Origin of the sequence: Wohlfahrtiimonas sp. G9077 (genome assembly GCF_002252155.1) — a bacterium.
Taxonomy (GTDB): Bacteria; Pseudomonadota; Gammaproteobacteria; order Cardiobacteriales; family Wohlfahrtiimonadaceae; genus Wohlfahrtiimonas.
Map to the genome: position 1 here is coordinate 173,014 of NZ_NEFD01000003.1, position 115,343 is coordinate 288,356.

At 44.6% G+C, this 115,343-nt stretch carries 92 protein-coding genes and 3 tRNA genes (2 of these 95 only partly in view); 57 read left to right on the forward strand and 38 right to left on the reverse strand.

Annotated features, from left to right (window positions below; translation table 11 throughout):
* The 10 genes from upp to B9T20_RS05680 all read left to right on the forward strand — a co-directional run.
* A protein-coding gene (upp, locus tag B9T20_RS05635; protein WP_094490188.1) for a uracil phosphoribosyltransferase crosses the window boundary here: on the forward strand, window positions 1-414 show its 3' portion. It extends 222 nt beyond the left edge of the window; 414 of the gene's 636 nt are visible here — the last part of the coding sequence; its start codon lies off the left edge, out of view; the stop codon is at window positions 412-414.
* A gap of 20 nt (window positions 415-434) precedes the next feature.
* A complete protein-coding gene (locus B9T20_RS05640) occupies window positions 435-2,330 on the forward strand; it encodes a lytic transglycosylase domain-containing protein (RefSeq protein WP_094490189.1) in 1,896 nt (631 codons plus the stop codon).
* An 11-nt stretch (window positions 2,331-2,341) separates the two neighbouring features.
* Window positions 2,342-2,824, forward strand: a complete 483-nt coding sequence (locus tag B9T20_RS05645; protein ID WP_094490190.1) for a DUF2726 domain-containing protein — start codon at window positions 2,342-2,344, stop codon at window positions 2,822-2,824.
* A gap of 2 nt (window positions 2,825-2,826) precedes the next feature.
* On the forward strand, window positions 2,827-4,425 hold the full coding sequence (locus tag B9T20_RS05650) for a PAS domain-containing sensor histidine kinase (RefSeq protein WP_094490191.1): 1,599 nt from the start codon (window positions 2,827-2,829) through the stop codon (window positions 4,423-4,425).
* A 36-nt stretch (window positions 4,426-4,461) separates the two neighbouring features.
* A complete protein-coding gene (locus tag B9T20_RS05655) occupies window positions 4,462-5,853 on the forward strand; it encodes a sigma-54 dependent transcriptional regulator (protein WP_094490192.1) in 1,392 nt (463 codons plus the stop codon).
* Complete coding sequence (locus B9T20_RS05660) at window positions 5,853-7,031, forward strand: CinA family nicotinamide mononucleotide deamidase-related protein (protein ID WP_094490193.1); 1,179 nt, start codon at window positions 5,853-5,855, stop codon at window positions 7,029-7,031. The genes B9T20_RS05655 and B9T20_RS05660 overlap by 1 nt, the downstream gene beginning before the upstream one ends.
* Entirely contained in the window at window positions 7,031-7,444 is a 414-nt protein-coding gene (gene mutT / locus B9T20_RS05665) for an 8-oxo-dGTP diphosphatase MutT (protein ID WP_018121788.1), read from the forward strand. The genes B9T20_RS05660 and mutT overlap by 1 nt, the downstream gene beginning before the upstream one ends.
* A gap of 30 nt (window positions 7,445-7,474) precedes the next feature.
* Window positions 7,475-8,881: a pyruvate kinase PykF gene (gene pykF, locus B9T20_RS05670; protein ID WP_094490194.1), complete on the forward strand. Its 1,407-nt coding sequence runs from the start codon at window positions 7,475-7,477 to the stop codon at window positions 8,879-8,881.
* 88 nt (window positions 8,882-8,969) lie between these two features.
* Window positions 8,970-10,337, forward strand: coding sequence for an MATE family efflux transporter (locus B9T20_RS05675; RefSeq protein WP_094490195.1), 1,368 nt, complete (start codon window positions 8,970-8,972; stop codon window positions 10,335-10,337).
* A 105-nt stretch (window positions 10,338-10,442) separates the two neighbouring features.
* The gene (locus tag B9T20_RS05680) at window positions 10,443-11,357 is read left to right on the forward strand and encodes a hypothetical protein (protein ID WP_094490196.1); all 915 of its coding nucleotides are present in this window, start codon (window positions 10,443-10,445) and stop codon (window positions 11,355-11,357) included.
* A 34-nt stretch (window positions 11,358-11,391) separates the two neighbouring features.
* Here the strand turns inward: B9T20_RS05680 and B9T20_RS05685 are convergent, their stop codons facing one another.
* The 6 genes from B9T20_RS05685 to ttrB all read right to left on the reverse strand — a co-directional run bounded on the left by B9T20_RS05685 (window position 11,392) and on the right by ttrB (window position 20,291).
* Window positions 11,392-12,720 (reverse strand): cytochrome c, encoded by a 1,329-nt coding sequence (locus tag B9T20_RS05685; protein ID WP_094490197.1) that lies wholly within the window; start codon window positions 12,718-12,720, stop codon window positions 11,392-11,394.
* A gap of 9 nt (window positions 12,721-12,729) precedes the next feature.
* Window positions 12,730-14,514, reverse strand: a complete 1,785-nt coding sequence (locus B9T20_RS05690; protein ID WP_094490198.1) for a GMC family oxidoreductase — start codon at window positions 14,512-14,514, stop codon at window positions 12,730-12,732.
* Window positions 14,515-14,519: 5 nt separating this feature from the next.
* A complete protein-coding gene (locus B9T20_RS05695) occupies window positions 14,520-15,209 on the reverse strand; it encodes a gluconate 2-dehydrogenase subunit 3 family protein (RefSeq protein WP_158520526.1) in 690 nt (229 codons plus the stop codon).
* 183 nt (window positions 15,210-15,392) lie between these two features.
* Entirely contained in the window at window positions 15,393-18,491 is a 3,099-nt protein-coding gene (locus B9T20_RS05700) for a molybdopterin-dependent oxidoreductase (RefSeq protein WP_094490200.1), read from the reverse strand.
* Window positions 18,484-19,560, reverse strand: coding sequence for an NrfD/PsrC family molybdoenzyme membrane anchor subunit (gene nrfD, locus B9T20_RS05705; protein WP_094490201.1), 1,077 nt, complete (start codon window positions 19,558-19,560; stop codon window positions 18,484-18,486). Before nrfD ends, B9T20_RS05700 begins: the two co-directional genes overlap by 8 nt.
* Window positions 19,557-20,291, reverse strand: a complete 735-nt coding sequence (ttrB, locus tag B9T20_RS05710; protein WP_094490202.1) for a tetrathionate reductase subunit TtrB — start codon at window positions 20,289-20,291, stop codon at window positions 19,557-19,559. Before ttrB ends, nrfD begins: the two co-directional genes overlap by 4 nt.
* Window positions 20,292-20,435: 144 nt before the next feature.
* On the opposite strand from ttrB, the gene B9T20_RS05715 reads away from it, so the two are divergent.
* Window positions 20,436-22,196, forward strand: a complete 1,761-nt coding sequence (locus tag B9T20_RS05715) for a sensor histidine kinase (protein ID WP_094490203.1) — start codon at window positions 20,436-20,438, stop codon at window positions 22,194-22,196.
* Window positions 22,174-22,761, forward strand: coding sequence for a response regulator (locus B9T20_RS05720; protein ID WP_094490204.1), 588 nt, complete (start codon window positions 22,174-22,176; stop codon window positions 22,759-22,761). Before B9T20_RS05715 ends, B9T20_RS05720 begins: the two co-directional genes overlap by 23 nt.
* On the opposite strand, the gene B9T20_RS05725 is transcribed toward B9T20_RS05720, so the two are convergent.
* The 4 genes from B9T20_RS05725 to B9T20_RS05740 are packed head-to-tail and all read right to left on the reverse strand — an operon-like array spanning window position 22,762 to window position 28,374.
* Entirely contained in the window at window positions 22,762-23,739 is a 978-nt protein-coding gene (locus B9T20_RS05725) for an XdhC family protein (protein WP_094490205.1), read from the reverse strand.
* Window positions 23,740-23,789: 50 nt separating this feature from the next.
* On the reverse strand, window positions 23,790-25,034 hold the full coding sequence (locus tag B9T20_RS05730) for a cytochrome c (RefSeq protein WP_094490206.1): 1,245 nt from the start codon (window positions 25,032-25,034) through the stop codon (window positions 23,790-23,792).
* Window positions 25,035-25,037: 3 nt separating this feature from the next.
* Window positions 25,038-25,586 carry a (2Fe-2S)-binding protein gene (locus tag B9T20_RS05735; RefSeq protein WP_094490207.1) on the reverse strand — a complete coding sequence of 183 codons (549 nt, stop codon included), beginning with the start codon at window positions 25,584-25,586 and terminating at the stop codon, window positions 25,038-25,040.
* Window positions 25,570-28,374 carry a xanthine dehydrogenase family protein molybdopterin-binding subunit gene (locus B9T20_RS05740; protein WP_094490208.1) on the reverse strand — a complete coding sequence of 935 codons (2,805 nt, stop codon included), beginning with the start codon at window positions 28,372-28,374 and terminating at the stop codon, window positions 25,570-25,572. Before B9T20_RS05740 ends, B9T20_RS05735 begins: the two co-directional genes overlap by 17 nt.
* Window positions 28,375-28,591: 217 nt before the next feature.
* Here B9T20_RS05740 and B9T20_RS05745 point away from each other — a divergent pair, with 217 nt between their 5' ends.
* From B9T20_RS05745 to B9T20_RS05760, 4 genes are read left to right on the forward strand one after another with little or no spacing between them, the layout of a single operon-like run.
* Complete coding sequence (locus B9T20_RS05745) at window positions 28,592-31,486, forward strand: insulinase family protein (protein ID WP_094490209.1); 2,895 nt, start codon at window positions 28,592-28,594, stop codon at window positions 31,484-31,486.
* A gap of 60 nt (window positions 31,487-31,546) precedes the next feature.
* Window positions 31,547-33,232: a hypothetical protein gene (locus tag B9T20_RS05750; RefSeq protein ID WP_233491615.1), complete on the forward strand. Its 1,686-nt coding sequence runs from the start codon at window positions 31,547-31,549 to the stop codon at window positions 33,230-33,232.
* Window positions 33,229-33,987 (forward strand): Nif3-like dinuclear metal center hexameric protein, encoded by a 759-nt coding sequence (locus tag B9T20_RS05755; RefSeq protein WP_094490211.1) that lies wholly within the window; start codon window positions 33,229-33,231, stop codon window positions 33,985-33,987. Before B9T20_RS05750 ends, B9T20_RS05755 begins: the two co-directional genes overlap by 4 nt.
* Before the next feature lie 8 nt (window positions 33,988-33,995).
* Window positions 33,996-37,280 carry a translocation/assembly module TamB domain-containing protein gene (locus B9T20_RS05760; RefSeq protein ID WP_094490212.1) on the forward strand — a complete coding sequence of 1,095 codons (3,285 nt, stop codon included), beginning with the start codon at window positions 33,996-33,998 and terminating at the stop codon, window positions 37,278-37,280.
* Window positions 37,281-37,355: 75 nt separating this feature from the next.
* Here the strand turns inward: B9T20_RS05760 and B9T20_RS05765 are convergent, their stop codons facing one another.
* Window positions 37,356-38,435, reverse strand: coding sequence for a PilW family protein (locus B9T20_RS05765; protein WP_094490213.1), 1,080 nt, complete (start codon window positions 38,433-38,435; stop codon window positions 37,356-37,358).
* A gap of 21 nt (window positions 38,436-38,456) precedes the next feature.
* A complete protein-coding gene (locus tag B9T20_RS05770) occupies window positions 38,457-39,308 on the reverse strand; it encodes a Tfp pilus assembly protein FimT/FimU (RefSeq protein ID WP_094490214.1) in 852 nt (283 codons plus the stop codon).
* Between the two features lie 210 nt (window positions 39,309-39,518).
* On the opposite strand from B9T20_RS05770, the gene B9T20_RS05775 reads away from it, so the two are divergent.
* The 6 genes from B9T20_RS05775 (at window position 39,519) to B9T20_RS05800 (ending at window position 43,755) form a co-directional block, all read left to right on the forward strand.
* On the forward strand, window positions 39,519-40,187 hold the full coding sequence (locus tag B9T20_RS05775) for a site-2 protease family protein (protein WP_094490215.1): 669 nt from the start codon (window positions 39,519-39,521) through the stop codon (window positions 40,185-40,187).
* Window positions 40,188-40,196: 9 nt separating this feature from the next.
* Window positions 40,197-41,189: a tryptophan--tRNA ligase gene (locus B9T20_RS05780; protein ID WP_094490216.1), complete on the forward strand. Its 993-nt coding sequence runs from the start codon at window positions 40,197-40,199 to the stop codon at window positions 41,187-41,189.
* Window position 41,190: 1 nt separating this feature from the next.
* Window positions 41,191-41,982, forward strand: coding sequence for a ScpA family protein (locus tag B9T20_RS05785; protein WP_094490217.1), 792 nt, complete (start codon window positions 41,191-41,193; stop codon window positions 41,980-41,982).
* 283 nt (window positions 41,983-42,265) lie between these two features.
* Window positions 42,266-42,340 (forward strand) — tRNA-Gln (locus B9T20_RS05790).
* Between the two features lie 139 nt (window positions 42,341-42,479).
* Window positions 42,480-43,415, forward strand: a complete 936-nt coding sequence (locus B9T20_RS05795; RefSeq protein WP_026165654.1) for a ribose-phosphate pyrophosphokinase — start codon at window positions 42,480-42,482, stop codon at window positions 43,413-43,415.
* A 67-nt stretch (window positions 43,416-43,482) separates the two neighbouring features.
* On the forward strand, window positions 43,483-43,755 hold the full coding sequence (locus B9T20_RS05800; protein ID WP_018121811.1) for an oxidative damage protection protein: 273 nt from the start codon (window positions 43,483-43,485) through the stop codon (window positions 43,753-43,755).
* 29 nt (window positions 43,756-43,784) lie between these two features.
* Here B9T20_RS05800 and ddpX read toward each other — a convergent pair whose 3' ends face one another.
* Window positions 43,785-44,342, reverse strand: coding sequence for a D-alanyl-D-alanine dipeptidase (ddpX, locus tag B9T20_RS05805; protein ID WP_094490218.1), 558 nt, complete (start codon window positions 44,340-44,342; stop codon window positions 43,785-43,787).
* A 141-nt stretch (window positions 44,343-44,483) separates the two neighbouring features.
* On the opposite strand from ddpX, the gene B9T20_RS05810 reads away from it, so the two are divergent.
* The 11 genes from B9T20_RS05810 (at window position 44,484) to B9T20_RS05860 (ending at window position 54,505) form a co-directional block, all read left to right on the forward strand.
* Window positions 44,484-44,560: transfer RNA gene (locus B9T20_RS05810), tRNA-Met, on the forward strand.
* 563 nt (window positions 44,561-45,123) lie between these two features.
* Entirely contained in the window at window positions 45,124-45,357 is a 234-nt protein-coding gene (locus B9T20_RS05815; protein ID WP_094490219.1) for an RNA-binding S4 domain-containing protein, read from the forward strand.
* A gap of 285 nt (window positions 45,358-45,642) precedes the next feature.
* Window positions 45,643-46,902, forward strand: a complete 1,260-nt coding sequence (locus B9T20_RS05820) for an aspartate aminotransferase family protein (protein ID WP_094490220.1) — start codon at window positions 45,643-45,645, stop codon at window positions 46,900-46,902.
* A gap of 1 nt (window position 46,903) precedes the next feature.
* A complete protein-coding gene (locus B9T20_RS05825) occupies window positions 46,904-48,292 on the forward strand; it encodes a VOC family protein (protein ID WP_094490221.1) in 1,389 nt (462 codons plus the stop codon).
* A gap of 324 nt (window positions 48,293-48,616) precedes the next feature.
* Complete coding sequence (gene cyoA, locus B9T20_RS05830; RefSeq protein ID WP_094490222.1) at window positions 48,617-49,522, forward strand: ubiquinol oxidase subunit II; 906 nt, start codon at window positions 48,617-48,619, stop codon at window positions 49,520-49,522.
* A gap of 10 nt (window positions 49,523-49,532) precedes the next feature.
* Complete coding sequence (locus B9T20_RS05835) at window positions 49,533-51,539, forward strand: cbb3-type cytochrome c oxidase subunit I (protein ID WP_094490223.1); 2,007 nt, start codon at window positions 49,533-49,535, stop codon at window positions 51,537-51,539.
* Window positions 51,536-52,144: a cytochrome (ubi)quinol oxidase subunit III gene (locus B9T20_RS05840; RefSeq protein ID WP_094490224.1), complete on the forward strand. Its 609-nt coding sequence runs from the start codon at window positions 51,536-51,538 to the stop codon at window positions 52,142-52,144. The genes B9T20_RS05835 and B9T20_RS05840 overlap by 4 nt, the downstream gene beginning before the upstream one ends.
* Window positions 52,141-52,467, forward strand: coding sequence for a cytochrome o ubiquinol oxidase subunit IV (gene cyoD, locus B9T20_RS05845; RefSeq protein WP_094490225.1), 327 nt, complete (start codon window positions 52,141-52,143; stop codon window positions 52,465-52,467). The genes B9T20_RS05840 and cyoD overlap by 4 nt, the downstream gene beginning before the upstream one ends.
* Window positions 52,468-52,472: 5 nt before the next feature.
* The gene (gene cyoE, locus B9T20_RS05850) at window positions 52,473-53,324 is read left to right on the forward strand and encodes a heme o synthase (protein WP_094490226.1); all 852 of its coding nucleotides are present in this window, start codon (window positions 52,473-52,475) and stop codon (window positions 53,322-53,324) included.
* A gap of 9 nt (window positions 53,325-53,333) precedes the next feature.
* Window positions 53,334-53,909 (forward strand): VOC family protein, encoded by a 576-nt coding sequence (locus B9T20_RS05855; protein WP_094490227.1) that lies wholly within the window; start codon window positions 53,334-53,336, stop codon window positions 53,907-53,909.
* A 104-nt stretch (window positions 53,910-54,013) separates the two neighbouring features.
* Window positions 54,014-54,505, forward strand: a complete 492-nt coding sequence (locus tag B9T20_RS05860; RefSeq protein WP_094490228.1) for a RidA family protein — start codon at window positions 54,014-54,016, stop codon at window positions 54,503-54,505.
* Between the two features lie 51 nt (window positions 54,506-54,556).
* Here B9T20_RS05860 and B9T20_RS05865 read toward each other — a convergent pair whose 3' ends face one another.
* A complete protein-coding gene (locus B9T20_RS05865; protein ID WP_094490229.1) occupies window positions 54,557-55,342 on the reverse strand; it encodes an alpha/beta fold hydrolase in 786 nt (261 codons plus the stop codon).
* A gap of 112 nt (window positions 55,343-55,454) precedes the next feature.
* Between B9T20_RS05865 and B9T20_RS05870 the strand changes: the two genes are divergently transcribed.
* The 10 genes from B9T20_RS05870 (at window position 55,455) to B9T20_RS05915 (ending at window position 65,375) form a co-directional block, all read left to right on the forward strand.
* A complete protein-coding gene (locus tag B9T20_RS05870) occupies window positions 55,455-56,699 on the forward strand; it encodes an SLC13 family permease (RefSeq protein WP_094490230.1) in 1,245 nt (414 codons plus the stop codon).
* Between the two features lie 8 nt (window positions 56,700-56,707).
* Window positions 56,708-57,052, forward strand: a complete 345-nt coding sequence (locus tag B9T20_RS05875) for a DUF1622 domain-containing protein (protein ID WP_094490231.1) — start codon at window positions 56,708-56,710, stop codon at window positions 57,050-57,052.
* A 294-nt stretch (window positions 57,053-57,346) separates the two neighbouring features.
* Window positions 57,347-58,273 (forward strand): 16S rRNA (cytosine(1402)-N(4))-methyltransferase RsmH, encoded by a 927-nt coding sequence (rsmH, locus tag B9T20_RS05880; RefSeq protein WP_094490232.1) that lies wholly within the window; start codon window positions 57,347-57,349, stop codon window positions 58,271-58,273.
* A complete protein-coding gene (locus B9T20_RS05885; protein ID WP_008315201.1) occupies window positions 58,270-58,593 on the forward strand; it encodes a cell division protein FtsL in 324 nt (107 codons plus the stop codon). Before rsmH ends, B9T20_RS05885 begins: the two co-directional genes overlap by 4 nt.
* Before the next feature lie 3 nt (window positions 58,594-58,596).
* Window positions 58,597-60,351, forward strand: coding sequence for a penicillin-binding protein 2 (locus B9T20_RS05890; protein WP_094490233.1), 1,755 nt, complete (start codon window positions 58,597-58,599; stop codon window positions 60,349-60,351).
* Between the two features lie 13 nt (window positions 60,352-60,364).
* On the forward strand, window positions 60,365-61,849 hold the full coding sequence (locus B9T20_RS05895) for a UDP-N-acetylmuramoyl-L-alanyl-D-glutamate--2,6-diaminopimelate ligase (protein WP_094490234.1): 1,485 nt from the start codon (window positions 60,365-60,367) through the stop codon (window positions 61,847-61,849).
* A gap of 6 nt (window positions 61,850-61,855) precedes the next feature.
* The gene (murF, locus tag B9T20_RS05900) at window positions 61,856-63,205 is read left to right on the forward strand and encodes a UDP-N-acetylmuramoyl-tripeptide--D-alanyl-D-alanine ligase (protein WP_094490235.1); all 1,350 of its coding nucleotides are present in this window, start codon (window positions 61,856-61,858) and stop codon (window positions 63,203-63,205) included.
* The gene (gene mraY, locus B9T20_RS05905; RefSeq protein ID WP_094490236.1) at window positions 63,206-64,288 is read left to right on the forward strand and encodes a phospho-N-acetylmuramoyl-pentapeptide-transferase; all 1,083 of its coding nucleotides are present in this window, start codon (window positions 63,206-63,208) and stop codon (window positions 64,286-64,288) included.
* Between the two features lie 2 nt (window positions 64,289-64,290).
* Entirely contained in the window at window positions 64,291-64,890 is a 600-nt protein-coding gene (locus tag B9T20_RS05910) for a YigZ family protein (RefSeq protein ID WP_094490237.1), read from the forward strand.
* A 41-nt stretch (window positions 64,891-64,931) separates the two neighbouring features.
* Window positions 64,932-65,375: a hypothetical protein gene (locus tag B9T20_RS05915; RefSeq protein ID WP_233491618.1), complete on the forward strand. Its 444-nt coding sequence runs from the start codon at window positions 64,932-64,934 to the stop codon at window positions 65,373-65,375.
* 44 nt (window positions 65,376-65,419) lie between these two features.
* Here B9T20_RS05915 and thiD read toward each other — a convergent pair whose 3' ends face one another.
* Both thiD and hemN read right to left on the reverse strand, forming a co-directional pair.
* A complete protein-coding gene (thiD, locus tag B9T20_RS05920; RefSeq protein WP_094490238.1) occupies window positions 65,420-66,217 on the reverse strand; it encodes a bifunctional hydroxymethylpyrimidine kinase/phosphomethylpyrimidine kinase in 798 nt (265 codons plus the stop codon).
* 92 nt (window positions 66,218-66,309) lie between these two features.
* On the reverse strand, window positions 66,310-67,686 hold the full coding sequence (gene hemN, locus B9T20_RS05925; RefSeq protein ID WP_094490239.1) for an oxygen-independent coproporphyrinogen III oxidase: 1,377 nt from the start codon (window positions 67,684-67,686) through the stop codon (window positions 66,310-66,312).
* A gap of 131 nt (window positions 67,687-67,817) precedes the next feature.
* On the opposite strand from hemN, the gene pyk reads away from it, so the two are divergent.
* Window positions 67,818-69,248 carry a pyruvate kinase gene (gene pyk, locus B9T20_RS05930; RefSeq protein WP_094490240.1) on the forward strand — a complete coding sequence of 477 codons (1,431 nt, stop codon included), beginning with the start codon at window positions 67,818-67,820 and terminating at the stop codon, window positions 69,246-69,248.
* Between the two features lie 45 nt (window positions 69,249-69,293).
* Here the strand turns inward: pyk and B9T20_RS05935 are convergent, their stop codons facing one another.
* On the reverse strand, window positions 69,294-69,938 hold the full coding sequence (locus tag B9T20_RS05935) for an epoxyqueuosine reductase QueH (RefSeq protein ID WP_094490241.1): 645 nt from the start codon (window positions 69,936-69,938) through the stop codon (window positions 69,294-69,296).
* Between the two features lie 74 nt (window positions 69,939-70,012).
* Between B9T20_RS05935 and B9T20_RS05940 the strand changes: the two genes are divergently transcribed.
* From B9T20_RS05940 to nhaA, 3 genes are all read left to right on the forward strand, one after another.
* Window positions 70,013-70,864, forward strand: a complete 852-nt coding sequence (locus B9T20_RS05940) for a sulfurtransferase (RefSeq protein WP_094490242.1) — start codon at window positions 70,013-70,015, stop codon at window positions 70,862-70,864.
* A 68-nt stretch (window positions 70,865-70,932) separates the two neighbouring features.
* Window positions 70,933-71,787 carry a neutral zinc metallopeptidase gene (locus tag B9T20_RS05945; protein ID WP_094490243.1) on the forward strand — a complete coding sequence of 285 codons (855 nt, stop codon included), beginning with the start codon at window positions 70,933-70,935 and terminating at the stop codon, window positions 71,785-71,787.
* A gap of 145 nt (window positions 71,788-71,932) precedes the next feature.
* Window positions 71,933-73,084 carry a Na+/H+ antiporter NhaA gene (gene nhaA, locus B9T20_RS05950; RefSeq protein ID WP_094490244.1) on the forward strand — a complete coding sequence of 384 codons (1,152 nt, stop codon included), beginning with the start codon at window positions 71,933-71,935 and terminating at the stop codon, window positions 73,082-73,084.
* A gap of 62 nt (window positions 73,085-73,146) precedes the next feature.
* Here nhaA and B9T20_RS05955 read toward each other — a convergent pair whose 3' ends face one another.
* On the reverse strand, window positions 73,147-74,430 hold the full coding sequence (locus B9T20_RS05955) for an NAD(P)/FAD-dependent oxidoreductase (protein ID WP_094490245.1): 1,284 nt from the start codon (window positions 74,428-74,430) through the stop codon (window positions 73,147-73,149).
* A gap of 201 nt (window positions 74,431-74,631) precedes the next feature.
* Between B9T20_RS05955 and B9T20_RS05960 the strand changes: the two genes are divergently transcribed.
* A complete protein-coding gene (locus B9T20_RS05960; RefSeq protein ID WP_094490276.1) occupies window positions 74,632-82,959 on the forward strand; it encodes an autotransporter outer membrane beta-barrel domain-containing protein in 8,328 nt (2,775 codons plus the stop codon).
* A gap of 56 nt (window positions 82,960-83,015) precedes the next feature.
* On the opposite strand, the gene B9T20_RS05965 is transcribed toward B9T20_RS05960, so the two are convergent.
* Complete coding sequence (locus tag B9T20_RS05965; protein WP_094490246.1) at window positions 83,016-83,990, reverse strand: hypothetical protein; 975 nt, start codon at window positions 83,988-83,990, stop codon at window positions 83,016-83,018.
* Between the two features lie 96 nt (window positions 83,991-84,086).
* Here B9T20_RS05965 and B9T20_RS05970 point away from each other — a divergent pair, with 96 nt between their 5' ends.
* The gene (locus B9T20_RS05970; protein ID WP_094490247.1) at window positions 84,087-84,371 is read left to right on the forward strand and encodes a hypothetical protein; all 285 of its coding nucleotides are present in this window, start codon (window positions 84,087-84,089) and stop codon (window positions 84,369-84,371) included.
* On the opposite strand, the gene B9T20_RS05975 is transcribed toward B9T20_RS05970, so the two are convergent.
* Both B9T20_RS05975 and B9T20_RS05980 read right to left on the reverse strand, forming a co-directional pair.
* Complete coding sequence (locus tag B9T20_RS05975) at window positions 84,368-85,369, reverse strand: 2-hydroxyacid dehydrogenase (RefSeq protein ID WP_094490248.1); 1,002 nt, start codon at window positions 85,367-85,369, stop codon at window positions 84,368-84,370. The two genes, B9T20_RS05970 and B9T20_RS05975, sit on opposite strands and share 4 nt — an antisense overlap.
* Window positions 85,370-85,392: 23 nt before the next feature.
* Window positions 85,393-86,445 carry an AEC family transporter gene (locus B9T20_RS05980; protein ID WP_094490249.1) on the reverse strand — a complete coding sequence of 351 codons (1,053 nt, stop codon included), beginning with the start codon at window positions 86,443-86,445 and terminating at the stop codon, window positions 85,393-85,395.
* Window positions 86,446-86,710: 265 nt separating this feature from the next.
* Here B9T20_RS05980 and B9T20_RS05985 point away from each other — a divergent pair, with 265 nt between their 5' ends.
* Entirely contained in the window at window positions 86,711-87,178 is a 468-nt protein-coding gene (locus B9T20_RS05985) for a hypothetical protein (RefSeq protein WP_233491619.1), read from the forward strand.
* A gap of 3 nt (window positions 87,179-87,181) precedes the next feature.
* Entirely contained in the window at window positions 87,182-87,493 is a 312-nt protein-coding gene (locus B9T20_RS05990; RefSeq protein WP_094490250.1) for a single-stranded DNA-binding protein, read from the forward strand.
* Here the strand turns inward: B9T20_RS05990 and B9T20_RS05995 are convergent, their stop codons facing one another.
* From B9T20_RS05995 to cfa, 6 genes are all read right to left on the reverse strand, one after another.
* Window positions 87,494-88,648 (reverse strand): VWA domain-containing protein, encoded by a 1,155-nt coding sequence (locus B9T20_RS05995; protein WP_094490251.1) that lies wholly within the window; start codon window positions 88,646-88,648, stop codon window positions 87,494-87,496.
* An 8-nt stretch (window positions 88,649-88,656) separates the two neighbouring features.
* Window positions 88,657-90,969: a DUF5682 family protein gene (locus B9T20_RS06000; protein WP_094490252.1), complete on the reverse strand. Its 2,313-nt coding sequence runs from the start codon at window positions 90,967-90,969 to the stop codon at window positions 88,657-88,659.
* A gap of 3 nt (window positions 90,970-90,972) precedes the next feature.
* Entirely contained in the window at window positions 90,973-92,079 is a 1,107-nt protein-coding gene (locus B9T20_RS06005; protein ID WP_094490253.1) for an AAA family ATPase, read from the reverse strand.
* On the reverse strand, window positions 92,072-93,937 hold the full coding sequence (locus B9T20_RS06010) for a hypothetical protein (protein ID WP_094490254.1): 1,866 nt from the start codon (window positions 93,935-93,937) through the stop codon (window positions 92,072-92,074). Before B9T20_RS06010 ends, B9T20_RS06005 begins: the two co-directional genes overlap by 8 nt.
* Window positions 93,938-93,950: 13 nt before the next feature.
* Window positions 93,951-95,387, reverse strand: a complete 1,437-nt coding sequence (locus tag B9T20_RS06015; RefSeq protein ID WP_094490255.1) for an SWIM zinc finger domain-containing protein — start codon at window positions 95,385-95,387, stop codon at window positions 93,951-93,953.
* Between the two features lie 114 nt (window positions 95,388-95,501).
* A complete protein-coding gene (cfa, locus tag B9T20_RS06020) occupies window positions 95,502-96,650 on the reverse strand; it encodes a cyclopropane fatty acyl phospholipid synthase (RefSeq protein ID WP_094490256.1) in 1,149 nt (382 codons plus the stop codon).
* Window positions 96,651-96,804: 154 nt separating this feature from the next.
* On the opposite strand from cfa, the gene B9T20_RS10190 reads away from it, so the two are divergent.
* Window positions 96,805-97,047, forward strand: coding sequence for a hypothetical protein (locus B9T20_RS10190; protein ID WP_199415228.1), 243 nt, complete (start codon window positions 96,805-96,807; stop codon window positions 97,045-97,047).
* Here the strand turns inward: B9T20_RS10190 and B9T20_RS10130 are convergent.
* The 7 genes from B9T20_RS10130 to B9T20_RS06060 form a co-directional block, all read right to left on the reverse strand.
* Window positions 97,027-97,797 carry an IrmA family protein gene (locus B9T20_RS10130; RefSeq protein ID WP_158520527.1) on the reverse strand — a complete coding sequence of 257 codons (771 nt, stop codon included), beginning with the start codon at window positions 97,795-97,797 and terminating at the stop codon, window positions 97,027-97,029. The genes B9T20_RS10190 and B9T20_RS10130 overlap by 21 nt on opposite strands.
* A gap of 9 nt (window positions 97,798-97,806) precedes the next feature.
* Entirely contained in the window at window positions 97,807-99,489 is a 1,683-nt protein-coding gene (locus B9T20_RS06035) for a hypothetical protein (protein WP_094490257.1), read from the reverse strand.
* Window positions 99,486-102,731, reverse strand: coding sequence for a type I restriction endonuclease subunit R (locus tag B9T20_RS06040; RefSeq protein WP_094490258.1), 3,246 nt, complete (start codon window positions 102,729-102,731; stop codon window positions 99,486-99,488). The genes B9T20_RS06035 and B9T20_RS06040 overlap by 4 nt, the downstream gene beginning before the upstream one ends.
* Before the next feature lie 23 nt (window positions 102,732-102,754).
* Window positions 102,755-103,030: a hypothetical protein gene (locus tag B9T20_RS06045; protein WP_094490259.1), complete on the reverse strand. Its 276-nt coding sequence runs from the start codon at window positions 103,028-103,030 to the stop codon at window positions 102,755-102,757.
* A 19-nt stretch (window positions 103,031-103,049) separates the two neighbouring features.
* Entirely contained in the window at window positions 103,050-104,309 is a 1,260-nt protein-coding gene (locus B9T20_RS06050) for a restriction endonuclease subunit S (RefSeq protein WP_094490260.1), read from the reverse strand.
* Complete coding sequence (locus B9T20_RS06055; protein ID WP_094490261.1) at window positions 104,306-105,853, reverse strand: class I SAM-dependent DNA methyltransferase; 1,548 nt, start codon at window positions 105,851-105,853, stop codon at window positions 104,306-104,308. Before B9T20_RS06055 ends, B9T20_RS06050 begins: the two co-directional genes overlap by 4 nt.
* Before the next feature lie 194 nt (window positions 105,854-106,047).
* A tRNA-Ser gene (locus B9T20_RS06060) sits at window positions 106,048-106,137 on the reverse strand.
* Window positions 106,138-106,547: 410 nt separating this feature from the next.
* Here B9T20_RS06060 and B9T20_RS06065 point away from each other — a divergent pair.
* The 5 genes from B9T20_RS06065 to B9T20_RS06085 all read left to right on the forward strand — a co-directional run bounded on the left by B9T20_RS06065 (window position 106,548) and on the right by B9T20_RS06085 (window position 109,933).
* Window positions 106,548-107,102 (forward strand): tryptophan biosynthesis protein TrpCF, encoded by a 555-nt coding sequence (locus B9T20_RS06065; protein ID WP_094490262.1) that lies wholly within the window; start codon window positions 106,548-106,550, stop codon window positions 107,100-107,102.
* A 37-nt stretch (window positions 107,103-107,139) separates the two neighbouring features.
* A complete protein-coding gene (locus tag B9T20_RS06070; protein ID WP_199415229.1) occupies window positions 107,140-107,532 on the forward strand; it encodes a cupin domain-containing protein in 393 nt (130 codons plus the stop codon).
* 9 nt (window positions 107,533-107,541) lie between these two features.
* Complete coding sequence (mqo, locus tag B9T20_RS06075) at window positions 107,542-109,035, forward strand: malate dehydrogenase (quinone) (RefSeq protein ID WP_094490264.1); 1,494 nt, start codon at window positions 107,542-107,544, stop codon at window positions 109,033-109,035.
* A 62-nt stretch (window positions 109,036-109,097) separates the two neighbouring features.
* Complete coding sequence (locus B9T20_RS06080) at window positions 109,098-109,517, forward strand: YeeE/YedE family protein (protein WP_063503929.1); 420 nt, start codon at window positions 109,098-109,100, stop codon at window positions 109,515-109,517.
* 8 nt (window positions 109,518-109,525) lie between these two features.
* On the forward strand, window positions 109,526-109,933 hold the full coding sequence (locus B9T20_RS06085) for a YeeE/YedE family protein (protein ID WP_094490265.1): 408 nt from the start codon (window positions 109,526-109,528) through the stop codon (window positions 109,931-109,933).
* A 52-nt stretch (window positions 109,934-109,985) separates the two neighbouring features.
* Here B9T20_RS06085 and B9T20_RS06090 read toward each other — a convergent pair whose 3' ends face one another.
* The 4 genes from B9T20_RS06090 to B9T20_RS06105 form a co-directional block, all read right to left on the reverse strand.
* Window positions 109,986-111,944 (reverse strand): MacB family efflux pump subunit, encoded by a 1,959-nt coding sequence (locus B9T20_RS06090; protein WP_094490266.1) that lies wholly within the window; start codon window positions 111,942-111,944, stop codon window positions 109,986-109,988.
* A gap of 3 nt (window positions 111,945-111,947) precedes the next feature.
* Complete coding sequence (locus B9T20_RS06095; protein ID WP_094490267.1) at window positions 111,948-113,156, reverse strand: efflux RND transporter periplasmic adaptor subunit; 1,209 nt, start codon at window positions 113,154-113,156, stop codon at window positions 111,948-111,950.
* Window positions 113,157-113,230: 74 nt separating this feature from the next.
* Window positions 113,231-114,757, reverse strand: coding sequence for an apolipoprotein N-acyltransferase (lnt, locus tag B9T20_RS06100; protein ID WP_094490268.1), 1,527 nt, complete (start codon window positions 114,755-114,757; stop codon window positions 113,231-113,233).
* On the reverse strand, window positions 114,748-115,343 hold the 3' portion of the coding sequence (locus tag B9T20_RS06105) for a serine hydrolase (protein WP_094490269.1). 553 nt of this gene lie beyond the right edge of the window; only the last 596 of its 1,149 coding nucleotides appear in the window; its start codon lies off the right edge, out of view; it ends in the stop codon at window positions 114,748-114,750. The genes lnt and B9T20_RS06105 overlap by 10 nt, the downstream gene beginning before the upstream one ends.

Sequence of the window (115,343 nt, forward strand, 5' to 3'; positions counted from 1 at the left end):
CCAATTTTACGTGCGGGCATCGGCATGCTCGATGGCGCATTGGATTTAGTGCCAGGCGCACGCGTATCTGTGGTGGGCTTTGAGCGTGATGAAGAGACATTAGAAGCACGTCCTTACTATGCAAAATTAACCTCATTTATGGAAGAGCGCACCGCCGTGATTTTAGACCCAATGCTTGCCACAGGTGGCACATTGATCGCAACGCTTGATCTTTTAAAAGAAAAAGGTTGTACTAAAATCAAAGGCATTTTCTTAGTGTGTGCCCCAGAAGGCTTAGAAGCTGTGAAGGCAAAACACCCTGACATCGAAATTTACACAGCATCGATTGACGATGGTTTAAATGAAGATGCGTACATTCTTCCAGGTTTAGGGGATGCAGGCGACAAAATTTTTGGTACAGTAATGCCAGAATAAATTAAAAATAAAGGATTCGAATGAAGGTCAAAGCAATAGTCGTTACAGTATTTTCTTTATGTGCAGCAGCGAGCCATGCTTTTGCTTTGTCGTCGCAAGAGATTGCGGCCTTTGCACAGGGCAAATCCTTCATTCAAAATCGCAATGTTCAAGGGTATCAACAATCGCTCAACGCCCTAAAGGGCACGACGGTTGCCCCTTACCTTGAATATTATTATGTGCAACAAAACTTAAAATCACTCCCGAAAGAAACGGTGCTTGCCTTCATTGAGCGCACACCGAACGCCTTATTCAATGCATCATTGAGCCAAGACTTTTATCGTTATGAGCTTGAGCAAAAAAATTATGCCTTCATTGAGCAATCCCTAAAACAGACACAAAGCCAGTTTTTACGCTGTATTTATGATGATGCCATTTTAAAAACGCACCCCAAAGACTTTGATGCCGCGCGCTTTCAAAGTTATTGGGTCAAAGTGGCAACGCCATTATCAAGCTGTTTGCCGGTCGAAAAAGTGTGGCTTGATCAATATGCACCCAAAACTGTGGTGGATCAAAAAATCAATGAGCTGATTGCCAATTTAAACATTGGGCGCGCAAAAACCTTATTGCCTTATGTGCCAAGTGATAAACGTGCGTATTATCAATCCATGATCAATGTGATTGACAATCCTGCCGGGCAGTTGATGACGCAAAAGCAATACTATAAAGATTCCACGCGCTTTTATACATTGGCAGTGCAGCAATGGGGCAAAAGTGACTCCACAAATGCCTTAAAAGGGCTTGAGTTTGTGCGCAAAAATCAGTTGGTCACAGCCAGTGAATACACAAAATTACGCAATTTATTAACGGTGTTCCAAGCAGGGCGCAAAGATGCGATCGATCCTTTAGGACGCATTGAAGCGATTGCTAAAAATGAGCAAACTGATGATGTGAAAATCAGCGGTTTTAAATTGAGCGCACAAGCCGGGCAATGTAAAAATGCCCTCGATTATTTAGAGCGTTTATCGCCAAAAGCCAAAGAAGATGCCACATGGACTTATTGGCAAGGGCGCATGCATCAATGTTTAGGGCAGCAAGCGAAGGCCAATGAGCTTTATAAAACAATTGCTACCCAAACCAGCTTTTATGGTTTTTTAGCCGCCGATGAATTAAAGCAGCCTTACTCTGTGCTCGCATCATTGGTGCGCCGCAAAGCAGATCCTGTTGCGCCGTTAACCGATGCCAATTTTAAATTGGGTTTGGATTTAATGGCGGTGGATGAGCGCAATTTTGCCCATCAAGCTTGGTTCCAAGGTTTACGCACGGCATCCCAACCACAGAAAAATTCCGCAAGCTTTGTCGCCTATGAAAAAGGCTTTTATGATTTAGGCATTCGCGCAGCTGTCGCTGCAAAGCAGCCGGGCGCACTGCACATTCGTTATCCGATGGGTTACGGCAAAGATGTGAAGCAATCGGCAAAGCGCTATGGTTATCCACCTGAATTGTTGTGGGGGCTCATTCGTCAAGAGAGTCTCTTTCAACCGGATGCTAAATCTCATGCCAATGCGTATGGTTTGATGCAGCTCCTCATTCCAACGGCGGAAAAAATGGCTGCAAAACTCGGTGAAAAACGTGGCAGTTTGTATGATCCTGTCTACAACATCCGTTATGGCACCGCTTATTTAAATGATGTCAGTGGCGTTGTTGGCCAACATTGGCCCTATATTTTAGCAAGCTACAATGCAGGTCCGCATAAAGTGGTCAAATGGATTGATCCACCAATGGCGGATGTGGCATTGTGGATAGAGTCGATCCCGTACCGTGAAACTCGTGGTTATGTGAAGAGTATTTTAGAAAATGTGGTGATTTATCATTACCAAGCAGGCAATCAAAAAGTGCGCATCAGTGATTATCTCAATCGCTTTTATCCTCAATAATTGGACGCCGTATGTTTTATAAAATTATTTTTACCCTCATTGTGATCATTGGCTTTGTATTTTTGATGCGAAGAAGTCACACACCAAAACCTGAGCCATTGCCACAACACAATCCAAATATTCCCAATGCCTTTCGCACAAAAACCAGCGCCTTGAACATGCAAGAGCAGCAAGTGTTGTTATTGTTGCAGCAATTGGTCAGCGGCTCGCGTTTGCAGGTGTTTCCAAAGCCGCAATTGGCGACATTCATCAGCATTGATCCGCGCCTAGCGCCAGAAATTCAGCAGCAATTGAGTGCAGAATTAAAACAGATCACCTGCGACTTTATGTTGGTGGATCAACACAGTTTTTCTGCCGTGGCGGCCATCACTTTTGATCCGCCGGCGGGCTTACAAAAAATATTAAAAGATCTCAATGTCGATCTGATCGCGCTTCACAGCACGCAAACGTATGATGCACAAAAGCTGCATACATTTTTGGTGCATTACCTCTAATAATGATGCAAGTTCAGCAAATTCAGCCCACTGGCGTACCGATGCAGTTGCTAGGCATCTTTCGCTTGATCATGGCGGTGATTTTGTCATCGGTGTACATTTTAAGCGCGAGGGTTTCACCTGAGGCGCTGCCGATCTCCCAATATTTTCATTACATCTTATTGACGTATCTCGTCTTTTTGCTGATCTCGACCTTGATTTTAAAGCGTGTGCGTTATCAAACCACGCGTTATATTTTCTTCTTTGGGCTCTTGGATTTAGGCTTTATTTCGGCATTGTGTTACTTCACTGATGGCTTAGACAGCCCGCTGGTGATTTTACTGCTCATCTCCTTTATGGTGCATGGTGCCTTTTTGTCTCGCATTGGGGCATTATTATTGCTCAGTGTGTCGGTATGCATTCAATTGATGCTGTGGCTAAAGTTTGATTTTGACCCCAAAATTCCGGAGATGAGTTGGTATCAATTGATGGTATCGCAAGGCATTTTGCGCTTGATTGGGCAAAACTGCTTTGCCTTTGTGGCGCTGATTCTTACCAATTTATGGCTCCATAAATATGAAGCATCCCAACGTTTGGTGGCCGCTCAAAACGAGCAGCTTCGCAATGCGGCCATTTTGCATGAAGCGGTGGTGCAGCAATCGAAATCTGGGCTCATCGTCTTAAACTCTGAAGGCAAAGTGATTTTGGTGAACCAATACATCAAATCATGGTTTGGGGACATGGATCTTAAAAATAGCCATTTGATGGATTATCTACCAACATTAACAGAGCGCTTTTATCTTTGGAGTCAGCTCAAATTTTTAGATCCGTCTTTATTTGAATACAATGATCACAAATATTACATTGAGTTCAGTGAGATTGATCTGCCCACAGATCACTATTCGGTGATTCAAATTGAACCGATGGAAACCGTGAGCCGGCGCGCGCAACAAGAAAAATTGGTGGCGCTCGGGCATTTAACGGCGGCGATTGCTCATGAGATCAGAAATCCCATGGCATCGATTTATCAAGCCAGCCAACTGCTAGGGGAGCAGCAAAACCTGAACGCAGTGGAAAAGCGCCTGATTGACATGATCAATAACAATGTGCAGCGCGCCAATCGCATCATCAATGATGTTCTGGTGCTTGCTCGGAAAAATGAGGCAGAGCGCCAATACATTAAACTCGAAGGCTTTTTAAATGAACTGCTCGATGAGTTTTTTGTAGAGTTTCCCCATATGATCAATCACGTCACCCTCATCATCCATGAGGATGTGCAGCGGGTATTGTTTGATCTCTCTGTGCTGCGTCAAGTGGTGAATAATTTGATCACCAATGCCGTGATTCATTCCGGGATTGATCCGATGGCATTACAAATCACCCTTGAAGCGGAACAAAAGGGCAACACCACGATTTTATCCATTTACGATAATGGCGTGGGCGTTGATGAGAAAGGGCGCCTGCGTCTTTTTGAGCCGTTTTTTACCACTCATAAAAAGGGCACAGGCCTTGGGCTGTACATCACCAAAGAGCTCTGCGCCGCCAATGGCAGCATTGTGCAGTATGTGGATGATCAAAAAGGTCGCCATGGCTTTAGAATCGTCTTTGCGAAAGTTGTATAATGCTTAAATGAATGAATAATAATTGAAAGGATTTGAATGTATAAGGCGCTCATTATTGATGATGAAGAGAACATCTGCGAACTGATCTCCATGAGTTTTTTATCCATTGATATTGAATGTGTGGAAGCCTATTCAGTCTCAGATGCCATTGTGGCACTACAAAATGAAGCCTTTGATGTCTGTTTAACAGACCTAAAATTGCCCGATGGCTCAGGGTTTGATGTATTGCGCTACATTCAGGATAAAGTGCCGAATTTGCCGGTGGCGATGATGACAGCGCACGGCAATGTAGAAAGCGCCATCGAAGCCTTAAAGCTTGGGGCATTTGATTTCATCTCTAAACCTTTTGAGATCAATGCGCTGCGTAAATTGGCCCTCAATGCCGTGCAAACGCAAAAGATCCCGCAAGTGGCCTCTAAACATGGCTTGTATGGCGATTCTGTGGCGATGGTTTCCCTTCGCAATCAAATCCGCAAATTGGCACGCTCGCAATCGCCGATTTACATCACAGGGGAATCGGGCGTTGGTAAAGAGGTTGTGGCGCGCGCCATTCATGCAGAGAGCCCACGTTTTGATGGGCCATTCATTGCCGTTAACTGTGGCGCTTTGTCAGAGCATTTGGTGGAAAGTGAACTGTTTGGCCATAAAAAAGGGAGTTTTACCGGGGCAGATAAAGATAAAAAAGGGCTCTTTCAAGCGGCCGATGGTGGCACATTGCTACTCGATGAAATTGCCGATTTACCGCTCTCAATGCAGGTTAAATTACTGCGCGCCATTCAAGAGCGTGCCATTCGTCCGATTGGTGCCATGCATGAAATCCCCGTCAATGTGCGCATTTTATCCGCTTCCCATAAAAGTTTAGCAGCGCTTGTGGATGCCGGTGAATTTCGTCAGGATCTTTTTTATCGTTTAAATGTGATCTCATTACATGTGCCGCCATTGCGTGAGCGTCGGGGCGATGTGGCGATTTTGGTGAAAGTGATTTTAGAGCGCCTAAACCGTGACAATGGCCGCAATGTGACAATCACAGAAGGTGCATTGCGCCGTTTAGATCACTATGCATTTCCAGGCAATGTGCGTGAGCTTGAGAACATTTTAGAGCGCGCCTCGACGTTGTGTGATGGAGATGTGATCGAAGAAAAAGATTTATTGCTTAATTCAAACAATGAATTAGTATTAGTGAGTGAGGTGCAAAGTGCACCTTCGCCGATGATCAATGAACCTGTGAAAACCGGTGATCAGGAAGATCCTGTGATCCCCGATCACATCGATGACATTGAGGCGTATTTAGCCGCCGTTGAGCGTAAAATTCTCAAACGGGCATTGGCAGAAAATGACAGCAAAACAGAGGCGGCGAAACAGTTGGGCATCTCCTTTCGAACCTTTCGCTATCGATTAAAGAAACTCAACATAGAGGACGATGATTAATGAAAGCTGAAATCATCTCAGTGGGCACAGAATTACTGCTTGGGCAGTTGGTGGACACCAATTCGGTTTGGTTATCTCAACAGCTGAGCATGCTTGGTATCGACAGCCACTTTAAAACCACCGTGGGAGACAACGCCCACAACATTCAATCGGTGTTTGCATTGGCGACAGAACGGGCAGACATCATCATTGCCACCGGCGGCCTTGGCCCAACGCAAGATGACATCACTAAAGAGACATTGGCCACCACATTAGGTTTACCGCTTGTCTATGATGAAGATTTAGCCGAGATGATCCGTGAGAAGTTTGCGAGCCGCAACATCACGATGAGCGAGAACAATTATCGCCAAGCGCATTACCCACAAGGGTGCCAAATTTTAGAGAAATATCCTGGCACAGCCCCTGGCTTATACCTCAATCACGAGGGGAAACATTACTTTTTATTGCCAGGTGTGCCTTATGAAATGAAAGCGATTTTTGAAGCCTCCGTGGTGCCGATTTTGCGCCAGATTTCACCGGATAATCTCCGCATTTATACAGAAGTCCTCAAATTATGGGGTTTGCCAGAATCTCATGTCGCTGAGCGCTTATCGGATTTAGATGATCGCTTAGCTGAAATTGGCAACCCAAAACTGTCTTATTTAGCTTCCGGCATCAATGGCATCAGTGTGCGCATCTCTGCAAAAGCAGCCGATGAAAAAGCGGCACAAGCCATGATTGCACCGTATCAAAAAGAGGCAGAAGAGATTTTAGCGCCCTATATTTTTGGGCACAATCAACAAACGATGGAGCGCTGCATTTTAAAATTATGTGCTGCGCAAGATTTGACGCTTGGCTGCGTTGAATGGTTCACAGCCGGCATGATGGCCAGTCGCTTGACGGCCTATGGTGAAAATCTTGAGCCTTTTAAAGGCGGCATGGTATTGCGGGGTAAGTTTGATCAAGCGACGTTTGAAGCGGCTCAAGAAACATTGAATGTGGATATTGTCCTTGGCGTCAGTGAAAATTTCACAGAGAGCACCACCGTATATGAGTGTCAGCTCCATTTATGTGTGCGTGACCAATATTTTTCAAAAATTATTCAGATCCCAAAGCATCAAAGGGAAGAAGCGATGGCGTTTGCCGTCATCAATTGTTTTAACTTTTTAAAGAACCAACTACAGACAGTGGAAAAATGATGGAAGAAAAGCAAAAATTGCGCGTTGTGATGGCAGTTATTTGGAATGAAGCAATGGACGAAATCTTAATTTGTCAAAGACCTGACAATAAAAATTTTGGCGGATTGTGGGAATTTCCAGGTGGCAAGGTTGAGATGGGTGAAACAGACATCGAAACCTTAGATCGTGAGTTAGACGAAGAGATCGGCATCCTTGTCAATGATTTTGTGCATCGTGTCGATTTTACGCACGATTATGATGATAAAGTGATCGAGTTTGTGGTATATGATGTCTATAGCTTTGAAGGGGAACCTTACGGGCGCGAAAATCAAGTGATTCGCTGGACGAATGTGTCTGAATTGTCAGCCATTGAATTCCCACCGGCGGATGACATTTTAATTGATGAGATCAAACATGGTGTGATGCCAGAATGATCTAAAATTTAACCATGATAGAGGGTGTGTATGAAAAAGACGAAAATTGTATGTACGATTGGTCCTAAAACTGAGTCAGAAGCTGTGTTGTTAAAGCTTCTCGATGCAGGGATGAACGTTATGCGCCTCAATTTTTCTCACGGTAATTTTGATGAACATCGTGGACGCATTGAAAACTTGCGTGCCGTATGTGAAAAGCATCAGCGCAATGCTGCGATTTTGCTTGACACCAAAGGCCCTGAAATCCGCACCATTAAGTTAAAAGATGGTGAAGATGTTTCTTTAAAAGCCGGTCAAACCTTTACCTTAACAAGTGATCAAAGCGTGATTGGCGATGAAACGCGCGTCGCGGTGACTTATAACGGTTTAAGCAATGACTTAGCTGTGGGCAACATTGTGCTCATTGATGATGGCTTAATTGGCATGCGCGTTGTGGAAATTCGTGGTCAAGATGTGATCTGCGAAGTGCTCAACGATGGCGATTTAGGCGAAAATAAAGGTGTGAATTTACCAGGCGTGGTCACAAATTTACCGGCATTGGCAGAAAAAGATAAAGCAGATTTAATCTTTGGCTGTGAAATGGGTGTCGATTATGTGGCAGCTTCTTTCATTCGTAAGCGTTCGGATGTGGAAGAGATTCGTGCACACTTAAATGCTCATGGCGGGGAAGACATTTTAATCATCTCTAAAATTGAGAACCAAGAAGGTTTAACCAACTTTGATGAAATTTTAGAAGCATCCGATGGCATTATGGTGGCGCGCGGTGACTTAGGTGTGGAAATCCCTGTAGAAGAGGTAATTTTTGCACAAAAGATGATGATCGGAAAATGTGTGGCGGCGCGTAAAGTTGTCATCACTGCAACACAAATGTTGGATTCGATGATCAAAAACCCACGCCCAACGCGTGCAGAAGCCGGCGACGTTGCCAACGCCATTTTAGATGGCACAGATGCAGTGATGTTATCTGGGGAAACGGCCAAAGGTAAATTCCCTGTGGAAGCGGTGTCTATCATGGCGGCGATTTGTGAACGCACAGATGGCTCGATGGGCAGTCGCATGTCAGCGCCGCGTAAAAAAATGCGCGTGACTGAATCGGTGTGTTTAGGTGCCGTTGAGATGTCTGAAATGCTTGAATGCCCACTCATCGTAGTGGCAACGTACCAAGGGAAAACCGCGCGATCCATTCGTAAATATTTCCCAACGGCGCGCATTTTAGCCTTAACCACCAATGCAAAAACCGCCCGTCAATTGCAAATGGTCAAAGGCGTGACCACAAAAGTGGTGCCAGAGATTCGTTCAACGGATGACTTCTACCGCATTGGTAAAGAAGAAGCATTATTGAGTGGTTTGGCAAAACAAGATGATTTGGTGGTGATGGTTTCTGGTGCATTGGTACCAAGTGGTACCACGAATACCTCATCAGTTCATCGCTTATAGTGCTATAATTAAGCGTAAAAGCGAACAAAGATCGCTCTTCATACGAGGAGCGATTTTTTTATTCGCCTCAATTTAATGGAGGATTATTATGGCACTGTCCGAGAGAATGCTAGAACTCAGAGATGCACCGATTCGAAAACTCTTATGGAAATATGCACTGCCTGCCATCATCGGAAGCTCTGTCAGCGCCCTTTATAACATCATCACCCGTTACTTTATTGGCAATGCCGATTATCTGAATGATGATGCAATGAGCGCGATGGGCTTGGCTTTACCGATCATGACCATCATTGCTGCCTTTGGCATGTTGGTGGGTGCAGGGGCAGGGAGCCGCATCTCCATTTTCCTTGGTAATGGTGATTATGAAAAAGCCGAGCGCGTGGTCGGCACATCGCTGCTCTTGACGCTTGTCATCACTTTAACCATCTCGTTTATCTTCTTTTTTACGTTGACACCATTGGTGCACTTTTTAGGGGCCGATGAAGGCAGTTATCAGCACACCTATGATTTTTTAAAGTATTTTTTACCGGGGGCGATTTTCTCGAACCTCTGTTTTAGTTTTAATAACATGATGCGCGCATCGGGTTATCCAAAAAAAGCGATGTATACCATGTTATTGACCTTGGTGCTCAATGGCATTTTTGCGCCCATTTTTATCTATTGGCTCAAATGGGGCATGGAAGGCGCGGCGATCTCCATCATTTTATCGATGTTTATTGGCACGCTCTTTGTGATGCAGCATTTTGTCAATGGTCATTCGGTGTTGCAATTTAAGGCCAAATACATCCGTTTTGATGCACAGATCACCAAAGCAGTGCTCAGCATTGGGTTATCCCCATTTTTAATGAACATTGTGTCAAGCAGCATCATTTTCATCATCATTCAGCAAGTGCGCGTGTATGGCGGCTCTGTGGCGGTGGGCGCGTATACGATTGTTAATGTATTGTTGATGCTTGTTGTGCTTGTGTTGCTTGGCTTAACACAAGGGATGCAGCCGATTGTGGGCTATAGCTTTGGGGCAAAGGAGATTGCAAGGCTGCGTGAAGCTTTGCTTCAAACCATTAAAATTGGTGTGGGCATCGGCATTGTGGCGATGGTGATTGGCGTCTTTTTTCCAAAATGGGTGATCATGCCGTTTAATCCATCGCCGGCATTGTCGGCCGTTGCCATCGATGCCATTCGCGTGGTGACGATGCTGTTCCCTTTGGTGGGCTTTCAGATTGTGGTGACGATCTTTTTCCAAAGCATTGGCAAAGTGAAGCATTCCATCTTTTTAAGCTTAAGTCGTCAGATTCTCTTTTTGATTCCAGGCTTATTCATTTTGCCTCATTATTTTGGCATTGCGGGCGTTTGGTATGCGATTGTGGTGGCAGATTTGATCTCTACATGCACAGCAGCGCTCTTTTTATGGATACAAGTCAGGGCATTCAATCGTTATTTAAAAGGCAATGCATAACGTTATATTTAACAAAATATAACGAAAATTAACGATACTTGAATCGCAATCGGCGATGAACTCCCTTGGACTGATCAGCCTAATAATCATACAGGATGGATCATCATGAAAAAAGTTATGGCTGTTGCGGTTGCAAGTGTGTTTCTTGTGGCATGTTCTGAGAAAAATGAAGCCTATTATTTAGATAATATTGGTAAAGCTGAGCAAAAAATGGAAAGCTGCAACGAAGCTGCCCGTAAAGCATTCATGAGTGGTAAAACCTCTGAACTTGATCGTTTAAATAAAGATGCTGAGTGTAATGCGGCAAATAGCGCCATCAAAACACATAAACGCATGCAATATGAGTTAGAGAAAAAGCAAGCCGAAGAGCGCCATGCACAGGCAGTGAAAACTGCGCGTGATGCGATTAAGGAAACCTTAAAAGATCAAGCATGGCAAAAACAAATTGCCGCTTATTTAGGCTCAGAATGTGTCAATGCTTTCTCTTTTAACAAAACACCTGAATGTACGGCATGGGATGAAGTGTATGAATCCGCCGTCACACAAGGTAAAGCGCAAATGCAAAGTGTGACATATTTAGACCTTAAAGGTGAAGAGAAAACCTATTGCGGGGAAGATAAACGCCCAAAATCTGCATGCACAGTTTGGCAAAATGTGGTGGGGGAGAAAGCCACAGAAGTGTTGCAACCAATGGATATTTTTGAGCTTTATACGAAAAAAGGTGATTTTTGTCATGCCGAAGGCTATGACGCAAGCAGCAGTTGTAAAGCGTGGGAAGGATTGTACCGTGAGCGCTCACAAGCTTTGACGCAACACTTTGTGAATGATTTTGATGCCTTTAAAACGGCTTATAATCAATGTTATGTGAAGATGCAAGCCGTGCGTGATTTAGGCTTATCCTATTTTGATCAAGATAAACAATTTAAACCCATTTTATACAGCGTGCCATGTGCACAGGTGAATCAAGCATATCGTGATCGCCGCTTAGGTTACAGTGATTTTAAAGCACCGATTGAATGATGAAAAAGCCCGCAATGCGGGCTTTTTAAATGGATTATAAACCTTTTGTTTTCATGGATTGTTTTACCTCTTCCACAGAAACAGCTTTGCCTTGATTGCCCCAACTTGTGCGAATGAATGTCACGACATCTGCAATGTCTTGTTCATTTAAACGTGTCCCTAATTCATCTGGCATCACATAAGTAGTCACCGCATGTTTTGTGCCATGAAGTGTACTGCCATGGGAGATGATTTTAATGAGAGACAATGGGCTAGGATCTTGCACGGCAGGATTGCCCGCCAATGCAGGAAAAACTTCAGCATAACCTAGGCCATCTGTTCTATGGCAAGCTGCGCAAGAGTCTAAATAAACGCTCGCACCACGCGCAGAATCATCCCCTGCTGCCAATGCTTCATGAGTGGCTTCATCATAAACATATGGTGGATTTTGTGGATTTACAGGTGGCAAAGTTTTGAGATATTTCGCCATCGCCGTAATATCTTCTTTTGTGGCATATTGCAGAGAATTGTTCACAACTTCGCGCATGCCACCAAAAACAGCATTGTGTTCACTGCGTCCTGTCCAAAGGAGCATGGCTAAATCTTCTGCACTGATGCGCCCTAAACCTGTAATGTCATCGCCGCGTAAATTAATGGGCATCCAACCATCGACAGGCTCATTGCTGCCGCTTAAAAAGTGTGGGTTAGACTCATTATAACCTTCTTCATTCAGTGCCAACCCTCGTGGTGTATGGCAGCTGCTGCAATGACCTAAACCTTGCACAAGATAGGCACCGCGCGAAATTTCAGGATCTTTATAGGATGCATCATCAAATGGCACAGGCGTAGGTGAGTAGAGTATGCGCCACGCGGTCAATGGCCAGCGCATAGAGAGTGGCCAAGAGATATTTTCTGAGTGATTGGCGATGGCTTCAGGTTTTACACCATGCATGAAATAAGCATATAAAGCCTCGATATCTTCTTGTTTAATGATGGAATAATCGGGATAGGGCATCGCTGGATAGAGGGACTTGCCATCTTTACGCACACCATAACGCACCGCATTGTCAAAATCTTGTAGAGTATAGCTGCCGATGCCATCTTTAACATCAGGTGTAATATTCGGCGAATAAATGGTACCGATTGGTAAATTAAATGCAAGCCCACCTGCAAATGGATGCTTTGGATCACTCGTGTGGCAGGATGTACAATCCCCTAAGCGTGCAAGGTATTCCCCTTTGTCAATTAAGGCTTGAGAGGGCTCATTCACATTTTTGGGCATGTCAGATGTTGGGCCATTATAAACATTGAGGCCGATCACACCTAAAACACCTAAACCAATGATGGTCATTAATGTGCGAGAAATAATTGTTTTAGTTTTCATGATCGCCCCTTATTTAACGAGTGGACCAGGATTTTTTAGATAACGCTCTTTAATTTCTTCAACTGAATGATACGTAAGCGCACCGATTAAACCTGTAGGGTTATAAGACATGTTCTGTGGGAAAGCACATGCACCATATACAAAAAGATTCGGAACATCCCAAGATTGTAAATATTTATTCACAACACTATTACTTGGGGAATCACCAGTAATGGCACCACCTGTAATGTGAGTAGATTGATAAACACGTGTATCCCAATTACCTAAAGTTTTACTAATTGTGTAGGATTCTACGCCTTCCATTGCCTGACAAATTTTTTCTAATTGCTTGGCAATATAGTCTCCTTGGCGGTATTCATTGTCATGCCAATTAAAAGTCATGCGTGCAAGTGGAATCCCCCAAATATCTTTATAAGTGGGGTCGAGATCAATATAAGCATCTTTATACGACATGACAGAACCTTCTGCATCCATGCCTATTAGACGTTGATAACCATCTTTTTTACCTTGCTTCCAACCTTTGCCCCATTTAGGTGTACCAGGTGCAGAACCAACTTGTGCAATCGGTCGACCACCGGCATTTGCTGCAGTGATATAAGCACCACCAATAAAATTACCTTCTCTATGATCGAAATGTAAACCATTAAAGTCATCAATAACAGTGCCCGCAGCGCCTGCACCAATGAATGGATTATTTTGCGCACCTTCTTTCATGTATACAGTGGCGCTTGTATAGTATTGATACGCAAAATTTTTGCCCACAACACCTTCACCAGTGTGCGGATTATAAGGTTTTCCAATATTAGAGACCAATAAAAGTTTGACGTTATGGACTTGGAAAGCACAGAGTAAAACTAAGTCAGCTGGTTGAAAAACAAGCTGACCTTCACCATTAACATAGGTCACACCTGTAGCAATATCACCCTGATCATTGGTATTGACTTTAATTACTTCACATTGTGTACGTAACTCAAAATTTGGGCTTGGCATTAAAGCAGGTAAAATAGTGGTTTGTGGGCTGGCTTTAGAGTACATATAACAACCAAAGTCCTCACAGTAACCACAGTAGTTACAAGGACCTAAGCGAACGCCATATGGATTGGTATAGGGCTTAGAGGCATTTGATGCAGGCAATGGAAATGGATGTAGCCCAATTTTCTTTGTGGCTTTCTCAAAAACTTGGCCACTGAAAAGAGTTTTAAGGGGAGGATTTGGATAATTACCACTTCTTGGTGCATCGTAGGGGTTGCCGCCTGGAATGATTTTGCCATTGATGTTGCCAGCTTGCCCAGAAGTACCGCACACATTTTCGAACATGGTAAAGTGTGGCTCTAACTCTTCATAGGAAACAGGATAATCCTGAATGGTCATGTCTTCGGGAATGAAATCAGCTCCATATTTTTCTGTATACATGGTACGAATTTTTAAATCTTCAGGTAGAGCTCGCCATGTCATACCATTCCAATGGAAGCCGCAGCCACCGACATTGGTACCTAAATAAAAGGAGCCCAGTTCCCGATAAGGAACAGCAGTATCCTTTAGATTATAGCGAATGGTCACCGTATTATTTTTCATGCGTTGAAAGAGTTTAAATCGTTGAACATAAGCCAATTCATCTGCAACACTTGGATAAGGTGCAGCAGTCGCAGTTGTACGATGATCACCGCGTTCTAAAGCAACAACGTCTAAGCCGATGTCAGTGAGCTCTTTTGATACAATTGCACCTGTCCAGCCAAGACCAACCACCACAACATCTTTTTTTGGCATCACTTTTTCAGGGTTTTTATTTAGCATAGTTTTTAACCTCTCTTGCCAGCAATATCAACAGGACCATAAGGATAGACAGCCCCAGGTTTATCAACGAAATCCATAAAATCAGCACGCGCGCCTGGAAAGCCTACTAATTTCCAGCCGATCATATTTTTATTGCCGCCATATTTTGGATCAGATAGAAACCCTTCTTGTGTATTTTTCCATAAGAGATTGAAAAATGTGGTGGACGATGAAATGCCTTTTAGTGGAATTTTTCCATTTTCCATGGCATGCATCATCTCAATTTTTAGATCATCACTTAACGCATGAAACGGTTGCTGATGTTTTTCAATAACATATGCATCAATCTGCGCAATGGCATGGCGATACAATTCATTTGGCGCATATTGCTCTTGATAGCCCAATGTTGGCAGTGCATCAATATGGTAAGGCGGATGCATATAAAAGAGCTCGCCTTTCCCAAATTCTGTGAGCATTTGACGATCAATAAACTCAGGCACGCCCGCCTCTAATGCACCGCCGCCCAGTTCATCAGCGGGAATGAGCTGATCTGTAATGGCATTGATGAATGCCCACTCATCAGAATTAAAATATTGTGGTTGGTACGTGGCATTTTTCTGACTTTGTGCCAGTGCGATCGTTGGCACAAAGCAAAGTGTAGATGTGGCAATGGAAGTTTGAATGAACTTCCGACGAGATGGATCATATTTTTTCATCAGCATTCTCCATAAGCACAGTGGTTAATTTTATAAATAATTATTAATTAATATTTTATTGTAGTTTATCAAAAATAATTATTTTAATTAATGATTTTTTTATAGTTATAAAATTGATAAATATCAAGTTTGTTATGGGATAGGGTGTGAATCAAAAGCCCGCAATGCGGGCTTTTTTTAATCTTAAGCTTTCGTGATGCGGGCAGGGATGCCTTGGCGCACCACAGCGCCGGTTGCCCAATCAAGCCACGGCGCCGGAATGGGGCGACTTGGATCTTGGATCGCTAAATCATTGAGGTTGAGGCCGCTGCCCACATGGCGATTAAAATAGAGCGGTTCGCCATCAATGTAGTGCGCGCGGGCGCCCATATCGCGGTGACCATAACCATGTTCAATGGCAATCACACCCGGCATCACGCCATCGAGTACCATGATTTGCGCCTCTTTTCGACCGGAGGGCGATTCGATGAAGACAGAATCACCGTTGGTAATGTTCAGCAAATCTGCATCCACTTGACTGATGGCCACAATGTTGGTGGGTTTGATCATGCGCATGCGAAGGTTAGAGCCTGCCGTGCTGCTAATCAGGTTGGACTTAAATGAGGTGAGTAAAAATGGCCATTGATCTTTACGATAATGGCTGCGCATGTCCGAGCCATCCATAAAGCGCGCAGGATAATAGGTTGGGCAACCGCTGTAACGCTCACCATTGGTGCTGTGCGTGTGTACGCTGACATTTTCATTCCACAATTGCATCGTCATGGGCCATTTTTTACGAAGGTGATCACCATCCCAACCGGTGTCAAAATGGTTGGTTCGCCCACCGCGTGCATACACATAGGCCACTTTGGCTTGTTCTTCTGGTTTCAGCACGGCTTGAATCTTTGGCAAAATGCGCGTCACGCCCGTCAGCACAAGGTCAGATTCTGTTGCATTGTTCACGGGTGCATCATCAAAGGCCACATTTGCGGCGGCGCGCAAATAATAATCCTCAGGGCGTTTGAATGGATAATGAATGGATGGATCTTTGGCATCCTGAATCGCTTCATCACCAAAACCTGGTAAATTCATGCGCTCGCCAATGGCGATGAAAAAGCTCTCCATGCAGATGGGATCGCCATTGACGGTTTTCTCAACACGCGGTTCCACCACCGGCCAACGCGCCGTTGTGGCTTTAAAGGGTACGCCGCCCCAAGGCGCGGTAAAGCCCCAGCTTTCAAAGTTATGCGTATCTGGCACGATGTAATCGGCAAAGGCGGTGGTTTCATTGATGAATGCATCCACAGCGACAAAGAGCGGCAACACTTTTGGATCGGCCAATTGCTTGCCCAATAATTGCCTGAAGCCTGCAATGCCGTACACCGGATTGGTCATGTGGCTGATCCATGCTTTTAATGGATAAGGATCTTGGGCAAGGGCAGAGATCAACACTTCAGAGCTTTGTCCGCCGGCAAATGGATACCAAGGGCGCTTGGCAGGATATGGATTTTTACCGGCTTTGATGAGTGCTTTATAATCCGTGGAGGTTTCATACGGCTTTTTCGCGCGGGCAAGCAGCATCCCTTTTGGTTGCACCATGCCTTTAAAATTGACTAGGTTATAACGTGGTCCGGGTGCGTACTCTTTAAATTTACCGCCATTGACCAACAAACCGCCTTTGTGATTCATATTGCCAATCAACACATTGAGCGCCATGACAGACCAAGCATTGTAAAAACCATTGCCGCTCATCATACCGCCATGCGTAATGACTGCCGCTTTTCTGCCGTGACTTGTGAATTTTTTGGCCAATGCTTCAATGGTTGCAACGGGCACGCCGCATAAGTCACTATATTCTTCTAAAGTGTAGCGATGGGCCGATTCTGTCAATAAGGTAAAGCTTGATTTGACAAGTGGCGTGCTGCCATCTTTTAAACGAACCGGCGCTTCGACATAAAGGCGGCCGGTGAGACAATCATCGGCTTTCATTAAAGCATTGCTTGCCTCATCCATCACCAACAATGCACTCTCTAAACGTGGGCCATCCATTTCGGTGATGTCCCATTCGCGCAAAAATTGGCCATACAAAGGATGCGATTCATCACTGATCACAAGATGCGTCGCATTGGAAACACTCACTTCTTGATGGTGCGCCATGCCGGCTTTGCCCGGTGTTTGAAGATAGGTTGCGTTGTACCATTGTTGATCGATGATCACGCGCATCAACGCCATGGCCATCGCGGAATCTGTCCCCGGTAAAATGGGAATCCAGCGGTTGTCATCCACCGCCAATGTATTGGTGAGTTGAAGATTGGGCGCGATCACCACATAAGAGAATTCTTCAGGCGTTTTGGTGCGGGCTTTGGCCAATAAGCGGCCTTGGCGTTTGAATGGATTGCCCGATTGCGCAGGCGATGTGCCCATAAACAGGGCAAATTCAATGTGATCAAAATCTGGTTTGGCATGGGCATTTTTTTGCATGTCATCCATGACGGCGCCAGAACCTAAACGGTATGCGAGCCCGCAATAGGAGCCATGCTGTGCAAAGTTTTTACTGCCAAATGAGTTAAAGGTAAAGCGTTTTGCAAGCTCTTCGCGTCCTTCATTGCCGGCATCGGTGACCAAAAGCTGATTGGCTTTCGGGCCATATTCCGGGAAATTGGGGTCAATTGGCGTCTCTAAATCTCGAATGGCACGTAAACCCTCCACATGACCTTCGCCAAAAAGATCACCGCCTTCCACCACTTCTTTGACCAATTGCTCAAAGGAGATGCGTTGCCATTTGCCTTCGCCGCGTTTGCCGACGCGTTTTAATGGCGTTAAAACGCGGTAAGGACTTGTTAAACCTTCGCCCATCGCCGCGCCACGTGCACACGCTGTTGAGCGATCATTGATGCCGGACTCGCCGCCTAAGCGCACCCAAGCCTCTTCAATGGGTAGATCATAAGGGTAATGTTCATCATGGGATAATGGGCTATAAGGATTGCCACAAATGCGTAAAACCTCATTTTTCCCTTGATCCACGCGCACACGCACGCCGCACACTGTCCAGCAGCCAAAGCATTGCGTATTGGACATCACTTGTCCCGGCGTTTGGGTGAAGTGTCCATCTTTAATCACACCTTCCACTGTTAAGGCATTGCCAAAAATGCGGTTGTCCGTGGGCTCAGCTGAGGTGCCTTTGATCATGCCCACCGCCATGTTTTTAGCGGTATTGCTATAACCTGCAATGAATGCACCAACACCGCCTGCGGCTGCGAGGCCTTTGAGAAGATTGCGACGTTTTTTGTTGGTTTTATCCATGATGTGCTCCTTTAAACGTAAACCAGCGATCGTTGAGTAGGCTCCAAACGGTGATCAAAAGGGTGATCCATAAGCCAAAGGTGGAGATGATGCCAAGGGCACCATCAAATCCCCATGAGAGATGGTAAGGATTGATGAAAATATTGTATTTTGGCAACGTTTGCGCTTGCATAAGGATCGCCCAGCGAATCGTCCATGCCAACGATAAACTCATGAGGGAGAGCAACAAATAGAGATAAGGGGAGAGCGTACGTTTGCTTGTCCATGTCAACAGTGTAAAGAGCATTAAAGAAACCCAATACACCACCAACCCTAAACCAATGGTGAACCAAACGCTGCCTTGTTCGGGCAAGGCGCGAAAAGCTGCCCCCGCTGGCGACTCGGACAAACCCCACCCCACCAATGTCACGAGTACGCCAGAGAGCGCAATGAGCTGGATGTGCGTTAAACACGCAGCGTTTTCTGTGATGTTTGCAAAACGTTGCCAAGTTTTCACCAGCATCGGCAAGGTTTGCAAAGCCGTAAAAAAGAGCACCCATGGCAGCCACGGCGTGTGCCAAATGGCTTGGGCTTGCACGATGTTCACCTCTTTACCGGTGTAGAGCAAAATGCCAAAGGCAAAAAGGGCAAGGCAAATGCCCGTCCATGGTAAGATTTTGCTTTCGTTAAAGTTAAACCAATGAAGCGCTCTGAACCATTTAAAGAGCTTGTCAGGATCAGTATTTTCACGCAGCACCAGTAAAAATTGTGCCAATAAGAAGATCACAAAAAATGGCACAATGATGGCACCAATCCACATCCATGACCATGGTGTAAAGGAGAGATAAAAGTTTAGAATGCGCCCGGGTTGATGAAGGTCAGCGCTCAAAGCAATCGGGCCCACAATGCCGGTTGTGACGGCAATGGCCAATGTGATGAGTTCTGCACTTTGGTATTGTCCGCGGTGAAATAATCGTAAATACACCGCAAGCAAGGCGCCAGTTGCGGCAATGCCAATGAAGAAAAAGTATTGCACCGCCCATGGGAGCCATGCCAATTCTTGGGGATGAGTCAACAATTCACGGATCATAATTTCACCTCCTGCCAGAGCATCGCTTGACCGTGGACATTACGCGTAAAGGCTTCATCGAGCCCGATGTAAAAGACTTGAGGAATCGTGCCTTGTTCGGGTTTGAGCACTTTAATCTCATCTTTGAATGTATTGAGTATTTGACTGATCTCGCTGTCAGGATCTTTCATATCCCCGATGATGCGCGCACCGCCCACACAAGATTCCACACAGCCTGGCAACAATCCTGCCTCTAAACGATGGACGCAAAAGGTGCATTTATCCGCCGTGCCCGTTTCATGGTTAATGAAGCGCGCTTCATAAGGGCAAGCTTGTACGCAGTAAGCACAGCCAACGCAGCGTTTATTGTCCACAACCACAATGCCATCTTTACGCTGAAAGGTGGCTTGAACAGGGCAGACAGGCACACATGGCGGATTGTCACAATGATTACACAAACGCGGTAAAACCACATTGGTGGCTTCTTGATGATGCTCATTGATCACTTGATATTGGCGCACTGTGGTGCGAAATTGCCCAGGCGGCATTTGATTTTCTACAGAACAGCTCACTGTGCACGCTTGGCAGCCGATGCAGCGCCTTAAATCGATGATCATGCCATAGCGTTTTGTGCCATCACCTTCGCGGCGATCCGGTGCCATCAAAGCTTGGGCTTGCGTTAAGCTCATGACTGTTGCGCCTGCTGTGATGGTGGCGAGTTGTTTTAAAAGATCTCGACGATTCAAATTCATAAACCTCATCCTTTTTATTTGTGATTTCCCAAAAAACCACTAGAATCATGTGAATATCATCGAGGTTTTTGCATATTCTCTCTATTGTGGGAAACCACATTCAGGGGCAAAGATTGATCTGTGGCAAGAAAGGAAACAACTATAATGATCAAAAGGTTTCGGCAGTGGTGGTTTTGTGTGTGTTTGCTCACAAGTGGCATGATGGCGTATGCACAAGATGTGGAAGATGCCTTAACGATTGCCATTTTAGCGCCGATGGGTGCACAAGAGACCTTAGAGAGTTGGCAAGGCTTTCAAACGTTGCTGGCCAGTCATTTAGATCGTTCAGTGGTTGTGTTACCGGTGACGTTTGAAGAATTTCAAACAGTGGCAAAAGATGCATCGGTCGATTTATTGATTGCAAATCAAACGGCATTTTTATCCATTTTTCCAGAGGTCAAATGGCGCTGGTTGGCAAGCCTTGATCAAAACAGCGCCTTGTTTAATCCTGAATCTGCCATTGGCAGTGCAATTGTGGTGCGAAAAAACAGCCAGATTCGCACGTTAGAAGATTTAAAAGGCCAGCGAGTGACGGCCGTGTCTAAAGATGCATTGGGTGGATTTTTACTGGGGTATAAAGCCATTTATGATGCAGGATTGTCCGCGCCTGATGATTATTTCATTGAGATGACAGGCTTTCCCATTGAGCGCGGTATTTTTCTGGTGGAAAGCGGTTTGGCGGCAGCGGCCATTTTACCCACCTGTTTATTGGAAACTTTAGGGCAATCAGGGTTGCTGAATGTGGCAGATTTTCGGGTATTAAATGAGGTGCAAGGTGGGCGTTGTCGAAGTTCAACGCCATTGTCCTATCATTGGTCATTGGCCGCATTGCCAAGTGTGGATGAAGCTTTGGCACAAAAGATCGTGCAAATTTTATGGCAGAACACAGATCCTGCCCTCACCACTTGGCAAACCCCAAGCAGTCTTGGGGAAGTGTATGCCATGAAGCGTTTTGCAGGGCTCATTGAAATTGATGAAACATTGTGGGAAACCTTTGTGCGCCTTGCGAATGAATATAAATTAGGCTTGCTTGCCATCATCTTATTGATGCTCGTGTTGGCCATGAATCATCTATGGCTCACATATGTTGCCCGTCAGCGCCGCTTTGCTCTAGAGAGCACATATCATCGTCTACATGATTATGAGGCATTGTTGTCAAAGGCAGATCGCATGAATATTTTGGGTGAAGTGGCCAGCGGCATCGGCCATGAGCTCAATCAACCCTTGATGGCGATTCGCAATTATGCCGAAGGTACATTGCTTGGCATTGAGCGCGGCAAAGCACCGAATCAATTCATTCAGCCTTTATCGCGCATCGTGACGCAGGTTGAACAGTGCAGTGCCATCATTAAAAATCTACAAGCGTGGGTCAAGCCAAAAACCATGCAGCAGTTTGAGTGGTTTAATTTTCATGATTTTATGAATCGGATGCTAGAGATCATTCGGTTACAGACCAAAAATCGCGTTGTCATCACGTTAGACATCAATTGTGAACAGCAAATTTACACGGTGGTGTCTGTGCTTGAGCAAGTGATGATGAATTCGCTGTTAAATGCGGTGCAAGCTGGCGCCAGTGAAATCATGATTGAGGCCAGTTGTCATCAGGATTTTTATAAAATCCTCATCAGCGACAATGGCCCCGGATTCACGCAAAGTGAGTTAGATGCACCTTTTGTGCCATTTCGCACCTCAAAGCCCACCGGTTTAGGTTTAGGCTTGGTGATTTGTGACCGCTTAATGATGGCGGTTGGCGGCAAATTCAGAATAGATAACCGCAAAGATGGGATTAAAGGTGCATGTGTGCGCATTATTTTATCGAGCGGATCACAACAGGAGGCAAAGAATGAAGATACACATCGTGGATGATGAAATGGCGGTGCGTGAGTCATGCCAATTTTTGATCGAGCAATTGACAGATGCCGCGGTTGAACAGTGGGAAAATGGTGAAAGCTTTGTGCAATCGGTGGCACTTTATGAGCCTGCGGTGGTGATTTTGGATCTGCGCATGCCCAAAATGGATGGCGCAAGTGTTGTAGAATATTTAAAACGTGAAAATAGCGTGATTGCGCCCATCATTTTAACGGGGCATGGTGAATTGTCCCAAGCGGTGAGTCTATTAAAGCAAGGCGTTGTGGATTTTTTAGAAAAGCCGGTCTCTTCGTTAAAATTAGAGGCAGCCTTGCAGCATGCAGAGGCACAAACGGCGCGTTTGTGGCAAAGTTTTTGTCTGCGTCAACAATTTTTAGCGCTCACAGAGCGTGAACAGCAGGTGAGTCGTTTGGTGTATGAAGGAAAAACCAATCGCGACATCGCCGAGCAACTTCATGTATCCGTACGCACTGTGGAAGTGCAGCGGGCAAGTGCCATGAAAAAACTCGGCGCAGAGACCTTAGCCGAGTTCATTGTATTGTGTAATGGCATGTATGATTGATCATGCCACACCATTTTTCACCCGCACAATGTCCGCAAGGATCGCGAGCGCAATTTCTGCAGGTGTTTTGCTACCAATTTTAAGGCCAATCGGTGCATGAATGCGTGCAAGAGTGGCTTCTGAATGATCTGTCACTTCTCTAAGGCGCGCCATGCGATTGTCACTGTTGCGTTGTGAGCCCATTGCGCCAATGTAAAATGCATCCGTATCGAGCGCCGCCATCATGGTTAAATCATCAATGCGCGGATCATGGGTGAGGGATAAAATGGCTGTTTGTGCATTTGCGCCATGTTTTTCTAAATGGGTGCAAGGGAATGTTTCAACGAGCTCAATTTTGCGCATCAATTCTGGCCGTGATCTCAGTTGGCGCAACTCCTCTTCACGATCTTCGAACACCAATACATGAAAACCCAACGCATGGGCAAACTCAATACAGTAAAGCGCCACCGCAGAAATACAGCCAATGAATACAGTGGTAAAGCTTTGCAGCGTAATGGTGATGAAATCATCGTGCAGGGTAACGCGAGTTTCAAGGGCATCGTGGTTGTTATTTAGGCTCGCTTTTTCGCCAATTTTCACCACTTTATGGGCAATCCAGTCACCTTTTAATGCACTGTGCATGGATTGCAAATAAGCGATGCTCTCAGCTGTTGGGGTCAGATATTCCACCAAAACTTCAATGGTGCCACCACACGGCAGGGCAACAGAAGGCGGAAAATCCCCTGCGCCATAACCATAACTCACCACTTGGCTTAGCGCCATAAAGCTCTGTTGATGGATGCGTTTTAAGAAATCTTCTTCAATACAACCGCCCGACAATGAACCCACATATTTACCATCTTGTGTGGCAGCAAAGAGCGCGCCCGGTGAGCGCGGCGCAGAACCATAAGTGCTCACCACTGTGCACAGCCACACAGCTTCACCTTGATGCAGCCAAGTGATGGCATCTTCTAAAACAGTTAAATCCAACATGCGCATGGAATCTCTCCAAAATAAAGGCTGCCCAAATGGCAGCCTATGTATGATGATCAGCGCAGGGCTTTGACCATTTCAGGGGTGACATCAGAAGGCAATCCGCCCCATTGTACGCGTAAGAAGTTCACGAGATTGGCAATGGCTTCATCTGATAGATCATTGGCAAATGCAGGCATGGCTTGTAAACGCTCATCATTCGGGAAGGTTTGCCAAGGCAATCCCTCTAAAATCGCTGTGATGAGATTGTGGGCATCAGCATTACGCACCGTGCTATTGCCCACCATGGCGACAGCAACATTCGGTTTACCCAAGCCATCGCTACTGTGACAACCTGAACAAAGGGTGAGATAAGTATCGCGCCCAGCTGGATTGCCATTGCCTTCTGTGATGGCTTTGGGTGCCAAAGGTTGATCGCCCATTAAATAGGTTGCAATCGCCGTAATGTCTTGCGCGGTCAAATATTGCGTGCTGTTATGGATCACCAAATACATGTCACTGAAGGCAGAGCCTTGCGGTGCAAGTCCAGTGCTTAAATATTGTTGCAGATCTTTAGATGTCCAACCGCGATTCGCTAAGCCTTCGGGCGTGATGTCGGGCGCTGCGAAGCTGCCCATGATGCCGCCTTTGAACATTTGATCACGTTTAACTTCACCAAAGGCACCCATCGGCGTGTGGCACATCGCGCAGTGCCCTAAAGTATCGACGATGTATTTGCCCCGTTGCCATTCTTGGGAATCACCTTTTGAAGCTGACGGTAACGGCGATTTATCCAAAAAGAGCACATTCCAACCCATCAACATTGCGCGCAGATTAAACGGAAAATGGAGGTCATTTTGCGGTGGCGCCACATCAATGGCGGGAATGGACATCAAATAGGCATAGAGCGCATCTGAATCTTCGCGGGTGATGTTTGTAAAATAGGCATATGGCATCGCCGGATAGAGGTTGTGATACACCGGTGAAACACCCTCTGTCATGGCGTGATAAAAGTCATTGGCTGTCCATCGCCCAATGCCAAAGTCAGCCGATGGCGTGATGTTTGAGCTGTACAGGGTGCCAAAGGGCGTGGCCATTTGATAACCGCCTGCTAACAGTGCACCATTGGTTGTGGTGTGGCATGATGCACAATCGCCCATGGCCGCTAAATAACGTCCTTGATTGATTTGTGCCTCAGTGAATTGTGCCACTTGTGGCGGATTACCGGGGCGAAGACGCTCAATCCATGTGAGCACCACTACAATCACAATGGCTAGGATCACCACAGCACTTACAATGCTTAAAATTCGTGATTTTTTCATGAATTACCCCTTGATCAGTCCGGGTGTATTAAGGATCACATCGCGCACCGCATCATAATAGCGCACATAACCGGTGCAGCGACAAATGTGATGATTGAGTGCTTCGATGATGGCATCTTCAAGATCCGCGCGGGCAATGGGTTCGCGCATCAATTTTTCTGCAAAGACCGTTGCCGCATTGACAAAGCCCGGTGCACAGTAGCCGCATTGGAAGGCAAAATTATCAATGAAAGCTTGCTGGATTTTAGAGAGCTTTTCTTTGTGTGGATCGTTCGGATCTTTTTGTGCGATGCCCTCGATGGTGCGCACAGTTTTGCCATTAAAAAAGTGAGCGCCGGTGATGCATGTACGCATCTCTTCGCTTGTACCATCGGGATGATCTAAAATCAGCACGCAGGCATGACAAATGCCTTGGCCACAACCCATACGCGAGCCGGTTAAATCCATATATTCATGTAAAAAATCGAGCATCATTAAGCCTTCAGGGACATCGATGGGGCCGACTTTGTTGCCATTGATGGTCATTGATAGTGGTTTATAGATGATTGGCATTTAAGACCTCCAAAACTTGTTTTGGCAAAATGGGATGATGATTAAAATAGTGACCGGTTGCAGCAGCGATGGCGTTGGTGATGGCAGATACTACAGGAATCATCACAACTTCTGCCATGCCTTTAGGTGGATCGGTTTCTGATAAGGGCGGCAAGACTTCGCTTGTTTGTGTCCAAACAGCCACCTCACTTGCTAAAGGTAAATGATAGCGGTTAAAGTTCCATGTGCCATTGCCGGGGCCATCTTCAAATTGTGGTAAATATTCATATAACGCATGACCAATGCCCATGGCAACGCCTCCTTCAATTTGTCCTGAAACCAATTGCGGTACGATGACATTACCACATTCTACAACTGTATGGTGATTGAGCACAGTCACAGTGCCGCTTGCTTCTTCGATGTCTAATTCCACACATGTTGCGAGCGCTGTATAATATGTGACGCCTGCATTACTGCGCTGTACATAAGGATAATATGCGCGGGTGCGTGGATTGACTTGATATTCTTTTGCATCTCCAAAACGCAATGAGATGGCATCTAAGGCGCGGCGTGTATTTTCACCCAAAATGGTGAAATCTGCTTCTGCCCACTGCCAACGGTTAAATGCGTGGGTAACGGCGCCCGTTAAACCGCCCATTTCATACACGCGTTTTGCAAGGCGCGCTAAGCTTAAAGGCTCAAGCCCATTTGCAGTTAAGCCGTGCTCATTCCAGCGGGCATCCTCTTTACGAACCACAAGCGGTGCGGCTTGTCCGCCACCAATGCCTTCTGTCCAAATGGAGACAGCCGCTGGCCATAGGCCATAATCAAAGAGTAAACGCCCAGTTTCTGTGGTGGTGTGAGAGAAGAAATAGGCAGAGTTGCTTGCACTGGCAGGAGAACTGTACGCTGGTGACCACAATGGATTAAGCTGCAAATGATCTTGTTCTTTTTGGGTAAGGGCAGAAGGGGCATGATTGACAATGATGGGTAAATCCGGCCACTTTGATAAACCGTACGATGACTCATCGGCAGGGCGCCCAAACCATTTGGCACACATCACTGCTTGGGATGTTGACATGCCGGTGCCAATCTCGATGCCGCTATGCCATAGTGAAATTTTACCATCTGCAGAGAGTTCAATTTTGGCAAACGAGGATTCTTGTCCTGTACCATAATCTTTTTGTACACAAGAAATTCCGGTGGTGAAGATGTGTCCTGGATGCTTGTCTTCATACGCTTGTTTTCGGGCAGCGCGATCTTTCCAAATGGGATGCTCTGCGCACTTTGTGAGGACTTCATCACCGCGCATCATGCCGCCTGGAATGGCACCTTGTGTGTTTTTCATCCCTGCTTTTAAAAGATTATTGAGGCGAAATTCAACAGGATCAGCGCCTAAAAGATGTGCCGCTTCATCCATCAATGTGTCTAATGAAGGCATCGCTTGTAATGTGCCATAACCGCGTGCTGAACCAGAATCCACAGAGCGCGTTGCGAGCCCCACAGCAGAGAGGTCACTTTTAGGAATGTAATAAATGCCTTGCACACCCGTTGCGCCAACCGCCATCACGCCTGGCGTAAAGTTACAGCGACCGCCACCATTGCCGATGAATTCACCAATGAAGGATTCAATTTTGTGCGTTTTTTTATTCACTGCCATTTTAAAATGCATGTCAAAAGGATGACGTTTTAAGGCGGATTGAAATTGCTCATAGCGATCATTGGCCAATCGCACAGGTAAACCATTGCCATATAATGCTGCCATTGCCCCTAAAATGGGTTCAGGTGCATGATCTTTTGAGCCGTAGCCCACTGTGAAACATGGGTGTAAAAAGAGATTTTTAAGGGCAAAGCGCGAGCGACTGATCATTTCAATGACCGAAGCCATCACTTCTGTGGGCGATTGGGCTGCCACCACTAAATGCAGAGATTGGGTCTTTTCATCGTACCAACCATTGGAGTTATTCGGCTCCATCGCGCAGGTGTCAATGGATTGCGAATGGTAAGTGCGATCAAGCACCAACCAATCTTCCGGTGGATTTGCCATCTCGTTTGCCAATTGATCTGCATAATACATGCCTTCTTGATCAAGTTTTCCGCCTTCTTTACCCTTTGGCCATACGGGTAAGAATTTTTTAAAGCCAGAAGGATTGATGCTCATGTCCTTCATGCTTGAATAAACATCTGGCGCATAAGGATCAGCCGCACCAATGCGCACGCCGCGATAAGTGCCCCATGGATCACGCTCAAGGAAACCTGTGGTTTCACCATATTTTATGATGTCGGGTTTGAATTTAAGGGCATTTTTAGCAAAGCGAAAACGATCAAAATCATTGTAAATCAACAGCGCGACAGATTGTCCAAGGTAGGCGGGCGTTTTGCCTTCAGGCAATAACATGTCATCCCCAAAGAAAGCGGGGAAGGAGATGTGATCACGTTCAAGGTCTTTTGCCGTGACGATGCGATCAGGCATTAAGCCATCTTTTAACACTGAAAGGTCAAAGCCTTGATAGATTTTATCAGCTTCAGTGACGCGCAAGAAGAGGGCGTGTGATTGTTGTTTTGGCCAATTGGGCATGTCTTTTGCACGAATGTCCATGGAGAAGACTTTCTCTCCTGTGACTTTGGCAAAAGCATCGGTGCGATATAAAACGCGCTTGGTTTTAGGATCCCAATTCGGGGATTGCAAAATGTTCTCTTCAAACAGCGCAGCATGTGCTTTGCTAAAGGGTTTGGCGATGTAAACCGATACGCCTGCCACCATTAGGCACTTTAAGAAGCTTCTACGAGAAAACCCTGACTCTTTCATAAGCTGACCTCTACATTGTTATTCTAAATGTATAGTTGTTTATACAAATGAAAATTAATCTTATTATCCATTGAGTATTACAAGTTTGATTTCTATTATAGCAACGATTCAATCAATAAATCATCCCCGCCTTGAATTTATGATTTCCATAGCCATTATTGAGCGTATCCATGGCATAATATGTCATTCATTTTTAATCGATGAGGAAAATTGTCAGATGTCATTTACCCAACTAAAATCCACTTATATCGACTCGTTGAACGTCACTTTAGAAGAGTATGTTCACAACGAAACGAAAGCAAAACATTTTCACATCGCTTCTGAAGATACAAACAATACATTTTTAGTGGGCTTTTTGACGGTGCCGCAAGATTCAACGGGTGTTGCACACATTCTTGAACATACGGCGTTGTGTGGTTCAAAAAATTATCCGGTGCGTGACCCATTTTTCATGATGATTCGCCGCTCTTTGAACACCTTTATGAATGCGTTCACCTCTTCGGATTGGACGGCGTATCCATTTTCTAGCCAAAATGAGAAAGACTTTTACAACCTCATGAACATCTATTTAGATGCGGCGTTTTTCCCGAACTTAAACTATTATGATTTCTTGCAAGAAGGGCATCGCTTTGAGTTTGAAGAGCCGAACAATCCTGAAAGTCCATTGGTGTATAAAGGCGTTGTGTTCAATGAGATGAAAGGCGCGATGAGTTCGCCGATTTCATTACTCTATCAAGAGATCTCTACAAACTTATTCCCAACCGTGACATATCATCACAACTCAGGCGGCGATCCTAAGAACATCCCTGATTTAACACACGATGCGTTAAAAGCTTTCCATGCCAAACATTATCACCCATCGAACAGCGTGATCATGACGTATGGTAATTTAGATCCTAAAGAACATCAAAAAGTGTTTGAAGAGCGCGTATTATCCCATTTCTCTGAAGAGAAATTTGACTTTGCTGTGCCAGATGAACATCGCTTCAGTGCCCCTAAATATGTCACCAGTTACTATCCATTGCCAAAAGAAGAGTGCATGGAGAAGAAAACCCATGTGATCAATGCATGGTTGCTTGGGCCAATTTATGATACGTATGATGTGATGCGTGCCCGCATTTTAAGTGGCGTATTGTTAGATAACTCAAGCTCGCCATTGCGTTTAGCATTAGAATCCTCTGATTTAGGTGTTGCGCCCTCCACATTCTGTGGTTTAGAAGACAGCACCAAAGAGATTTTCTTCAGCGCAGGCTTAGAAGGTGCAGAGGCAGAAGATGCTGCAAAAGTGGATGAATTGATTGTATCCACGCTCCTTAAAGTGCGCGATGAATCTGTGGATGTTTCGGTGGTGGAATCAGTGTTGCATCAAATTGAATTGTCCGCGCGCGAAATCACAGAAGGCAGAATGCCCTATGGCTTAAACTTGATTTTACAATGCTTAGCGCCTGTACTTCATGGCGGTGAAGCGGTTGATGCTCTGGCAATTGACAACGTTTTATTAACCATGCGTGAAGAGATCAAAGATCCTAAATTCATTCCGAATTTGATTGATCGCTTACTCATCAACAATCCACATAAATTGTGTTTAACGGTCAAACCGAGCCATACGCTTGCTGATGAATTGGTGGCGGATGAAAAAGCCCGTTTAGGGGCGATTCAAGCAGAATTAACCGATGAAGAGAAAGCAAAAATCATCGCAGAAGCTGCCGAATTAAAACGCCGCCAAGATGAAACAGATGACATCAGCTGCTTACCGATGGTGACGCGTGAAGACATTCCTGAAACTTTAGCCATCCCACATGTGGAAGCAAGCACAGTTAATGGTCAAACCATTTATACGGGTTCTGTGAACACCAATGGCATGATCTATCAAAGTTTATTGGTGAAATTGCCTGCCTTAACCGAAGCAGAAAGCCGTTTGTTGCCTTATTTAAACAGTATTTTAACGGATGTGGGCTGTGGTCAATTGAGCTACACTGAGCAGCAAGCACGCATTTATGCGGTGACGGGCGGTTTGAGCGCGGCAACGGTGTATCAAACCGATCGTAAAGATGGTCAATTAAAAGGTTTGTGGACGTTATCAGGTAAAGCGCTTGCGAGCAACAGCACCCATTTAAGTGATCTATTAAAAGAGACATTTTTCAATGCGCGTTTTGATGAAATCAAACGCATTCAAGAGCTGTTGAGCCAATTGAAATTATCCCGTGAAGAAGGTATTGTGTCTAATGGTCACATGTATGCGATGGGCGCTGCGAGTCAAAACCTTTCTGAGATCAATTATCTCTCTGAAGAGCTTGGCGGCATGCGCGGCATTCAGCAGGGTAATCAATTGACGAATCGCCTAAAAGATGTGGCAGCGTGTGAAGCATTTGCCGCTGACTTAAAAGCATTGCTTGAAAAATTGCAAGCGGCCGAGTATGAGTTGATGGCCGTGTCCAGCGTTGTAGAATTGCCAAGCTTCAGTGATTATTTCACCCGTACATTGAGCCATGAAGTGCGTGATCATGCACCGTATCAATTCCCATTTGCCGTACCAACAGATGCTTTAAACATCGGTTGGGCCATCAATGCACCAGTGCATTATTGTGGCAAAAGTTATCGTGCCGCCACAAGTGGAGATGCCGATGCGCCGGCATTGACCATTTTAGCGGGATTCTTACGCAACGGTTATCTACACCGTGCAATTCGTGAACAAGGAGGGGCTTATGGCGGTGGTGCAAATTACAATCCAAGAGGTGGCGCATTTAATTTCTTCAGTTATCGTGATCCTCGTTTAACAGAAACCTTACAAGACTTTGATGCAGCCATTGACTGGATGCTGAATACCAAGCATGATCAATTAGCATTGGAAGAAGCAGTGCTTGGCGTGATCTCCGGTATTGATAAACCGGCATCTCCGGCGGCTGAATATCAACAAACAGTGATTGCCAATTACTTTGGCAATACGCCAGATGTGCGTGAAGCATTCCGTGCCAATGTCTTGAAGGTGACGTTAGATGACTTAAAAGCCGTGACTGAGAAGTATTTTGTGGGTCAAAGGGCAGACATTGCCGTCCTTGGGCCAAAAGAGGCGCTAGAAAAGGCGGATCTCAAGGTTTATACTTTGGCTTAACATTGTTAAAATGAGCGCTCGCAAGGGCGCTTTTTTTATTCACGCAATCAAGGAGATGATGTGGTTAGACAACGATTCCTGATGGGTTTACACACCCTTTTGATCATGGGGCTTTTAGTGATGGGCATCGCTCATGCCAATGACAGCGGCCAATTTGCTGAGCTCAATCGCGTGGAGCAATCGTTGAGTGATAACTTAGAAAAACAAAAAAGCCTACAGGCAACCTTGAAAAAAACGCGCGATGAAGAGCAGCAAAGAGAACTGCAAGCCCAATTAAAAACGTTAAAGTCACAAGAAAAGAGTTTGGAAGATGTTTTCAATAAGATGGTGTTTGGTGGCATCAATCCACAAAATTTTAAAACCCAAGAGCAAGTGGACAATTACAATTGGCAAGAAGAGCTGTTGGTGATTGTCAAACCGCTCTTTGCTGAGCTTCGCTCATTGACGGCCAAACCGCGGGAGAAAGATCGCCTCAATTATGAAAACAGCGTGTTAACAGAGCGATATAAAACCTTAACCAATGGCTTAAATGCCTTAAAAGAGATCCCGCAAGATCAATTGACAGCGAGTGCAAAAAAACGCATTGAACAATTGAGTAAAGAATGGGGCGCTCATCAGCAGGAATTGCTGAATCAAAAAAACATTATTGAACTGCAGATTAAAGAGCTTGAAAGCAGCGACATTCCCTTAGAAGTGCGCATTAAAAATGCATTGAGTTCCATTTTTCTTGGGCGGGGATTGATTTTATTGTTAGCGGTGTTAGCGGGTGCGACGATTGTGCTCATTTTTGGCGTGGGCGCTAAGCGATTATTCATGTGGTTTGATAAAAAGCGCAACCGCAATTGGCACAAAGCCCGCTCAGAAGCACATAAACAGGTCAATACGCGCCTGCGTTTTTTATGGATCATTTACAGCATTGTGGTGTACATCGCAGCGATGCTGGCATTTTTAAGCGTGATTTACATTCAAGGAGATATGGTGCTCTTTGGTTTGGCGGTGCTGGTGATTTTTCTTGGCATCATCAGTTTACGCAATTATGCGCCACAATATGTCAGTGAGCTGAAAATCTTTTTGAATTTAGGCGCAGTGCGTGAAGGTGAGCGCATTATGTATCGTGGCATTCCATGGGTGGTGACGCGCTTGAGCTTTTATTGCACGTGCGTCAATCCATTATTGGAAAATGGCCGCATTCGTATTGCATTGAGCGAGATCGCCCATTTAAATTCGCGCCCATTTAATTCAGAAGAGGATTGGTTCCCAACAAAAGTGGGGGATGACATCTTTTTACCCAATGGCAAATATGCCAAAGTGCGCCGTCAAACGCCAGAAATGGTCTATTTAGACAGCTTCTTTCGCGAAACCATGATTCCAACGCCCGAATTTTATGCCATGAAGGTGGAAAATTTGATCAATGGTTTTTATGTCTCCCCAACCTTTGGTCTGGATTATTGTCACGTGGACTTGCCCGTCAGTACAGTGACGCGTGCTTTTGAAGAAAAAGTGCGTGAAAAATTGATAGAGATTGGTGTCACCGAGTATTTACGCAGTTTAAGTGTACAGGTCAAACGCATCATTTACGGGCAAGCCATTGAATATGCCATCATCATGGAGTTTGATGGCGCATGTGGCGGCTCCTATTTTAGGATTGAACGTTTGGTCAATCACGCTTGTTTAGAAGTGTGTCAGGAACACGGGTGGCAATTGCCGCGCCAACAGATTGCCATGAGTGAAGGAGCTCAGATATGAATATTTTTGAATTAGAACGCATCCTAGATGCCAAACTCAATGCCAAAGCCATTAAAGATTATGCGCCCAATGGCTTACAAATCGAAGGGCGCCATGAGGTGAACAAAATCATCACAGGTGTCACCGCTTCCATGCGTCTGATTGAGGCGGCCATTGAGCATGATGCGGATCTCATTTTGGTGCATCATGGTTATTTTTGGCGTGGGGAAGACATGCGTTTGATTCATGCCAAATATCGTCGCATTAAGGCGCTCATGCAGCATGATATTGGTTTGATGGGCTATCATTTGCCGCTCGATATGGCGCCAGAAATTGGCAATAATGCGCGTTTAGGCCAACTTTTGAACATTCAGGATGTGACGGGACTTGATCCAAATGATCCCGCGCCATTGATTTTAAAAGGGCGCTTGGCTGTGCCGATGAGCGGTGAAGCTTTCAGTCAGGTGATTGCTCAGGCATTGCACCGTGAGCCTTTGCACATTCCATCTGAGCGCAATCAATCGATTGAAACCATCGCTTGGTGCAGCGGCGGGGCGCAAGATTATATTGATCAAGCAGCATTGGCGGGCGTGGATGCTTATTTAACCGGCGAAGTGAGTGAGCGCACCACGCACAGTGCCCGTGAAATGGAGATCCATTTTTATGGTGCAGGGCATCATGCCACTGAGCGCTATGGCATCGAAGCATTGGGCAAATGGTTGGCCGAAACCCATCGACTTGATGTAGAATTCATTGATTGTGACAATCCTGTATAGATAATGATATGACTGAAGAATCTGATAAGAAGCACACAGTAATCACGACAGACGCGACGGCAAAACCGATGCGTAAAAGCCCTTGGCGTTGGCTCAAACGCTTGGTCTATGCATTGCTGGGTTTAGTGGTGATGATGGTGGGATTGATCGCCTTTATCCTCTTGACGGAAAGTGGTTTAAAACTCGTCAATTATGGGCTAAAAAAATCACCTCTCAATGAAATGGTACAGATCGATGCATTAAGCGGCACATTGTGGCGCGGCATTGCGTTTGATCGTCTGTATTTACAATTACATGATGACAATCACATTGAGCTCAATCACGGCGCATTATTTTGGGATTTAAAAGGTTTACTTGATCGCAAAGTGGTGATTGAAAGTGTGCACCTTAAAAGTGGCGATGTGATGCTTGAAACACCCGGTGAACCAACACCAGAAGATCCAAATGAACCGCCATTTTTACCGTTCTCCTTTGAGCGCGGTCAATTGCCGGTGGACATTTACATTCAAACGGTCAACGCCAATGATGTGGCAGTGATTCTGCCAGATTTATCCGTCTATGTGGAGAGCGCAAGCGTTAAAGATGGCGAAATTAGCCAAACCACATGGGCCTTTAAAGATGTTTTGTATCAAGGATTGTTAAATATTGGTGAAGAGGTGACTTTGCCACTGAACATGAGTGCGAGCATCGATGCCGATAAAGTCAATGATCACATCAACATTCGTTTAAAAAATGCCACGCGAGAAATGCGCGTGGGCGATGATTATTTTGATCATGCCATGAATTTGATTTTAACGGGCTCTTTAAATGATCTTAAAATCCATGACAGCATCACCTTTAACTGGCCGAATAAATTGGCTAAGCCCTTGGTGATTGAAAGCGCGATCGACATTCGCAATCAAGCGGATGTGGCATGGGATTTGACACTTTTTAACATCTCCAATCAGTTGGCAACAACAGGGCAATGGTCACTGAGTCGCCCCACAGAGATTCAAGCGAATTTAGATCTTTATCTTGCACAGCTAAAAGATGCCTATCCTGACATTTCAGGGGCTTTAAAAGGTGATTTTAGCATCGCGGGTGATGTGAAAAAGCCGCTCTTATCCGGTGACATTAAAGGCCATGACATTGAAGGCTTTGGCTTGATACTTGATGAGCTCACCGTGACGGCTGAGCACAATGAGGTGCAAACCACCAATTTTGTGGCGGCACTGAACAACTTAAAGTTTGATGAATTTTCCATGCAGTCGGCTAAGGTTGAGCTTCATGCAGAAAAGATCGAACATTTTGACATTGCCGTGACCGCAAAAAACATTGTGGATAAAGAGAAAACCCTCATTGATCAAATGACATTTACCACTGTGGGATCGCTTGATCAGCATGACATTGAATTTAAAATTCGCAGCATCTTTAACACGACGGATTTTAAAGGCATTGGGCACGTGGCCACAAATGCAGAAGGTGAACAAGAATGGACGCTTGATATTAATCGCTTTGATGTGTACAGCGACATCATTGGCCGCTATCGATTGCTCAATCCTGCAAAAGTGGTGGCATCCAGTGGTGACATTACGCTCTCGCAGCTCTGTTTAGCGGAGTTGCCCACCACCATTTGTGTGCAAGGGCAGCATCATCAAGACAACAGCTTTGGGACTTTAGCGGTGCGCCGCCTGCAACCAAAGCGCATCAATGCATTTTTGCCGCCGGAAATTCAGGTCAACACCACGGCAGATCTTGTGGTGGCGGGGCAATTTAAAGATCAAAAGAGTTTCAATGGGATTGTGGATGCATCATTGTCATCGGGGCAAATTCGCTATCGCATGCAAGGCTATGAGATCAACGTGCCATTAACAAAAACGCAAGTGTTGGTGCGCGCTAAACCTGAAGCCATTACCTCGACGGTGGATGTGGATTGGGGACAATATTTGCAGGTCCATGGCGGTGGTTCATTAGATGATCCTTTTGGCCGTCAAATGGTCAAAGCGAGCATTGATGGTAATGCGCCGACGTTAAAATGGATTTTACCTCTCGTGCCGCAGCTGCAAAAATTGGAAGGTCAATTGACCATGAAGGCAGAAGCCGCTGGCGAACTCTCCAAACCAAAAGGCGTGGAAATGGGCTTTAGAATGGGGCTGGCCAATGGCGAGATCTATAATGCTGAGTACAACACATCGCTGAAAAACATTGCGTTGAATGTGGTGCTCAATAAAGGGCAACCCACATTGAATCTCACCGGCGGTTTGATGGCCGGCAAAGGACGAATGACGATCCTTGGTGACATTGATTTAGTGACCCTCAATGCCAATTTAAAACTGAGGGGCGATCAACTGCTCCTTGCTGACAGCACCAACGTTAAGGCGCTTGTTTCGCCAAATGCGGATGTCACCATGCGTAATGGTCAGCTCAACATTCAAGGGGGATTGAAAATTCCGGAATTGCGCTTTATTTATAAAAGCTCAGATGATCCAAGGGGCAGCGTTGAACATGTCTCGCCCGATACTATTGTGATTTCATCGAAATTGCCTGCGCCTAAAGATAAGGATCAACCTGATTTTTGGAAAAAAGCCTCCATGAACTTTAACATCTCCTTAGGTGATAAAGTTTCTGTGGGTGCCGTTGGCTTTGTGGGTAAATTGACAGGGGGGATTGACCTTAAAAAGAGCATCAATGAGCCTTTAATGGCCATTGGCATCATCAATATTGGCAGCGGTGTGTACAATGTGCTTGGGCAAGAATTGACGCTCGATAAAGGGCGCATTCAGTTCACGGGGCTGAACATGACCAATCCCAACATTGAGTTTCAAGCCACGCGCGTGTTTGACAATAAACGCACTGGCTCAAAAGTGAGCGTGGGTGTCCGCGTGACGGGTACGGCCAACAATCCTAAACTCAATTTATTCTCACAGCCCACCATGCCGGCGAACTCCATTGTCTCTTACTTAGCGTTAGGGACGGATGTGGACTCATTGACGGCGATTGAAGTGCTGCAAATTGCCAAAATGGCCCAGCGCATTGCATCCGGTGAAATTGTCACATCGCCTGAAGATGGCTTTGCCAAAAGTGTCGGTTTAACGGATTTTGGTGTGATGAAAGATTTATCTGGTAACACGAGTCTTGGCATCGGTAAATATTTAACGCCAAACTTTTATGTGGGCATTGGCTTTAGTATTTTCGAGGAGAGCAATGGTGCCTTTGGCATCATGCGTTATAACTTCTTAAAGCACTTTAGTTTTGACACACAAGTGAGTGATGAATACTCAACGATTGATCTAAGATTCTCGAAAGAGATTTAGCAAAACAAAGTCAAACAAAAAGCCATCAGAAATTGATGGCTTTTTTATGATGCGTAAGTCATGAAATTCTATGATTTATGCATCTTTATGCAATGAGCTTAAATGCATGTTTTTAAAACGGATGACGCGCTCAAGGGTGCTTTTTTCATTGGTTTTAGGATTCACAAGCGTGAAAGTAAAACGGATGGCGCGCACTTGCTCAGTCGCCTTTTTATTTAAAGGATAGGTGATCATATCTTTAATTGGTGCTGCAAACTCACTGTGAAGTCGATTGTTCACCTTTTTAGCGGTTTCGTGGTTGCCTGTTTTGTCCACAATTAAATTGTATTTGGTTTCATTCTCATAAGGATCTAACCAGCCACCTGTGGTTAAGCTAGTCATTTTGATGTTTGGTACAGAAGAGGACTCTTGATGATTTGAGAAGCCTAATTCAATTTTTACGTCATTTTGTTTAAAGGGTAGGCGCATTTCCTGTGCATTGGCCATCAGTAACAGAGAAACCCCATCATGAATGCTTAAAGGATAAGGAGAAACCACCGTTTTATGGGTATTGTTAGTTTTCCAACCTGTGGGTACCAAGTCACTTTCTTTACTGACGCGTGTTTGATATGTAGAGAGAATGACGAAATCTGTATATTGAGACGTAAACTCTTGTGTGGTGATGAAAATGCCATGTTTAGCTTTTGGTGGAATCACTTCAAGAATGGTGGCACCCACATATAGACTGCTGTCGTCTTGCCCGCAGCTTGATGCCACTTTAATAGGGCTATAATTGAGCTCATCGCCCGTTGCTTCAATGATGCCAAGACTGTCCATCACATGTGCTTCTGTGATCGGATGGGCAAACACAAATTGTTTACGATCTTTATTTTTATAATCACCAAGAGCGATGACATTGCGTGGGAAGCGATTGTCATTAAAGATGTCGCTGTTTTTAGCGCATTCAAACGCGCCCACATTTTCTAAATCTTTTGACAAGAGGTTGAAGAGTTTGCGCAATTGTTGTTGCTCTTGATTGGCCATGCGATGAGTGGTGACATTTTGCTGCGTCACGGCATAAAACGCCAACATGGAGAAAAGAAGTAAAATGCCAAGGGCCAATGCCACCATCAATTCAATGATGGACAACCCTTTACTGTGAGGTATTTTTAACATGTGATGTCCTAACTTAACGTTTTATTGCATGAAAACTGAATGGCAGGCTGAATTGCCAAAGGCAAATGCTGGGGAAAATTTATTCGCCGAATCCATCGCGAAAAGATCCGCAGGGAGCATGGCATCTTGGTTAAACGTGTAACTGATGGTGTCTGCAATTTTGCCTTGATGGGTGCGACAACCGCCTAAGAGCGCCACAACATTGCCGGTGGATTTACCTTTTGCAAAGCCTTTATATGTGCCATCAAAGACACCACGCCATTTTTCTGAAAGGCTGGTGAATGCGTGGTTTTCCCCCTCTTTAGCAATGACAAAAATGGGCAATGTCACCTCACCTGACGGTGAAAATTTAAGAAAACCTGGTTTGCCACCATTTTGACTGCGATAACCATTGAGCGCATAAATGCCATCAGGTTTACTGATCAAACCATTGCTTGCATTCATAGCGCTTTCTAGAGTGTAGATGTTAAATTGGCCATTATCTTTAAAGACTCTTTGACGGGCAATTTCATACGGTGAATTGTCTTTTAATAAAAGCTCTTTTTCTTGCTTTTCAAAGGTCACAAAATCTCTGCCCACAGGTTTAAAGGACATGATCCAAGGTTGATTCCAGTAGTTTTCTTTTTGGGCTTTGTCTGCAACATCATAACCTTCTGTATAAACATAAACTGTGCGGTTCGTGGCTGTGGCAATCTCTTGGGCAGAGCGTAGGAAGTTTGCGGCTTGTGCCACTTGATTTTTCATGTCTGATTTGCCCAAAAATGCATAAAATGCGGGCAAGCCAAAGAGGGCAATGATGGCGAAAATCACCAAAGTTATCATCAGCTCAATGAGCGTATAACCTTTGCTGTGAAGGGTTCTATGTGATCGCATTTGTTATAACCTTATGTTGGCCAATAGAATACAAGTAAGTATGATTAAAATTTTGCTATTGTAGCATTATGAGGGCAAAAATACCGCCCCATAATGTTGAATCTAGATCAAAATTGTGGTGATTGAGCCATCGGGAAAAGTGTGTGATCTTTTCGGCAGTCGTTGCCTTTTTTGTTACAATTGAACCTTTCTCATTATTTGGAAGTGTTTATGGAATTTGATTTGCCCACCTTATTGTTGATGATCATCCCATTGATATTTGCCATCACTGTTCATGAAGCGGCGCACGGCTATATGGCCAATCTGTTAGGCGATAATACGGCGAAAATGCAGGGGCGTTTGTCTTTGTCACCGTTAAAGCACATTGACCCGATTGGGACGATTGTGGTGCCTTTGGTGATGCTTGTGGTGTCAAGCATGGCAGGCTCGATGTTTGTCTTTGGTTGGGCAAAGCCGGTGCCATTTGATCCGCGTAATTTTAAAAATCCACGCAAAGACATTGCATTGACTGCGTTTGCAGGGCCATTATCGAACCTCATTCAAGGGTTTATTTGGGCGCTGGTGTTGATGATTGTCTCCAGCACCATGCATGTGACCAATGAGCCGAGCATGGGGCTTGGATTGTTAAAAATGGCGTATTTTGGCATCTCCATCAATGTCTTTTTAATGGTGCTCAACCTAATGCCCATTCCACCCCTTGATGGCGGACGCATCGCGATGATGCTGTTGCCATACAATGCAGCAAAACAATTAGAAAAAATTGAGCCTTATGGTGTGTGGATTTTGCTTGGGTTATTGTATGTCAACATTTTACCGTTAGGCTTGATCTCAAACTATGTGATCAAACTTATTTTATCCATTGTCGGAGTCTTTTTTTAGGATAGTCAAATGTCTCAACGAATTATATTAACGGGGATTACCACCACAGGCACGCCACATCTTGGCAATTATGCAGGCGCCATTGGTCCTGCCATTGAAATGAGTCAGCAAAATGATAACTGCTTTTTCTTTTTAGCCGATTATCATGCCTTGATCAAATGCCAAGAGCCTGAGCGCATCATTCAGTCGCGTCAAGAGATTGCTGCAACGTGGCTCGCTTTAGGATTAGACACAGAAAAAGCCACGTTTTATCGTCAATCAGACATTCCTGAAATCACGCAATTGATGTGGTTATTGACCTGTGTGACGGCGAAAGGGCTGATGAATCGCGCACATGCTTATAAAGCGGCTGTGGATGCGAATACAAGCAATGATGAAGATGCAGATAAAGGCATCACCATGGGTTTATTCTCGTATCCTGTGTTGATGGCAGCGGACATTTTGATGTTCAATGCCACCGATGTGCCTGTCGGGCGCGATCAGATTCAACATGTGGAAATGGCGCGTGACATTGCCCAGCGTTTTAACTACTTATATGGTGAGCATTTTGTCTTGCCAGAAGCCAAAATTGCTGACAATGTTGCATTATTGCCCGGCACAGATGGCCGTAAAATGAGTAAGAGTTATAACAACACCATTCCATTGTTCTTGCCTGAAAAACAGTTGCGTAAAGCGATTATGCGCATTGTGACTGATTCCAGTGAGCCTGGTGAGCCTAAAGACCCCGATCAATCCATATTGTATGAAATGTACAAAGCCTTTGCCACTGAAGCAGAGTGCGCACAGATCCGTCAAGCGTATGCAGATGGCATTGCGTGGGGCGAGATGAAGCAAGTGCTCTTTGAAAAGGTCAATGCTTTACTCAGTGAACCACGTGAAAAATACAATGAATTGATGGCCAATCCGCAATATGTGGAAAACATTTTATTGCAAGGCGCTGAGAAAGCACGCGCGCATACTGTGCCATTTATTGAGAATTTGAAAAAAGCTGTGGGTCTATAAGATGCAGTTATCCTTTGAGCAGGACAACGTTGGAGCGATTTATAAAGGGGAAACGGTGGCAGCACCAATGGATCTCTTTATTCCGCCCGATGCGCTTGAGCTGTGGCTCGATGCTTTTGAAGGTCCCTTTGACTTATTGCTTTATTTGATCCGTAAAAATCACTTTGATATTTTGGACATTCCCTTGTCTGAAATTGCGCGTCAATATATGTCCTATGTGGATGTGCTGAAAAAAGATCGCTTTGAGTTGGCATCTGATTACTTAGTGATGGCGGCCTGGCTCGCTGAAATTAAATCGCGCCTTTTATTGCCAAAGCATCCCACGGTGGAAGAGGAAGAAGAGGGCACAGATCCGCGTCAAGAGCTCATGGAACGCTTACAATTGTATGCTCAATATAAAGAGGCCGCCCAAACGCTGCAGCAGATGGCTCGTTTTGAGGAGGAAATTTTCCCCATCACGCCGGTGCTGCCAGAGCTCATTGTCAATGAAGCCTTACCCGAGGTGCACATTGATCAGCTCACAGCGGCGTTAAAGCGTCTATTGAAGGATCAAGCGCACTATACGCAGCATGTGATCACGACGGAAGTCTTATCGGTGCAAGAGCGCATGGTGAACATTTTAGACTGTTTAAGTGATGTGGCCTTTGTCTCATTTGAAGCGCTGCTGAATCTCAAAGAGGGTAAGCTTGGCATTGTGGTCTCGTTTATGGCGATTTTAGAGTTGACGAAGCAACAAATGGTGGAAATTGTCCAAGATGATGCATATGGCACCATTCATTTGAAGCTCAAATGAGGATCGCTGATATCAAAACCGCCTAATTTTTAGGCGGTTTTGTTTTTTTGGCACTTTTTTTAAAAGTTTTTTCAGAATTTTTTAAAAAGAATCATAAAAAAATGGGGTGAAAAAAGGTATATTGTCAGGGGTCAAGCTGTGCGCAACAACTTTTTTCAAAAAAAATCAAAGAAATTTTTAATGTAAATTACTGAAAAATAATGATTTATCATAATTGATCAAAAGTTACGCACATATAGGGGTAGACAAGTCCTCAAAAATCCCTATAATGCAATCCATCTTTTGGGCTGTAGCCAAGCGGTAAGGCAGCGGGTTTTGATCCCGCCATTCCCAGGTTCGAATCCTGGCAGCCCAGCCAAATTTCTTCTTTTCTATTGAGTTTGCAGTTTTGAGCTTCTAATGCTTATGAAAAATATAGTCATATATCCATGCTGCAAACATCACCTTCATATCCATCACTTTTTAATCAAGGAAATATAGTCATGAGCGGCGCTCAGATGATGATCTTTGCTGGTAACGCAAACCCAGAATTAGCGGAAAAAATTGTTGAACACCTAGGAATGACTCTCGGTAAAGCTACTGTTGGTCGTTTTTCTGATGGTGAAGTTATGGTTTCTATTGATGAAAACGTTCGTGGTAAAGATGTTTTCTTAATTCAGCCAACTTGCTACCCAACCAATGACAACTTAATGGAGTTATTGGTGACTGTTGATGCACTTCGTCGTGCTTCTGCAATGCGTATCACAGCGGTTATCCCTTACTTTGGTTATTCAAGACAAGATAGACGCCCTCGTTCAGCTCGTGTTCCAATTTCTGCGAAAGTTGTGGCCAATATGATCACAAGCGTTGGTTGTGACCGTGTATTGACCATCGATCTTCACGCTGACCAAATTCAAGGTTTCTTTGAAATTCCAGTTGATAACATCTATGCAACTCCAGTAATGTACCGTGACATCATCGGTTTACAACCAGAAAACTTATGTGTTGTTTCGCCTGACGTTGGTGGTGTATTACGTGCACGCGCGATTGCTAAACAATTAGAAACCAATGATTTAGTGATCATTGATAAACGTCGCCCTGCACCTAACGTGTCTGAAGTGATGAACATCATTGGTGATGTGCGTGGTAAAAACTGTGTGATCGTTGATGACATCGTAGATACAGCAGGTACTTTAGCTTCTGCTGCCAATGTATTAAAAGAAAACGGTGCATTGTCTGTTCGCGCTTACTGTTCTCACCCAATTTTATCGGGTAAAGCGATTCAAAACATCGAGAACTCAGCGTTAGATGAAATGATCGTAACAGATACCATTCCATTGCGTCCTGAAGCAGAAGCGTGCGAAAAAATTCGTGTATTGTCTGTGTCTCACATCATTGCCAATACCATTCGCCGCATCCATGCCGAAGAATCAGTGAGCAGCCTTTTTGCTTAATTGAAAATTTAAGTTATATTATAAAGCCAGATTTTATCTGGCTTTTGTTTTTTATAGAGGATTTAAAATGTCGCGCACTGTATTTTGTCAAAAATTAAAAAAAGAGGCTGAAGGTTTAGCTCGTCCGATGTACCCTGGTGAAATCGGTCAAAAAATCTTTGAAAACGTGTCTAACGAAGCTTGGCAGCAATGGTTAAAACAACAAACCATTTTGATCAATGAGTATCGCGTCAATCCTTTAGATCCAAATGCGCGTAAATTCATTGAAGAGCAAATGGTTAAATTCTTCTTTGAAGACAGTGACATTCAATTGCCGGATCAATTTGTCCCTGAGAAATGATGAAAACCGCTCGTTTGAGCGGTTTTTTGTTATTCAATGACGCCTAAACGATCATCTTCCACCAACGGGTACTCATAGCTGTTAAAAAACTGATAATGCCACCATTCGTGGGAATAGTTATCAAAGCCTGCATTGAGCATCATGCCTGCAAGCATCAGGCGATTTTTTTGTGCCTCAATGGAGACATTGTAGTTAGCATGCCAAGATTCGGGTAAAAAGCTGTCAAAGGGCGTGCCCATGTCGAGGTATTGCTGCGTTTTCATGTCCACTAAACCAACATCAAGGGCAACGCCACGAGAATGCGGTGAGCCTCGTTTATGTGGATTGGCTAAAAAATCAGGATCTGGCGTGTGATCCCAGAAGATAAATTGCGCCTTTGGTGGGCGATAGGCATCATACACCACAAACTGGAGTCCTAAATGGGCGGCTTGTTCGATGGCCTTACGGAATTTAAGTTCTGCATCTTTGTGCAATAATACACGCGCTTTGTCATAAACAGCACGGCCGGTGAAATTTCTTTCATCCGCATAGGGCATATCTATGATAATATTGTGAGATTCGGGCGTCAGTTCGACTAAATCACTCATGGCTAACCTCGTTATAAGACAAGGAGTTATGATAGCGCTCTGAAAAGATTTGTGTTATTTTGCATAAAGAATGATCAAATCTAAAAATAGTGTTGACGACTCTATAGAACCTCTCTATAATGCGACTCCTCAACACAGCACGGACATGTAGCTCAGCTGGTTAGAGCACAGCACTCATAATGCTGGGGTCGGTGGTTCGATTCCACCTATGTCCACCATATAAAACATCTAAGCCCTTGTAATTCAAGGGCTTTTTTGTTATCTGAAGATAATTTGTCCCCTTTTTGTCCACATTTGTTTTTTTGGCTTCGCCCATTCATTAAAAGAGCAGTACACGCCAAATGTGAGTCTATTTGTGTCTGTAGATCATCAGGAAGGATATGCCTATAGGTTTCATAGGAACGCACTAGGATCGTATTGAGAAGCTTTTTATTGGCTCAAATGAATATGGGCAGGGCATTGACAAACAATTGCTAGAATACGTCTTAAATGAGCAGAATCCACAGGCAATAGGTTTTTATCAATATATGGACTGTGTCGTGGTTAAGCACATCGAAACTGATGGAGAGAGTGATCCTTATCCTATTTTGACGATGAAATATCAAAAGTATTCATGTACACGCAATCAACATGTTTGAATAACGTGTCGATTTTTTTGGATTTTTTAAACATGTTTTTTGTATTGGTTGATTGCATCAACATAAAATAATTTTGTTATGATATGCACATTCAGTCTTTAATCACAGTATGCAGATTTTGCATGCAAAACCGAGAATCTCTCATGACACAAAAAACTAAATTCTATCTTGAAAACCATCCTCATGTTGCTTTAAATGACCTATTGAAAATGGAAGGCATAGCCGATACAGGCGGGCGCGCAAAATTGATGGTGGCAGAAGGCAATATTCGCGTCAATGGCGACATTGAACTTCGTAAAACTGCCAAAATCCAAGCAGGCAGCCTCGTCACAGGTGCAGGCTTTGAAATTCTGGTCTGTGAAGGTTATGAAGCATAATTAAAAGTCGGCCATGTGCCGATTTTTTTATTCATTAACAAAGATTAGGAAGACTCAGAATATAATGTGGATATGAGGATCGTACGCGTGATTGACTCAGGACCTTTTAGAACTGTGTGCGATGAATGATAAACACTAAAGTCAATGGCCAGATGTACTTAAAATAAGCGCGGAAAAAAAGGAATAAACCACCGCATTTTTTTCGTTTGAATCACCTAGGTAATTTTGTTGTTATAGAGCCATTCTACAACATATAAGGCATCTGCCACCTCGGAGGATTCAACCATGCAAGTGACACCTGCGCTCTCGATTGTGCATCCTGTTTTGCTCTCACACGGTCAAAATGCCACTGTGTGGGACACGGATGGACAATCGTACATTGATTTTATCGGCGGCATTGGCGTCCTCAATTTAGGCCATTGTCATCCAAAGATTGTGGCGGCGATTGTGGATCAAGCCCAAAAGCTCACCCATTATGCATACAATGCTGCACCGCATGAAGCATATCAATCTTTGATGACGGCGCTCTCACAATTCATCCCAACGCGCAGCCCGATGATGGGTATGTTGACCAACTGCGGGGCAGAAGCGACAGAAAATGCCCTTAAAATTGCCCGCATTCATACAAAACGCACGGCAAGCATTGCCTTTGATGGCGGCTTTCATGGTCGCACATTGGCTGCCCTTAATTTAAATGGCAAAGTTGCGCCTTATAAGCAAGGTTTGGGGCCATTGCCGGGGCCTGTGTATCATTTGCCATTTCCAAGCCCGGACAATGGCATCAGCTGTCAGATGGCGATTGCGGCATTAGAGCGCCTCATTCAGGTGGAGATTGATGTCAACGAGATTGCCAGTATCTTTGTGGAGCCTGTGCAAGGTGAGGCGGGTTTTCAGCTCTTAGATCGTGACTTTGCCCATTATCTTCGCGCATTTTGTGATGAACACGGCATTGTGCTCGTGTTAGATGAGATTCAGTCGGGCTTTGGACGCACAGGCAAACCCTTTGCTTTTGAGCACTTAGGGATTGAGCCCGATTTATTGTTACTGGCCAAAAGCATTGCCGGCGGCATGCCGCTTGGCGCTGTGATGGGCAAGGTGCATCTGATGGAGCATGTACCAAAAGGCAGTTTAGGCGGCACCTATTCAGGCAATCCGATTGCGTGTGCCGCAGCATTGGCCACTATTGACATTCTATCCGATCGTGATGCCTTGACACATTGGGGCGCGCATTATGAAAAAACCGTCAAAGCACATCATGCTCAATGGATGAAAGAGGGCTTGACATGTGTTGCACCACTAACGGGCATTGGCGCAATGCGTGGCATCCCGTTGATCACAGAGAATGGCGAGCCAAACACACAACTATTGGCAGAATTATTACCAATGGCGCGTGAGCGCGGCTTATTGTTGATGCCAAGCGGTAAGCATCGCAACATCATCCGCCTTTTAGCGCCGTTGACGATAGAACCTGAACAACTTGAGGCAGGCTTGACCATTTTAGGTGATTGCCTGCACACCATAACCAAACCATCGATGGAGAAATGATATGTCCAATGCTGTATTTGTCTCGCCGGATGTGATCCGCGCGCAGTTTTCTGCGGCGATGTCCGATATGTATCAAAACGAAGTGCCCCTGTATCGTGATTTGATGAATTTGGTGTCCGATGTCAATGCGGCCACATTACAAAAAGATGGCGCATTATATGATCGCCTTGCCCAAACAGGTGAGCTTGAACGCTTAGATGAGGAGCGTCACGGTGCCATTCGCGTGGGCACAGCCGAGGAGCTCAGCACCATTCGCCGCCTGTTTGCTGTGATGGGCATGCATCCTGTGGGTTATTATGATTTAACGCCCGCAGGCGTGCCGGTTCATTCTACGGCGTTTCGAGCCATTCATGAAGATGCCCTTAAAATCAGTCCATTTCGTGTGTTTACGTCGCTGCTGCGTTTAGAATTGATTGAGGATCAAGCACTGCGGGACGAAGCGGCGCAGATTTTATCTGAGCGCAAAATTTTCACAGATGAAGCATTGCGCCTCATTGAGCAATATGAGCAGGCTGGTGGTTTGACAGAAGCAGAAGCGGCACAATTTGTGCAAGAAGTGCTGGAAACGTTCCGTTGGCATGCCGATGCCACTGTGACGGCAGAGCAGTATCAGAATCTACATGATCAGCACCGCTTAATTGCCGATGTGGTGGCATTTAAAGGGCCGCATATCAACCATTTGACGCCAAGAACGGTGGATATTGATGTGATTCAGCAACAGATGCCTGCGCGCGGCATGAATGCAAAAGCTGTGGTGGAAGGTCCACCGCGCAGACGATGCCCAATTTTATTGCGTCAAACCAGCTTTAAAGCTTTAGAAGAGGCAGTTTCTTTTAAAAATCAGCCAGCGGATGATACTGGCAGCCACACGGCACGCTTTGGGGAGATTGAGCAGCGTGGGGCAGCATTGACGCCCAAAGGTCGAGCTTTGTATGACCAACTATTAAATCAAACGCGTGCAGAAGTGCCGTCAACCACTGAGCGCAATGCCGATGCGTATTATGCGGCGCTTGAAAAGAATTTTGCAGCCTTTCCTGATGATTATGCCACGCTCCATGATGAAGGCTTGGCCTTCTTTGCCTATTATCCCACAGAAAAAGGGTTGGCCAATCGTGGGCAATACTCAAAAGAGATGAGCACTGCTGATTTAATTGCCGAAGGCGCCATCACTTATGAGCCGATTGTGTATGAAGATTTCTTGCCAGTCAGCGCTGCGGGAATCTTTCAATCGAATTTAGGTGAAGGGGCAAAGGCGGATTATGCACAAAACTCAAGCCAAGCGCAGTTTGTGGCGGATTTGGGTGCCGCGGTGATTGATGAGCTTGAGCTGTATGCCGCTTCCCAAGCGCGTTCATTAGAACAGTGCAAAGCGGCATTGGGCATGGTGTAAATTTTCCTTTCATCAGATGAATCGGCGCCCTGTGTGCCGATTTTTTGTTACAATCGGGTTCATTTTCATAACAACATGAGCACAATAAAAAATGAAATGACATGAACCAATCGCGTTTTGATGTTAGAAAATCAATTAAAAGTCATGAACACTCGGCTGAATCAAATCCTCAATCCCGCAGCATAGCACCCGCTTGATTTGACAGTCACCCATTATCTCGGATATTATTTATTAATAAATAAAGATTAATTTATTTTAAGTTAATCTTTATGTTAAACGACAGATTTTAATTTACATAATGCAGTTCGTTTATGGGTGACTACAATGAGAAAAACCTACACAAAAGCGGTACGCACCGGCGTCATTCTCATGGCCATGATGGTTTTATCAGGCTGTGATCTTGCGCTCTTTAACCCAAAAGGTGAAATTGCCGAATATGAAAAATGGCTATTGATCTTCAGTGCGGGGATCATGCTGCTGGTGATCATTCCGTGCATCATTATGGCGGTGGTGTTTCCATGGTGGTTTCGCGAGTCGAACCAAAAGGCCAAATATCATCCCGAGTGGCGTGAGTCAAAAATTTTAGAGAAGTTCATGTGGGGCGTGCCGATTGTCATTACGGTGATTTTAGCCTTCATCGTGATTCAAAGCACCATTGACCTTAATCCGAAAAAGCCCATTGAATCAGAGCATGATGAATTGGTGATCGAAGTGGTTTCGATGGATTGGCAATGGCTTTTTATCTATCCCGAAGAGGGCATTGCCACCATCAATGAGCTCTATTTACCGGTGGATCGACCATTGAAATTTCGCTTAACCTCGCAAACAGTCATGAATGCCTTTTTTGTGCCGCAATTGGGCACACAGCTTGATGTGATGAGCGGCATGGAAAACGTTCTTCATTTGATTGTCAATGAGCCAGGTCGTTTTCAAGGTGCATCATATGGCTACAGTGGCGCGGGTTATTCTGACATGAAATTCCCCGTCATCGCGGTGCCAATGGCGGATTTTGATGCATGGGTTTTAAAAATGCAGAGCACTGATGACAATCCATTGACGTGGGCAAAATACCAAGAGATGGTCAAAGCGCAGCCCATCAATGCACCGGTGCAATATTTTCATCCCATCGATAAGGGCATTTATTTGCGAGTCATCGGGCAATTTATGGATTTAAAAATGCTCGAAGAACACATGATGCACATGCATCACATGCCTGCCTCTCAACCCTAAGGAGCCGAATATGTTTGGACGATTAACCATTGATAGCATTCCATGGAGCCATCCCATTCCCTTAGCGGCGTTTGGTTTCATCATTTTGGTGGTGTTGGCGGTTTTAACCACCATCACTGTAACGCGCCGTTGGGGCTGGCTTTGGACGAACTGGCTGACCACAACAGATCATAAACGCATCGGCATCATCTATATTATTGTGGCGATTGTCATGTTGCTGCGCGGTTTTTCCGATGCCATCATGATGCGCACACAAATGGCGCTCGCCTCCACTGGTGATCGCGTGGGATATTTACCGCCTGAGCATTATGATCAGATTTTCTCAGCCCACGGCGTCATCATGATCTTCTTTATGGCGATGCCATTCATCATCGGTTTGATGAACATCATCATCCCGCAGCAACTTGGGCGCCGTGATGTGGCATTTCCTGTGTTAAATGCGGTCAGCGTTTGGCTCACCGTTGCTGGGGCGATTTTAATCAACTTATCCCTCGGGATTGGTGAATTTGCCAAAACAGGTTGGGTTGCGTATGCACCGCTCTCTGAAAGTTTATACAGCCCCGGCGTTGGTGTGGATTATTACATTTGGAGTATTCAGATCTCTGGCCTTGGCACCACCTTTGCGGCCATCAATATGTTTGTGACCATTTTACGCATGCGCGCGCCTGGCATGAAGATGTTTCAAATGCCACTTTTTTCTTGGTCAACCTTCTGTACATCCATCTTGATTTTAGCCACATTTCCCATTTTAACGGCCACCATGATCCTGTTAGCGCTGGATCGTTATTTAGGCTTTGAGATCTTCACCAATACATTGGGCGGCGGCAGTCAAATGATGTATGTGAACCTCATTTGGGCTTGGGGCCATCCTGAAGTGTACATTTTGATTTTGCCAGTCTTTGGGATCTTCTCAGAAGTGGTCTCCACCTTTAGCCGTAAATATCTCTTTGGTTATAAAGCATTGGTTTGGGCGATCATTGCCATTTTATTCATGTCGCTGACTGTATGGCTCCATCATTTCTTTACGATGGGGGCAGGCGTGAATGTGAACGCTTTCTTTGGCATTACTACCATGCTGATCGCGATTCCGACAGGTGTGAAGGTCTTTAACTGGCTGTTTACCATTTATCGTGGGCAAGTGCGCATGGAACCGCCAATGTTATGGGCAGTGGGCTTTTTGGTACTCTTTGTATTGGGTGGAATGACAGGTGTGATGCTGGCGATTCCGGGGGTGAACTATTCTGTGCACAACACCATGTTTGTGGTGGCGCATTTTCACAATACGATCATCGGCGGCGTTGTCTTTGGTGTGATGGCGGGCTATAACTATTGGTTCCCGAAAGCTTTTGGCTTCAAGCTCAATAAAGGTTGGGGCGTGGCTTCGTTCTATCTTTGGTTCTTTGGCTTCCTCTTTGCTTTCGTCCCGCTCTATTTAGTGGGCTTTGATGGCATGCCGCGCCGCGTCAGTCAAAACATTGATTATCGTTATGGCCCTTATTTGGTGGTGGCATTCTTTGGGGCAGTGATGATTCTCTTTGGCATCATCACCATGTTGATCCAGCTTTTTGTGAGCATTAAAAATCGTGAACAGTTGCGCGATGAAACTGGGGATCCTTGGAATGGCCGTACATTAGAGTGGTCGATTCCATCGCCGCCACCTGCATATAACTTTGCGGTGATTCCAGAGGTTGATGACATCGACATGTTTTGGAAGCTCAAACAAGAGGGCAAAGCGTATGATCCGCATCGAACTTATGAGGACATTTATGTGCCCAAACATACAGCCCTTGGGTTTGTGTCAGGCGGTGTTTTAGCGGGATTAACAGCCTTCTGTTTGGTGTGGAGCATTTGGTGGCTTGGCATCATTTTCTTTGGTGCAGCGATCATCTTCTGGATTGTGGAAAGTTTCCGTGAACATGAAGAGGTGAGAATTCCAAAAGAGGACATAGCTGCGGCCGATCAAGCCTTTTTACAACATGTTCAGCAATATCAACTGGCACAAGGAGGTCGCTCATGATCAATGCCATCAGCAGTCAAGAGATCAAAATGCGCCAATTAGAAGAGAGCGCACACAATAAAATCTTTGGCTTTTGGATCTATTTAATGGCCGATGCCATCATCTTTGGCACATTCTTTGCGGTGTTCGTGGTGCTTGTGCGAAATACAACCGATGGTCACACGCCACAAACGCTGTTTGATCTGACCAATGCCTTTGTGGAGACGATGGCGCTCTTAACGAGTAGCTTAACCTGCGGGTTGGCAATGCATGCTTTAAATGCAGGGCGCATCAAAAAAACCTTATGGTTATTGGTGGCAACGTTTATCTTTGGCGGGATTTTCCTCACCTTAGAAATCCGTGAGTTCATCGGCTTTATTGACATTGGCGCAACACCCCAAAGCAGTGGATTTTTATCAGGATTCTTCTCCTTGGTGGGACTCCATGGTTTTCACTTATCCATCGGGATGATCTGGATGCTTGTGATGATGTTTCAATTGGCGTTTAAAGGCTCAACATTAGAAACACGCACACGCCTTAAACTCTTTAGCCTCTTTTGGCACTTTTTGGACATCATTTGGATCTGTATTTTCTCCATCGTCTATTTAATGGGGGTATCGCTATGACCACAAACAATCGCTCAGAATTGCTTCACTATTGGGTGGGCTATGGCTTTTCCATTGCATTAACTTTGGCCGCGTTTGGTGCTGTGGTGTATTTAAAAGATGTGGTGGCCATCGGCTTATTGGCTTCAATCATTGCTGTGTGCGGCATCACACAGATCTTTGTTCAGATTGTTTATTTTCTGCATGTGAAAAAATCAGACAACGATGGCTGGAATGTGGCATCGCTCTCTTTTACGGGGATCATTTTATTGATTGTCATTGGCGGTTCCGGTTGGGTGATGTATTACCTGCACATGAACATGATGCCTGAGTTGCCGATGTGACGCGCATGCGCCCCTATTTAAAGCTCATCAAGCATGGCATCATTTTAGGTAATTTGATGCCGGTGCTGGCAGGTTTTTTGCTGGCATATGCCGCTGTGGGGCAATGGCAGGGTTTGCGCCTTGTGTATACTTTGGTGGGTATGATGGCTGTAATGATCTCTGCCACTGTGTGGAACAATATCATCGACCGTGACATTGATCGGCACATGGCGCGCACGAAAAATCGCCCGTTGGTGAATGGTGAAATTTCGCTTGAGATTGCCGTTGCCATTGCGGTGATCGCATCGCTGATTGGCTTTAGTGTGCTCTATGGATTGGTCAATCCCCTCAGTGGACATTTGGCGATGATTGGTTTTGTGGATTATGTGATCATTTATTCACTTTTTTTCAAACGCCATTCTCGATTGAGCATTGTGGTGGGCAGCATTTCTGGCGCTGTGCCGCCATTGGTGGGTTATGTGGCGCTTAAAGGCGCGATGGATGTGATGGTGTTGTGTCTATTCATCATTTTTTCCACATGGCAAATTGCTCACTCTTATGCGATTGCCCTCTATCGCAAAGCCGATTATTTGGCCACCAACATTCCAATGCCGCCACTTTTTATGAGTTTTGCACGCACACAAATGCGCATGCTTGCTTATGTCAGCATGATGTTGTTGGCCGTTTTGTATCTGGCGGCGTTTGAAGTGCGTGGTTTTTGGCTGCCAAGCGCGATGGTGATCACGGTTGCCGCTTGGTGGATCAGCTTACAACGCCCCATAAGAACCGATGTGGAAAAATGGGGCAAACAACAATTCATACATTCGTTGTGGGTGATCATGGCGCTTTGCCTATGGATGATGCTCACAGCCCTTTAGGAGGAAGTGATGACAAAACGATTGACCACAGTGAACAGTGCAACAGATGCTTTTGGCGAATTGCCCCGCGGCATTCATCATTTAGGAGTAACTGTACCGAACATTGATGCGGCCACCGAGTTTTTCCGCAAAGCCCTTGGGGCAAAATGGTGTTATGACGGCTTAACATTGCAAGATGAACCGCGCGGCGGGCAGATTGTGGAGTTGCAATTGGGTTTACCAAAAGGGGCAAAGATTGTCCGTCAACGCATGCTTAGAATTGGCAATGGCCCCGGGCTTGAATTGTTTGAGATTAAAGCATTAGAGCAGCGCCCGCCTTTGCGTTTGTCCGATTTTGGCATCAATCACATGGCGCTTTATTGTGATGATTTAGAAGGTTGTGTGGCGCGCATTCAAGCAGCGGGCGGCAAATTGCTCGATCAAATTCATGGCAATTCACGCCACGAAGACAGCGAGGGCAATGGCAGCATTTATGCTTTATCGCCGTGGGGCATGCTCATTGAGCTGCAATCGATTCCCAATGGTTACTATTATGATGAAGACTCCGAAGCCATCGCATGGTTGCCCAATCGTCGCGGCGGATGATCACAAAGTGTAAAAACTTTGATATTTATCAAGGTTTACAAAATGTGGTATGATGCGCGCGAGTGAGGATTCATCCCCACATCGATACTATTGAAGGAGTTTATATGCGTTTAAAAAGTTTATTATTATGTGTGCCATTTGCCTTGAGTTTAGCAGCAGCTGATACAAAAGCAGAAGCGGTGATCACACATAAAATGGACAATTTCCCAATTGCTGAATCTGTAGAGATCAATGCAGGTAAAGACATCATCTTTTTAAGTGGCAAAGTGCCAACGAAAAAAGCAGCCGATTTACCCAATACAGAATTGGCATCTTACGGTAACACAGAAGAGCAAACCATCAATGTTTTAGAACAAATTCAAGCGCATTTGGCTCAATTAGGCTTAAGCATGGAAGATGTGGTTAAAATGCAAGTGTTTTTAGTGGGTGGTGAAGAAACAGACGGCACTATGGACTTTAAAGGCTTCATGGATGGTTATACCAAATTCTTTGATGGCAAAAGCAGCAAATTGCCCGCGCGTTCTGCATTTCAGGTGGCTAAGTTAGCAAACCCTGCATGGCGTGTAGAAATCGAAGTGACTGCGGTTCGTCCGTAAGCATTCGATGAAAAAGCCTTGGGACGCCAAGGCTTTTTTTATGCCTAAAATTTAAGGCGCATCCACTTTTGATAAGAATTGATCGATAGCACGAACCACCGCATCGGTTTTTTGGGCATGCACCCAATGACCTGCGCCTGCAATCACTTTTGCCTGCACATTTGGCAATTGCGCGGTGATCGCGGCTTGATCTTTACGGGAAACATACGGTGAATCACCACCCACAATGAATAAACAAGAACCGTTCCATGGGGCAATGGTTTCCCAACCCACAATGTTTGCGTATTGATTCTCTAAAACTGGCACATTGAATTTCCATTCACCTTTGCCCGCGCGAAAGGATTTTAATAAAAACTGAATCACAAAGGGTTCGTCTAAATATTCAGCCATCGCAGCTGCGGCGATTTTACGATCCGTAATGCCTTGAGCACTCACCCCTTTGAGGGCGGCAAAAATCTCACTGTGACGATTTTCTTGATAAGCAACAGGTGCAACATCGATCACCACCAAAGCTGTGATGCGATCGTTCATCATTTCTGTCATGCGCATGGCGATTTTTCCGCCCATTGAATGGCCAATGATGATGGCTTTTTCCACATTGAGATGATCAAGCAGCGCCACCACATCTTTGGCCATTTCGCCATAATTCATGACATCGGTGTGAAAGGATTCGCCGTGATTGCGCACATCCACTTGAATGGTGGTGTAATCGGTCAATGCTCGGGCAATCATGCCAAGGTTGTTCATGTCGCCAAATAGGCCATGAATGAGCACAATCGGTGTGGTATGTCGCGGTGCATCGGGTGTTGTGATTTTATGATTGAGTAATGTTTGCATAATGGTGTTTAAAATGAAGGATCATGGCAGAATTCTAACATAATGCATCACAATTGCTCATTATGCTCTATGCTTTAACCATGATTCATCCACAATAAAGAAAGATAGAATAATGAACAGTACCGTCATCATATTTTTACTGGTTTACATCGTCATGGCCTTAGGCAAATTTCCCGGGCTGAAATTAGATCGCACGGGCGCTGCGCTCGTGGGGGCGCTTGCCATGTTGGTGATGGGCGCAATCAGTGGGCAAGAAGCATGGAATGCCATCAGTTATCCAAGTTTGGGCTTATTGTTTGGCTTAATGGTAGTGTCAGGCGCCTTTGGCGTGTCGGGATTTTACCGTTTTGCCGCAGAGCGCGTGGCCACTTTAAAAGTCAGCCCGCCAAAATTATTGGCCATTTTAATAGTGGTGTCCGGCACGTTGTCCTCTGTGTTGACCAATGATGTTGTGGTGGTGGCCATGACGCCGCTTTTGATCGCGGTGACACTGTCGCGCGGCTTAAATCCTGTGCCATTTGTGTTGGCATTTTGCTTTGCGGCCAATACAGGATCTGCAGGCACATTGATCGGTAGCCCACAAAACATGATCATCGCTCAGCAACTGGAATTGTCATTTACAGGATTGTTGAAGGTTGCCGGTGTGCCTGCGGTATTGTCACTTGTGATTGTATGGGCGGCGATTGTGCTCATTTATCGCAATCGTTGGGATTTGCCGCCGTTTTACCGCAAAAGCCATGACAGCGCGCCAAATGTTGCGGTGCTCAATACATTAGAAACCACCAAAGCCCTCATTGTGACTGTTGCGGTGATCATCGCCTTTATGCTGAACATTTGGCCGCAAGCCATTGTGGCGCTTGCAGGTGCTGCGGTGTTGTTGATGAACCGTAAAATCTCTTCTCAAGATCTGCTCAAAGAGGTGGATTACAGCTTACTCATTTTGATCATGAGTCTATTTGTGGTCAATGCCGCGATGGCAAAAACAGGGTTGCCTCAAGCATTGCTTGGAGATTTAAAGGCAATCGGTTTGAATCTTAATGATCCCTTGTCCCTCTTTTTCTCCAGCGCTATTTTAAGCAACATTGTGGGCAATAATCCTGCCGTGATGCTCCTTGCGCCCTATGTGCATGTGGGCAGCAATGCCGATGTGTTAGGGGCAGCCTTGGTGCTTGGCACCGGTTTTTCCAGTAATTTAATTGTGTTTGGCAGTTTAGCGGGCATCATCGCAGTGGAGGAGAGCGCAAAATATGGCATTATGATCTCCTTTAAAGAGTTTGCCAAAGCGGGCGTGCCGGTGGCATGCATCTGTTTAGCGATGGCAGCGGCATGGATTGTGTTGTTAAATTTCATCCATTAGGAGGCAATATGTTGCATTTAATCACCCATTACACGGTGCTCGCACTCAATGTTTTTTCCATCGCCATTTTGCTTGTGGGCGTCGTTAAAGCCTTTTTTGGATTCATCATCAATGAAGGCAAGGGCGGCGATCGCTTTGATGTGGCCTCTAAAAATAACCATATTAAAATCTATTTAGGCTCGTACATTTTATTGAGTTTAGAGGTGTTGATTGCCTCGGACATCATCGAAACCATCATGAATCCAAGTTTAGATGACATTTTAGTGCTTGCTGGCATTGTGGTGATTCGTACGACCATCTCTTACTTTTTAGGCAAAGAGATCGAAGTGGCAGAAAAAGAGCGCACATCTTAAGTCAAAGTGATCCTAGGTTATCCACATCTTCTGTGGATAACTTTGTGAAAAACTCATGATTAATGCCATAAAACCCCATTGAAAAGTGGGGTTTTATGGTGTGTTTTTTTAAAAAATATTTTAAATTCAAATAGATGAATTATGAGCGCTCAAAGAGCGAAGCATTGTGCATAACGTGTGAAAACAAGTGCGCAATAATGATGCAGCAAAGGCAGCGCTTGGAAATAAGAGTGGAAAAAAGTGGGGAAAAGTGGTAAAAGTATGGCATAAAACTATATTTGGATCGATTTTTTCATGTCAGAGTTTCAGCACGTTTCCGTTCTTTTAGATGAGGCGATTAATGCGCTCAATATTCAACCTGCCGGCGTCTACGTGGATGGGACATTTGGTCGCGGCGGTCATTCCTCTGAAATCCTCAAGCGTTTGGCAACAGGACACTTGATCAGCATTGATCGTGATCCAATGGCACAAGCCTGTGCCAAAGAGCGTTTTAAAGGGGCTGAAAATTTCACATTTTTTGCCGGCTGCATGAGTGACATCAAAGCGGCGGTGGCTTCTGCACATTTTGAAAAAGTCGATGGCGTATTGTTAGACATTGGTGTGTCATCGCCACAATTAGACGATGCTGAGCGCGGATTTAGCTTCATGAAAGATGGTCCGCTTGACATGCGCATGGATCCAACCTCTGGCGTCAGTGCCGCGCAATGGGTGGCAGAGAGTGATTTTGCCACCATGGCCAGCGTGTTTCGTGAATTTGGGGAAGAGCGTTTTGCCGGTAAAATTGCTGGTCACATCATTAAATGCCGTGAGCTTGCACCGATTGAAACCACCCATCAATTGGCCGACATCATCTCAGAGGCTGTGCCTTTTAAAGATAAGCATAAACACCCGGCAACACGTGTATTTCAAGCCATTCGCATTGCCGTCAATGAAGAGCTGACGGAGCTGAGCCAAACCTTAAATGCCGCCTATGATTTATTAAATCCTGGGGGTCGTTTAGTGGTGATCAGCTTCCATTCATTAGAAGATCGCATCGTGAAAAACTTTATGAATCACTATGCTAAACCTAAAGATTTATTGCCTGATTTACCTGTGGCGCAGTTTGTGTCTGAGCCCACGCTTAAATTAATCGGCAAACCTGTCAAAGCAAGCGATGAAGAGTCGCGTCATAATCCTCGGGCCAGAAGTGCCATCATGCGTATAGCGGAGAAATTACCGTGAATATCACAAAAAGTTTGGTGATTTTGTGTGGTTTAGCGCTCATTGCTGTGGGAATGTTAAAAATTCACACCACACAAGAGCATCGTCATTTATGGCATCAGTACGAAAAAGCACTGACGCAAAAAATGGACTACGATACAGAGTGGAACAAACTCAAGTTAGAAGAGAGCATGTTGATTACAGCGGTGTTGATGGACAAAACGATCCGTGATCGCTTGAACATGGTATTACCTAAACAAGAGAGCATCGTCTATGTGACAGAGAAAAAGACTGCAACATTGGTGAGTGCTCAAAATGATAAAGATCGTTACATTCAATAATTCATGATGCGTCAAACTCCAAAGAAGCGTCGCTCGAAAAAGGCGAAAAGCAAACGGCCAGTGTTGCCCGGTCAAAATTACCGTCGTGTTTTCGTGCTGGGTATTTTTTATCTATTAGCGATCGCATTGATGATCAGCGCCTTTGATTTACAGATTCTCAATCAGCAATTTTTGCAATCAGAGAGCAATAACCGCGTTTTACGCACCCAAAACATTCCTGCGGTGAGAGGGGCAATCATGGATCGCAACCATGAGTCTTTGGCCATCTCGACGGAAGTTTATTCCATTTGGGCAGACCCCAAAATTTTATTGCCTTATGCGGAGTATTTGCCAGATTTAGCCAAAGCCCTCGACATGAAGGAAAAGCATCTGTATGAGTTATTGACCAAGCGTGACAATTCCCGTTTTGTGTGGTTAAAGCGCCAATTGCCGCCCCATGCAACGAATGATGTGGTCAAACTGAATTTACCGGGCGTGACCATTGAAAAAGAGTATAAGCGTTATTATCCGGATGCGGAAGTGACCGCCCAGCTCCTTGGCTTTACGAATTCAGAAGATGTGGGTATCGAGGGAATTGAACTGACGTTTGAGGATCACCTCAAAGGTAAAATGGGCAAAAAACAGGTGGTGAAAGATTCGGCCAACCGCATCATTGATCAGTTTAAATTGATAGAAGGGGCAGAGTCTGGTAAGAATTTGGTGCTCACCATTGATCGACGCATTCAATTGGCCGCTTATCAAGCCCTTAAAAATGCCATCATTGAGCATAAGGCAAAAAGCGGCACAGCCATGGTGGTGGATGCTTGGACGGGCGAAGTGCTGGCATTGGTCAGTCAGCCATCGGGGAACCCCAATAATTTGCAGCACCGCATTCCTGAAATGATGAAAAACCGCGCCATTGCCGATGTCTATGAGCCAGGTTCCACCATTAAGCCTTTTGTGATTGCCCTTGGCCTTGAGTCTAAAAAATGGCGCCCAACGAGCGTTGTGCCAACCGGTTATCAATTCATGGTGAGCGGCAATGCCATCAAAGACGTGTCTAAATCAGAATCCATGGATTTGATCACCGTACTGGTGAAGTCGAGTAATATTGGTGTGGCGCGTGTGGCTTTATCGATGCCGCCTGAAGTTTTGTGGAATTTATACAAATCCTTAGGCATTGGCCATAAAACGGGCTTAGGCATTGTCGGTGAGCAAGCAGGCCATTTGGGCAGCGTTCGCCCTTGGCAGCGCAATCAGTTTGAGCATGCCACCAAATCCTTTGGGTATGGCATCAGCTTAAATACGGCACAATTGGCACAGATGTATTCTGTGTTTGCCAATGGTGGCGTTTATGAGCCTTTAAAAATTGTCAAAGATTTACCTGCCCAAACGGATCAACAGCGCCGCCGGATTTTCTCAAAACAAGTGGCAGCCTCGATGGTGGGCATGCTTGAAAAAGTGATCACCAACAATCCCAACTCAAAAGCGAAGGTTCAACATTATCGCGTGGCCGGTAAATCGGGTACAGCGCGTAAAATTGAAAAAGGACGCTATAGTAATACCAAACACCGGGCATTTTTTGCAGGCTTTGGCCCCATCTCAAATCCGCGCTATGTTGTGGTGGTGATGATTGATGAGCCTTCTGCCGGTCAATATTATGGTGGCGCGGTCGCAGCACCTGTATTTGCTGAAATTATGGGTGATACGCTGCGCATTTTGAATGTCAAACCCGATGGTTTAGCGGAGCTACCTAAACTACAAATGTTATCCCACTGATAAGGAAAACCCCATGAAACTTTTACACTTATTTCCAACGCTTGAACTGCCCATTTCGTTGCAAGAAGTGACGGTCTCGGGGTTGTCGTCAGACAGTCGCTATGCGCAAAAAGGCGATCTCTTTTTTGCATTGCAAGGGGCAAATGGTCACGGTTTAGATTATATGGATGCATTGCGTGAAACCGGCATTGCCGCGATCTTTTATGAAGGTGAACCGAGCAATGTACCGGCTGACATTCCAACGATGCAAGTTGAAAACATTCACACACTGATTCAACATGCGGCAACAACGTTTTATGCTGCTGCTTTGCAAAAATCGAACATTGTGGGCATCACTGGCACAGAAGGCAAAACATCAGTGGCGATGTTTACAGCCGTTGCACTGCAAAAATTGGGCCGAGCGGTGGGAATGATTGGCACCAATGGCATTGGTCCATTGGATAATCTGAAAGAAAATACACACACAACGCCGGATTTTCTTGCGCTTTACCGCTCCATTGATGAGATTGTGGCGGCGTTTGAAACCGCTAAATCTGTGGACATTGTCTTAGAAGTCACGTCCCACGCTTTAGATCAAGGGCGCGTGGCCGGTTTATCTTTTGCCGTGTCAACCTTTTTAAACCTTGCCCGTGATCACTTAGATTACCACGAAACGGTGGCCAATTATCGCGCCGCGAAAGAGCGCTTATTTAATGAGTATCCATCGATTGCCTCAGTGTTGAACATTGATGATGTTGTTGGATATGATTTATTTAAGGCTTTACAAGCAAAAGGTGACCGTGCGTTGTATCCCTTTGGTGCACAAGCGTGCGCGCATGAGAACTATTTACGCATTTCAGAGATTGATCTGCATGCCCAAGGTTTACGTTTTACATTGACGCATCAAGGGCAATCTTATGCCATTGAGAGCCCCTTGTATGGTCACTTTAATGCATATAATTTGGTGGCGATGGTGGGTAATTTACTCGCGCTTGGCATCGAGATGCCGCGCATCATTGCCTTATTGCCTCAGATCACTTTGGTGAAAGGGCGCATGGAGGCGATCTTTTTAGACAATGGCGCGGTGGCGGTGATTGATTACGCTCATAAGCCTAACGCTTTATTACAAGTGTTAAAAGCCTTGAAAAAACACATTCCAAACGGCGATTTATACTGTATTTTTGGTTGTGGCGGTGATCGTGATCGTGGCAAACGTCCATTGATGGCGGAGATTGCCGAAGCGAATGCCGATCATGTGATTGTGACCAATGATAATCCGCGCACTGAAGATGATGTGGCCATCAGTAATGAGATTTTCACAGGTTTTAAAGCCCCTGAAAAAGTGGCGCGCATTTTAGATCGCAAATCGGCCATTGAACATGCCATTGGCGTGGCCAAAGCCGGTGACATTGTATTGATTGCCGGTAAAGGACATGAAGATTACCAAATCATTGGTCACACTAAACACCATTTTTCCGATGCTGAAATTGTTGCAGCATTCATTACACAGGATCGTTGATATTGTATGAAACTTTCACAAGCAGCCCAAATCCTACAAGGTGAGCTCAAAGGCATTGATGCCATTTTTTATGGTGCATCCACCGATACGCGCTTGATCCAAGCCGGCCAGCTCTTTTTTGCATGGAAAGGCGATAAGCACGATGCCCATAATTTTTTGGACAGCATTGAGGCAAAAGGTGCCATTGGTGCCGTGGTTGAGCGTTATACGCCTTCTGTGAACATCAGCCAAATTGTGGTCAAAGACAGTCAAAAGGCGCTTGGCATGTTGGCAAAAGCATGGATGGACGATTGGCAAGGCACAACGGTTGCCTTGACGGGATCCAATGGCAAAACCACATTAAAAGAGATGATTGCCTCCATTTTGCGTGGCAAAGGAGCAACGCTGGCCACAGAAGGTAACTATAACAATCATGTGGGCTGTCCTTTGACGATTTTAAAGCTCACAGATCAATATGAATATGCCGTGTTAGAAATGGGTGCCAATCACTTTGATGAGATTCGTTATTTAACGCACATTGCGCGCCCTGATGTGGCAATTCTCAACAATGCAGGGCCTTGTCATTTAGAAGGGTTTGGCAGTATTGAAGGGGTTGCCCGCGCAAAAGGTGAAATCTTTGAAGGATTAAAACCGGGCGGCGCGGCCATCATCAATCAAGATGATGATTATGCCGATTATTGGCACAGCCTGAATACAGAAAATCGCATTTTAACTTTTGGCATTCGCAACAATGCCGATGTGATGGCTAAAAACATCAGCGGTCAATCGTTTGATTTGGTGATTCATGGTCAATCAGTGCCCGTGACGCTAGCGCTGGTGGGCATTCATAACATTTTAAATGCTTGTGCGGCTGCGGCGGCAACGTTTGCCCTTGGTGCCACGTTAGATGAGATCAAAACGGGGCTTGAGAATCTGCACTGCGTCAAAGGGCGCTTAGAGAAGATTCAGCTCAGTGATCATCACATTTTGCTCAATGATGCCTATAACGGCAATCCGGCCTCTTTACGCGCTGGCATTGATGCCTTAGAGGGGATTGCGGATCATACATGGCTTGTGCTCGGCGACATGCGTGAGCTCGGCACACAAGCGGTACAAATGCATGAAGAGTGCGGCCGCTATGCAAAAGTGCGCGGTTTTGATCAGTTATTGGCCTTAGGAGAAATGGCGGCAAAGAGCGCAAAAGCCTTTGGCGAAGGTGGGCAAGTCTATGCAGATCATGATGGGATCATAGATCACATTAACCAAGCATTGGCAACACTGAAAGATGAATCGGTCGCCATTTTGGTGAAGGGTTCTAATTCCATGAAAATGTATTTAATTGCCGAGGCGATGGTTCAAAAAGAGAAGGAAGTTTAAATGTTATATGCGTTACTCACCTACTTAGCCGAGCATCAATGGGGTGCTTTGCGAGTGTTTCAATATTTATCGATGCGTGGCATCTGTGCTGTGTTAACAGCGCTTGTGTTTGCGCTCTTTTTTGGTCCGAAATTCATTCGTAAATTGCAGGCCAATCAAATTGGGCAGTTTGTGCGTGATGATGGTCCGCAATCCCATTTATCCAAAAAAGGGACGCCAACGATGGGCGGCGTGCTCATCATCGCGAGCATTTCTGTGGCGGTGTTATTGTGGGCTGACTTAAGCAACATCAATGTTTGGGTTGTGATGGGCGTGTTGTGGGGCTTTGGTTATGTGGGCTTCATTGATGACTATCGTAAAGTGGTGAAAAAGCAATCCCTTGGGCTGCGTGCGAAAGAAAAATATCTCTATTTAACGATTGGCGGCTTATTGGCAGCAGTGATTTTGTACTACAACGCAGGCGAACAGGGCACGCAATTGCTCATTCCATATTTTAAAGAGTGGTACATTCCTTTGGGTATTTTCTTCATTCCATTTGTCTACTTTGTGATTGTGGGTGCCAGTAATGCCGTGAATTTAACCGATGGTTTAGATGGCTTGGCCATCATGCCCACCATTTTAATTGCCGCAGCGCTTGCCATTTTTGCCTATGCCACAGGGCATGTTGAATTTGCCAACTATTTAGCGATTCCATATGTACAAGGCGCCGGTGAAATGGCCATCATTTGTGCTGCCATCTTTGGCGCCGGCTTAGGGTTTTTGTGGTTCAATACTTATCCTGCTCAAGTGTTTATGGGCGATGTTGGGGCATTGGCATTGGGTGGTGCATTGGGGGCAATCTCTGTTGTGGTGCGCCAAGAGCTCGTATTTTTCATCATGAGTGGTTTATTTGTGGTGGAAACATTGTCTGTCTTTATTCAAGTGGGTTCATATCGCATGTTTAAAAAGCGCGTCTTTAGAATGGCGCCGATCCATCATCACTTTGAGCTCAAAGGTTGGCCAGAGCCACGCGTGATTGTGCGTTTTTGGATTTTAACGGTGATTTTGGTATTAATTGGTTTAGCATCCCTTAAAATCCGTTAAGCATGACCGAAACCTACTTTGAAATTGCCGCTGATGTGCACTCAGAATTTACCGAGCAAAAGAGTAAATTTCTGGGTTTTGCCCATCGAGTGCAATCTGAAGAGGCGGCAAAAGCCATCATTGCTGAGTTGCGTGCTTTGCACCCGAATGCCAATCATGTGTGTTATGCCTATCGTTTAGGGCAACATTATGAGCGCTATCGTTTCAGTGATGATGGTGAGCCAGGCGGTACAGCAGGGCGCCCAATTTTTGGGCAGATCGAAGCCTTTAAAGTCACCAATGTTTTGGTGGCGGTGGTGCGCTATTTTGGTGGCATTAAACTTGGCACGGGCGGCCTTGTGGCCAATTATCAGAAGTCTGCACGCCTAACATTAGACGCAGCTCAAGTGATTGAGCATAAAATTTTACAATCCCTACAATTCGTTTATGATTATGATGTAACCAGTGATATTCAACAACTGTTACATGTGTCAAAAGCGGTGGTCAAAGCCACCGATTATGCAGAACGTTGTGTATGCACAGTGGCGCTTGAGCCATCGCAAATCGACGATTTTCAACATAAATTGATACAAATAAAAAACACGCAGTTACTCAGTCCTTAACAGATGCCAATGGATCATTGGCCCGTGATATAAAGTGAGCAATGATGCAGGTGTGGAAACGTTTGATGATTGTAATGTTGGTTGTGTTTTCCGTCACGCTTGCATGGAGCCGAACATATGATGAGCTCGTGTGGCACAATGGCCATGTGCAATATGTGGTCTTGCATCATCCTGAGCGGGCAGAATTTGAAATTCAACGCACACAATTTGCCAATCAGCCCATTCATCCGCCGACAGCCATTTTTATTCTATCTGCAAATGTCACAGCCTTTGAAGAAGAGTATCTCTACTCATTTTTATCCCAAATCTTTAATTTAACCAGCATTTATACCAATACGGATCATGATCCGAACCCTGATTGTGTGGTGCATTTATGCCAATCTAACAGTTATCATTGTGTACGCGTCAGTACGCAACTCTTTGAGCATCAAGGGGATCGCTTTGTATTTGACCGCTATATGCAAAGCTTATCTTGGCCAGAATAAAAAACCCTGCAAGCAGGGTTTTAGCATCAATGGTTTAATGTCATTTATTTAAAACTGTCTGGAAAATCTAAGGTGCCCACAAATTGATTGAGCGCCCAGTGATTTTTAATGCCTTTTTTGATGGCTTCTTTGGCTTCAAAAACAGATTCACGTGGGGAGAAGCCTTTGCAAAGGTTTGCAGCCACATGTGCGGCAAATGTACAGCCTAAACCATGTGTATGATGGGTATCGATGAAATCACCTTCCATTAAGATGAATTCATGGCCATCATAAAATAGATCGCCCGAAGTTTTAGGTTCCATCACGCGGCCAACATTGGTGATGGCCACAGCTTTACAGCCTAAGGCAAGAATGCGGCGCGCCGCTTCTTTGGCTTCTTCGTAGCTTGTGATCTCTTCCATATCAGCCAATTGCGCTGCTTCAAATAAGTTTGGCGTTGTGACAGTGGCATGTTTGATCAAATGTGTTTGGATGGCTTTTGCATGCTCAGGGAATAAAGGTTTATTGCCTTTACACACCATCACAGGATCGACAACCACAGGCACTTTTTTGGACCAAGTGTTTAAATAGCCGTCCACATTCTCAATGATGGCAGGCGTTGGCAACATGCCAAGTTTAATCGCATCGACGCCCACGCCATCAAGGGCCGTTTTAATTTGAGCATCAATCACGGGCAATTCAATGGGAAATACACCGTGTGACCATGTGTCCGTTTCCATCGTCACGATCACTGTGAGGGCAGAAAAGCCATACAAATCATGCTTAGCAAAGGTGCGTAAATCCGCTTGAATGCCAGCGCCGCCGCTTGAGTCTGAACCTGCAATGGTCAATATCTTTTTCATCGAAAATCCTTTGTGTTATATCCAGCAAATTAGGTGGAAAATATAGAGTACAAAAAAAAGCTCTAAATTTATAGAGCTTTTCAGGAAGTTTTTTAAATGACGCGGGAGAAGCGTTGATCATTTTTTTGCAAATAGGCATCAAACACCATGCCAATGTTGCGAATGAGTAAGCGGCCGCGATCTTGCACGTAATAGGTATCGCCCTCAACAACGATTAAGCCATCGGGCGCCATTGCACGTAGATCTTCCAATTCGATTTTAAAGTGTTCTTTGGCATCGATGTTAAAGCGGCGGCTGACATCATTGATGTCGAGCTTTAAGTTACACATAAGCTCTGTGATCACATAACGGCGAAGTTCATCTTCAGGTGTTAAGGTGACGCCGCGCCAAATCGGCAACTGTTCGCTGTTGATCACCGCTTCATAATCGGGCATATCTTTGACATTTTGTGCGTAGATGTTGCCAATTTGCGAGATGGAAGATAAGCCCATGCCCACCAAATCACAATCAGAATGAGTGCTGTAACCTTGGAAGTTGCGGTACAAATTGCCTTCACGTTGGGCGATCGCCAATTGATCGGTTGGTTTTGCAAAGTGATCCATGCCAATGTACACGTAGCCTGCCTCTGTTAAGCGCTCAATGATGTTTTTAAGGATCAAGAGCTTCTCTTCAGGCTTTGGCATGTCTTCTGCGTTCATCTGCTTTTGTGTTTTAAAGAGATGCGGCATGTGCGCATAGTTAAAGACAGATAAACGATCAGGAGAGATCTCAATCATCTCTTCTAATGTTTGATTAAACGTGTCCACTGTTTGGAAGGGCAAGCCATAAATCAAATCCACCGAGATGGAGCTAAAACCACATTCGCGCGCAGCGGTTAAGGTTTCAAGGGTGATCTCTTTAGGCTGAATGCGGTTGACGGCCACTTGCACTTTCGGGTTAAAGTCTTGCACGCCCATGCTCAAACGGTTAAAACCGATGCTGCGTAAAAAGCGCACTGTGTCCGCATTTGCTTCACGTGGGTCCACTTCAATGGAGTATTCGCCTTGATCTTGATCGAGCAATGTGAAGTGTTTAGCGGTGGCATCCATCACCGTGAGCATTTCATCACGGGATAAAAATGTGGGCGTGCCGCCGCCCCAATGGAGCTGCTTCACTTTGCGTTGACGATCAAAAAGATTGCCTTGCATTTCAATCTCTTTGAGTAAATGTTCAACGTAAGGCAAAGAGCGCTTGCGGTTTTTGGTGATGATTTTGTTACAGCCACAGTAAAAACAGATGGTGTCGCAAAATGGCATGTGGAAATAAAGGGATAAATCACGATCAGATTCATTAGAGGCTAAAGCGGCCTGAATGTAATCCTCACGGGTAAATTCGGTGGTAAATTGTACAGCGGTGGGGTAAGAGGTATAACGAGGACCAGCCTTGTCATATTTATCGATGAGTTCACGATTAAAAATAGATTGTGTCATGTTGCCCAACTAGTATATTCGTTAATAAAGTAATCATGGGGTATATTGTACTGAATTACACCACAAACTGCGATTTTGTTTTATCGATGGGGCAGATTTATATTCATAATGCATGAAAAAAGGAGCAATTGATGAAAAGAAGGACAAAGATTGTTGCAACATTAGGGCCAGCGAGTGATCGCCCGGGTGTGTTAGAAGGTATGATCAAAGCAGGTGTGAATGTGGTTCGCCTGAATTTCTCTCACGGCACCCATGAAGATCACATCAAACGTGTCAATGCGGTGCGTGAAATTGCCGCGCGCTTAAAAGTGAATGTGGGCATTTTATCGGATTTGCAAGGCCCTAAAATTCGCATTGAGAAGTTTAAAAATGGTTCAGTCGAATTGATAGAAGGCGCACCGTTTATTCTAGACAGCACGCATGCCGATGATGCTGGCGATGAAACGCGCGTTGGCATTGCCTATAAAGCCTTGGTCAATGATGTGAAGCCCAAAGACATTTTACTCCTAGATGATGGCAAAATCGTGCTTGAAGTGACGGCAGTGAAAGATTCAGAAGTGTACACCAAAGTGGTGATTGGCGGCACATTGTCTAACCGTAAAGGTATCAATTTGCAGGGCGGCGGTTTGTCTGCGCCCGCTTTGACGGATAAGGATCGAGAAGATCTCATTTGTGCGGCGAACTTTAACACCGATTACATCGCCGTCTCTTTCCCAAGAAATGGCAGTGACATGGATGAGGCGCGCGAATTGCTCAAAAAAGCAGGTTCACAGGCGCATTTGGTGGCGAAAATTGAGCGCATTGAAGCGGTGGCAAACATCGATGAGATCATTTTAGCCTCCGATGCCATCATGATTGCCCGCGGCGATTTGGCGGTGGAAATTGGTGATGCAAAATTGATGGGCGTGCAAAAGCGCTTCATTTTACGGGCGCGTGAATTGAATCGTGCCACGATTACAGCGACGCAAATGATGGAATCAATGATTGAAAACTCATGCCCAACGCGCGCCGAAGTGATGGATGTATCAAACGCTGTGTTAGATGGCACCGATGCGGTGATGCTCTCTGCTGAAAGCGCCGCCGGTAAATATCCTGTGGAAACGGTGAAAGCGATGGCAGAGATCTGCATTGGGGCAGAGAGCGAAATGATGAACCATTTGAGCGCGAACTCCATGATTAAAAATAAACAGTTCACGCAAACGGATGAAGCGATCGCTATGTCCTCAATGGTGTTGGCCAACCACTATGATGTGCAAGCGTTGGTGTGCCTAACAGAATCAGGCACCACAGCAATGCTCATGAGCCGCGTTAATTCAGACATTCCCATTTATGCTTTAACGCGCCATGCGAAAACTGCCGGTTGGATGACATTGTATCGTGGTGTCGAGCCATTAGAATTCAACATTCATCATGCGAATGAAGAAGATGTGGTCAATGAAGTGATTGAGGTTTTAAAGGTGAATCAAGCGGTTAATGTGGGTGATCGCATCATCATTACACGCGGTTCACTCAATTATGTACAAGGCGGAACGAATAACCTTCGCATCGCGGTGGTTGAATAACCGTTGATAGCCATGAAAATCCCGAGCATTGCTCGGGATTTTTATTTATTGATAGTACATGACACCGAGTTTAATCGGCGCGCGACCTTTGCTTTTACGGAATTGATTGGTGTCACGCAGTGAATAGGCGCAACCACAATACTCTTGTTGATAAAAGTTTTCGCGCTTACTGATCTCGATCATGCGTGCAGAACCGCCGCCTTTACGCCAATTGTAATCCCAATAAGTGAGGTTGGGATAAGGAGCAACGGCGCGTTCACCGCAATCATTGATTTGTGCCATGTTTTTCCAGCGCGAAATGCCAAGGGAACTGGTCATCACATCAAAGCCATGTTCATGGGCATAAAGGGCAGTGCGCTCAAAGCGCATGTCAAAACACATGGTGCAACGAATGCCGCGTTCAGGCGCCATTTCCATGCCTTTTGCACGCTCAAACCAATTGTCTTTATCATAATCGGCATCGATGAAGGGAATGTTGAATTTTTCAGCAAAGCGAATATTTTCCTCTTTGCGAATCTCATACTCTTTCAATGGATGAATATTCGGGTTATAAAAATAGATGGTAAAGTCTATGCCTGAAGCCACCATTGCTTCCATCACTTCACCTGAGCACGGGGCGCAGCAAGAGTGGAGCAGTAATTTTTGGCCATTGTTTGGCAAGGTTAATGTGTCGCGGATGAGTTCAGTCACGTGGGCTCCGATGGGGTCAAAAGGTCTTAGATTACAATAAATTTCGAGAAAATCAATCCTTTAAGGAGGTCAATGTGTCAAACCTTTCATCCCTCATTTCTGTCTCTGATTTGCAACAGAAAATGCTGTCCTCAGAATCACTCGTGATTTTAGCCGCAGAGTCGAGCATGCAGCCCATTGACAAGGATCATTGTTACATTAAAGGCGCGCGGCGCATCGATTTAGAACAAGATGTGTGCGCAGAACCAACGCCTTTATCCGGGCGTCATCCTTTAAAAAGTATGGATGAATTGATCGCAGTAATGCAGCGCTTAGGCATTGATCAAGGCGACACCGTGGTGGTGTATGATGCCGGTAACACCATGATGGCTGCATACATTTGGTGGATTTTGCACCATTTAGGCCATGGGCACACATTTGTGCTCAATGGCGGTTTACGTGCATGGCAAGCGGCCGGTGGCGATGTGATGTCTCTGGCGGAATCTTCGCCAAAATGTGGAAACATTGTATCACTGCCATCGGATTTTCAGCGTGTGACGGCTGCAGTGATCATGGATTCCATTGATGAATCTGAACCGCCGCTTTGCATCATTGATGCCCGTAGCCACGCACGTTTTAGAGGTGATGTTGAACCGCTTGATCCTGTGGCAGGGCACATTCCGACTGCGATTAATCGCCCATTTGAGCGCAATTTGCAAAGCGATGGCACATTTAAGCCAAAAACAGTCTTGGCAGAAGAATTCAAGGATTTGCTCAAGCATCATCAGGGTCAAACCATTGTGCATCAATGTGGTTCTGGCGTGTCAGCGTGCCACAATGTATTGGCGATGGCGTACGCGGGTTTAGGGGCAACGGCATTGTATGACGGTTCATGGAGCGAATGGTGTAAAAATCCGGCGCATCCGGTTGCCCGCGGGGATGATTAGAACTCCTCACATTTGCCGGTAATGATCTACAATAGAGACTTTCAATCAGATGAACAGATGGAGCAAACATGCGCTGGGAAAATGAAAGACGCAGTGAAAATGTCGAAGATCGTCGCCGCTCAGGCGGTAAAAACAGTTTAGGGGGCTTGCCCATCCCGATGAATGGTAAAGCGGGCGTGGTGTTGTTTATTGTGGTGATGATTGCCGGTTATTATGGCGTTGATTTATCACCATTGTTAGAAGGGCAAGTGCCCACGCAAACCAATGCACAATCGGCCAATGTCTCCCCACAAGAAGAGCGCATGGCCAATTTTACGGCCACTTCCTTAGGGATGACGGAAGATCTTTGGCAACGTGAATTTAAAAAGCTTGGCAAAACGTATCAAGAACCAACGCTTGTGCTCTATTCGGGGCAAACATCGACGGCATGTGGTTATGGTCAAGCGGCGATGGGGCCATTTTATTGTCCTGCCGATTATAAAGTGTACATCGATCTCTCGTTTTATGATGACATGCGTAAAAGCTTAGGCGGTGGCGGCGATTTTGCTCAAGGTTATGTGGTGGCGCATGAAGTGGGTCATCATGTGCAAAATTTATTGGGCATCAATCAGCAAGTGCGCCAATTACAGCAACGCGCCAGCAAAAAAGAGGCCAATCAGCTGTCCGTGAAAATGGAGCTGCAAGCTGATTGCTTGGCCGGCATTTGGGGCAAGTATGTGCAAGAACGTGGTTTGCTTGAAATGGGTGATTTGGACAAAGCCATGAAAACAGCAGAAGCGATTGGCGATGACCGTTTACAAAAACAAAGTGGCGGCGCTGTGGTGCCTGACAGCTTTACACACGGGACATCCGCACAGCGCAAAGCATGGTTTGAGCGCGGATTTAAAACCGGCGACATCAACGCGTGCAATACCTTTCAATGAGGAAAATGCAGTCATTGCGTGATTCTTCGGTGTGCTTGATTGCGTTTGTTTAAATCATTTGTGATATTTTTTTCGGAAATATTGTTTTTTAAAGCACTTTTCTAGTAAATTAGCAGCTTGATTAAAATGCGATTTAGGAGATTAGATGTACAAAAAAATTCAATACTTTTTTTCTTTACCCACGGCAGGCGGCATTGTCTTGATGATTTCAGCGCTGCTTGGCCTTGTGATTGCCAACAGTCCATTGTCTGGTCAGTACTTTGCCATCTTAGAAAGTTATGTGGCAGGTTTATCCGTCTTACATTGGATCAATGATGCCTTCATGGCAATCTTCTTTTTGTATGTGGGCCTTGAATTAAAACGTGAATTTTTGGTGGGTGAGCTGGCAACGAATTCTCAGCGTATTCTTCCAGGGTTAGCCGCGTTAGCAGGGCTTGCAATGCCAGCTGTGATCTATTATCTCTTTAACCGAAATGATGGCGCAGCCCTTAATGGTTGGGCGATTCCAACAGCGACAGACATCGCCTTTGCCCTTGGGATTGTGGCATTGTTAGGCAGCCGCGTGCCATTGTCATTGAAGGTGTTTTTAACGGCATTGGCCATCATTGATGACTTAGCGGCCATCATCATCATCGCAGTGTTCTACACTAGTGAATTGCACTTGATTTACTTATTAGGGGCGCTTGCGAGCATCATTGCGCTTGTGATCCTTAATAAGAAAAAAGTGGTGCAACCTTACTTGTATCTCTTGTTCGGTGTGATTTTATGGTTCATGGTGTTAAAGTCCGGCATTCATGCCACTTTAGCGGGCGTAACATTGGCCTTGACCATTCCATTAAGTGGCGTGAAAGAGAATGCTAAAGGTGAAACCCCATTATTGGCTTGGGAACACGGTTTGGCCAATTGGGTGAGTTTTCTCATCATTCCGGTGTTTGGTTTAGCAAATGCGGGCGTTTCCTTTGCTGGTTTGGAATTGTCAATGTTGGCGCATCCTGTGGTGATGGGCGTGGCTGTGGGCTTGTTTTTGGGCAAACAGATCGGTATTTTTGGCATTGTGTACATCGGTGAAAAATTGGGTCTCTTCAATCGCCCAACGGGTGCAACATGGTTACAAGTGTACGGTGTGGCATTATTATGCGGCATCGGCTTTACCATGAGTTTATTCATCAGCATGTTGGCATTTGCCGCCCCTGAATTGCAAGATTTAAGTAAGATTGGTGTGTTTATTGGCTCATTCTTATCGGGCATTTTGGGTTACTTGATTTTGCGTTTCCATCCTGTGGTGAAAACTGCATAATATAGGGTTTTAAAGATGAAAAAAGGCAGCCTAAGCTGCCTTTTTTATTGTGATGCGGTTGATCAGAAATCTTCTGCCAAGATGCGCGCCACTTCTTCACCCCAAACGGGCACTTTGCCATCGGTATTAAAGAAGATGTCTTTATATTGCATTTTGAGCATGTATGGGATGCGCCCCATTTTGAGCACTTGTGTCTCGCCACCAAACCAAGAATCTGAGCGAATGTAAAAGCCTTTGCCGCTGCCAATGTCACCAATGCAAAAGACAACAGGTTTGAGTGGTTCATTGGCTTTATCCGCACTCATGTGCCCTAAATCTAAGGCAATTTGTCGGCCGATGATTTCACATTCTTGATGGCCAATGGCGCCAAGTTTTGGCATGGTCACCGCCGCGCAATCGCCGGCGGCAAAGATGTTTTTGTAAGTTGGGTTACGCATGAGAAGATCGGTGATCACAAAGCCTTTGCTGTCGGCTACATGCTCGATGTTTTTGACAAAATCATGCGCCACCCAATCAGGGAAGACAATTTTCAGCTCGGCAGGGAGCTCTAAACCATTGGCAAAAACGATGGAATCTTTCGTGAGTTTGACCACATCTTGCACATTGTTGTAGTACTTAAAGCCCATTTTCGATGCCGTATCGAGAAGCTCTGTGACCACTTTTTCCCCAGCATCCTCCGCAATCATTTTGCCTGGTGTGACGAGCGAGATTTTACTGGCATCGCCCATTTTGTGGCGCACCAACCAATCGGCGAGCCCAAGGCTGATTTCAACGGGTGGTCCTTCACATGCCGCCATTGCTTGTGGAATGGTGCCGCCCGGATAAGGTGCTAAACCATCTGCGCCATCACCTTGATGGAAGCGGGCAGAAGTCACCACAATCGGTCCGCCTTTGTAGGTGCCATCATGCAACTTTTTACGCAATTTATTGCCATGATAAAAGTCAGAAACGGTATCACCATATTCAGCAAAGCCTTCGATGTGATCATAGGCGAGTTTTGCCCCAACGGCGATGACCAAATAATCATAATCAATGGTTTGTGGCTCAGCGCCGGGGCGTTCATTTGGCGTGATTGTGACGGTTTGTTTAATAGGATCAACCTGCGTGATTTCCGCTTGAATGAAATCGATGTGTTCTTTATGGAGAACCTTACGAATGTCCATCGTGAGGGAAAGCTCAGGATTGCGATTTTCTAAGACTTCAGCAGGGATATTTGGCACATACAATAAATAAGATTTTCGATCAATGACCGTAATGGCCACATCATCTTTTGAGTATTCTTTGATTTTTTGTGCCGCGCCAAGGCCCGCAAAATTACCACCTAAAACAACAACTTTCTTTTGCATAAAAGACTCCTTGTGTGATCAGTGATGAGTAAATTAAATAATATAATTATAATATTAGTTTAATTATTTTAATAATAACATGGTATAAGTACCATGGGAATTTAAAAATTATATGAGTTTTAAGAAACTGTATTTGATATTTTAATATGCTTTCGAATACATCAAAAAAATAGTACCACTTAATGAAAAGGGTCATGCATTATGAATAATATTTTTAAAGTTGTTTGGAATCAGTCTTTAAACATGTTGGTGGTGGCATCAGAATATGCCAAACATTCAAGTGGTATGGGCGGCAGTGTCGTGACAGAGGGGGCACGCACATTTAAACGCACTAAGATCGCAGCGAGCATTTTATTGTTGCTTTCGGCAGCCCTAGGTGGTGCGCAGGCCGACAGCTTAAAAGATTTACTCAATAATGGTCAGGACAGTGGGACATCTGCAAAGCGTGCCTTTTATTACACAACAGAGTCCATTTTGACGAAAGATAAGACTTATACGCTTAATTTTGCTTCTAATATTACCGATGAAAGAGAGATCAAATGGGTCAATAATGGCGGTAAAGCAGGGGATACCAGTTGGACAGTGGACAACAGTCATTTGACCATTAACGGACGTTATTATACAGGCTATGATCCTTCTGGCGTGACCTCCACTGATCAAAATACGTATTATACAAAGATCATCAATAACAGTCAGGTGACATTTAATGATTGGCTGTATATCGGTGTGGGCAATCCTGTAGTCTCAGATACCACTAAATTCATTATGCAAGTTGATAATAATAGCCAGTTAACAGGGCGAGTGCTCACACTCGGTTATACTGGTGGCGTAGAGGTGGACAATGGCAGTGTGTTCAATGTTTGGAATACGAACTTATATATCAAATCTGTGATTAATTCTAATACGCCACGTGAGCTTAAGCCATACATTAAAATTACCAATGGTGGTGTGCTCAATAATGGTTATGGTGAGACTAAAGATTCTAACGATAACTTACGCCTCATCACAGATGGTACGGGTTTTTATAACTTAAGTGGTGTGATGCAGGCTTACACCTCTAACCCCGATTTTAAAGCAAAATTCACCATCGGGACGCAAGATGGACAAGATGCCAGTGCGACAGTGAATTTACATAAATTAGATGCCTTTGGCTCTGAAAAGATGTATTTGACCAATACAAAAGCGGTGGTGCAAACGCTTGCCGATGGTCGTTTTCTCAATACCTTGATCGGTAATGGTGCTTTATATGTTAAAGCGAATAACAGTTTTGAACACGCACAGTCTGATTTTACAGGCACAGCGACCATTACAGCTGGTAACTCTGCGACGGTATCAATCAATGAAGGTTTAGGGACAAATAACAGCATTTATACCCTTGAGAATGCGACATTAAACTTTGTCGATGGTACCGTCACTGAGCTCAACAGTAATTTATATGGTGCGGGCACCATCAATGTGGGTAAAAATAACATTAAAGTGACCGGTAACCATGCTTCATTAAATGGCTTGGTGGTGGTGGGCTCTGAGGATTCAACATGGAATCTTCAAAAACTCTATAACTATGATTTCCGTTATCGTTTGCAAGGCACAGGGAACGTTAACATCAGTGCCGGTAATCAAAATCAAATGATTACTTTTAAAAATGAAACGAAAAATCAAGATTTTACGGGTAAATTTACAGTAGAGCGCGGCATTTTAAAAGTAGACTCATTGAGTGAAAATGCATTAGGCAATGCGTATCTTGGCATTTTGCCAAATGGTACAGGGCAGGTGCATGACAATGTTTCTGTGGGCAGCTTAGGATTACAAAATGCTAAATTGCATGTGTTAAATAATGGCACGGCATTTAATTTATTGACGGCGAAAAATGGCATCACTTTGACAGGTAAAAACACCATTATGATTGATGATGCCAATTTATTGGGTCAAAAATCTGCCATTGATCAAATGAAGCCCACAGGCACTTTATTAGATCAACAAAATCAATTGACTTTAGGGGAAACCTTTGCCGCAGGTAAAACTTCAGGAGATCGTGATGATGTGACATTAGTGGCCAACAGTGGCGATATTAATGCCATGAACATTAAAAAAGACATCGTGGGTCAAGAAGCGAAGGGGCAAGGTGTTTACGGTTATCAAAAAGTGGTGGCAGATGACACCGGTTTACATGCGGGTTATGGTTTAAAAGCACTGTCTGCCAATGAAAACCAATCTGTGACCATTGATAGTACAGGGGCAAGCGAGCAAAAACTCTTTGTACAATTGACGGGCAAAGGTGGTTTTACCTTTACTGGTGCACCCTTGGTGACAGTGACCGGGCAAACGAATGATTATGAAGGCGCGACGGCATTAACAAATGATGCAAAAGTGGCGCTGGGCGTGGATCAAGCCCTTGGTCAAAAAGGGGCATTGACGCTATCTGATCAAGCTCAATTAGATTTAGGCACACACACACAAAATGTGGCGGGAGTAACAGCAAGCAATAAGACACAGTTGAACCTTAACACAGGGACATTGAATTTAACTGGAAATCAAATCCATGAGATTGATGGACAATTGAATGGCACGAATCAATCAGCATTGAATGTACAGCAAGGCGCCCTCAAAGTGGGCGCAAGCAATGGTGAATTGGCCGCTAACGTAACGTTAGGCAACAAAGTCGCGGCAGATCTTACCAAAGCCGATGGCTTAGGCAAAGGCAAGGTGACGCTTCAAGGCGCAAACGCTGTTAATATCAATGGCGGCGGCACATTGGCCAATGCATTTGTCGGTGACAATACCAATACTTTAGCGCTCAATACAGGCGATGTGACCTTAAAAGGTGACAACAGCCAATTTGCGGGGAAAATCAGCATTGAAAAACCTGCAGCAGCGAATGTGACCGCCATGAATAATCTAGGCACAGGTGCTTTAGAGATTGAAGGCAAGTTAAACTTTGCCGATGGCATCAAGGGTGATCTCAAGAATGGCTTCAGTGGTGACGGCCAAATCACTTTAACGGACAATCAATTGAATGTTAAAGGCGAACATGATGGCTTTACAGGTACATTAAAAACAGGTGATCAAGCAGCATGGAACATTCAAACCGATGCACCGTATGATGTCAATTACGCTTTATCCGGCACCGGCACCGTTTCTGTGGATGCTAACGGTGACATTGCCCTTAAAAATGTGGGTGCAAAAGACTTTACGGGTAACTTTACTGTGAAGGGCGGCAATGCACAGCTCGATCAAACCGCCTTTGATGTTTTAAATAATGCGAGTTTAAATCTAACGGGCGGGGCGGCGACGGTGACCGTCGATGGCCAGCATGTGGACAATTTGGTGATTCACAATGGAACATTGTCATTAGATCCAAAAGACCCGAATGCATCCAATCACCTTAAAGTGACCGATACCATCACTTTGATTGGCGATAAAAATGCCATCATGGTGGATAAAGATACAGTGGATAAGCATGTGACCGATGCGAGCGCAGGGCAAGTGGATCAAACCACCTCGTTCTTAGATCAGCAAGAAGGGTTTGTGGGTGAAACATTGGTGTCCGGTAAGGTGGTGACCAAAGACAATGCCGGCAACCCGATTGATGACTTTGAAGCCATTTTCTTACGGGATCGCGATGGCAAAATCATTGAAGCAAAAGATGTGGGTCAAAGCACAATTGAGATCCAAAATGGCGCCGGTGAAGCATATTATGGCTTCAATGGATTGCGCACCGATGATAAAGGCATTCATTTAAACTACGGTTTAGATGAAATTCAGGCCTATGATGGCAAAGTGGTGACGGTCAAATCTGACCAAAGCAACGTGACCACACAGAGCCGCGATCTACGTGCAGAATTGGTGGGCCAAGGTGGTTTTACCTTTACCGGTGACCAAGGCATTACTTTATCGGGTAACCCCAATACATACACAGGCAATACGGTGATTGATGGCACCAGCATCACTGCTGGCATGGACAATGTGTTTGGTCAAAAAGGTGATTTAACCTTAAAAGGTCAATCCACTTTTAATTTGGCTGGTATGAAGCAATCGGTGGACAATCTACAGCTGGGTCAACAAGGTGTGATTGATTTAAACCAAGGTGAATTGACGTTGGCAGAAAACAGCGCATCCACCGTTTCGGGCCAACTTTTGGGTAATGATCAATCTAAGCTCAATATCAATGCGGGCACGGTGAATGTTGAATCAAGCAATGCGGGTTTAAATGCAGCGGTGACGTTGAATCAAAAAGCGGCAGCAACATTGGCGAAAGTGGATGGTTTTGGTCAAGGCAATGTGACCCTCAATGATGAAAGTGCATTGACGCTTAAAGGTGCAGGTCAGTTCAATAATACCTTGGCAGGCACGGGTACTTTAACCATTGATGCTGACAGTGTCACGTTGCATAAAGACAACAGACAGTTTACGGGCACTGTAAAAGTGACGGATCAAGGCACAGCGAATGTTGATGCCCTCAATAGCCTAGGCAGCGCAGCTGTGGATGTGGCTGGTACATTGAACATCAACGATGATGTAAAAGGCGATTTAAATAATGTCATTTCAGGTGCAGGGACCATTGCACTTGGCAAAGGCAGTGATTTGAATGTTAAAGGCGAACATGGTGCTTTAACGGGCACGGTGAAACTGGCCGATCAATCGGCTTGGAACATCACAACTGATGCCCCCTATGATCTCAATTATGCATTATCAGGCGCAGGCACTGTCTCTGTGGATGCTAACGGTGACATTACCCTTAAAAATGCGGGGGTACAAGACTTTACCGGTGAATTTGCGGTTAAAGACGGTGAATTGACCCTTGATCAAACAGGTTTTGATGTCTTAACAAATGCAAGTGTGAGTTTAGTTGGGGGGGATGCATCGCTTCAATTAGATGATCAATCATTGAAAAACTTAACCTTCAATCAAGGTGCGATGACGTTGCAAACTAAAGACACGAATGATCGCGTGAATCACTTAAATGTCACAGGTTTAGTGACGCTTGAGGGTCAAAATAACAGTTTACGCGTGGATCCTACGAAATTGCAAAAAACAGAGTTTGATCAAAAAGTGGACACATCGCTCTCCTTCTTAGATCAACAAGAAGGTTTTACTGGTGAAACGTTGATCAAAGGTCAAGTGGTGAAACAAGGCAATGCCGATATCCATTTAGCTGATCTCCAAGGACAGCAGATTGACAATGATGCTGTGCCACAAAGTGCGGTGACAATTCAAGAAGGTGCGGGTCAAGCATTTTATGGCTTTAATGGCTTGCGTACGGATGATCAAGGCATTCATTTGAATTATGGTTTATCTGTGATTGAAGCTTATCAAGGTAAACAGGTGGAAGTGTTGTCTAGCAGCGCCAATGTCATCACAGACAGCCGTGATCTACGTGCTGAGCTCAAAGGTGAAGGTGGATTTACCTTTAAAGGGAATCTTGGCATTGAAGTCTCTAATGGCAAAAACAGCTACACAGGCAACACGGTGATTGATGGTGCAGTTGTCACCGCCGGTGCAAACAATGTCTTTGGGGAAAAAGGTGCCTTGAGTTTACTCAATCAAGGTCAATTTTACCTCAATGGTCAAACGCAAACGGTGGATCAGTTGGTGATGGATGAGGGCACGCGCCTTGACTTCAACTCAGGTACACTCACATTGAATGATCAGAAAACATCCGACATTAAAGGCGCTCTGTTCGGTGATCAATCAGCGACATTGAATATGGCCAAAGGCACTGTGAATGTTGACAGCATCAACAAAGAATTCGCTGCGACTGTGAATGTGGATGATGCTGTGGTGAACCTCAATCAATTACAAGGTTTAGGCCATGGCCAATTGAATTTAGCAGACAAAGCCGTTGTGAACATTGCCGACCAAGGGGATTGGTTGAACACAATCGCTGGCAGTGGTCAAATCAATGTCACGCCCACAGGTCAAGTGGCGGTGAAAGGTCAACATGATGCCTTCAAAGGTACTGTGAATGTGGCTGAGAAAGGTTCATGGAACATCACAACCGATGCGCCCTATGATCTCAATTATGCATTATCAGGCGCAGGCACTGTCTCTGTGGATGCGAAAGGTGACATTACCCTTAAAAATGCTGGTGCAAAAGACTTTACTGGTGAATTTGCAGTCAAAGGCGGTGAGCTGTCCCTCGATCAAACAGCGTTTGATGTGTTAGATCAAGCCCATGTGAATTTAGCGGGTGGTGAAGCGAATTTAACGCTTGATGGTCAAACATTGAAAAACCTCACCTTTGATCAAGGGGCAATGACATTGCAAAAAGATGCCAATGGTCAACGTTCTAACCATTTAACCGTCTCTGACACCATCACATTGGTGGGGGATCAAAACTTGTTGAAAGTCGATCCAGCAACGATTGAGAAACATGGCATTGATGCTGCAAATGTGGACCAAAAAACATCATTCTTAGATCAACAATTTGGCATGGTCGGTGAAACATTGATCTCGGGTAAAGTGATCACCAAAGATGCTAATAATGGTCAAGTGAAGGATTATGAGGGCATTTTCCTAGCGGATATGGATGGCAACCTCATTGAGTCTAAAGATGTGGCACAGAGCTCTGCGGTGATTCAAAATGGTGCCGGTGAAGCATTCTATGGCTTTAATGGCTTGCGTACCGATGACAAAGGCATTCATTTAAATTATGGTTTAGATGAAATTGAAGCCTTTAAAGATAAAAATGTGATGGTGTTATCGGATGCGAGCAATACAACCACAGATAGCCGTGATCTACGTGCTGAGCTTAAAGGTGAAGGTGGCTTCATCTTTAAAGGCAGCGAAGGCATCACGCTCTCTGGCAATTTGAACACCTATGCTGGCGATACCATGATTGATGGCACAAGCATCACCGCCGGTATGAATCAAGTCTTTGGTACGCAAGGCAACCTCACCATTAAGAACAATGGCCAATTTAACTTAAATGGCATGAAGCAAACGGTGGATCAGTTGAATGTTGCCGCAGGTTCAAAGCTGGGTGTCAATGGTGGTGAATTGACCGTACGTCAATCAAGCACATTATTGGGTGAGACCATGTTTGGCAGCGGTACGTTGGTGATCGATGGCGATAAAGCGCCACAGATCCTTGTGCAGGGTGATCATACTCAGTTTGATGGCAACACTTGGGTGAAAAATGGTTACCTCAACATTGAGAAAGATGCCATCTATGGTCATGGCACAGCATTGGTCACTGTGGATCAAAATGCTGGCATGGGCGGTTATGGTACGGTCAATGGTGATGTGCTCTTAAAAGGCCATTTAGATGTGGGCAGCACTGTGAATCATCAAGCCGGTCAACCGATGGGCAATTTTACGGTGCAAGGCAATTTTACAGCGGAAAAAGGCAGCCTCATTCATATTGCCAGTGACGGTCAATTGGCTGGTCGCTTAATCATCACCGGCAATGCAGAGGGTGAAAGTGCGCTGAAAGTGGATGACATGCACGGTGCGCCATTGATGCAGTTGGCCAATGGTACGCAAAAAGTTGAAGTGGTGAGCATTGGTGGCAAAACCAATACCATGGTACTCACACAAGAAGGCCGTGCGGTGCGTGGTGCCTTTGACTATCAATTAGAAAAAGGCAGCGATGGCAACTGGTGGTTAGTGACGGCTGCAAATGATGCAAGTCGCCGTCCTGAAACGGCAGTGTATGTGGGTGGTTTAAATGTGGCCAATACATTGTTCAACCATAAATTGTCGGAGCGTAACTATTTGTCAGAAGATAGCCGCATCTGGACATTGGTGGGCGGTCAGTTCAGCAAGTTCTATGACAATGGCAAAATTAACCGAGCCACGATTGACAGTTACCGCATGATGATCGGTGGTGACATCCTTCGCTCAACGATTGATGAGCAACCCATTAAAATGGGTGTCTTCGGTGCTTATGGTCACAGTAAAATTAAGAGCCAACAGCAGCACAATGGCTTAAATGCGAAGGGCAGCAGTGATGGTTACGGTGTTGGTTTGTATGCCACATTCGGTGATCAATTGACCAAAGGCTTCTACCTTGATGGCTCTGTGCAATATGTGTACTTTGATAACACTGTGACGGGTGATCAAATCAGCAGCGAGAAGATGAAAACCAAAGGTTTCATTGCCTCGTTAGAAGGGGGTTATACTTTTGGCTTGACGGATGATCTTTATCTACAACCACAAGCGCAAGTGACGTGGATGGGTGCGAAGATGAATGACATCACAGATGCCACAGGTACACACATCACCGGTAGCAAAAACAACATTGAAACACGTTTAGGGGCTCGCTTATTCATGGAGAAAACCTTAGACAACGGCAATGTGGTGACGCCTTACATGGAAGTGAACTACTATCACAACTCAAAACCATTTTATGCAAGCTTTGATGGTGTGCGTGTGGATCAGCATGGCACGCGCAACTTAGGCGAAATGAAACTCGGTGTTGAGGGCCAAGTGCAAAAGAACTTAAGCGTTTGGGGTGATGTGGGTTACCGTGCAGGTTCAAACAGCTATCACGACACCAAAGTCACTTTAGGGGTGCGTTATAACTTCTAAGTGAACCATATGAAAAAGCGCCTTCGGGCGCTTTTTTTATGTGCGTGATGAGTTGATCAACGGCGCGTTAATAAACGGCCGGTCATCTCAACACGATCAAAACTATACACATGATCAAACGGACTTTCACCACAGCGGCCCACCAATGGTAAACGCTGGTCTTTCCAACCTTCACGCAATGTCACTTGAGCGCTGCAAATGGGACATTCGCCAATGAATTGTGTCAAACTTGTGATTTGTGAATGATCATCACGGTGCATTTCGATTTCAGCAGACGATTGATTCATGGCAATCATCCACGGCGGCGCCTTTAAAATTCGATATTCTGGCAATCGAAAGAGCGGCAGTGTCACATAACGCATCACCAAATAAAAACAGCCCATCGGTATTGAGAGATAGAGCAGCTGCCACAAAGTGAGATGATCTGTTTTGAGGGCAACGCCCATAATGATGATGAGCAGGCCTGTGAGGGCCATCAAGGTCAATAAAAACCACATGAGATAAAAACTCATGCCCCGAAGGCTGCGATTTCTAAAGGTGCCTTGATGCATGAAAGGGCGCATGTACCATGCAATTTTAATATTGGCAGGCGGCGTTCTGTGGTAGCGGATCGATGTGGGATCAATCTCTTCAGGGGGTGTTTCTTTGGCAATCGGTTGGATGTCAATGTACATCAAATTTTCATTGCCTTTGCCGCCTTGTGGATTGGTGCCTGCAATGGATGGCACATAACCAATTTTTTCAAACACCGCCTGATTTTGTAAAACAATGCGTTCACATTGCTGATTGAGCATGCTTTGATTGATCCATTTATTGAGATTAGCAGGAGGCACATAGTCCGCAATCCCCTTTGAATCATCATAGTCCGCCTTCATGGAATGGCGTGACAATCCATGGAATTCTTCCCCTTTTTGATGGGCATTGAGGGTGCATTCACACAAATAACGCAGGCAATGATCCGTCTTTTTCAGGGATTTATTGGTCTGTAAGATGGCATGCAATGCCTCAATGGTTTCAATAGATTCAGTCATTTACACTCTCCTTACCCGGTTAGATACCTGGTTATGGTCTGTTTTCGCCTCATGATACTTGTCACAATCGATCCATTCAATCAATGGAGGTATTTTATGAAACAGCATTATCACATTCACAATACACGTTTAACGGTACACACTTTAGCAGAAGGCAGCCTTTGCATTGAGGCAATGATGAATGATGATACGGTCGAATTGTTGATGGACATGCGCCGTCGTTATCATGGGCGTTTTCATTTAGAGTATACAAAAATGGTGTTTCCGGTGCGTTATACTGCGCGCATTTTAACGTATCTTGAAAAGTGGCAAAAAAAAGCACCATCACAAGATGGTGCAAAGAGGGGTAAGGAACGAGTAGAACAGAGGATTGTTAATTAAGGGCAAATCTCATTGATGCAAGCACCGCGCGTGAGCATCTCATGGAAGTTTTCATAACTGGTTTCCACCATGTTTGACAGCGCTTCTTCTGTATTTGAGCCCACATGTGGGGTCACAAGAACGCGCGGAAAAAGTTCAATGAGTTTTTGTACCGTGCCATCAGGAACAGTTTGCCACGGCATGAATTTGCGTTGGAAAAATTCGGCTTCATTTGAGAAGACATCGGTGGCAAAGCCGCTGAGTTTTTTGCTCTCAAGGGCAGCAAGCACCGCTTCATTGTCTTGAATTTCACCGCGTGCGGTGTTGACTAAAATGGCATCTTGCTTCATTTTGCCGATGAAATCTGCATTGACGAATTTTTCATTTTGCCCTGGCACATATGGCACATGCAGGCTGATGATGTCACTTTGGGGCAATAATTCATCGAGCGTCATAAATTCCACAAACTCTTTGGCTTTTTCGGATTCAAAAATGTCATAGCCAATCACGCGTGCACCTAAACCATGAAAGAGTTTAGCTTCAGCGAGCCCAATTTTCCCAAGTCCGATGATGCCCACAGTACAGTTATGGATTTCACGCGTGAACATCTCATCATCAATGATGAAGTCGCGATAGGCGGATTTGACCGTCATGTAGGCCGTTTTACGCAGCAGCATCATGGCAAGCGTCACAGAAAGCTCAGCAATGGCTGTTGGTGAATAGGAGGGTACGCGCGCCATGCGAATGCCAAGGGATCGGGCATATTCCACATCAATGTGGTTAAAACCCACGGTGCGTGTAAAGACATATTTAATGCCATAACTGTGCAGCGCATCTAAGTTTTGTTTATCCGCCACAGAATTGCCGCGCAATAGAACCGCATCATGATGTTCTGCGGTGCTCACGTTATCATGGCGCAATAAGTCGGGAATGAGCGTTAAGTCATAATTGTATTTATTGAGTTTGTTAAAGTACTCAATTTCATTGTGTCTAACGCCATAGCATGCAATTTTAAACATATCAGTCACCTATGATTCGTGAGTTAAAAGAAATAGTGTTGAATGAGCTCAAGCACCACGATCCAGATCGGGATGAAGATCACCGCTAAAATGGTGGAGATCAATGAGCTGTTTGAGGCAAGGAGCGCCTCACGATCAAAACTGATGGCATAAGTGGTCACCACAGTTGCAGCAGGCGCCATCATCATGAGCACCACAACGGCGATCACATCATAGCTCATTGGCATCACGCCTGTGCCATGGAGGAACAATAACACCACTAAAATGAGAGCAGGAATCAAGACAACTTTAATGAAGCTGTAATACCATGTGGTTTTGTTTTCAGCCGCCTGTTTTAAATTGATTTGACCCAGCGTTGCACCAATGGATAACCACGCAAGCGGTGAGGCAAGGCCAGCTAAATACTTCATCGCTTGTTGTAACCAAGGTGCCGTTTGATCGATGCGAAGGAAGGCATATTGCTTCACAGCGCCGCCACTTGTGGTCACATCCACTTGGGGTAATGAGTTTTGAAATGCCCAGATGAATAAACCCGCGAAGGTTGCGATCACAATCGGATTTAAAAACATCTCTTTGATGTTTTTGCTGCTCATTTTCAAGCCGCTCATTTTGATGTAGCCATATGAGTAGAGAAACACACGGTAACTGATGTTAAAAATAGAGCTTAGCATCACGCCCACAGGGCCAAATAAGCTACTGATGATGGGGGTGCTGAAAAATGTGGTGGAACCAAAGATGCTCAAGTTACGCAGCGCTGTTTGCTCATCGCCCACATATTTAAAATAAAAGAATTTACTTAAAATGATCAACGCAATGTAGATGACAAAGCCAAACACCAACAGTGTCATGCCGTCGGCCATTTTTTGCGGATCATTGTCTTGCATAAATGAGGTAAAGGCCAAAGCAGGTAAAGCCGCGGTTAAGACCACAGAAGAGAGGATTTTACCCACCTGATTATTAAAGATGCCCGTTTTTCTAAAATAGTAGCCAAGACCAATGATCGAAATGGTGGAGAATATCGCACCAATCATGGCAGTATTGCTTAAGGTTTTGTGCAGCAATGCTAAAATTTCCATTTGAATGTGCCCTCTTATTGATCGACAGAGTCTATGTTTGGCTATATTGGATATAGATAATTCTAATATTAATAATTATCTATAATATTAATAACGCAACATAGTCTATATAATAATAAATAAAATGCCAGTCTAAATTAATTTATTTATTAAATTTGCCAAAAAGGGACGGATTATTTTATGGGCAGGCATTGACACAAGCGTGTAAATGTTTAGATTAATATCAGAACCATGATAAAAATAACAACCTTTCAATGAGGAATGTATGATGAAAAAACGATGGACACTCGCAGCAATGATCACATGTACACTCACATGCGCTGTGGCACAAGAAGAGGGGCGCTTATTGCAAACCCCAAAGATGACGCGTGCTGAATTTAATCAAGCGGCGGGTTATGGAAAAGATGCAGATCCTGACAGTTATTGTTACATCGTACTCGATGAGCCTTATGCCAAAGATGATGCGCCCGATTTAACTTTAGCCCGCGGCATTGGTGATGGGGCAGAAAAGATGGTGATTAAGGTCAATCAATCGCCGGTTAAAATGGTCAGTGAGAATCTTGGTGTGTCATCGCCTTATATTTGGCACAATCAAAAAGCCAACCTTTTTATGGTGTTTGACACCACGCGTGTTGTGGATTATGGCGAGAGCTCCATTTTGTTTGGGCAATTGAGCATCATCACGCCTCAAGCAAAAGAGGTGTATCAAGCGCGATTCAGCTGTTTAGATTAATGTATGACGTTTGGCATCAATCAAGTGATTTTAGTGGGGCACGTGCTCGATGCTCCTGAAATAAAAATGCTCACCACAGGCGGTGCAATGGTGATCTTTACGCTCGCCATTGAGATGGAAAAACACGTAGAAAAACATGTGGTGAAAATTTATGGTCATTTGACTGAGCAAGCCGCTGTTTTAGCACAAGGCACATGGATTTATCTAGAAGGGCACCTGCAAACCCACACATCAAAAGATTTAACGGGTCAAACGCATGAACACCTTGAGATCATTGTTGGCCAAAAAGGTGTGTTGCAGGTGCTAGATGAATGATTATAGCGTCGTGGTTTCAAAGCGCTTCAAATCGTGCCCTTTCAATGCGGCACCAATCATCTCTGGTAATTGATCCGGCGTACAAGCAAAGCAAGGCACGCCAAGGTTGCTGATCTCTTTACCGAGCGCTTTATCATAATCAGGGCGGCCGCTGTCCGTCAGGGCAAGTAGTGTGATGACGATCACGCCATCGTCTTTCATGCTGGCTAAACGGCGCAACAAACCTTGGCGAACGCCACCTTCATACAGATCAGAGATCAAAATAAAAATGGTTTTTTTGGGCTCTGTGATCAAGGTTTGGCAATATGAGACGGATTTATTGATGTCGGTTCCGCCGCCCATTTGAAAGCCAAAGAGCGCATCCACTGGATCATTGCGGCACAATTCTGTTAAATCCATGATGTTGGTATCAAATGCCACCACATGCGTTTCAAGTACGGGCATGCTTGCAAAAATCGCCCCCATGATGGATGAATAGATGATGGATTCATACATCGAACCACTTTGATCGATGTCGAGAATCACCGTCCAATTTTTCTGCTTTTGGCTGCGCTCAAAGAAGAAAAATCGTTCTGGGATGAGGCGCTTTGTGGCAACATCATAATTTTTGAGATTGCGCTCAATGGTTCTTTTCCAATCAGTACTGGAAAAATTGGCAATCGGCGTGTGTGCTTTTTTATTGACAGCGCCCGTTACAGCACGACGAAGATCCGTTTCCATCTTTTTCATGATTTGATCAACGACGGCTTTAATGAGCGCGCGCGCAGAATCTTTGGACTTTTCCGGAATGGCATCTTTGAGGGCTAAGAGATTGCTCACCATATTGATGTCTGGCGTGACATTTTGCAAAGATTCAGGCTCAAGCAACAGTTGCGTGAGCCCTTTGCGTTCGATGGCATCGGCTTGAATCACGCTCACCACATCTTTCGGGAAATGGTTACGCACATCCACCAGCCATTTAGCCAATTTAGGTGAGCTTGCGCCACGACCTGCGCTGCGGGCACTTGAATCATCTTGCCCATTGCTTTCATAGATCAATCCTAAGGCTTGATCCATGATCTGTTCAGAATCTGATAATGGCGCGGCTTCTAGTGTGCTCGCATTGTCGCCTAAGATCAAGCGCCAGCGGCGAAGCTGCGTATTTTGATTGTCCATACTGTCCTTTAAAAATCAAAGTCAAAATCATTGAGGGCATCGAGCGCATCATGCTCCTCTGTGCTGAGCTCAGTTTGTAAAAACTCGGCAGTCGCGGCGGCATTTGTGCCCCAAAAATCATTGAGTAAATCCACAATGCTGGCTTTTTGACTCGGTTCAAATTGCCCAAGAGTGCGGCGTAAAAAGACAACCGCCCGTTGAAAACCTTCTTCATCTAATAGTGTGACGTAATCATTGAGCTCGCGCCAAATGGCAATGCGTGACAAGAGTGCATAGCGATTGCAAGAGGCTAAGCCTTCAAACCATGTGGCGGCTAAATCAGCAGGAACACCGGGAGAAAATCGCCTGGCCACTTCGATGCTGCATGCTTCTTCACTCACCAATTGATGTTCGAGCAATAACGCAAAGGCTGTGCCGGATAAATAGGTATTGTGATGATCTTCCATCGCTAAGGTACGCAATTGAGTTTGCCACAATGGCACATTGAGCCATTCATAGAGATCATGTGCCACGCGCTCAAGCATTTGTATGCTGCTGGCCACCTTTTTAGCGGTGAGATAATCACACGTTGCCGCATCAGGCAATAAGAGAGAGGCGCGTAAAAAGAGCTGTTCGATGATGGGTTTGAGCGTTGCTGTGTCAATGCGGCGCAATGATCCAAATTGATATAGATGGCTAAGGGCAAAGCAGGCATCACTGATGGCATCAAAATCTTCATTGTCCACCAATAAAGCTTGCAAGGCAGCAATGGCGCTGTCAAACATGTGGGTTAAATCACATTCGCAAATCGCCCGAATGATGTGTGCAGCTGCACTAATGTTGTCACAGTTTTCTAAGCGTTGCTGTAGCTCGTAGGCAGCAGCGATTTCGATGGTTTCACCTTTGAGGTTGCTCTCAATGATCGTGATTTCCACTTCTGTTGACCATTGCAGCACCCATTTTTCTGACCATGAAGCATTGTCCTGCGTTAAGCGCATTTGTGTGGCAAATGGAACATTGAGGACTTGTAAGCGGTGCAAAAATGTGGAGCGATGCAAGTCTAAAAATGCCGCAGCCTCTGATTTAACACGGATGTTCTCCCGTAAATCTAAGGCCAAAGTTTTTTGTACGGTGTTTTGATACTCTTTGAGTTTAAGGCATTTGAGTTGCTCTGCCATGTCCTCTTGAATGGGCGTTTGCCCAACGCCTTCTGGTAAAAATCCCATATCTGTGCCAATGTCCACGCGATTTAACGCAACGGCGACTTTAGCAATCTCGCCTTCGCCTAAGCACGTCATGGCAGCTTCATGTAAATCACTTAAAACGGGAAATTGTCCACCTTTGAGCATCGTTAATGCATTCGCAAGGCGCACCGCTTCAATGACGCTCGCAGAGGATGCATTGTGTCCTTCATCTCGCAAATGGTGCGCAATGTGGGTCAAATATGTGGCGGACAATTCCGCTTGTGTACCGTTTTGTAGCGCCTGCCAGAGCATGCCAAAGTAATAGGGTGCGCGGTTGCCTGCGCCATAACCGGTGCGGCTGCTTAAACGTAGGTAAGAGTAGGGCATCAATGTTTGTTTGATGGCAACTTTTGGCAGTGGCGGCATTGCCTCTACATTGGGCGCGGCAAATAAACGTTGTAATCCCGAAACATGATAAGCGCCCACTAGCATCACAATGTCATCAAGGTGATAACCCTTCTCCTTTTGAATGCGCAGCACTGTTTGATGCATATACGCTTCGCGGATGTGGTTATAGGCATGATCAAGCGGTTTTGCATGGTGTTCTTGCTTTTCTGTCAGTGCGCGAATTTGTTCGGATTGATAGAGCATTGCCGCTTGATAGGCATCATCATCGGCCGTTTGCTCAAAGTTTCGCTCAAAATAACTGTCATAATCCTGCTCATCACTGAGCTGAGCAATCGTGTCATAGAGCATTTTTTGATGCTGATGAAAATCCATCGCATCAATATCATCAGACTGATCATGGCTCAATGATTGTGCTTCCCGCATCAACTGCCTAAATTTTAGAGAACTTTCAGATGGGAGATCAAAAAATGCCACATCGCAATCATGTGCTTTGCCCCAGCGCATCGCTTGATATTCAGGGGAATAATCTGCGAGCGGATAGAGAATGCTCTCCATCGGGAACGCTTGCGTATAGGCCATGATGGCAATCGGCAGGCGAACCTCTGGTTTAATGATGTGATCAATCAGATCTGTCGCATCGCTTGGCCCTTCAATCAAGATGCATTTAGGCTGCTTTTTTGATAGATAGCGCTGTAAATGGTGCGCCGCCGCGGGCGATAGATGACGCACACCAAAGATTTGTGGCGTCATAGATTATCCATTCATTTCAATGCAGCTGTGGTAAAGATCACGCCAGTTGGCGCCGCGCTTTTTCATCACGTTTTCTAAATACTCTCTCCAGACGATTTGATCTTTTTCATCATCCTTAACAATCGCGCCTTGAAGCCCTGCGGCAAGATCATTTTCACAAATGGTGCCTGTGCCAAAGCTTGCAGCGAGCGCCATGCTGTTGGTGATCAAAGAGATGGCTTCCGCCGTGGAAACCACACCGCTTGGGCATTTGAGTTTCTGTTTTTGATCAAGGGTTTTGCCTTCACGCAGTTCGCGGAAAATGGTGACGATTTTTTCAATGTCCGCGCTTGTGGGCAATGCTGCTTTGAGTTGATAACTATTGGCAATTTCAGCCACGCGTTTAGTGACAATGCTCACTTCTGTGTCAAGCGTGCTTGGCGCAGGTAATACAATGATGTTAAAGCGGCGCTTGAGGGCAGAGGACATATCATTGACCCCTTTATCGCGTGTATTGGCAGTGGCAATGATGGCAAAACCACGCTGTGCGCGCTGTTCGCGGGCAAGTTCAGGCACAGAAACTGTTTTTTCAGACAAAATAGAGATCAATGCATCTTGCACTTCAGAGGCGCAGCGAGAAATCTCTTCAAAGCGTGCGACTGAACCTGTTTCCATTGCTCGGAAAATTGGGCTTTGGATCAAAGCCTCTTCAGATGGGCCATTCGCTAGAAGCATCGCATAGTTCCATGAGTAACGAATGTGCTCTTCTGTCGTGCCCGCTGTGCCTTGCACCACTTTACCGGAATCACCACAGATGGCGGCGGTTAAGTTTTCAGATAACCATGATTTCGCGGTGCCCGGTTCGCCAATTAATAAGAGGGAGCGATCGGTTAAAAGTGTCGCAATGGCGATTTCTACTAAGCGATCATGACCAATGTATTTTGGTGTGATGATCACGCCATTTGCTTCACCGCCCACGATGAATTTAAGCACGGCTTTTGGGGAGAGCTGCCAACCGGCGGGTTTTTCCTGTGAGGCATCCTCTTTTTTAAGGGCATCTAACTCATGGGCATATAAAAGTTCTGCAGGTAAGCGCAGGGCATCGTTGGTTTTTTGAGCTTTTTTAGCCATGGGTGACTCCGTTGTTTTGCGCCGCGGCGCGTTGTGTGAGGTTGGCAAGATATTCAACGCTGCCTTGTGGCTTTTTGCCAAGGCGCGCAAACTCTGCATTGATTTTTTCGATGATGCGTGGCGCAGCTTTAGCACTGCCCATGCGCTCTTCTAAATATGCAAAAATTGTGCCCATTTTATCGTAGGATAAATAGTGCATCATATGAGTGAGGCACTCAATCATGCGCGGGCTATCTTTAGGCTCAAGGCCATGCAGCAGTGCTAAGACATCAAAGGCATTGTGAGCATTTTGACCACGTTTGGTGTAATTAGAGCGCAGCATCATTAAAAATTCTTGTGTGGAACAAAAATCATAGAGATCATCAGCCCAGCGTGGATCGGCATATTGTGGATTAGGCGCCGTCAATGCATATTGATAGAGCACATAAAAACGTGGCGCAATGCCATCGGTATAAGGTGAATTATCCACTGAGTCAATCAAATAACAGAGGATGTTGGCAAAATTGATCACCTGATCCATCGGATAGAGCTGTTTAAACGCACGATAGATAAAATGCGGGCAGAAGCTTAAATGGCGCATATTCTCGATGAATAATCTTCGCGCATAATGATCCTGGATCAGTACGGCATTTAATGTGCGCTCAAAATCAGGATGATCTTCAGGCAATCTTAGCTCACCAAAATAGCGGGCAATTGAGGATTGTAGGCGATCAAACTCTTCTGAGAAGGGTTTAAAATTGGCATCACCCTGTTTTTGGCTACGCTGACCTTCATAATCATTGAGTTGCTGGCTGAAACTGATTAAATGCTCGATGAGCTCAGGATAATAGATGTGGTCAAAAATACGCACATAAGCATTGATGTGACGGAAAATATCAGCGGTTTTGCCATAATCTTCTGACCACTCAAATGTGCTGAGTGCTTCAATCTGAGTCAATAACGGGGCAAGGAACGTTGCATCATATCCTCTCAAATCTGTGATGGATTGTAATGTATTGGCCATGAGCTCAAGCGTGCTTAATTTTTGCGTGTTAAATGCCGCCATTAAGAAATCCCAAGCTTCTGGCAAGGGTGAGCGCGCAAGTCCAAGATAAGCCGCTTCTTTCAACGCTTTTTTCTGACTTTTGGCAGCCGCCAATAAATGATCAAGATGATGCAAATTTCTTGAGAGCGCTGGCATCAATGCCACTTGTAACTTTGTGGCTTTACCATTGAGAATGTTGTCAATCCATTCATCGGTGAATGTGTGCCCAAGTTGATCAAGCAGCTCAATGCGGCGCGCATTGCCTTTATTGTCCACTAAAGTGAGGTCTGCCAATAAAAACGGAATCATCGGTGCGCCAATGGCTGGAATGATGGTCTCGGCGACTTCATCAGCAATGTCTGCATATTTATCTTCAATGCCGCGGGCGATGTGGCTATATAGGCGCACATCATGAATCAAGCCACGCGCATAAGCATCTGTGATGATTTCATAGCGCCCTGAACCTGTGGTATTCAATGCGGTGATGGTGGGGGCAAGTTCTAAATAAGTCAGCGGCGTTTTGAGGGTTTCGATGTCTAAGATCGGTTGGGGTGATGTTTGCTCGCCATTAATCACGCTTTTGCCTTGTGTGTATAACACAGCATAGAGCAGGGTAGAGAGCGCAGTTAAATGGGCGGCGCTGTCTTGTGTCTCTGCATTGACCAATGTGTGGATGTGCTCGGCAATTTTTTTGAAAATGGGGGCTTTTCCCCCCATTTTTTCAAAGATGGGCAGTAATTTTTGTAAGCGCGGATCATGATGAGCAAAACGGCTGCCCGCGATCATCAAGCGATTGACCTCTGTGCGTAGGTCAGATAAAGGCTGTAGTAACATAAATGGCGTCCTATTAGTAAATTAAGCGAATGATGCCATCTGTACGCACAATGGCGAGCACTTGTACGGCAAAGGTTGCAGAGGCTAAATCCGTGTGACAACGCACCACTAAAGCAGTATTGTCCGCAGTCTCTGGCAATAGATTGGCCAATAATGTGGTGGTTGGCTCACTGTTTTTAAGATCTTTGACCACTAATGTTGCACCCTTTTGATCCATCAAAACAGGCCTATCATCCACGAGCGCAGCACGATGAAAGGCAATGAGGGCAACGGGATATTTATCTGCCAGCGGATTTTTAATGCTGTTTTTCACAGATTTAATGAGCTCAGCATAATCAGTCGCAGCATGCGTCAATGTACGGGCGTAATCGTTAGTTTCTGCGGCGCGCGTTTTGCACTCTTGATCTTCCCAGCGAATGCGCGGATTGACATCGCCAGGGTAAATGTACAAGGTATCTAGCGTATGAATCTCCGCGGTGGAATTCGTTTGCTGAATGTATTTAGCCGCGCGATAAGGGCGATAATTGAGGGTGGTGAAGATGCGCCCTGTGTTTAAATTGAGCCATAAGCCTTCGTCCACGAATTCTTTACGCGCAGTGTGATCAAAGACATTAAAAGAGAGCTGGATCAATGATGCATTTTCTTCAAATTGTTGCAATTCTGCCAATTCATTGATTTTCCAAGTGCGCCCAATTTGCTCCTCAATCGCGGAGCTCACATCAGGCGATTGCGTGGGTTCTGCATGCCATGTGGTTAAATGCGCACGGCTCTTTTTAAGAAGGGTTGCGATGTAATTGACTTGATCAATGGCGATGGTGTAATCATCTGCTTCAATGTGTGTAATGGCGACAATCAGGTGATTAAATGCCGTTTGAATGCCATTGATGTTGTAATTACCAAGCGCTTTAATTTGTGCTTGATAGGCATCAATGAGCTGACCATCTAATGCCGCTAAGCCAGAATGCACAATGCTATTGAGGAGAGTGTCTGCAATATCCAGCCCAAGCAGCTGTTGATCAATGCGCTTACGCACCGTGGTGGCATTGATTTTTTTGGGTTTGTCAGCACTTTTTGCGCTTGCAGCGTCTGCCTTTTTCTTTTCCGCACGCATCTCCATTTTCCCGCGCTTTGCGGCGATGTCGTCAGGGACAGGATGCTCTACAAATTGCGTGGGCGCATTGCTATAGAGATAGAGCAGGCCAAGGGCATGTTTACATGGGAACTGACGGCTCGGGCACGTACAGCGGAACACAGGATTGTGCTCATCAATATAGTCAGCAGAGCAGTAATAAGGATTTTTACCGCTGCCTGCGCACTCTGCCCAGATCAAATCTTGATCGGGTGAGATTTGCATCTGACTGAATTTATTTTTCGCATAGAGCGCATGGCCATTTTTAGCGGCTGCTGCGTTCGGTGCGAGCGATACAATGCTCGATTCGTTGATGTTCATACTCACTCACTTCTGTTATGGATATGTAGCTCGATATATTTCCGTGTAGGATAACAAAATCGCGCCCAAATAAAATAGAAGCAAGTGAATAAAAAACATGCAAATCAAAAGGATTTATCGAGGTGTTCTCAAGCCACCTTGTACGCCATTTGGGCTCCACATGATTTGCCATAATTGGATTTCTCGAGAGCGAAAAGCCCCCGCGCAAACCAATAAATAGTAGCGGAACATGCGTTCAAATCGCGGTGTATATTGATCACATAATTCTGGCCAAGCGGCTTGAAAACGCTCAAACCAAGCCATCAACGTGCGATCATAATCCGCGCCAAAGTTGTGCCAGTCTTCCATCACCCATTGATTTTCACTGGCATCGGCAATTTTTTGCATGGAGGGCAAAATGCCATTCGGGAAGATGTATTTCTCAATCCAAGGATCAACGTTGATTTTATTGTATTTTGAGCCAATGGTGTGCAATAAAAATAGCCCATCTTCCTTAATGTTGCGGCGCACCACATTAAAATATTCACGATAATTTTTAGGGCCCACATGCTCAAACATTCCAACGGAAACAATGCGATCAAATTGATCATTGAGATCACGATAATCTTCCAACAAAATGGTGACATCTAAATCTTGACAGCGATCTTGTGCAAATTGCTGCTGCTCTTTTGAGATGGTGACGCCAGTGACCGAAACGCCATAATGTTGTGCAGCATAAGCAGACAATCCGCCCCAACCGCAGCCAATGTCCAATAAACGCATGCCGGGTTTTAATTCAAGTTTTTGGCAAATGAGTTCTAATTTATCGCGCTGGGCACTCTCTAAATCCGTGGCGGTTTTCCAATAGCCGCAGGAGTATTGCATGTAAGGATCTAGCATGTGCATGAACAGATCATTGCCAAGGTCATAATGCTCTTTACCCACGATCCATGCGCGGCTTTTGTTCTGTAGATTCCAAATGCGCGCGGCGAGGATTCTCAAAGTGTCATGCCAATTATTTGGTAATTGATCGTCTAATTTTGCACTCAGCACGCGCGTGAAGAAAATATCGAGGCGCTCGCAATCCCACCAACCGTCCATATAGCTTTCACCAAGGCCAATGGAGCCTTGTTGCAACACGCGATCAAAAAAATCAGGATGATTGACTGTGATGTCATAAGGACGTGTACCATTGATCTCGATACCCGCTTTATGGAGCATTTCTTCAATGATGCGTTGTGAATGCGCAACTTTTTTTGATGCAATTTCTGTCATTTGACTCATAACATTCTCCCATGGTCATTCTGTTCATAATAATCTTTCGATTGTGGGGATAGTATTTATGTGAATGATTAAAAAATGAATAATTAATATATTATCTAAAATTATATGATTGGGGGATTGATAATTTTAATGGTGGATTACCAAATGCCGACGAATGCATGCTGAAAAACTAAAGCTTGATGGTAAAGGGTGGATCAATCATCTACAAGAAGTCATTACAGTGCATGGATTCCGTTCTACATTTAGAGATTGGGCTGCTGAAACTACCGACTATTCAAATATGGTCGCGGAAATGGCTTTAGTACATAAAATCAAAAATAATGCTAACCCCCAATATCAATCGATTATAAATCCATTGATATTGGGGATTTTCTCATTACTTATTACAAGACAATAACTTCAAATTTCCGCCATCAATGGTTAAATAGCCATTTTCTAATCGATAAGCTGATTCTGCTGTGCCATAAGTTTGAGAGTAATCAGGTGCAAATTGAGAAAACTCAACCCAACCACCAAAACCTTCATCAGTGTTAAAGTGATCTTCAGGACTTAAAAAATCAAATGTTTCACTTCTCGCATACTGCCAACCAACGATGTGAACTTTATTCCCTGAAATATTAACAATATAATCTGAGTCAGTTTCAACTTCTGGCTTAGAGCACAATCTTTTATCAGTAACCCATGCTCCAATGAAAGTTCTATTAATAGCATCAATACCTGGCGTTGCTTGAACAGAAACTCTTGCTAACTTTGGATTTTTAGCATGAAAAATACTCAAAGGTAATTCGACTTTACGACCACCTAATTTTTCGACTACACCAACAACTTCAAACTCACTAATATCCTGATCAGGACATTCCATTTCTAAATATGTTTCTGCAAAGCGTGTCGCATTTGAATCACCAAAAGCATCTACCGACATAGTGCCATAGCTGATCAATCCACCAAAAGTATCTAGTGCTTTCATAGTAATTTCCATATCAGAAAATTCATAACCACCACCATCAATGGTAAATGCGTATGAACATACACCTCCATTAGCATAATTCATTGCTGTATGGTTAATTTCCGCAGAACGCTGATCTACTGCCACTGCAAATGAAGGAATTAAAGTAGACAACAATGCAACGCATAACAATTTTCTCATAATCTTTCCTTAAATTGATTGATACTCAATTGCTTCAATTATTTGCCCATTTTCTATTTTTAACCTTGTTTTATATATAGGATTTTCTAATGTTACCCTGCACAAATGCTTAGCTTCTGTGCGAGAAGTGTCAATTAAGTTTGTCATATCCTGAAGTTTATCACTAATACTTTTTAGAAAATTATCTGCACTAGATAATAATGCATTAGAAAGCTCAATCTTAGATTGAAGATGCTGCCTTACAATCCTCAAAGACTGACCAAACATATCAATTTCTTTTATAGCTTCCTGAGCTATTTGAACAAAACGATCTTTATTTTCCTTACTATTAGCATATAGTAGTGCATTCAACGTAATACGAAGAAACATGGTTTGAACATAATGAGTCAACAAAGCACTTATTTTATTTGCCTGTTCAAAAACACCATTCCGATACTGTTTTCGAGAAAAGAACCCACTAGAATTATCAGATGTGACTTCGCTCATGATTACACCAAACCTTCTTTTAAAAGTATTAGCTAATTCATAATTTTCTTTTAAGCAATTCTCAATTGAGCTTAATTCTTGCAATGACAATGATGAAGTATTTTGTTGCAAAAAGCTTTGAATATATTTAATTTGCCCTTTCAACTTATCTGCTTGTACTTGTTCTACTTCATCCCTAATACTATCCAACTTACTGATAATACTTGTTAGCTTTTCACTAATATCTTGCATATGCTTCTGAGCCACAGCAACAGATAACCCTGACCAAACCAAACCCGTAATATTAATTTTCTGTAAAGTCTCTGCTTCACTCAAATTGACATGTTGCTGAATCTTCCCGTCAGCACCATGCATAATCCCACGTTTAGCGCCATCCACAGCCTTGCTATTAGCTAATTGATCAAATGGAATATCACAAAAAACATACCCTCCTCTTTGTAATTCTGCAAAATTAGCTAAACCTGGAGCAGCAGATAATAAAGAATTTAATCGATTAATTTGTGCTTGTGGCATATCTCTTGTTTTATCACTCACCATGAGATTAAAATCACATGCTTTTAAACTCAAAATTTCATTACCATCTTCATCCAATATTTTAGATACCGGCTGCTGATATGCGATATTTAAGGCAGATGTAGAATTAACTCTATCACTATATGGTTTTTCATGTTGCAGCCTTAATTCCATACGTCCAAAAACAGCTACACATGGAATTATAATTCGGTCTGCTTGATTAGCTATATTGAACGGAGAGTATTTAAAAACTTTTTTAACCAACTTATTCGGCTTTAAAACCGACATTGTTTCTTGGATTTTCTCAAAAACAGAAATATCATCAGCGAATATTTTTTTTGCTACAGCGATCTCTTTTTCTCTAAGCGACTCATCCTCTCCATTAATGACCTTACGATATGCATCAGACACAATCTTTTCATAAGTTACCAAAGATTTTTTAATGACTGTACGAACCACATTTAACACACTGTTTCCACCATATCTCTGAATTTCACGAGCCAATAAAGTTAAATCGTCATCATTATAGTGAATATTGTTTTTGGCCAAAATAAACTGTTTTTTAATCTCACTATCTAAAGAAACTCTCCCCCTACCCTCATCCGTAAGAATATTAATCAATTCATCTATTTCTGATTTATTTGCTTTTTTTAGCTTCTCGAATAAAACTGGATCACATATCATTTTTGTCATTTCATTTCTTCCTTTATTAACTCTTCCGCCAACTTCTCCGCCTGCTCCAACACTGTTTCTGTCGCCAATTCAGCCATATTTGGCGGGTAGCCATACTTACGCAGCAATCGTTTGACCACAACACGTAAATTGGCTTTTGCAGACTCCTTTTTCGTCCAATCCAATGTTGCATTCTTACGGATGCTTTCAGTCAAAACAACAGCCAATTCTCGCAATGTATCTTTTTGCATCAATTCGCGCGCGCTATCATTATCGGCAACTGCTGTATAGAAAGCATATTCATAATCTGTTAAACCCAATTCATTGGCTAAGTGATCAGATTCCTGAATGGTTTTGGCCAATTTAATCAGTTCATCAATCACTTCAGCAGCTGTTAATACTTTATTCTGATAGCTATTAATCGCAGTTTTGAGCATTTCATAAAGCTTTTTACCTTCCACTTTATTCTTACGTTCACGGATGCTCACTTCATCACTCAAGAGCTTTTTCAAGGTTTCTAAAGCAATGTTTTTATGCTGATAATCGCGCATTTCATCCATAAACTCATCTGAAAGAATGGATATGTCAGGTTTTTGGATGCCTGCTGCATCAAATATATCAACCACGTTATCTGTCACAAGTGCTTGATCTATGGTTTGCTTCACGCGTTGCTCTAAAGCTTCAGCGGTTAAATCACCTGCGCGTGTGGATCCGTTATCAAACTTGGCCAATCTTGCTTTAATGGTTTGGAAATACGCCACTTCCTTTGCTGAATCCATCGCGGTAGGATGAGGTGCAGCCAATGCAAAGGCTTGTGATAAAGCGGTCACCGCTGTCATAAAGCGCTTTGTACCATCATCCAATCCAAAAATATGATTCTCGCTTTCCAAAATAATGCGCAACTTATCACTCGTGGATGCCGTAAAGTAGGCTTTGTAATCATAACCATGCATCATGTTATCGAGGATCTCTAATTTCTCTTGCATGATGGTGACGGCTTCTTCTTGTAACTCAGCAGGATCACCTTTGCCACCGGCATCCGAATAGAAGGATAAAGCTGCTTTTAAGTCAGATGCAATGCCAAGATAATCCACCACTAAACCCCCCGTTTTATCTTTGTAAACGCGGTTCACTCGTGCAATCGCTTGCATCAAGTTGTGGCCTTTCATCGGTTTATCAATATATAGCGTATGCATGCTGGGCGCATCAAATCCTGTGAGCCACATATCACGCACGATCACCAATTTAAGCTTGTCATCCTCATCTTTCATGCGTTTAGCTAAATCTTGGCGCTCTTTTTTGGTGGTATGGTGTTTTGCAATCACTGGGCCATCGGATGCACTCGATGTCATCACAACCTTAATCACGCCATCATTCAAATCATCACTGTGCCATTCAGGTTTAATGGCGATGATTGCATTATATAAATCAACAGCAATGCGGCGTGACATACAAACGATCATACCTTTGCCTTGGTTCGCATTGGCTACGAGACGATCTGAGAAATGCTCTACAATATCTTTAGCAACGGCATGAATGCGCTCTGTTGAGCCAATCAATCCTTCAACTCGTGCCCATTTAGCACGTACTTTCTGAGTTTCTGTGAGTTCATCTTCATTGAATTCATCATCAAAGTCTTTGAGGATTTTTTGCCCTTCTTCACTGATGCGCACTTTGGCCAATCGGCTTTCGTAGAAGATGCGTACGGTCGCGCCATCTTCCACCGCCTGACTGATGTCATAAATATCTACATAATTACCGAAAACGGCCGGTGTATTCACATCAGTTTTTTCAATCGGTGTCCCTGTAAAACCAAGATACGTTGCATTTGGTAATGCATCACGCAAATATTTGGCATAACCATAAGCTGTGCGCTTACCAATAACGTTACCTTCTTCATCTAATACATCAATTTCTTTCGCATGAAAGCCGTATTGTGAACGATGTGCTTCATCGGCAATCACTACAATATTGCTGCGGTTTGATAATGTCTCAAAAATCCCTTCATCATTATCTGCTTGGAATTTTTGAATCGTAGTAAAAATCACGCCGCCTGATTCAACCTTTAATAACTCTTTTAACTCTTCACTGCTATCTGCTTGCTGTGGTGTTTGGCGCAATAATTGTTTAGCTGCACCGAATGTTCCAAATAATTGGTCATCTAGGTCATTTCGATCCGTCAAAACCACAACCGTTGGATTATTCAATGCCAATACGATTTTGCCTGTATAGAAAACCATGGATAATGATTTCCCTGAGCCTTGCGTATGCCAAACAACCCCCGCCTTGCGATCGCCTGCTTTCTGTTCAGAAACCAAATGATGACGTTCACGACCTTGCAAGCGCATCGCAACCTCAGCAGATTCTGATTGCGCGTTCACATCTGCTGCACGAATTGTAGAAAGAACCGCAGCATTGACCGCATAATATTGATGATAAGCCGCTAATTTTTTCACGGTTTTAATGGTTTTAATGCCTGCTTGATCTGTACTTGCCATCTCTTCAAACACAATGAAATGACGGATTAAATCCAATAATGTCACGGGATTGAGCATCCCCTCGATCATCACGATTAATTGTGGTTGCGTGGCTGAAGCCTGAGATAATCCATTGCTGGTTTTCCAAGCCATATAACGGCTCAAATCCGCAGAAATCGTACCTGCTTTGGCTTCTAATCCATCAGAAATGATATTAAATGCATTATAGGTAAATAGGTTTGTAATTTCGCTTTGGTAGGTTTGGATCTGTTGATACGCAGTTTCCATCGTTGCCGTTTCTGAAGCAGGATTTTTAAGCTCAATCACAACCAAAGGCAAGCCATTGATATATAGAATCAGATCAGGTCTTCGTTCATGGCGATCTTGGCGAATCGTCATTTGATTGACAACAACGAATGTATTATTGAGCGGATTGTCAAAATCAATCAATGATGCCAATAAACCTTTTGTTTCACCGTTTTGGTGCACTTCAAGATTAATGCCTTCCGTTAATAAACGATGAAAAGCCTTATTATCACTGATTAATGATGTGCTGTAGATTTGTGTAATCGTACGAAAAACTTCTGCACATTGTGCTTCTGTCAATGTGGGATTGAACCGAGCAATTGCATCCATCACATGTTCATTGATCAAAACATCTTGATACGTTCTTAATGGATGGTTGCCCTTTGGCTCGATATCAGGGCCATGAATGAACTCATAGCCAAGCTTCTGTAACTCTTCAACTGCCATTTGCTCAATATCATCTTCGTATATTTTTGTCATAATTTATCTTTGGTTATGTTTTATTACTTTTCAGGATCGTAAGCAAAATTTCCATCTTTATCAGTAAAAGTTTCAGCGATTGCTGCTCTTGTAAAGCAATCACCTGCATCTTTAAAAGCATCATGCGCTGCTCTAACAACTTTAGCAAAGCCAACATTTTCAGTTTCTGAATAACCATCATAACCACGATCTTTCATGATTGACTTCAAAGAATCAAAAGTGATTTGAATTTCTGCACTTTTTAGTGCAATTGCAAGTTTTCCTATGAATTGATGTCTTTCATTTTCTACTTTCTGCATAATAATTTTCCTTTTATGATTAATCCAACTTAACCCGAACTTCACCGCTCATCAGCTTAGGCAATAAAGTATCTCGAAGGTTTTGTAGCGTTTGTATTTGAATTCTATTTTCATCAATTTTGATAAAATTCGAGCATACTAGCTCATGAAAATCTAGAACCTTTTCAACTGTGGGCATTAAGAATTTTTGTTCAAAAAGTACTGCTTTATAATTTAAGTTTTTAATACCTGAACTGCCATTTTCAAGAGCAAAAAACTCATCTGTGTCATACAAAAATTTCAAATATAAATAAATAAAATATGAATACTCACTATTTCTGACTGTAATTAATCGGCAAAAATTAGAAAAAATTATAGGTTGCGTGAATAACTTTCTTACCCCTTCAGTAATATAATAACTTCTGCCCGTAGATTGAGTTTCTGTACCACCTGAAATTTCTATAACAATATCGCCATTATCTGGCTCTATAGAGAAAAATTTCTTCTCTTTAATAAAACGTAATGGTGCATTTACCGACATATTTTTTTGTAAACTAGCTATATCTGTACCACGTAAACAATATACAGCCTTAGTAAAGTCATCAACTGGAACTTCTTTTCCCCAATCTCCACCTTTAGTGCCTGAAATCCATTTTTCAAATGAGCATAATTCCCAATCCTCTTTCGCTTCTTCAATAAACCATTGCCTAAATAGCGTTTCTGCCATTTTTTCTAAGGTTTCATTTTGGCGCTGCAATAAGTCGATCTTGTCATCTAATGCAGACAAAACATCGGCAATGGCCTTTTGTTCGGGAAGTGGGGGAAGACTTATTTCTATATTTTCTAATGCAGACTTAGAGATATTTGCCTGATTTGCACTACCAGAGGATTGGCTAGCAATGTAGTGAGCCATTTTTTTGTCTTTTAATAAATAGTAAATAAATTTCTGGTTAGATAAGCCATCCAAAGATTCAATTTTTGCTACACGTTGATTTATTAGAGCTTTAATATTCAATTTCAATAGAGAGACAGCTCCTACAACCTGAGCTTCTGCATGAGGGTGATTACCTGTCATCGCAATTAATAAATCATCTTTTATGGCAAGTACTGTATTAAATTTCACATCATGCAAATGATATTGAACATCTTTTAAATTCACATCACCATTTGCAACATTTTTTATCTTTAATACAGGTAATGCACCTGAAACCTCTTCACTCAAAAAATTTTGTGATTTAAAAGCAAATCCATTAATAATCTTAACTACATTTCCTAGTTTTTCAGATTGCCAATCACTCATGCTTGCACCTTCGCCAATTGTTCTTGGATCAATGCATTTAAGCGCGCTTCTTCCTTGAGTTGTTCGTTAAACTCAGCTTGTAAGGCTGTAAAGCGTTCAGCAAAGTTAAAATCATCCTCTTCTTCAGGTAAACCAACATAACGACCTGGCGTTAACACATAATCGAGCTCTGCCACTTTCTCGATGGCAACGGATGCACAAAAGCCCGCGACATCTTCATATTCGCCATCACGATTGCGCCAATTATGATAAGTATCGCTGATTAATTGGATATCTTCATCCGATAAAACCTTAGTGCGGCGATTGATCAAATGGCCAAGATTGCGAGCATCAATGAATAAAATCTCGTTGCTACGATCTTTATACTTCGCTGAGCCTTGACGATCACGGCGCATGAACCACAATGCCGCAGGAATTTGGGTATTTAAGAACAGTTTCGCCGGCAAATTCACAATGCAATCGATCACATTGGCATCTTTAATCAAATTGGCTCTGATCTCACCTTCACCACTTGTTTTGGATGTCAGCGCACCTTTTGCCAATACAACACCTGCTTGTCCTTTCGGGCTCATGTGATACAAGAAATGCTGCATCCATGCAAAGTTGGCATTACCTGTTGGTGGCGTGCCATATTGCCAGCGCGCATCGTCTTTTAATAAATCACCGCTCCAATCCGATACGTTAAACGGAGGATTAGCAATGATGAAATCTGCTTTTAAATCTTTATGGGCATCATTTAAGAATGAGCCTTCACTGTTCCATTTAACATTATCTGAACCAATGCCACGAATCGCTAAGTTCATGCGAGCCAAGCGCCATGTGGTTTGATTGCTCTCTTGCCCATAAATGGATAAATCCTCAATGTGTCCTTGATGCGCTTTTACAAACTCTTCAGATTGCACGAACATTCCGCCAGAGCCACAGCATGGGTCAAAGATACGGCCTTGATAGGGTTCTAACATTTGTACCAATAAATTAACGATGGATTTTGGCGTATAGAACTGTCCACCTTGTTTGCCTTCTGCTAAAGCAAATTCACCTAAGAAATATTCAAACACATGGCCAAGCACATCCGCAGAGCGATCCTTTGCATCATTCATATTGATGTTACCAATCAAATCGATTAGTTCACCTAAATTGGTTGGATCAAGATTTTGGCGTGCATAGACTTTTGGTAAAACACCTTTTAATACAGGGTTATCCTTTTCGATGGATTCCATGGCTTTATCAACAATCACACCGATATCAGGTTGCTTTGCTTGGCCTAACAATGTTTGCCAACGGGCTGATTCTGGCACAAAGAAGATATTTTCAGCGGTGTATTCATCACGATCCTCAGGATCAGCCCCTTCATATTCACCTTCACCTGCCACTAATTTTTGATAATGCGCATCAAAAGAATCGCTGATGTATTTTAAGAAAATTAAACCTAAAACCACATGTTTATATTCCGCAGCATCGATATTTTTACGGAGCTTATCTGCGGCTTTCCATAAAATCACTTCGATTGGATCTTGTTTTACTTCTTTTTTAGCTTTAGCCATCTGAATTATGCCTTTACTTCAATATATTTTCTAAATTATGGCTATTGTAAATGCTTCTAACAATTGTGCAATCACTAGATCAATGAAAGTTCATAGCTTCCTGATGGATCAATCCGTACAGGGTATAAAGGCGGGCAGGGCATTTTAGGCAGACAACAAAAAAGCCCTTAGCATTGCTAAGGGCTTTTTCAATATGGCGGAGGCGGTGGGATTCGAACTCACGAACGGTTTAACCCGTTGCCGGTTTTCAAGACCGGTGCCTTCAACCACTCGGCCACGCCTCCAAAAGAGAAGCTCATTATATATAAAAATTTCATTGTTGCAAGTTTTTATGTTGTAGTTTTTTTGATCAATGGATGATTTAAGGCGTAAATTTAATTTATCTAATTGATTATAAAATATAAATCTTTCCTCTGAAAGATGTGTTATGCCTAAAACTTAAGCAAAATTATGCATATCTATGCGTAAAAAAATCATGATGCGGTGCGGATGTGAAAGATTGACAAAGGATAAAAACGCGCTATGATCAAGATTCACTGTTTTTTAGGTACGTTATGACACATTTATTCGCAACTTATTACTATTATTATCTCCACTTCGCGGGGAGATATTGTTGCGTGTACCAAAAATAACCACACAAACAATCATCGAAGCCCGCACACCGCGGGCTTTTTTTATACCTAAGGAAAATGAGATGGCCTCACTGACACAATTGAAAACATTACCCGCAACTGAATCCATCATCAGTGGCATTACAAATGCAGATGATTTAAACACTGCAACCTATGCAGGGCTCATCTTTGTGCTCACGTCGCCTTATGGCATTGCCATTGATGCGGCGCTTGAGTTTGCAGATGCTTCACCGATTCCGCTCATTGGCATTTTTCAAAACTCTGACCTTGAGGACATCTTATATGTGAGTGAGCAGATTCCATTGTTTGCCGTTTTGCTCAATGGTTGGGAAACGCAAGGCTTTATCAATCAATTGCGTGAGCGTTTACCGATGCACATTAAAATTATTAAAATCGCCCATATGTGTGATGGTAACCCAAAAATGAATTATCAAAATGTGGATTTTTACCTTCTTGGCGGCCATGTTGGGGAACAATTGGCACCGAATTGGACACTTTTAGAACATTTAAACATGGAAAATGTTTTTCTCTCTGGCAATTGGGCAGATGATACAACCCCGCCAAAAGTGGCTAAAAAGCTGTTAGGTTTTGAGATGAATGTTAAAATGATGGTATAACAGCATAACCAATTAACCACAAAAAGGAGGAGTGGTGATGATACGTTGCGTTCGGATGTGGACAGGTGACGATGGTAACTCTCAGTTTGAAGAGGGCTTTATAACATTAAAATCGGGGGAGCGTGGGGATCACGCAAGTTTGAGCATTCCTGTTAAAGAGTTGTCGTTTCGTGAAACAACCTCAGGCGGTTCATATGATTGGCATCAAGATCCTGTGCCAAGATATGTCATTACATTATCAGGCACTTTAGAGTTCGAAATGAAAAATGGCGCTACATTTGTACTCCATCAAGGTGATATACTATTGGCGCAGGATAACAGCGGTACAGGTCATAAATGGCGCTTAATTGGCGATGAGCCTTGGCGACGTGCTTATGTGGTGTATCAAGATGATGCTGATTTATGTTTTGTGCCAACAGTGAAGAAATAGGGAGAAGTGATGAGTCAATCCATGACAGAACAGGCGGATGTCGTTTTAATTGGCGGCGGGATTATGAGCGCGACGCTCGCCACATTTTTAAAAGAACTCGAACCGTCATTAAATATTATGATGTTTGAACGCTTAGAAGATTGCGCACAAGAGAGTTCATTTCCATGGAACAATGCGGGCACAGGTCACGCTGCCCATTGTGAATTAAATTATACACCACAAAAATCAGACGGCACGGTCGACATCAGTAAAGCCGTGAAGGTCAATACTGAATTTGATGTGTCACGCCAATTGTGGTCATATCTTGTGAAAGCAGGAAAGATTGAAAACCCACGTGATTTTATTACGCCATGTCCTCACATGAGCTTTGTGTGGGGCGATGCGAATGTTCAGTTTTTGCGTCAACGTTTTAAACAGTTATCTGAGCATCATTGCTTTGGGGCGATGGAATTTACAGAAGATCGCGCACAGATCGAAGCGTGGGCACCTTTGATTATGGAAGGGCGCGGCACAGATTTACCATTAGCCGCCACGCGTTCTTTAGAAGGCACAGATGTGGATTTTGGCGCTTTAACTCATTTATTAATGAAAGAATTGGTGAAGCAACCAGGATTCACAGTCAATTATCAGCACGAAGTGTTGGATTTAAAAGACAATGGCCAAGGCGGCTGGCGCGTTGCGGTAAAAGATTTGAAATCTGGCCAAAAACGTGACATTTCTGCCAAATTTGTTTTCGTTGGGGCAGGCGGACGCTCCATTGATTTATTGCAAAAATCGGGCATTCCTGAAGGTAAAGGGTATGGCGGTTTTCCAGTCAGTGGCATTTGGTTGCGTTGTGATGATGAATCGATTGCCTCACGCCATGAAGCAAAAGTGTATGGTAAAGCCTCCACGGGTTCACCACCGATGTCTGTTCCGCATTTAGACACGCGCGTGGTCAATGGTAAACGCTCACTGTTGTTTGGTCCTTATGCAGGTTTCTCCACAAAATTCTTAAAACACGGTTCGTACATGGATTTGTTCGGCTCCATCAAAGGCAATAACATTGAGCCGATGTTGGCGGTTGCAAAAGACAACTGGGATTTGACGAAATATTTAATTGGTCAAGTGTTGCAAAGTTCACAAAGTCAATTCAATGCCTTAAAAGATTTCTATCCAAATGCAGAGCGCATCCATTGGAACAAAGCGGTGGCGGGTCAGCGAGTGCAGATCATTCGCCCAAATAAAGAGAAAAAAGGTGTGTTGGAATTTGGTACAGAGCTCATCACCAATGAAAACAAATCCTTGGCAGTATTGTTAGGGGCATCGCCTGGTGCTTCAACTGCGGCACAAATGGCATTGAATGTGCTCAATCAATGTTTTGCCGATGATATGGCACAAACCGATTGGCAAGCGCGTTTAAAAGCGATGATTCCAAGCTATGGTGTTGATTTGAAAGTCGATGCCCAAGCGTGCCGCGACATTAGAAATGAAACGACAGAAGTATTGAAGCTAAAGATGTGATAATTATGTTACCAAGTGTATAATTAATGTTTATTCAACATTCATTTTCATAAGGTAACATTATGTCATCATTTTTTTCTCTGCCTGCATTGCTCGGCGGATTGCTCATTGGGCTCTCCGCCGCAATTTATTTTCTCTTTTTAGGGCGCGTGATGGGCGTCAGTGGCATTTTAGGCAATCTATTGAGCCGCTGTGGTTTGACAAGTTGGCGCTTGCTGTTTGTGGTGGGCGTGATCATCTCCCCTTGGATTTATAGTCTCATTGCACCTTTACCGGTGCCAGAAATCACGAATAATAAAATTCTGCTCATTGTGGCAGGCTTACTTGTGGGCGTTGGCGCTGCATTAAGCTCCGGTTGCACGAGCGGACACTCCATTTGTGGCATTTCACGTTTGTCGCCAACGTCTGTGGTGGTGACGATGATCTTTATGGTGGCGGGCGGCATTGCTGTCTTTTTCGTGAAACATTTATTGGGACTGTAGGGGGCAATATGTACGCATTGATTTCATTGATCGCAGGCATTGTATTTGGTTTGGGCTTGATTTTATCGGGGATGGCAAATCCTGCGGTGGTGCAAGGATTCTTAGATGTCTTTGGCGCTTGGAATCCTGCTTTAATGTGGGTGATGGTGGGCGCTTTGGTGGTGAGCTTTATTGCCGTCACCATTCTTAAAAAACGCGGCCGAACGCTTTTAGGTGAGCCGCATCATCTGCCCACCAATACGCCTTTAGATCAAAAGCTCATCATGGGTGGATTGATCTTTGGTGTGGGTTGGGGCTTGGTTGGCATTTGTCCCGCGCCTGCTTTGGTTTTAGTGGGTGAAGGCAACAGCGATGGTTTAATCTTTGCCGCTGCCATGATCATTGGCTTATTCATCCCACGATTATTTAAAAAATAATGGGTCGGCTTTAAAAGAAAAGCTCAGCATGGCTGAGCTTTTTTGTTGGGCATTAGGATCGTTCAAGTGCTTCAATCGGCGCAAGTTGTGCGGCTCTTCGTGCCGGGAAATAACCAAAGAGCATACCAATGGCGCTCGATGCACCTAAGGCAATGATGATGGAGCTGGCAGAAAAGCCTACGCTCAAATCCATTTTCAGCTGATTGATGCCAAAACCTGCTGCATAAGCCACCAAAATGCCCACAATGCCGCCTAATAAGCACACCAGCACCGCTTCAATTAAAAATTGCATGGAGATGTCGCTTTTACGTGCACCCACCGCCATGCGCATGCCGATCTCTTTGGTGCGCTCGGCGACGGAAACGAGCATAATATTCATCACGCCAATGCCGCCCACCACAAGGGAGATCATGGCAATGGAGAAGATCAAAAAGCGCATCATAAATGTGGTTTCCTCTAGGAGCTCTTTAAAGGAGTCGGCGGTGAAGATGAAAAAGTCCTTGCTGCCGTGGAGCTGCGTCATGAGATTGGTGAGGGTTTGCTCTGCCAATTTCATGTCAATGTTATCCTGCACAGTGACGGTAATATTGCGAAGATAACTCTGTCCCAATAAACGCTTCATGGCGGTGGAATAGGGAATCATCACCGTGAGATTGCTATAGCCGCCGGCACGTTGTGCTTTTGAGGTGGCAACGCCAATGACGCGCACGGGTAAGCGGTTCATGATGATCACTTCACCAATCGGGTCGCTGCCATCACTAAAGAGCTCATCGCGCGTGCCTTCGTCAATCACCACTTCAAGGCTTAAATTTTCCTCACTTTTTTCATCAAAGAAGATGCCTTCTGCGGGTGTGTAGCCTTCTGTTTCAAAGTATTGGCTGCCAACGCCCATCACAGAGACATTTTTTTCCGTATTCCCATAGCGGGCAAGGGCGGATGTTGCCACAACGGGCGTCACATTTTTCACAAAAGGTTGCTGCTTTAAGAATTCCACATCTTGCGGCGTTAAACTGCGTACGCGCCCTGAACGTGCATCCCCAAAGCCGCTGCCAGGATAAATGGTGAGCGTGCTTGTGCCCATCGAATTGATGTTGCTTAAAATTTGGTTCATGGTGCCTTGCCCAAGGGCAATGACGAGCACCACAGAGGCAATGCCGATGATGATGCCAAGCATGGTTAAAAAAGTTCGCATCCGCTGCATGGACATAGAGATCAATGCCATGCGAAAAGCGTTGAGCACGCGATCCATCATCAACATCCATGATGAACCGCGTTGTTCTGTTAAAGGTGGAAGATCCACAGAAGGCATTTGAGCAGGCAAGGGCGGTGGCGTGTTTTTTTCATCACGAATCACTTGGCCATCTTTGAGCTCAATGATGCGTGAGGCATGTTTGGCAACATTCGGATCATGGGTGACCAAAATAATCGTATGTCCCGCTTGATTGAGCTCTTGAAGAATTTTGAGCACTTGCTCGCCGCTTTCACTGTCAAGGGCACCGGTGGGTTCATCGGCTAAAATCACCTCGCCGCCATTCATTAACGCACGCGCAATGCTGACCCGTTGCTGCTGACCGCCTGAAAGTTGTGTGGGGTAATATTTGATGCGTTCTTTGAGCCCTAGGGCGGCTAATAAGGCATCGGCGCGGGTTTTGCGTTGATGGGGCGAAAAGCCTGCATAAATGGCGGGCACTTCCACATTGCCTTGAGCATTCAATGTGGATAACAAATGGTAACGCTGAAAGATGAATCCAAAGTGCTCGCGGCGCAGCTCTGCCAACTGATCATCATCGTAGTGACCGATGTTTTCCCCATGGAAATGATAATCGCCGGTAGAGGCCTGATCTAAACAGCCCAAAATGTTCATCAAGGTGGATTTACCAGAACCTGATGCACCAATGATGGCCACCATTTCGCCAGATTCAATCGTCAGATCAATGCCTTTGAGGATTTGTACGGATTGATCCCCAGATTGAAAAGTACGCGTGATGCCGGATAATGCGATGAGTGCCATGGTTTACCTCATTCGTGGCATGCGATTGGGGCCATTTTTGGCATCTGAACTCGTTTCAGAGAGCACAATCACTTCATCACCGCTAAGGCCATTGATCACTTCGGTGTAGATGTTGTTGCTGATGCCAAGGGTCACTTTTTTAGGGGCAATGGTACCATCGCTGTTTTTAATCCAAACATATGCTTCATTGGGTGCAAGACGCTCTTCTGGCATTGGGAGATTAGAGGGTTTAAAGCGCGTTGCCATGGTGGAAATGGTAGGTTGATTCGTGACGCCATCGACCACAATGTAAACTTGTGCCGTCATGTCGATGCGAAAGCGGCGCTCATGGTTGTCCACCGTTAAAATGCCCGCATAATAGATGGCTTCATTGCTCGCTGTGGTGGCCGCATTGCCTGTGGCGGTTTGGAATTTTTCTGGCGCAGGTTCTGTGGACTCTAGCGTGGCCGGATAATGATTTTTCGGCTCGCCCAAAATGGTGAAGTACGCCTTCATGCCTGGCGTGATTTTGGTGATGTCCGCTTCAGAGATCTGCGCTTTGATGTTCATGGTGTCTAAATCTGCAACTTTCACAATGGTGGGCGCGGTTTGCGTGGCATTCACCGTTTGCCCCTCTTTGACCACAGTGGCCACCACAACGCCATCAATCGGGGAGACGATTTTGGTGTAATCTAAATCCAATTGTGCTGAGTCTAATGCAATTTTGGCTTGGGCGATTTGTGCATCTAACGATTCAAGTTCTGCTTCTAACACTTGTAGGTTCGCTTCGGCCATGTCCACTTCTGATTGTGCTGTGGCTTTTTGTTTAATGAGATTTTGTTGGCGCTGAAGATTAATGCGTGCATTGACGATTTGTGCTTGCTTGGCCACTTTTGCCGCTTGTACATTTTTAAGGCGTGCTTGGCTGTCTTTGACGGCATTTTGGCGCGGCAGATCATCAATCTCCGCAAGCAATTGCCCTTTTGTCACCACATCGCCTAATTTAACGTGGAGTTTTTTAACTTGCCCAGAAACCTGTGCACCCACTTCCACTTGCTCAGAGGCTTCAAGTTTACCATCGGCTAAAATGGTGACTTCTAAATCCTGCGTTTTAACGTTGTCCGTAAGGTAATAAATGGGCGTTTGGGTCCAATATTTTTGATACACGACATAACCCACCGCGAGTGCCGCGATGAGGGTAAAGATCACAGTTTTTGTGCGTTTGATTTTCATGATGATGTGTCCTAACAGTGTGCACGGGATTATAGCGAAGAAAACCGATAAATTTGTATAGAGAATGTAAAGGTTTAGGTGCGCACGCGGCGCTTGAAGATGACAAACAGCATCAGCAATAACAGCAATGCGCACATTAAACCGATGCCAAGCGCATCCCCAAGTTTGACATAAGTGGTTAGCCCTTGTTTACCAGTGATGGCATGGGTTAAGGTTGTGGCGGTAAAGAGCGGCGCTTTGGCAATGATGTTGCCGTAATGATCCACAAATGCCGTCACGCCTGTATTGGTGGCGCGTGCAATCGGGCGAGCAAACTCAAGGGCGCGCGCTTGGACGATCTGTAAATGTTGCCACGGGGCAAGGGAATCGCCAAACCATGCATCATTACTGATGTTCACTAAAAATCCGCTTTGCTTTGCCTGATAACGCAAAGATTCTCCAAAAACGGCTTCAAAGCAAATGGATCCGGTGGTTTGCGTGCTAAATTGTGGAAAAGTGAAGGGCGCTTGCTGTGCTTGGCCTTTGGTAAAGCCCACCAATGGCATGTTGATCCAATCATAAATGGTGCCAAAGATGGCGGGCGCCGGAATGTACTCACCAAAGGGCAAGAGGCGATGTTTGTCATAAAATTGATCCGCTTTGGCCGTTTGCCCAAGGTGCACGAATGCATTGAATTGCTCGAGATTTTCATTTTCTCGTGGGATGCCAATTAAAATTTCTGTGTCCGTTAAGTCAGACCAATGGCGAAGGTTCGCCATCAGATCGGCAACTTGATCATAATAGGCAACCACCGCTGTTTCAGGCCAGATCACAAGATTGGCATGCTCAATCACGGTGCTGGTGAGATCCACATACGTTTGAATGGATTGATAAAAATGGGCTTCATCAAATTTTTGATCTTGCGTAATGTTGCCTTGCACCAAAGCGATGTTGAGGGTTTCGGGTTGATCCTCAATCGGGTCGCTCATGTGGGCAAAACCAGCGGTGATCACAGCAATGGCAACGATGCCAAGTGCGATGGGCACAAGATTTTTAAGGGCTCTAAGATGCATCACGATGTACAAAAGCAGTCCGGCCATAAAGTAGACCACAAAACTTGAGATCAATGCACCAAAAGTGGGAAAGAGCCACAAGGCAAAGGGGGAATCTGTCAATGAATAGCCAAGCGCCAACCATGGAAAACCGGTGAAAAGGTGCGCACGCAACACTTCTAAAAGCGTGCCCAGTGTCGGAAGCCAGAGAAGATAACGCATTGCCGGTGGTAAATTCAATTTGCGTACGCCATACAAGAGCGCGCCATAATAGAGGGCAAGATATGCCGCGAGCAGCATCACCATGGCAATGGCTAAGGGCAGCGGTGCACCGCCAAACTGATGGACGCTGATGCGCACCCACCACAATCCCACTGTAAACATGCTCAATCCAAAGAGAAAGCCGAGCCAAGCGCTTGCTTGAGCGCTTCGGTGCTCTACTGAGTAGAGCAGGATCGCGAGCGCAATGGGCGCCACATACCAAGCATGAAAGGGGGCAAAAGCCAAAGGCATCAAAGCGCCCAATAAAAGGGCGATGATGGGCGATAAAAAACGTTGGGTCAATTGCATGCCGTTAATCCTAATGCCATATAAATTTCATTGATGATGTTGCGATATTGTCCTGCCCACAAAATATCCCCTAAAAAGCGGTTGGGATTGAGTGAGGGATTGAGTACTTTACTATGTTTGCGGTTGGTTAAATAGAGGATGGTTAAATCATAGCATGGGTCAATGACGCAGACGCAACCTGTCCAGCCAGTGTGGCCATAGGCTTTGTCTGAGGCAAATTGCCCAAAATGGTATTGCATGTCTCCGCCTCTATTGAGGCGCCAACCGAGCCCAAAGCTTGGATCCTGTGGTTGGCTGCCCAGAAATTGTTGCTGAATTTCTGGGTGAAAAAATGGCGTTGGCGCAGTCATGAGTTGTAAGGCTTGATAAAGCGCGGCACAATTGGCAAAGAGCCCCGAATGGCCCGAGATGCCTGCCATACAATGAAAGGCCTTTTCATCTTGTACCTCGCCTTGCAGCGTATGTGTGCGAATGTTGGTAAAAGAGAGCGCATGATCCCGTGTGTTGCCATGCAATTCTGTGGGGGCAATGTCATCGGGCGCGTACCCGCGCGCCAGCGGTGTAAATGTGATGCGCTCATTGTTGA

What these genes read in the sequence shown, in the direction of transcription:
- B9T20_RS05870 (WP_094490230.1), top strand. Translation starts at nt 55,455, where the DNA reads ATGAACAGTACCGTCATCATATTTTTACTGGTTTACATCGTCATGGCC.
- nrfD (WP_094490201.1), bottom strand. Translation starts at nt 19,560, where the DNA reads ATGATCCGTGAATTGTTGACTCATCCCCAAGAATTGGCATGGCTCCCA.
- B9T20_RS05640 (WP_094490189.1), top strand. Translation starts at nt 435, where the DNA reads ATGAAGGTCAAAGCAATAGTCGTTACAGTATTTTCTTTATGTGCAGCA.
- B9T20_RS05840 (WP_094490224.1), top strand. Translation starts at nt 51,536, where the DNA reads ATGATCAATGCCATCAGCAGTCAAGAGATCAAAATGCGCCAATTAGAA.
- B9T20_RS06085 (WP_094490265.1), top strand. Translation starts at nt 109,526, where the DNA reads ATGTACGCATTGATTTCATTGATCGCAGGCATTGTATTTGGTTTGGGC.
- B9T20_RS06050 (WP_094490260.1), bottom strand. Translation starts at nt 104,309, where the DNA reads ATGAGTGATTGGCAATCTGAAAAACTAGGAAATGTAGTTAAGATTATT.
- B9T20_RS05720 (WP_094490204.1), top strand. Translation starts at nt 22,174, where the DNA reads ATGAAGATACACATCGTGGATGATGAAATGGCGGTGCGTGAGTCATGC.
- cyoD (WP_094490225.1), top strand. Translation starts at nt 52,141, where the DNA reads ATGACCACAAACAATCGCTCAGAATTGCTTCACTATTGGGTGGGCTAT.
- B9T20_RS05730 (WP_094490206.1), bottom strand. Translation starts at nt 25,034, where the DNA reads ATGAAAAAATCACGAATTTTAAGCATTGTAAGTGCTGTGGTGATCCTA.
- B9T20_RS06065 (WP_094490262.1), top strand. Translation starts at nt 106,548, where the DNA reads ATGGCCTCACTGACACAATTGAAAACATTACCCGCAACTGAATCCATC.
- nhaA (WP_094490244.1), top strand. Translation starts at nt 71,933, where the DNA reads ATGTACAAAAAAATTCAATACTTTTTTTCTTTACCCACGGCAGGCGGC.
- cyoA (WP_094490222.1), top strand. Translation starts at nt 48,617, where the DNA reads ATGAGAAAAACCTACACAAAAGCGGTACGCACCGGCGTCATTCTCATG.
- B9T20_RS06090 (WP_094490266.1), bottom strand. Translation starts at nt 111,944, where the DNA reads ATGGCACTCATCGCATTATCCGGCATCACGCGTACTTTTCAATCTGGG.
- B9T20_RS05645 (WP_094490190.1), top strand. Translation starts at nt 2,342, where the DNA reads ATGTTTTATAAAATTATTTTTACCCTCATTGTGATCATTGGCTTTGTA.
- B9T20_RS05965 (WP_094490246.1), bottom strand. Translation starts at nt 83,990, where the DNA reads ATGACTGAATCTATTGAAACCATTGAGGCATTGCATGCCATCTTACAG.
- B9T20_RS06015 (WP_094490255.1), bottom strand. Translation starts at nt 95,387, where the DNA reads ATGAACATCAACGAATCGAGCATTGTATCGCTCGCACCGAACGCAGCA.
- B9T20_RS05740 (WP_094490208.1), bottom strand. Translation starts at nt 28,374, where the DNA reads ATGAAAGAGTCAGGGTTTTCTCGTAGAAGCTTCTTAAAGTGCCTAATG.
- B9T20_RS05860 (WP_094490228.1), top strand. Translation starts at nt 54,014, where the DNA reads ATGCGTTTAAAAAGTTTATTATTATGTGTGCCATTTGCCTTGAGTTTA.
- B9T20_RS06070 (WP_199415229.1), top strand. Translation starts at nt 107,140, where the DNA reads ATGATACGTTGCGTTCGGATGTGGACAGGTGACGATGGTAACTCTCAG.
- murF (WP_094490235.1), top strand. Translation starts at nt 61,856, where the DNA reads ATGAAACTTTCACAAGCAGCCCAAATCCTACAAGGTGAGCTCAAAGGC.
- rsmH (WP_094490232.1), top strand. Translation starts at nt 57,347, where the DNA reads ATGTCAGAGTTTCAGCACGTTTCCGTTCTTTTAGATGAGGCGATTAAT.
- B9T20_RS05660 (WP_094490193.1), top strand. Translation starts at nt 5,853, where the DNA reads ATGAAAGCTGAAATCATCTCAGTGGGCACAGAATTACTGCTTGGGCAG.
- B9T20_RS05995 (WP_094490251.1), bottom strand. Translation starts at nt 88,648, where the DNA reads ATGGACAATCAAAATACGCAGCTTCGCCGCTGGCGCTTGATCTTAGGC.
- B9T20_RS05980 (WP_094490249.1), bottom strand. Translation starts at nt 86,445, where the DNA reads ATGGAAATTTTAGCATTGCTGCACAAAACCTTAAGCAATACTGCCATG.
- B9T20_RS05680 (WP_094490196.1), top strand. Translation starts at nt 10,443, where the DNA reads ATGAAAAAAGTTATGGCTGTTGCGGTTGCAAGTGTGTTTCTTGTGGCA.
- B9T20_RS05990 (WP_094490250.1), top strand. Translation starts at nt 87,182, where the DNA reads ATGACGTTTGGCATCAATCAAGTGATTTTAGTGGGGCACGTGCTCGAT.
- mraY (WP_094490236.1), top strand. Translation starts at nt 63,206, where the DNA reads ATGTTATATGCGTTACTCACCTACTTAGCCGAGCATCAATGGGGTGCT.
- B9T20_RS05780 (WP_094490216.1), top strand. Translation starts at nt 40,197, where the DNA reads ATGTCTCAACGAATTATATTAACGGGGATTACCACCACAGGCACGCCA.
- mqo (WP_094490264.1), top strand. Translation starts at nt 107,542, where the DNA reads ATGAGTCAATCCATGACAGAACAGGCGGATGTCGTTTTAATTGGCGGC.
- cfa (WP_094490256.1), bottom strand. Translation starts at nt 96,650, where the DNA reads ATGAGTCAAATGACAGAAATTGCATCAAAAAAAGTTGCGCATTCACAA.
- thiD (WP_094490238.1), bottom strand. Translation starts at nt 66,217, where the DNA reads ATGAAAAAGATATTGACCATTGCAGGTTCAGACTCAAGCGGCGGCGCT.
- ttrB (WP_094490202.1), bottom strand. Translation starts at nt 20,291, where the DNA reads ATGAATTTGAATCGTCGAGATCTTTTAAAACAACTCGCCACCATCACA.
- B9T20_RS06080 (WP_063503929.1), top strand. Translation starts at nt 109,098, where the DNA reads ATGTCATCATTTTTTTCTCTGCCTGCATTGCTCGGCGGATTGCTCATT.
- B9T20_RS05695 (WP_158520526.1), bottom strand. Translation starts at nt 15,209, where the DNA reads ATGAAAAAATATGATCCATCTCGTCGGAAGTTCATTCAAACTTCCATT.
- B9T20_RS05915 (WP_233491618.1), top strand. Translation starts at nt 64,932, where the DNA reads ATGATGCAGGTGTGGAAACGTTTGATGATTGTAATGTTGGTTGTGTTT.
- B9T20_RS05955 (WP_094490245.1), bottom strand. Translation starts at nt 74,430, where the DNA reads ATGCAAAAGAAAGTTGTTGTTTTAGGTGGTAATTTTGCGGGCCTTGGC.
- B9T20_RS06055 (WP_094490261.1), bottom strand. Translation starts at nt 105,853, where the DNA reads ATGGCTAAAGCTAAAAAAGAAGTAAAACAAGATCCAATCGAAGTGATT.
- B9T20_RS05685 (WP_094490197.1), bottom strand. Translation starts at nt 12,720, where the DNA reads ATGAAAACTAAAACAATTATTTCTCGCACATTAATGACCATCATTGGT.
- B9T20_RS06095 (WP_094490267.1), bottom strand. Translation starts at nt 113,156, where the DNA reads ATGAAAATCAAACGCACAAAAACTGTGATCTTTACCCTCATCGCGGCA.
- hemN (WP_094490239.1), bottom strand. Translation starts at nt 67,686, where the DNA reads ATGACACAATCTATTTTTAATCGTGAACTCATCGATAAATATGACAAG.
- B9T20_RS05945 (WP_094490243.1), top strand. Translation starts at nt 70,933, where the DNA reads ATGCGCTGGGAAAATGAAAGACGCAGTGAAAATGTCGAAGATCGTCGC.
- lnt (WP_094490268.1), bottom strand. Translation starts at nt 114,757, where the DNA reads ATGCAATTGACCCAACGTTTTTTATCGCCCATCATCGCCCTTTTATTG.
- B9T20_RS05865 (WP_094490229.1), bottom strand. Translation starts at nt 55,342, where the DNA reads ATGCAAACATTACTCAATCATAAAATCACAACACCCGATGCACCGCGA.
- B9T20_RS06035 (WP_094490257.1), bottom strand. Translation starts at nt 99,489, where the DNA reads ATGACAAAAATGATATGTGATCCAGTTTTATTCGAGAAGCTAAAAAAA.
- B9T20_RS06045 (WP_094490259.1), bottom strand. Translation starts at nt 103,030, where the DNA reads ATGCAGAAAGTAGAAAATGAAAGACATCAATTCATAGGAAAACTTGCA.
- B9T20_RS05675 (WP_094490195.1), top strand. Translation starts at nt 8,970, where the DNA reads ATGGCACTGTCCGAGAGAATGCTAGAACTCAGAGATGCACCGATTCGA.
- B9T20_RS05970 (WP_094490247.1), top strand. Translation starts at nt 84,087, where the DNA reads ATGAAACAGCATTATCACATTCACAATACACGTTTAACGGTACACACT.
- pyk (WP_094490240.1), top strand. Translation starts at nt 67,818, where the DNA reads ATGAAAAGAAGGACAAAGATTGTTGCAACATTAGGGCCAGCGAGTGAT.
- B9T20_RS05655 (WP_094490192.1), top strand. Translation starts at nt 4,462, where the DNA reads ATGTATAAGGCGCTCATTATTGATGATGAAGAGAACATCTGCGAACTG.
- B9T20_RS05820 (WP_094490220.1), top strand. Translation starts at nt 45,643, where the DNA reads ATGCAAGTGACACCTGCGCTCTCGATTGTGCATCCTGTTTTGCTCTCA.
- B9T20_RS05715 (WP_094490203.1), top strand. Translation starts at nt 20,436, where the DNA reads ATGATCAAAAGGTTTCGGCAGTGGTGGTTTTGTGTGTGTTTGCTCACA.
- B9T20_RS05690 (WP_094490198.1), bottom strand. Translation starts at nt 14,514, where the DNA reads ATGCTAAATAAAAACCCTGAAAAAGTGATGCCAAAAAAAGATGTTGTG.
- ddpX (WP_094490218.1), bottom strand. Translation starts at nt 44,342, where the DNA reads ATGAGTGATTTAGTCGAACTGACGCCCGAATCTCACAATATTATCATA.
- B9T20_RS05650 (WP_094490191.1), top strand. Translation starts at nt 2,827, where the DNA reads ATGATGCAAGTTCAGCAAATTCAGCCCACTGGCGTACCGATGCAGTTG.
- B9T20_RS05985 (WP_233491619.1), top strand. Translation starts at nt 86,711, where the DNA reads ATGATGAAAAAACGATGGACACTCGCAGCAATGATCACATGTACACTC.
- B9T20_RS05700 (WP_094490200.1), bottom strand. Translation starts at nt 18,491, where the DNA reads ATGGATAAAACCAACAAAAAACGTCGCAATCTTCTCAAAGGCCTCGCA.
- mutT (WP_018121788.1), top strand. Translation starts at nt 7,031, where the DNA reads ATGGAAGAAAAGCAAAAATTGCGCGTTGTGATGGCAGTTATTTGGAAT.
- B9T20_RS06010 (WP_094490254.1), bottom strand. Translation starts at nt 93,937, where the DNA reads ATGTTACTACAGCCTTTATCTGACCTACGCACAGAGGTCAATCGCTTG.
- B9T20_RS05765 (WP_094490213.1), bottom strand. Translation starts at nt 38,435, where the DNA reads ATGTTAAAAATACCTCACAGTAAAGGGTTGTCCATCATTGAATTGATG.
- B9T20_RS05895 (WP_094490234.1), top strand. Translation starts at nt 60,365, where the DNA reads ATGAAACTTTTACACTTATTTCCAACGCTTGAACTGCCCATTTCGTTG.
- B9T20_RS05760 (WP_094490212.1), top strand. Translation starts at nt 33,996, where the DNA reads ATGACTGAAGAATCTGATAAGAAGCACACAGTAATCACGACAGACGCG.
- B9T20_RS06040 (WP_094490258.1), bottom strand. Translation starts at nt 102,731, where the DNA reads ATGACAAAAATATACGAAGATGATATTGAGCAAATGGCAGTTGAAGAG.
- B9T20_RS10130 (WP_158520527.1), bottom strand. Translation starts at nt 97,797, where the DNA reads ATGAGAAAATTGTTATGCGTTGCATTGTTGTCTACTTTAATTCCTTCA.
- B9T20_RS05725 (WP_094490205.1), bottom strand. Translation starts at nt 23,739, where the DNA reads ATGCGCATGTTGGATTTAACTGTTTTAGAAGATGCCATCACTTGGCTG.
- B9T20_RS05835 (WP_094490223.1), top strand. Translation starts at nt 49,533, where the DNA reads ATGTTTGGACGATTAACCATTGATAGCATTCCATGGAGCCATCCCATT.
- B9T20_RS05815 (WP_094490219.1), top strand. Translation starts at nt 45,124, where the DNA reads ATGACACAAAAAACTAAATTCTATCTTGAAAACCATCCTCATGTTGCT.
- B9T20_RS05755 (WP_094490211.1), top strand. Translation starts at nt 33,229, where the DNA reads ATGAATATTTTTGAATTAGAACGCATCCTAGATGCCAAACTCAATGCC.
- B9T20_RS05960 (WP_094490276.1), top strand. Translation starts at nt 74,632, where the DNA reads ATGAATAATATTTTTAAAGTTGTTTGGAATCAGTCTTTAAACATGTTG.
- cyoE (WP_094490226.1), top strand. Translation starts at nt 52,473, where the DNA reads ATGCGCCCCTATTTAAAGCTCATCAAGCATGGCATCATTTTAGGTAAT.
- B9T20_RS05875 (WP_094490231.1), top strand. Translation starts at nt 56,708, where the DNA reads ATGTTGCATTTAATCACCCATTACACGGTGCTCGCACTCAATGTTTTT.
- B9T20_RS05770 (WP_094490214.1), bottom strand. Translation starts at nt 39,308, where the DNA reads ATGCGATCACATAGAACCCTTCACAGCAAAGGTTATACGCTCATTGAG.
- B9T20_RS05825 (WP_094490221.1), top strand. Translation starts at nt 46,904, where the DNA reads ATGTCCAATGCTGTATTTGTCTCGCCGGATGTGATCCGCGCGCAGTTT.
- B9T20_RS05745 (WP_094490209.1), top strand. Translation starts at nt 28,592, where the DNA reads ATGTCATTTACCCAACTAAAATCCACTTATATCGACTCGTTGAACGTC.
- B9T20_RS05855 (WP_094490227.1), top strand. Translation starts at nt 53,334, where the DNA reads ATGACAAAACGATTGACCACAGTGAACAGTGCAACAGATGCTTTTGGC.
- B9T20_RS05910 (WP_094490237.1), top strand. Translation starts at nt 64,291, where the DNA reads ATGACCGAAACCTACTTTGAAATTGCCGCTGATGTGCACTCAGAATTT.
- B9T20_RS05800 (WP_018121811.1), top strand. Translation starts at nt 43,483, where the DNA reads ATGTCGCGCACTGTATTTTGTCAAAAATTAAAAAAAGAGGCTGAAGGT.
- B9T20_RS05785 (WP_094490217.1), top strand. Translation starts at nt 41,191, where the DNA reads ATGCAGTTATCCTTTGAGCAGGACAACGTTGGAGCGATTTATAAAGGG.
- B9T20_RS05775 (WP_094490215.1), top strand. Translation starts at nt 39,519, where the DNA reads ATGGAATTTGATTTGCCCACCTTATTGTTGATGATCATCCCATTGATA.
- B9T20_RS05795 (WP_026165654.1), top strand. Translation starts at nt 42,480, where the DNA reads ATGATGATCTTTGCTGGTAACGCAAACCCAGAATTAGCGGAAAAAATT.
- B9T20_RS05735 (WP_094490207.1), bottom strand. Translation starts at nt 25,586, where the DNA reads ATGCCAATCATCTATAAACCACTATCAATGACCATCAATGGCAACAAA.
- B9T20_RS05975 (WP_094490248.1), bottom strand. Translation starts at nt 85,369, where the DNA reads ATGTTTAAAATTGCATGCTATGGCGTTAGACACAATGAAATTGAGTAC.
- B9T20_RS06005 (WP_094490253.1), bottom strand. Translation starts at nt 92,079, where the DNA reads ATGGCTAAAAAAGCTCAAAAAACCAACGATGCCCTGCGCTTACCTGCA.
- B9T20_RS06000 (WP_094490252.1), bottom strand. Translation starts at nt 90,969, where the DNA reads ATGACGCCACAAATCTTTGGTGTGCGTCATCTATCGCCCGCGGCGGCG.
- pykF (WP_094490194.1), top strand. Translation starts at nt 7,475, where the DNA reads ATGAAAAAGACGAAAATTGTATGTACGATTGGTCCTAAAACTGAGTCA.
- B9T20_RS05890 (WP_094490233.1), top strand. Translation starts at nt 58,597, where the DNA reads ATGATGCGTCAAACTCCAAAGAAGCGTCGCTCGAAAAAGGCGAAAAGC.
- B9T20_RS10190 (WP_199415228.1), top strand. Translation starts at nt 96,805, where the DNA reads ATGCATGCTGAAAAACTAAAGCTTGATGGTAAAGGGTGGATCAATCAT.